This window comes from Rhizobium sp. 01N424, assembly GCF_056399485.1.
Genome location: NZ_JBFTRK010000001.1, coordinates 937,959 through 1,048,389, shown reverse-complemented (window position 1 = coordinate 1,048,389; position 110,431 = coordinate 937,959). Strand labels below are relative to the sequence as shown.

Genomic DNA, 110,431 nt, shown 5'->3' with positions numbered 1-110,431 from the left:
GCCGGTGCACAAGCGGGCCCGCGCCGTCGGCCGGGTCATGCTTGGCCTGACGATTGCCACGCTGCTCGGCACGCCGCTTGCCACCTTCTTCGGCCAGTCTCTGGACTGGCGCGTCGCCTTCACCACGGTCGGCGTCATCGGCGTCGTGACGGTGGCGCTGATCTGGTATTACGTGCCGCGCGATCAGGTTGCCGAAGGCGCCAGCTTCATGCGCGAACTCGGCGCTTTCAAGCGGCCGCAGGTGCTGTTGACGCTCGCCATCGCCGCTGTCGGCTATGGCGGCATGTTCGCGATGTTCAGCTATATCGCCGATACGACGATGAAGGTTGCGATGCTGCCCGCCAGCATGGTCGCCGTGATGATGGTGCTGTTCGGCATCGGCATGAATGTCGGCAACGTGCTGGGCTCCTGGCTTGCCGACAAGTCGTTGATGGGCACGATCGGCGGCTCGCTGATCTTCAACATCGTGGTGCTCAGCTGCTTCTCGCTGACGGCTGCCAATCCGGTCATGCTCGCCGCCTGCGTCTTCCTGACAGGTTGCGGCTTCGCGGCAGGCCCTGCCCTGCAGACGCGCCTGATGGACGTGGCAGCTGATGCGCAGACGCTGGCCGCGGCCTCCAACCATTCGGCCTTCAACATCGCCAACGCGCTCGGCGCCTGGCTTGGCGGCCTCGTCATCGCCTGCGGCTACGGCTTTGCGGCGACAGGCTATGTCGGCGCCTTCCTGTCGTTCCTGGGGATCTTCGTCTTCGCCGCGTCGCTACGCCTGGAGCGCCGCAGCCGCAGCGCCTGAGGCTTCGCGCAATTCCATGCCATCGGGGCGGCAAAACACATGTTCGTCGCCCCAGGCTGCCAGCGCCTTGATAACCGGCTTCAGCGTTTCACCGAGCGGCGTCATCGCATATTCGACCCGCGGCGGCACGACCGGATAGACTTTTCGCGAGATCAGCCCGCAATCCTCCAGTTCCCTCAACTGCTTCGTCAGCATGCGCTGGGTAACGGCGGGCAGCTTGCGGCGCAGTTCGTTGAAGCGCAGCGTTCCATCCATGAGGTGGAACAGGATCACGCCCTTCCACTTGCCATCGAGAAAGCTCAGCGTCGCCTCCACCGGGCAGCCGGGGAAGTTCTTCGTTAGCTTGGCACGGGGCAACGACATTTGACGGTATCCTTTTGGGTACTACGTACAGAATTTGTGCATTCTTGCGCATCTTGAACATAAGACGCATTTAGCCTCTGTGCAACGAATACAGGAGTTTCCCATGCGCGCCGTCGCCTACAAGACGCCCCAGCCCATTGCCGCCGAAACCTCGCTCGTCGATGTCGAGCTGCCGGTGCCCGAAGCGAAGGGTCATGATCTGCTGGTCGAGATCAAGGCGATCTCCGTCAATCCCGTTGACGTCAAGATCCGCTCCAACGTCGCTCCGCCGTCGGGCGAACTCAAGGTGATCGGCTGGGATGCCGCAGGCATCGTGAAGGCCGTCGGCCCCGATGTGACGCTGTTCCAGCCGGGCGACGAAGTCTTCTATGCCGGCTCGATCACCCGCCCCGGCTCCAATGCCGAATTCCATCTCGTCGATGAGCGCATCGTCGGTCGCAAGCCGAAGACGCTCGACTTTGCCGCTGCGGCCGCCCTGCCGCTGACCTCGATCACCGCCTATGAAGCGCTGTTCGACCGGTTGAAGGTGCAGGATCCGGTCCCGGGTGCGGCCCGCTCGCTGCTCGTCATCGGCGGAGCCGGTGGGGTCGGCTCGATCACCATCCAGATCCTGCGGGCGCTCACCGATCTGACTGTCATCGCCACGGCGTCACGGCCGGAGACGCAGACATGGGTCAAGGAGCTCGGCGCCCATCACGTCATCGATCATTCCAAGCCGATCGCTGCGCAGGTCGCCGCGCTTGGTCTTGGCGCACCGGGCTTCGTCTTCTCGACGACGAATACCGACCAGCATCTCGCCGACGTCGCCGAGGCAATCGCGCCGCAGGGCCGTTTTGCGCTGATCGACGATCCGAAGGTACTCGACATCATGCCTTTCAAGCGCAAGGCGAATTCGGTGCATTGGGAGCTGATGTTCACCCGGCCGATCTTCGGCACACCCGACATGATCGAACAGCATCATCTCCTGAACAAGATTGCCGAACTCGTCGATGCCGGGAAAATCCGCACGACGCTGACCGAGACGGTGGGCACGATCAATGCGTCAAACCTGAAAAAGGCGCATGCGATGATCGAGACCGGCAAGACCAAGGGCAAGGTCGTCCTGGCCGGATTCTGAGCCGGAAGCACGCCTCGCAATATCCCGTAAATCATGCCTTGAAGAATGCCGCGCCCGATGGTGCGGCATTCTGCCATTAACCGCATATCCCAGTTGACTTTTTTAGCGTTCGGGACCACCTAGATCAAACGCGCGCAGCAACCGCTGAGCGCGGATATCAACGGAGCCATCATCACGATGCCAAGCGACAGTAGCAGTCGATTGCCTTTGCCGTACGCGGCCGTTTCGCGCTGACCTGGTAGCTCCGGGCTCGCCCGATCGGACGCTACGGCGGATCGACGGAAAGGCGAGCTAATGAACATCAATCGCTTCCCCCTGCGGGCCGGCAATGCCGCGCGCGCCTTCATGACCAACAACAAAGTTGCGACCATCGCCGAGCGCGTCGAGTCGTTGAATTCGCTCGCCCCTGCCGAGGCAGCCCGCATCTTGTCGAAGATGCCGCAGGAATATGCCGTCAACATCCTCGACCGGCCGGAACTGCGCCATGCCGCCTCGATCCTTGGCGTCATGGATCGCGCCGATGCCGCACGCCTGCTGCACGGCATGTCGAACGACCGCGTTGCCGACGTCCTGCTCGAGCTCGACGTCGATACCCGCACCCGGCTCTTCAACAGCCTCGAAGAGCCCGTTCGCGTCGCCATCCAGCATCTGATGGGCTATCCGCCGCGCACCGCAGGCAGCATCATGACGACGGAGTTCGTCAGCGTGCCCAGCAACTGGACCGTGGATCAGACGCTTGCGCATGTGCGCCATGTCGAGCGGTCGCGCGAGACCGTCTATGCGATCTATGTGCTGGATGAGAATTCCGGCGCGCTGATGCATGTCGTGACGCTCCGCCGGCTGATCACCGGCGAGCCCGATGCCTCGATCCTGACGGTCGCGCAGAAGGGAACGCCGGTTGCCGCCAACGCACTGATGAAGCAGGAAGACGTGGCGCGGCTGATCCGCAAGCACGACCTTCTGGCGCTGCCCGTCATCGACGATCACGGCCTGATCCTCGGCATCGTCACCGTCGACGACGTGATTGATACGATGATTGCCGATACGACCGATGGCGCCCAGCGCTTCGGTGGTATGGAAGCCCTCGGCAAGCCCTACATGAAGATCAGCTTCGGCGGCATGATCCGCAAGCGCGCCGGCTGGCTCTGTGCGCTCTTCCTCGGCGAAATGCTGACGGCAAGCGCCATGCAGCATTTCGAAGGCGAGCTTGAGAAGGCCGTCGTGCTGACGCTGTTCATTCCGCTGATCATGAGCTCGGGGGGTAATTCCGGCTCGCAGGCGACGTCCCTGATCATCCGGGCGCTGGCCGTTGGCGAGTTGAAGCTTTCCGACTGGTGGCGGGTGCTGCTGCGCGAACTGCCGACCGGCATTGTGCTTGGCGCCATCCTCGGCCTCGTCGGCATGACCCGCGTGTTCTTCTGGCAGACGGCCGGGCTCTACGACTATGGCCCGCACTGGATCCTCGTCGGGTTCACGGTCTTCTCGGCGCTGATCGGCATCGTCACCTTCGGCTCGATCTCGGGCTCGATGCTGCCGTTCATCCTGCAGCGCATGAAGCTCGATCCGGCCACGGCGTCCGCCCCGTTCGTCGCAACGCTGGTCGATGTGACCGGCCTGGTGATCTACTTCTCGGTCGCCCTGCTGATCCTCACCGGGACGCTTCTCTAGAGGCGATCGGCAGGCACAACGGCGTGCCGTCAACCGGATGCGGCACGACCGCCGCATCCACTCCGAACACGGCCTTGATAAGCTCCGGCGTCAACAGCGCGCCGGGGCTTCCTGATGCGTGGATGCCGCCACCGGCAACGGCGATGATGTGATCTGCATATTGCGCCGCGTGGTTCAGATCATGGACGACCATGACGACGGTGCGGCCGCGATTGCGGTTCAGGTCGCGCAGCAGTTCCAGCACTTCCAGCTGGTGGGCGATGTCGAGATAGGTGGTCGGCTCGTCGAGCAACAGGATCGGCGTTTCCTGCGCCAGCGCCATGGCGATCCAGGCGCGCTGGCGCTGGCCGCCTGAGAGACGGTCGAGCGGGCGCGAAGCGAGATCGGCAAGACCGGTGGCGGCAAGCGCGTGATCGACGATCTCCTCGTCATGCGCGCTGGGGCGCGACAGCAGGCCCTTATGCGGGTGGCGGCCGAAACGGCAGAGCTGACGCACTGTCAGACCATCGGGAGAAACCGGGCTCTGCGGCAGGAGTGCCAGCTTCTGGGCGATCGCCCTGCCCTGCATCGACGATATTTCCTTGCCGTCGAGATAGACTGTGCCTGCCTCCGGCGCGATGATGCGGCCGAGCGCTTTCAGCAGCGTGGACTTGCCGCTGCCATTGGCACCGATCAGCGCGGTGATCTTTCCATCGGGAATCGCAACATCGATATTCTCGAGCACCCTGATCGCTGCGTATCCAAGCGTCAGCTTTTCTCCGGCAAGGCGGGATTGCGCGGCACTACTCATGGCGGCCGGTCTCCTTGATGAGCAGGAAAATCAGATAGGGTCCGCCGATCACGGCGGCGACGATCCCGGCCGGGATCTCGTTCGGCAGGGCAATGAGGCGTCCAGCGAGATCGGCAGCAGATAGAGCCAGCGCGCCCATCAGTGCGCTCGATGGCACCAGATGCCGCGCGCGCGGGCCGACAAGCAGCCGGGCGGCATGGGGCGCCAGCAGACCGAGGAAGCCCATTCTGCCAACGCTGGCGACGGCGCCTGCGCATAACAGCACGGAAACGGCGATCAGGCCGCCCCGCAGCCGGGCCGGCGGCATGCCGAGGCTGACAAGCGTCTCATCGCCAAAGCCGCTGGCATCGAGACGTGCGGCAGCGAGGAGGACGAGCGGCAGGCAGGCGATGAGCCAGAGGCAAAGGACCAGAACGTCGGCCATCGAACTGCCATAGACGCTGCCGGCAAGCCAGACCATGGACTGGTCGGCACGGGTCGGGAAGATCACCATCACATATTGGATCAGCGCCTGCGCCAGCATGCCGAGCGCCACGCCCACCAGGGCCAGAGCCGCGATACCGCCGCCGAACGTGCGGCCGATCACGAGCAGGAGTGCCGCACCGAGGATCGCGCCTGAAACGACACCGGCCGGGATCGCCCAGATCGCCCAGGCGGGTGGCGCCATCATCCCTGCCAGGAAGGCGCCGAGCCCGGCGCATTTGGTGATGCCGACGACATCGGGAGAGGCCAGCGGATTGCGCAGCGCGCCCTGCAGGAAGACACCCGCCAGACCGAAGGACGCCCCGGCGAGGATGGAGACGGCGACGCGCGGGGCGCGGTATTGCATGACGATGAAGGCATTTTTGCCGCCGCCGATGCCATCAAGCACCTGGCCGATGCTCAGGGTCACGGCGCCGACAGTCATGCCGAGAATGGCGAGGACGGCAATGAGAACGGCGATGGTAACGCAGACCGTCAGCGCCCGCGTCTCCTTTCCGGCGAGTGTGCTCATCTGACCCTCTGGCGCCAGAGGATAAGCAGGAAGGCCGGCGCGCCGATCAGCGCCGTGACGATGCCGACAGGCATTTCCTGGGGATAGGCGGCAACGCGGCCGAGGAGATCGGCCGCATTCAGAAGCAGCGGCCCGGCGATGGCGCTGAGCGCGATCAGTGTCAGCTGATCCCCGCCAACGAGCCGCCGGATGATATGCGGCACAAGCAGGCCGATGAAACCGATCGGGCCGCTGACGGCGACAGCGGAACCGGCCAGCACCACGATCAGAAAGGCCGCCAGCCCGCCGACGCGGCGCGCATTCTGCCCGAGCGACAGGCCGGTGGTTTCATCCAGCGCCAGCACGCCGAAATGGCGGCCTGCCAGAAGTGCGATTCCGCCGCCGATAAGCGTGAAGGGCAGGATGATCCAGACTTTCTCCCATTGCGCGCCGTTGATCGATCCGGCCAGCCAGTAGACGATATCCTGCGCGGCATTGTTGGCGATCAGGATCGCCTGGACGAGGGCTGCAAGCACGAGCTGGATGGAGATGCCTGCCAGCGCCAGCTTCATGTCGTTCATGGCGCCGGAGACGGAGAGCGCCCACATGGCGAGGCCGACTGCCGCGGCACCGACGAAAGCCGGCCATACCGTTCCGGCACCACGCAATTCCGGCAGGGCGATCAGGCAGAGAACGATGACGAGCGAAGCCCCGGCATTGATGCCGAAGGTTTGCGGCGAGGCGAGCGGATTGCGCGTCAGCGTCTGGATCAGCACACCTGCCACCGCCAGATTGGCCCCGATCATGACCGCCAGCAGCGCTCGCGGCAGGCGTACGTCCCAGACGAGCGCGCTATCAGGGGAGCCATCCGGCGACACAAGCAACGACAGCGCATGCCGTACCGGCAGTTCCGAAACGCCGAAGGAGACGGCAGCGACGATGACGGCGGCGAGCGCCATCAGCAGCAGGCAGCCGAGCGCGACCGGCTGCAACCGTCCCTGCCCTGCCATCGCTGCTGCCTTGCCGTCCACCAGCGGTTATCCGGCCTTGTAGACTTTGGCGAGGATTTCGCCAGCGATCATCTCGGCGGTCTTCAGACCGCGGAAACGCGAGAACTGGTTGCGGTCGACCTCGAAGATGTTGCCGCTTTTGACAGCCGAGATGTTGGTGAAAGCGCTGTTGCTCTTCCACTGATCGAACACCGTGCCGCCGGCATCGGTGGCGACCAGGAAGACGTCGGGATTGACGGCGATCAGACGCTCAAGGCTGGCGCCGCTCTCGACCGCATCCGTCGAGTCGATTGCCGGCGTCAGGCCCATGGCCTTGAATACCGAGCCTGTGAAGGATGCGGACGTATGGAGGCTCATGGAATCGGCATTGGCGACGGCGAGCAGGAAGCGGCGCTTTTCGCCTGCCGGGATCTTGGCAACGAGGGCGGCGATCACCGCATCATGATCGGCAACGGCCTTTTCACCGTTGTCCTTTTCGCCGAGCGCATCGGCGATGGTCACCACGCCTTCCTTGATCGTCTGATAGCTGCCCTCCCAGCTGTTCAGCACGATCGTCGGCGCAATGGCACTCAGCTGTGCGTAGATTGCCGAATGGCGGAGCTGGTCGGCAATGATCAGGTCCGGTGCGAGCGCGCTGACGAGCTCAAGGTTCGGCTCGAGACGGGTACCGACGGAGCTATATTCGACCTTCTTGCCGAGCAGCTGCTCGATGCGCTTCGGCTGGTTGTCATCGGTGATGCCGACAGGCACGACGCCGAGCGCATCCAGCGACTGGACGAAGGAGAATTCGAGCGCGACGATGCGCTGCGGCTTGCCGGTGATTTCGGTCGAACCCAGGAGGTGCGTGATGGTGCGTGCGGCATCATCGGCCAGCGCCGGAGCGGCGACAGTGGCTGCGGCTGCAGCGCCAAGGAGAAGGCCGAACTGGCGGCGTGAAATCGAATTCTGAAACAGGCTCATGTCAAACTCCCAGCTGAAAACAGCAGCGGGGCGTTGATCCCCGCTCTCAAATTTCCGCTACAGAATTGACGCCGACACTTCAAGTAAAGTTTACAAAAATAATCACCTTATTTTGCGTCCGGCAATTTCAGGGCTCCATGGGTCTTCATGCTGCGGATCGCGAAGTTCGACCGGATGTCGCTCACATTCGGCAATGTCAGCAGCGTCTCGGTTAGCAGACGCTCGTAGGCGGCCAGATCTTCGACCACGACCTCGGCCAGGAAATCTGCCGTGCCCGATATCAGGAAGCAGGAGACGATTTCGGGAATGGCAAGGAGCGTCGCCTGCTGCGCCTCGGAATTCTCGCGGGTGTGATGCGCCACCTTGAACTCGACGAAGACAGTGAGTCCGAGGCCGACTTCCTTGCGGTCGATATCGGCACGGTAACCGCGGATGACCCCTGATTTTTCGAGGTTGCGGATGCGGCGAAGGCAGGGAGACGGCGAGAGGTTGACCTTCTCGGCAATCTCCACGTTGGTGGCCCGCGCATCCTCCTGAAGGCACTTCAGAATGGCGATATCGAATTTATCGAGATTTGGCATATCCGCTCATTTCTAGTGACCTTATTGGCATATCATTGCTGATACCATGATCTGGGCGCCAGAGATAGCAAGGACATGCCCCGGCCTTCCGGCCTATCCTTTTCTCAACCGGAGATGATCCGGACGTGCGGAGGATAGCGCGATGACCAGCTTCACCATCACCAACGAAAAGTCCCCTTCCCTCATTCCCGGCTATATCGGCGGAACCGTCACAGTGCTCATCTGGGCGTCGTGGTTCCTGGCGACCCGCCACAGCGCCGCCACCCCGCTCGGCTCGCTCGATATCGGGCTGATACGCTATGGCATTCCGGCGCTGGCGCTGGCGCCGGTGTGGCTGAGGACCGGGCTGTTGCCGAAGGGCGTGCCGCTGCATCTGCTGGCGCTGATGGTTGCCGGCGCCGGTGCCGCGTTCTTTCTGCTGACCACGCTGGCGATCCATTCGACGCCCGCCGCCTCGTCCGGCATCCTGCTCGGCGGTTCGATGCCGCTGGCGACGGCCCTGATCGGCATCGTCATCTTCGGCGAACGGCCCGACCTGACCCGCAAGCTTGGCCTTGCCGCCATCGTCGGCGGTGTGCTGATCCTGCTGTTGCGCAGCCTGTCGGATGCCTCGCTGCCGTGGACGAGCTTCGTCCTGCTCCCGGCCGGCGCAGTGTTGTGGGCGAGCTATACGCATGCCTTCCGCCGCAGCGGCCTCACCGCTCTGCAGGCAAGCGCTCTGATCGCCATCTGGTCGTTCCTGATCATCGGCGTGTTTGCGCTGATCTTCGGCACCTCGCTGGCAAAGGCGAGCACCGCCGATATCGGCCTGCAGGTGCTGAGCCAGGGCGTACTCTCGGGCCTCGTCGCGATGCTTGCCTATGGCACGGCGGTCAAGACGCTTGGTGGCACGCAGGCTGCGGCCTTCACGGCGCTGACGCCCGTACTGGCAACGATCGGCGGAAGCGTGTTTCTGGGAGAGCCGGTCGGTATTGCCGAAATTGCCGCCGCTGTCATGACGGGCATCGGCGTGGCGCTCTCGACCGGGATTGCCGCCAGGCGGCATTGAATGGATCGAACGATAAAAGCCCGGCATTGCCGGGCTTTTCCGTTCATGCCTGGATGACGATGACCTTGGCGCCCGGCAGCACACGATCATAGAGATCGATGACGTCATGGTTCAGCATGCGGATGCAGCCGCTCGACATGGCAAGGCCGATCGATTGCGGCTGGTTGGTGCCGTGAATGCGGAAATGGGTGTCGTTGCCACCGCGGTAGAGATACATGGCCCGCGCGCCGAGCGGATTGTTGGGACCACCCGGCATGCCGCCGGCGAGCTTGCGATAGCGCGCCTCGCGGCGCTGCATGTTTTCGGTCGGTGTCCAGGTCGGCCATTCGGCCTTGCGGCCGACATAGGCATTGCCGGCCAGCGCCAGCCCTTCCCGGCCGACACCGACGCCATAGCGCATCGCCTGGCCATCACCCAGAATGTAATAGAGGCGGCGGGCCGGCGTATCGACGACAACCGTTCCCGCAGCCTGATCCGAGACATAAGCGACCTGCTGACGGCGCAGGTCGGGATCGAGCTTTTCGAGCGGCATGGCCGGAAGCGGAAACTTCTCCGCCGGAAGCGCAGCGTAATTGGCGCGATGATCAGGACCGCTGGAAGCGCATCCCGCCAGAAGAGCGGAGAGGCCCATTACGAAGCCACGGCGGGAAATCTGCATTCAGACGGTCCTTAACATCAGGTTGATGCCCTGAAGTTAAGGAAAACATGGTTAATAGGCGGTTAAACAGATGCCGCGCGGCGCAACAAGTAAGGCCGAAAAGTGGCGATACCGGCAGTTTTCACGGGCATGTGATCAAGTCCCATGCGCCACCCTGAGGTGCAGCCTCACATATTCGGATAGACCGGCCCCTCGCCGCCCTGCGGGGGAACCCAGTTGATGTTCTGGTTGGGATCCTTGATGTCGCAGGTCTTGCAGTGGACGCAGTTCTGAGCGTTGATGACGTAGGTCTCCTGGCCGTCCTTCTCCACCCATTCATAGACGCCAGCCGGACAGTAGCGGGTCGAAGGACCGGCATAGATGTCGTGCTCGGACGACTTCTGCAACGCCATGTCCTTGACCTTGAGATGAACCGGCTGATCCTCCTCGTGATTGGTGTTCGACAGGAACACCGAGGAGAGGCGATCGAAAGTCAGGACACCATCCGGCTTCGGATAGTCGATCTTCTTGTGTTGTGCCGCCGGTTCCAGCGACTGCGCATCGGTCTTGCCATGCTTGAGCGTGCCGAAGAAGGAGAAGCCGAACAGCGTGTTCGTCCACATGTCGAGACCGCCAAGGCCGATGCCGACGAGCGTACCAAACTTCGACCAGAGCGGCTTGACGTTGCGAACCTTCTTCAGGTCCTTGCCGATATCGGTCTTGCGCCATTCATTCTCGATCTCGATGATCTCGTCATTGGCGCGGCCCGCCTCGATCGCCGCGGCGATCTTCTCGGCCGCCAGCATGCCAGACAGCACCGCATTATGGCTGCCCTTGATGCGGGGCACATTGACGAAACCGGCCGAGCAGCCGATCAGGGCTCCACCAGGGAAGGTCAGCTTCGGCACCGACTGGTAGCCGCCCTCGGTGATGGCGCGGGCGCCGTAGGAAAGCCGCTTGCCGCCCTCGAACGTGCCGCGGATCGCTGGATGGGTCTTGAAGCGCTGGAATTCCTCGAAGGGATAGAGATAGGGGTTCTTGTAGTTCAGGTGCACGACGAAGCCGACGGCGACCATATTGTCTTCGAGATGGTAGAGGAACGAGCCGCCACCGGCGGCCATGCCGAGCGGCCAGCCGAAGGAGTGCTGCACGAGACCCTGCCTGTGGTTCTCGGGCTTGACCTGCCAGAGCTCCTTGATGCCGATACCGAATTTCTGGGGTTCGCGGTCCTTCGAAAGGTCGAATTTGGCGATCAGCTGCTTGGCAAGCGAGCCGCGCACGCCTTCGCCGATCAGAACGTATTTGCCGATGAGTTCCATGCCGCGGGTAAAGTTCGGGCCGGGCTCGCCGTTGCGCTCGACGCCCATGTCGCCGGTGGCGACACCGATGACGGCGCCCTCGTCGTTATAGAGCACTTCGGTGGCGGCAAAGCCCGGATAGATCTCGACGCCGAGCGCTTCCGCGTGGCCCGCCAGCCAGCGACAGACATTGCCGAGTGAGACGATGTAATTGCCGTGATTGTTCATCAGCGGCGGCATGAGGGCGTTCGGCAGGCGGATCGAGCCGGCCGGGCCGAGCACTAGGAAATGATCGGCGGTGACTTCGGTCTTGAACGGATGGTCGCTCTCGCTGCGCCACTCCGGCAGCAAACGGTCGATACCAACGGGATCGACGACGGCGCCCGACAGGATATGAGCGCCGACTTCGGCTCCCTTCTCCAGCACCACGACCGACAGTTCCGGATTGACCTGCTTCAGCCGGATCGCCGCAGACAGACCAGCCGGCCCGCCGCCGACGATCACCACGTCGAATTCCATGCTTTCGCGTTCCGGAAGCTCTGTCGTCTCGGTCATCTTCGTTTGGTCTCCGCTCGGCCGCCGCCGCGGCTCATTCCCCAATCTGGGCTAATCTCTTGTCAAAACCGGAAAGCATTGTCGAGCCGGTAAGCGACAGCCAATCTCCCAATTCGCACAATGATTTCCTTCATGCGCATAAACCTATTTAACGTTTACGTTCACGTCAATTATACCGCGTGATTTTCTCGCTGATCCGCTTTTCTTTCCGCCTGCCCGCGCCTTATACAAAGGCACACCATTGGAGGATATCATGGATCTCGGCATCAAGGGCAAACGCGCACTCGTTCTGGCATCGTCACGCGGATTGGGCCACGGCATCGCGGTGGCCTTGGCGCGCGAAGGCGCGAATGTCCTGCTCTGCGGACGCAGCGGCGAGCAGCTGGACGCCAACTGCAAGGCGATCAATACCGAGGGCAACGGCAAGGCCGACTGGATCTGGGCCGACCTCGGCGACGAGAATTTCGTGCAGACGGTGACGTCAGCCGTCAATGACAAGTTCGGCGGCCTCGATATCCTCGTCAACAACACCGGCGGACCGACGCCAGGCACCACCGAAGACATGACGGCCGAAAAGCTGGAGACCTATTTCTTCTCGATGGTGCTGCGGGTCATCACGCTGACCAACGCGCTGCTTCCCGGCATGAAACAGCAGGGCTGGGGCCGCATCCTAACGGTCGCCTCCTCCGGCGTGATCGAACCGATCGCCAACCTGGCGCTGTCGAACACGCTGCGCCCTGCCCTTGCCGGCTGGAGCAAGACGCTGGCCTCCGAAATCGCCAGCCACGGCGTCACCACCAATCTGCTGCTTCCCGGCAGCATCCTGACCGGCCGCCTCGACGAGCTCGATGGTGCGGCAGCAAGACGCACCGGCCGCGCGATGGATGAAATCCGTTCGGAAAAGGAAGCGCGCATTCCTGTCGGGCGCTATGGAAAGGTCGATGAGTTCGCGGCCACCGCAGCATTTTTGTGCAGCGAACCAGCAAGTTACATCACAGGGTCGCTGATCCGTTGCGATGGTGGAGCGGCACGGTCGGTATAGTCGACCGATGTAGCGATCCAGTATATATTAGAGCCGGACTAATATTACCGAATGTTCATTACGAAAATTTAAGCTGTTATAAACGCTTAGTGATCGTAAGCGGCGAATAGTGTCTTTTTTGCGCCGCAAAATAGGCGGCTCATTTAGAGCATAAATTTCGCCCCATTCTGTTCAAAACCGGTCTCGCTCATGAAGAAATTCTGGATCACAGTCAGCATCGTCGCAATCGCCGCCGCCGGTATCTGGCAGTTCGGCAATCGCATCCCCTATGCACAGCAGGTTCCCTATCTTTCGAAACTGATCAAGCAACCAGCCGCCCATGGCTCGGGCAAGGGAGATGGCAGCGCCAAAGGCGGCGATCAGCAGGCAGCGGCCGGCGATGCGGCAGCATCCGGCAGTCAGGCCGGCGGCAATGGCGGACATCGCCGCGGCGGTGCAAGCGGTCCGGCTGTGATCAAGACTGTTGCCGCAGCGCAGGCGGCCCTGCCGATCGACGTTGCCGCTTCCGGCTGGGCGGTCGCCGACGACAACACGACGATCGCCGCGCAGGAGCAGGGCCAGATCGTCGGCGTCAGCGTCCAAGACGGCGCAACGGTCAAGGCCGGCGATCTGATCGCCAAGCTCGACGACCGGTCAGCCAAGGCCGCGGTCGACAAGGATCGGGCGATGATCGTCCGCGATCAGGCGACACTCAGCGGCGCAGAGATCGCCTTGACCCGCGCACAGGACCTCGCCGACCAGAAGGCAGGCACCCAGCAAAGCTCCGATCAGGCCAAGGCGACCCGCGATAGCGCCGCCGCAACCGTCGAAGCAGACAAGGCCACCCTCGCCGCCGACCAGATCACGCTCGACCACACCGAGATCCGGGCGCCGTTCGACGGACGCCTCGGGGACGTGACGATCAGCAACGGCGCCTTCGTCAATGCAGGCTCGGCCATCGTCACCATCGCCAAATACGACCCGATCTATGTTCAGTTCAATCTGCAGGAACGCTATCTCAAGGAGCTGAAGACTGCGCTGGCTGCCGGTCCGGTCGATGTCAGCACCGCTCCGGATTCCACCAAGGGTGAAGTCCGCAAGGGCGCCGTCAGCTTCTACGACAATATCGTCGACAAAGCCTCCGGCACGATCGCCGTAAAGGCGCGTTTTGAAAACGCCTCGGGCGCACTCTGGCCCGGCCAGTCGATCAACGTCGTCGTGCATTTCGACAACAAGGACCAGCAGATCGTCGTACCGACGGTGGCGGTCAACCCGGGACCGACCGGTTTCTTCGCCTTCGTCGCCAAGGACGGCAAGGTTCAGCTGACACCGGTGACGGTCGCCCGCTCCAATGGTGGCTTTTCGGCCATATCGTCGGGGCTTTCGGCAGGCGACCACGTGGTCGTCGAAGGCCAGGGCAACCTGAACGACAAGCAGGCGGTCAACGAGCAGTTCGACGACAAGGCACTCAATGTGGCCTCGGCCGCCGACAGCTTGCAGCAGCAAACAGGCAACGCCACCGCGGGGACTGAGGAATGATTCCGAACTTCTGCATCCAGCGTCCCGTCGCCACGACGCTTCTGGCGATCGGCGCTATCCTGGCCGGCCTTGCAGGATACCAGCTGATCCCGGTCGCCGCCCTGCCACAGGTCGACTTCCCGACGATCAACGTTTCGGCCCAGCTGACCGGCGCCTCGCCACAGACAATGGCGACATCGGTTGCGACACCGCTGATCAAGCAGTTCGAGACCATTCCGGGTATCAGCGAAATCAGCGCATCGAGCTCGCTCGGCAATACCAGCATCGTGCTGCAGTTCGATCTGAACCGTGACATCGATGCGGCTGCGGCCGACGTCCAGGCGGCGATCTCCCACGCCACCCGGCAGTTGCCTGACAACCTGACGACGCCGCCGAGCTATCGCAAGACCAACCCGGCCGACGCGCCCGTCATGCTGATGGCGGTGCAGAGCGATACGATGCCGCGCAGCAAGCTCGACGAGATTGCCGAAGACATCATTTCGCCGTCGCTCTCGACGCTGCCGGGCGTTGCCCAGGTATCGGTATTCGGCGCACAGACCTATGCCGTTCGCGTCGAGGTCGATCCCAGCAAGCTTCAGGCCCGTGGAATCGGCATCGACACCGTGAACAAGGCCATTGCCGCCGCCAACAATCAGAGCCCGGTAGGCACGCTGCAGAACAGCTCCCAGACGATGACGATCAATGCGAATACGCAGCGCGTCAACGCCGACCAGTTCCGCACGCTGGTCATCGCCTCGCCGAATGGCGCAGCGATTCACCTCAGCGACGTGGCAAATGTCGAGGACGGCGTCGAGAACCAGAATACCGGCAGCTGGTATGACGGCAACCGCGGCATCATCCTGGCCATCCAGCGCCAGCCGGACGCCAATACCGTCGATGTCGTCGATGCAATCAATGCCAAGCTGCCGCAGTTGCATGCGGAAATTCCGCCATCGGTCAAAACCGTGGTGATGAACGACGCAGCAAAGCCGATCCGCGCAGCCATCACCGACGTCAAGTTTACGCTGTTGCTGACGATCGGCCTTGTCGTGCTCGTCATCTATCTGTTCACCGGCCATTTGACGGCGACGATCATTCCGGGCCTTGCCGTTCCTTTGTCGCTGATCTCGACCTTCGGCATGATGTATGTGCTGGGCTACAGTATCGACAACATCTCTCTGCTCGGGCTGACGCTCGCGGTGGGTCTCGTGGTCGATGACGCGATCGTCATGCTCGAAAACATCCTGCGCCATGTCGAGGAGGGAATGCCCGTCCGCGAAGCGGCGATCAAGGGTTCCGGCGAAGTCAGCTACACGATCATCTCGATGTCGGTTTCGCTGATCGCCGTCTTCATTCCGATCCTGTTGATGGGCGGCGTCGTCGGGCGCGTCTTCAACGAGTTCGGCATGGTCGTCGCCATCGCTATCGTCGCCTCAGCGATCGTCTCGCTGACGGTGACGCCGATGCTCGGCTCGCGGCTTTCCGAAGGCCACAGCCGCCCGCCGTTTCTGGTCCGGCTCTTCGATGCGGGCTTCGAACGGACCCTTCACGGTTACGACCGCGCGGTCGCCTGGTGCCTTCGGCATACCATGACCGTCATCGGCGTGTTCTTCGCCTCGGTGGCGCTGACCATCTACCTGTTCATGACACTGCCCTCGAGCTTCTTCCCGCAGGAAGATATCGGCCGCCTGCAGATCTCCACGCAGGCCCGCCAGGACATCTCCTACTCGGCGATGGAAGCCCTGCAGAAGCAGGCAGCCGCGGCCGTCAAGGCCAACAGTGCCGTCAATCATGTGATGTCCACGGTCGGCGGCAATGCGCAGAAGCCTCTGAACAACGGCACGATCTATGTCGAGCTTAAGGACAAGGACCAGCGCGTGCCGCTCGAGCAGACCCTGCGCGAACTGCGCTCGTCGCTCAACAAGATCCCCGGCCTGCAGGCCTTCGTAACCCCGAACCAGAGCCTGCGCTTCGGTGGCCGGCAGACGGCCAGCCAATATCAGCTGATCGTACAGGCACTCAACGCCGACACGACCAATCTCTGGGCCGGCAAGATGGTGACCGCGCTCCGCCAGGATTCACGTTTCACCGACGTGACGACCGACGCGCAGAACAATGCGCTGCAGGCGAACATCGTCATCGACAGCGAGAAGGCCGCAGCCTTCGGCATCGATAACGATCTGCTGCGCACCACGCTGCAGGAAGCCTTCAGCAGCTACACGGCGGCCGAGATACAGTCGACCGGCGATAGCTACGACGTCATCGTCGAATACGATACCGGCAAGCCCTGGGATGATCAGAAGCTGTCGGAGATCAACGTCGCATCGGCCAACGGCACGCTGGTTCCGCTATCGAATTTCGCGCATGTCCAGCGGACCACCGGCCCCGTCACCATCAACCAGACCGGCCAGCTCGTTTCGACGACAGTCTCCTTCAATCTGCCGGCCGGCGAATCCCTCAGCGATGCGACGGCGGCGATCGACCAGATCAAGCATGATATGAACATGCCTGCCGACGTGTTCACCAGCTACGGCGGCACCGCGCAGATCTTCGAACAGTCGCAGGGCAACACGCCTTATCTGATCCTGGCGGCGATCCTGACGATCTATGTGGTGCTTGGCGTTCTCTACGAGAGCTTCATCCATCCGCTGACCATTCTGTCGGGCCTCCCGGCAGCGGCACTCGGCGCGCTTCTGGCCCTGAAGGTCATGGGGCTCGACCTGTCGATCATCGCGCTCATCGGCCTGCTGATGCTGATCGGTATCGTCAAGAAGAACGCGATCATGATGATCGACGTGGCGCTGGAGAACCTCCGATCGACCAAGATGTCACCGGCGGAAGCGATCCACGAGGCTTGCGTTCGGCGTTTCCGGCCGATCATGATGACGACCTTCTGCGCCATGCTCGGTGCCCTGCCGATCGCGCTCGGCTCGGGAGCCAGCTCGGAGCTGCGCCAGCCGCTCGGCATCGCCGTAGTCGGTGGTCTGATCGTCTCGCAGGCGCTGACGCTGTTCATCACGCCGGTGATCTTCGTCCAGATGGGCCGCTTCGAGACCTGGCTCAAGCAGCGCTTCAGCCGCAAGCCGGCACATGAGGCGCCCGCCAACGAGGATGGCGAACCGGAGACCCGGGCGGTTGCCGCCGAATAAGACGACAAGAAAGGGCGCCTCTCCGGGCGCCCTTTTCGCTTAACGGCCTTCGACCAGCTTCGGCAGATCGGCGATCAGCGCATCGCGCGTTTCGAAGCTGATCGGATTGCCACGATAGCGATGATTGCCGATAGAGAGCCTTGCGAAGACCAGACGCCGGTCGCCCCTCACCGCCCAGCCGACGAACCAGCCGAGCGGCCGCTCCAAATTGGTCTCGCCCTTGCTGTTGCGCAGCCAGCCGGAACCGGTCTTGCCCTGGATCGTCCAGCCGTCGGCGGCTTGAAAGCGGGGAACGATCGCTTCCGTTTTGTGGCGCGCCTCCTCCGAGATCGGCAGCTCGCCGCGCCGGAAACGCAGCAGGAAGCGTGCCTGCTCTTCCGCCGAAATCTTCAGCGACGACATCAGCCACGCCTGCGTCAGCCCCCAGACACATTCTCGTTGCCGTAGCCGAAGCCCGCGACATAGCGGGCAAAGGCGCGGTCTCCGAGCTTCGTCGTCAGCTCCTGCGAGAACCAGACGACGGAATCACGCAGCCAGACTGCCGGATCGGTGTCCTTTCGCTCGATCTTGCGCGGCCGCTGCAGTTCCGGCCGGTAACGCGAAAGGGGATTGTGCTCATCGACCAGAATACCAGCGTCATAGCCCATCATGGCCAAGGGCAGTTTGAAGGTCGATTGCGGATAGAATCCCTGATCGCAATTGCCCTGGCGGAAAATGGTCTCGCCGGTCTCTTTATCGAGAATAACGGTGCAGCGGATAGGATCGCCGGCCAGGGCCGCATCCACATTGCCGACAAGCGCCGAAATGCCGAGTAAGAAGGCGAGAATAAGAGATTTTGAAACTGCCATTGCCGTGCTCCATGTGGTTCGACACGGCTTTCTAGGCCGGCTTGCGAGGCCCGATCAAACGATGATATCTGCGGTCAGGCATGAATTGAATTAGGCCATCTCATGGTTCGACCCTACCTTCCCCTCAACGCCCTGCGCGCTTTCGAGGCAGCTTCCCGGCATCTGAGTTTTACCCGCGCGGCCATCGAACTCTGCGTCACGCAGGCCGCCGTCAGCCATCAGGTGAAGCTTCTGGAGCAGCGCCTCGGCGTCACCCTCTTCCGCCGCCTGCCGCGCGGGCTGATGATCACCGAGGAGGGACTGGCGCTGCTGCCGGTGCTGCGCGAATCCTTCGACCGGATGGCCGACATGCTGGAGCGTTTCGAGGGCGGGCAGCTGCGCGAAGTGCTGAAGCTCGGCGCAGTCGGCACGCTGGCGGTCGGCTGGCTGCTGCCGCGGCTGGCCGACTTCCGTGCGAAGTTTCCCTATATCGATCTCCGGCTTTCGACCAACAACAACCGGGTGGATATCGCCGCCGAAGGCCTCGACTACGCAATCCGCTTTGGCAACGGCGCCTGGCACGATATCGAGGCCGAAGCGCTGTTCGAGGCACCGCTCTCCGTGCTCTGCATTCCACCGATCGCCCGCACGCTGAAAACCCCTGACGACGTTGCTCGGCAGACGCTGCTGCGCTCCTACCGCACCGACGAATGGCCAAGTTGGTTCGAGGCCGCAGGCGTTGAGCCGCCGCCGATCCTCGGACTGGTCTTCGATTCGTCGGTACTGATGGTCGAGGCAGCGATGCAGGGCGCGGGTGTGGCGCTCGCCCCGCCGCTGATGTTCTCGCGGCAACTGGCGGCCGGCGAAATCGAACAGCCTTTCCCTGTTTATATCTCCAAGGGCAGCTACTGGCTGACCCGCCTGAAATCGCGGCCGGTGACGCCGGCGATGGAGACCTTTCGCAGGTGGATACAACAGATGTCGGAGGAGACGCAGACAGCTGCTCCAGCCTGATTCTGCGGGTTGCTTTCGCCGCCGTCCTATGCGATCACCCGCGCTCTCAAAAATTCGCAGGGTGCGCAGATGCGCCGCCCTTTTCGCATCCGGGCAGGTTCCCGGTCCAAGACATTTTGACGGATATTGAAGGAGCACGGCTATGGCACGGGCGCTCGGGCTTGATTTCGGCACGACCAATACGGTTCTGGCAATGGCGGATGGCGCCAATGCGACGCATTCGATGAGTTTCACCAGCGCGGCAGGCACGGCCGACAGCATGCGAACCGCCCTCTCCTTCATGAGGGACGCGCAGCTCGGCGCGTCGGCGCTCAAGGTCGAAGCAGGAGCCGCGGCGATCCGCCAGTTCATCGACAATCCCGGCGACTGCCGCTTCCTGCAGTCGATCAAGACCTTTGCCGCCAGCGCCCTCTTCCAGGGCACGCTGATCTACGGCAAGCGCCAGAGCTTCGAAGACCTGATGGAAGTCTTCATCCGGCGGCTGCGCGGCTATGCCGGCGACAACTGGCCGTCCGATGTCAGCCGCATCGTCGCCGGCCGCCCGGTGCATTTTGCCGGCGCCTCCGCCGATCCCGCATTGGCGACGGACCGCTACAACGAGGCGCTGTCGCGCTTCGGCTTTCCCGAAATCCACTATGTCTACGAACCGGTCGCAGCCGCCTTCTACTTTGCGCAGAACCTGACGTCTGACGCCACCGTGCTGGTCGCCGACTTCGGCGGCGGCACGACGGACTATTCGCTGATCCGCTTCGAAACCATTGCCGGCAAGCTCACCGCCACGCCGATCGGCCATTCCGGCGTCGGCATCGCCGGCGATCACTTCGACTATCGGATGATCGACAATGTCGTCGCACCGCAGATCGGCAAGGGGAGTCATTTCAAGAGCTTCGACAAGATCCTTGAGGTGCCGTCGAACTACTATTCCAGCTTCGGCCGCTGGAATCAGCTGTCGATCTTCAAGACCTCGCGCGAGTTCGAAGACCTGAGAAAGCTGGTTCGTACCGCGCTCGAGCCCGAGAAGCTGGAAATCTTCGTCGATCTCGTCGATCACGACGAGGGCTACCCGCTCTATCAGGCGGTGTCGGCGACGAAGATGGCGCTCTCGGCCGAAGAAGAAGCGGCCTTCGACTTCGCGCCGCTTGGCCGCGGCGGACAGCGCACCGTCAAGCGCAAGGATTTCGAAACCTGGATCGCCGACGATCTCAGCCGCATCGAAGGCGCGCTTGATGACGTGCTGGAGAAGACGCAGACCAAGGCGGAAACTATCGACAAGGTCTTCCTCACCGGCGGCACATCCTTCGTACCAGCCGTGCGGCGGATTTTCACCGAGCGCTTCGACAGGGACAAGATCGAGAGCGGCGGCGAGCTGCTGTCAATCGCTCACGGTCTCGCGCTGATCGGCGAACGTGACGACATTTCGCAATGGACTGTGCAATAGGCCGCCCGGCCGTTGGCAGCACTTTCATTGGCGCTGCCGCTCCGCTAAGGTCGCCTGATGATCTCCGCAAACGACCTCTCCCCGGCCGAGCTCGCAGCGCTTCTGCATTTCCATGCGGATGCGGGCGTCGAATGGCTGCTGGAAGAGGAGGCGGTCGATCGCTTCGCCGAATTCGAAGTGATGAAGGCGGCGAGACGCGCCACCGCCCCGCAGCAATCCGCTCCGGCAAGCCAGCCTCAGCCTCAGGAACGGGCGGCACCGCAGCGCCAGGCGCCGGCCGCGGCAGCATCTTCGGCGTCGAGGCCTCAGCCTGCCATTCCGGACGGTGAAGCCGTGCAGCAGGCGCGCTTTGCCGCCGAAAGCGCCCGCTCGCTCGCCGAACTGAAAACTGCGCTCGAAGCCTTCAACGGCTGCAATCTGAAACACAGCGCCCGCTCGACGATCTTTGCGACCGGCGATGCGGCGCGCGGCATCATGGTGATCGGATCGGCGCCGAGCGCCGAGGACGATCGCGAAGGACAGCCCTTTGCGGGCCGCCCAGGCACGCTACTCGACAAGATGCTCGCAGCGATCGGCCTGGACCGTTCCAGCATTCTGCTGACCCAGGTCATCCCCTGGCGTCCGCCCGGCAACCGTGTGCCGTCGGCGGCGGAGATGGATATCTGCCGGCCCTTCATCGAGCGGCAGATCGCTCTGGCAGAGCCGAAAGCCATCCTGCTCTTCGGAAATTTCGCAGCTCGCGTCTTCTTCGGCGAGACAGACACCATCCATGGCCTGCGCGGCCAGTGGAAGGAAATCGGTGCAGGAAGCCTGACAGTTCCGGCGCTGGCCACATTGCATCCGCAGGACTTGCTGACCGCACCGGTCAATAAGCGCTTGGCCTGGAACGATCTTTTAGCGTTTCAGCAGAAACTGCGTGATCTCGATCTGATTACAAAATAGCCAATCTTAAAGATTTTATGAATGAACCCATGCGCCACACGCATGTCTGCGTCTCGTTTAGGTGCATTGCAGAATCAATGCTGCGCTGCAATATATACTCGTGTCTTGGGAGGAATCTGACAGGAACCAAGGCAATGAACACACGTTTTCGTCCAATACACTGCGGGTTTGAAACCCTACGCCTCGCCGGCGGCCCGATCCGCACCACGCAAGGCTATAGCCGTCTCGGCTTCGCAACCAACGAACAGATGATCGCCCGCGGCACCGGCATCACCGGCCGCACGACGCGTCCAGCTGCGATCTTCGCCGACTTCCAGGAATACTGAGTTACCGCGCCGCCCAACAGGGCGCGCGGATGGAGTTTAGCATGTCTGCCGTCATCATCTCGCTGCTGCGCAATATCGAAACCATCGAGCACATCCGTGCCGCGGTCTGCGCTGCGAAGGAATATGAGCGCGAGCTTAGCGCCAGCGAGCCCGTGACCCCGGTCAAGGACATTGCCGCGATCGCGCTCTAGGCGCAGACGGCGAACCTGACGGGATCCCGCTCGATCTGCGCCTTCGCAAATTCGAAAGCCTGATCGACATAGGCGAACTTGATCGCCTGCCAGCCGCAATAATTCTGCAGAAACGCCTTGGAAAGCCAAAGCTGTGTCTTCTTCGGCTCGTCGTACCAGCCGAGGCATCCCTGCTGCACGGCCTTGGCAAACAGCCGCTGCAGGTGCGTCCGCGACATCATGAAATCGCCTGCCAGATTGCGCGTCTCGATGCGTCCGACGCTGTAGCGTTCGCCGTCGCAGCTCTGCAGATCGATCCTCGATATCAGATGATCGACCACCATGCCGCCAGCTTCGGTCCAGAGGAACAATCCCACCTGCTCCGGCGGCTCGCGCCAGCCATCGTTGTGCAGGCAATTCTCGGCGATCAGCGGATGGGCAAGGCGCATCAACTCCGGATTGGCTTGGAAACAGACCGCACGGTTGCCCTCATCGATCAGATCGAGTGCAGTCAGGTTCGACAGAAACCATCCATACATCGCCTGATGACTGACCTCGGCAGGCTCAAAATGGCGCGGCCGGCGGCGTTCTTCGCCCGGTGTATGGGCGATGAAGCGGTAGGTCAGCAGCTCATCGATGAAATTCAGCACCGTGTTGCGGCTCGCCACCTTGTAGTCGGTGATGCGCGCGGTCAGTGCCACGGCGGTGAAGCCTGTCGATGCATCCTCGGGATCGTGCTGGAGGCTTAGCGCATAGGCGGTTTGGGTCAGCAGCCAGCGCTGGTGCGAAGCGAGAAGCCTGGCAAGACGCGGGGCGGCATCGAACATCCCGCGCATGTCGCCCGCGAGTAGCCGGATTGAAGCCAGGAAGTTCGGGTGGTGCGCCAGTTCGTCAGCCGAAAATGCCATAAGCGCCCCCGCTCGCAAGCCAGCTTCCGGAGCTACCAGCCTTCGGGACAATTCAGTCCTTTTTGGTGGCCATTCGCATATGCAAGGCTTTGAATAAATGAAACTTCGTCAGCTTCATCAATCATATTCAAGGCGGCTTTGGTATCCTAAAATTTCGCCAGTATATTCCCGCTGGAGAGGTGCAATAGGATCGGAATCAACTCCGTCCAGCAAGCGGTCAGCCGCCTGCGCGCCGGGCATTTCTGCGCTCCAGACCGAGCCGGTGTTCGCGGTGAATGATGTAGACACCGGCCGCGATGACGATAGCGGTGCCGACCATCATGTGGCCGCCCGGCACGTCGCCGAAGACGACATAGCCGATGACGCCACCGAGCAAAATCGACGTATATTCGAACGGCGCGATGGTTGAGACATCGGCATGCCGGTAGCTCTCCGTCAGCAGAATCTGCGCCACCCCGCCGCAAAAGCCGGCACCGACGAGAAACAGCGTCGTCTCGAGATCCAGCGAGTACCAGCCAAACGGCAGCGTCAGCAACGAGCAAAGTGAGGCGATCATCGAGAAGTAGAGAACGATCGTCGCCGTGCGCTCCTCCTCCACCAGCTTGCGGACCTGGATCATCGCCATACCGGCGAGTACCGCCGAGAGCAGCACGCAGATGGCGCCGACCGCCTGTTCCGTCTCCATCCCGCCGGCGCGAAACAGCGTCAGCTTTGGCCAGGAGACGATCGCCACCCCGATAATGCCGAAGAACACCGCGCTCCAGCGGTAAAGCCGCACACGTTCCTTCAGGAACACCGCAGCGAAGATGACGGCAATCAGCGGCGTGGCGTAGCCCAGCGCAATCGCTTCAGGCAGCGGCAGGTGCATCAGCCCGTAGAAGCCGAAGCCCATAGAGATGATGCCGATCGTGCCGCGTTTCACATGACCGACCGGATTGGCCGTGTAGAAAGCAGCCTTCAGCTGACCGCGATAGGCGAGATAGGCCATGATCGGAAACAGCGCGAAGAACGAGCGGTAGAAGGTCACCTGCCCCGGTGCGATGCCGGTTCCCGCCAGCTTTATGAAGGTTTGCATGCCGAGAAAGACGACAACCGACGAGACCTTCATCAGGATCCCCCTCATCGGGTTTCTCAAAACCGATTCCATGTCTTCCCAAGCTCGCTGGCGGCTGATGTTCCAAGGCAGGAGGATACCGCCCGACTCGGCGGCACGGTGGCGTGTGACGGCATGGTAACGAAAGAACGGCGGCGATGGGGAAAATTTCCAGCGAAAAGCGAAATTCGAAGAAGTGTCAGGAAAAGTCCAGCGCAGGCGCCGAAAAGAAAGCTCAGTGGCCTTTGCTTTAAGTTTAGTTCAGACTTTAATGTAATCATCGCCCCCAAAATTTACGGCGGGGATTCCGTTCCTGTCACGGTCATATCGTTAAAGGTCTTCAGGGAACACTTATGCGTACAGACACAGGTCAGGTCATTAACCTGGCAGACTACCGGCCCACCGATTTCGTGCTTGAGCGCGTGGACCTGACCTTCGAACTCGACCCGACGGAGACCAAGGTCGAGTCGCGGCTGATCTTCCACCGGCGCGAAGGTGCAGATCCGAAGGCGCCGCTAATCCTTGACGGCGACGAACTTTCCCTGTCCGGCCTGCTATTCGACCAGATCGAGATGCCCGCGGCGCAATATTCTGCGACGCCGGATGGTCTCACGGTTCGCGATCTCCCGGCCACCGAACCTTTCGAACTGACGATCACCACGATCATCAATCCTTCCGAAAATACCCAGCTGATGGGCCTCTACCGCACCGGCGGCATCTACTGCACGCAGTGCGAGGCCGAAGGTTTCCGCCGCATCACCTATTTCCCGGATCGTCCCGACGTTCTGGCGCCCTACACGGTCAACATCATTGCCGAGAAGGCCGCCAACCCGTTGCTGCTGTCAAACGGCAACTTCCTGGGCGGCGCCGGTTATGGCGAAGGCAAGCATTTTGCCGCCTGGTTCGATCCGCATCCGAAGCCGAGCTATCTCTTCGCGCTCGTTGCCGGCGACCTCGGCATCATCGAAGACACGTTCACGACGAAAAGCGGCCGCGACGTCGCGCTGAAGATCTATGTCGAGCATGGCAAGGAGCCCCGCGCGGCCTACGCCATGGACGCTCTGAAGCGCTCGATGAAATGGGACGAAGAGGTCTTCGGCCGCGAATACGATCTCGATATCTTCATGATCGTCGCCGTCTCCGACTTCAACATGGGCGCCATGGAGAACAAGGGCCTCAACGTCTTCAACGACAAATACGTCCTTGCCGACCCCGAGACCGCGACCGATGCCGACTACGCCAATATCGAGGCGATCATCGCGCATGAGTATTTTCACAACTGGACCGGCAACCGCATCACCTGCCGCGACTGGTTCCAGCTCTGCCTGAAGGAAGGCCTGACGGTCTATCGCGACCACGAATTCTCCTCGGATCAGCGCTCCCGCCCGGTCAAGCGCATCGCCGAAGTGCGCCACCTGAAGTCCGAGCAGTTCCCGGAAGACGGCGGTCCGCTCGCCCATCCGGTTCGCCCGACGAAGTACCGCGAAATCAACAACTTCTACACGACGACCGTCTATGAGAAGGGCAGCGAAGTCACGCGCATGATCGCGACGCTGCTCGGCAAGAAGCTCTTCAAGAAGGGCATGGACACCTATTTCAAGCGCCATGACGGCGAAGCGGTGACGATCGAGGATTTCATCAAGTGCTTCGAGGACGCCAGCGGCCGCGATCTCACGCAGTTCTCGCTCTGGTACCATCAGGCCGGCACGCCGCTCGTCACCGCCTCGGGCACCTATGACGCCAAGGCCAAGACCTTCACGCTGCAGCTCGAACAAGTCGTTCCTGCAACGCCTGGCCAGGCCGACAAGAAGCCGATGCATATCCCGCTCAGCCTGGCGCTGTTTGCCGAAAGCGGCAAGGCGATCAAGCCGAAGTCGGTCGAAGGCGCCGAATATGCCAACGAGGTGCTGCACCTGACCGGCAAGACGCAGACGGCCGTCTTCCATGGCATCGCCTCGCGCCCGGTCGTGTCGATCAACCGCAGCTTCTCGGCGCCGATCAACCTGCATTTCGATCAGGCCCCGGCCGATCTCGCACTGCTCGCCCGCCACGAGACCGATCATTTCGCCCGCTGGCAGGCGCTGACCGATCTGGCCTTGCCAAACCTCCTCAAGGCCGCCCGGGACGCCCGTGATGGCACGGCGGTGGCCTGCGAACAGACCTTTGTCGACGCCCTGCTCGCAGCCGCCTCCGACGAAACGCTGGAGCCCGCCTTCCGCGCCCAGGCGCTGGCGCTTCCAAGCGAAGCCGATATCGCCCGCGAACTCGGCGGCAATAACGATCCCGACGCGATCCATGCCGGCCGTCAGGCGGTGATGAAGCAGATCGCCGAACAGGGTGCCGCGATCTTCGCAAACCTCTTCGAGACAATGACGACATCGGGCGCCTTCAGCCCGGATGCAGCGAGTGCCGGACGGCGCGCGCTGCGCAATGCCGCCCTCACCTATCTCTCCTACGCAGAGAACACGCCGGTTCGTGCCAAGGCCGCCTTCGACGCCGCCAACAACATGACCGCGCAGCTGCACGCCCTGACGCTCCTGGCGCACCGTTTCCCTGACAGCGCCGAGGCGATCAGCGCCCTGTCGGCCTTCCGCGACCGCTTCGAGGAGAATGCCCTCGTCGTCGACAAGTGGTTCTCGGTCCAGGCGACGATCCCGGGTGCGGCGACGCTCGACCGCGTCAAGAAACTGATGGACAGCCCGCTCTTCAAGCGCACCAATCCGAACCGGGTGCGGTCGCTGATCGGCACCTTCGCCTTCACCAATCCGACAGGTTTCGGCCGGGCCGATGGCGAGGGCTATCGCTTCCTCGCCGGCGAGATCCTCGATATCGACCAGCGCAATCCGCAGCTGGCTGCCCGCATCCTCACATCGATGCGCTCCTGGCGCTCACTGGAGCCAGCGCGGGCCGATTTCGCCCGTTCGGCTCTGATGGAGATCGAACGCGCGCCTGGCCTTTCGAGCGACGTGCGCGATATCGTCGAGCGGACGCTCAAGGGGTGATTTGCGAAGGCAAGGTCCGGCCGCTTGCGCCCGGACCTCGCCAGACTCACCAAAAAATCAGCACTTATAAATAGTTAACAGATTTTTACCTTTGCCTCTGGACACGGCGAATCAGGAATGATTCATTGAGTCAGGTTCGAGCGAGCGGCGCATCGAATCACACGAGGGATCAAGGTTATCACGATGATGAACGTGCGGCGGGCAACTGCGGCCCAAGGACGGCTGCGTGTCGATTTGGGTTCGCTCCGGGCATGGCCGCAGGCCACCCGAGGCCCTCGTCCGGTCGCACGCCAGGCCGGCGCACCGCGTCTTCCACAGGTCGAAACCATCTTGAAGCGTGCCATTCCGGCGCTGATCGTCGCCTTTTTGTCCGTTGTCGCCGCCTCGCACATCTTCGGGATGATGTCGGAATATTCGCGGATGGGCGCCGCCGCCCGTCATGCGACATCGCTTTCGGCCGCCGCGGCCGCAGCCGTCTTTTCCGACGCTGGTGACCTGTTCGACGCAGGCAATGGCGCCGAAGCGCAGGCGCGGCTTTCCAAGTTTCTTCCCCAGGACCGGCTCGACAGCGGCTCCTTCATCCTTTTGGTCCAGTCGAGCGGCAAGGTCTTTGCAGCCTCCGCAGCCGGCGTTTCCTATGTCGGTTCCGACGTCGGCGACTTCTTCCCCGAAGTATCGGCGATCCGCCGCTTCGGCGATCGCGCCGGCGTCATCGAAACGACGATCAGCGGCGACCCCCATTATGCCGAGATCAGCCTCGTCGGCTCGTCCGGCGGCTATATCATCGCTGCCACATCGCTTTACCAGATCGGCAAGCTCTGGCGCGAGGAGCTGACGCTCAACGTCACGCTGTTTGCCGGCATCTCCTCGATCCTGCTCGTCATCCTCTATGCCTATTACATGCAGGTGAAGCGCGCCCGCGATGCCGACGATATCTTCGTCGAATCCAACCAGCGCGTCGAAACCGCACTGTCCCGCGGCCGTTGCGGCCTCTGGGATTTCGATTTCGAGAACCGCGAATTCTTCTGGTCGCGCTCGATGTACGACATGCTCGGCCTGCCCGGCTCCGACAAGACGATGTCCTTCAACGAGGCGGCCCGCCTGATGCACCCTGACGACGGCGGCCTGCACGAGATCGCCCGTTCGATTGCCAAGGGCACGTCCGGCCAGGTCGACCAGATCTTCCGCATGCGCCACGCCGCCGGTCACTATGTCTGGATGCGCGCCCGCGCCCAGATGATCCGCAGCAATTCCGGCCGCATGCACATGATCGGCATCGCCATGGACGTCACCGAGCAGCACCGCCTCGCCCAGCGTTATGCCGAAGCCGACCAGCGCCTCGCAGACGCCATCGAGTGCACCTCGGAAGCCTTCGTGCTCTGGGACAAGAACGACCGTCTGGTGATGTGCAACGCCCATTTCCAGCAGGCCTATGGCCTTCCCGACAGCGTGCTCGTTCCGGGCACCGAGCGCAGCGTCGTCAACGCCGCCGCCGCCCGCCCGGTGATCGAGCGCCGCATGGTCGATCCGCATGGCGCCGGCCACTCGCGCACCGCCGAAGTCCAGCTTGCCGACGAGCGCTGGCTGCAGATCAACGAGCGCCGCACCCGCGACGGCGGCATGGTCTCCGTCGGCACCGACATCACGCTTCTGAAGCGCAACCAGGAACGCCTGCGCGACTCCGAGCGTCGCCACGTCGCGACGATCGGCGACCTCAAGTCCTACCGCGCCACGCTCGAAGACCAGAAGGCCGCACTCTCTGTCGCCAACGCCAACTATCTTGCCGAGAAAGAACGCGCCGAAGCCGCCAACAAGGCCAAGTCGGAATTCCTCGCCAACATGTCGCATGAGCTGCGCACGCCGCTGAACGCCATCCTCGGCTTCTCCGAAATCCTGCAAGATCAGATGTTCGGCCCGCTCGGCTCGCTGAAATACGACGAATATGCCCGCGATATCCATGACAGCGGCAAGCACTTGCTGAATGTCATCAACGACATCTTGGACATGTCGAAGATCGAAGCCGGCCACATGAAGCTGCATCGTGAGACGATCGATCTCGCGCCTCTCATCGAGGAAAGCCTGCGCTTCACGGCCATCCCGGCCGCCGAAAAGAACATCGTCATCGAGCAGCGTCTCTGCGATGGCATGACGCTGACGGCCGACCGCCGCGCCATGAAGCAGATCATGCTCAACCTGCTCTCCAACGCCGTGAAGTTCACCAACGACGGCGGCCGTATCGCACTGCGCACCCGCCGCGATGCCAAGGGTGTTGTGATCACCATCGCCGATACCGGCATCGGCATTCCGCGCAAGGCGCTGTCGAAGATCGGCCAGCCCTTCGAGCAGGTGCAGAGCCAGTATGCCAAGAGCAAGGGCGGTTCGGGCCTCGGCCTGGCGATCTCCCGCTCGCTGGCGGCGCTGCATGGCGGCAACATGCGCATCCGTTCGCGCGAGGGCCGCGGTACCGCCATCACCTTCCGCATTCCCGATGTGATCCGCTAGGCCTTCAGGACCGCCTGAAAGATCTTGCGCACCGCCTTCGACAGCCGCTTCACTTCGCTTTCCAGCGTCTTGATATCCGGGCAGTCGCCGGCCCGGCAGACGAGCTCGACCAGCCCCGATGGGGCTTCCTTCGAATCGAACAGCCCGTCGATGCAGAGGCGGATCAGCTGCGAGAGCTCGGTGTAGAGGTTGAAAGCCTCAAGGCAGGTGTCGAGATCGGCAGGCGCCATCAGCCTGTCGCCAAGCGCCTTCAGCGCCTCGCCCGTATTCAGCCCGTTGACCTTCACGGCATCGCCCTTGGCAGGCGCAATCAGCGCCAGATATTGTGCGATGAACTCGATATCGATGACGCCGCCCGGGATGAGCTTCAAGTCCCAGCCGTTCTCCGGCGCCTTCTCCTTGTCGATCAGCTCGCGCATCTCGCCGACATCGCGCGCCACCTTGGCCGTATCGCGCTTCTGCGACAGCACATCGGAAATGATCCGCTCGGCAGCTTCCGTTAAGCTCGCATCGCCGCAGATCAGCCGCGCCCGGCTGAGCGCCATGTGCTCCCAGGTCCAGGCTTCCTCGCGCTGGTATTTCTCGAAGGAATTGATCCGCGTCGCCACCGGCCCCTTGTTGCCGGAGGGCCGAAGCCGCATATCGACCTCGTAGAGAATGCCCTCCGCCGTCGGCGCCGAAAAGGCGGCGATCAGCCGCTGGGTGATGCGGGTGAAATAGCGCACCGCATCGAGCGGCTTCTCGCCGTCGGACTCGCCAGCCGTGTCGTCATAGTCGTAGAGCAGGATCAGGTCGATATCGGAGCCTGCGGTCAGCTCGAAACTGCCGAGCTTGCCCATGCCGGCGACGGCCACCTTGCCGCCCGGGAAACGCCCATGCGCCGCCTCGACCTCTTTCAGAACGCCGTCGAGCGCCGCTTCGATGATCAGGTCGGCAAGATGGGTAAAGGCCCGCGCCGCCATCGCGCCATTGATGGCGCCCGTCAGCAGCCGGATACCGATCAGGAACCGCTGTTCGGCGGCAAAGATACGCAGCCGGTCGAGCAGTTCTTCATAATAGCGCGCCTGCACTAGAGACGCCTTCAGGCGCTCGCCGAGATAATCGCGCGTCGGCAGCTCCGCCATCAGACCGGGATCGAGCATGCCGTCAAAAACATGCGGCTTGGCGGCGATCACTTCGGCAAGCTTCGGCGCCGAGGACATGATGTTGACGATCAGCGACAGCAGCGCCGGATTGCTGCCGAGCAGCGAGAAAAGCTGGATGCCCGAAGGCAGCCCTGAAATGAAGCTGTCGAAGCGCAGCAGCGCCTCGTCCGCCCTCTTGCTCTCGCCGAAAACCCGCAGGAGCTGCGGCGTCAATTCCGTCAGCCGCTCGCGCGCCTCGACCGATTGCGTCGCCCTGTAGCGGCCATAGTGCCAGGTCCGGATGATGCGTGAAATATCCGACGGGCGCTGGAAGCCCATCTTCTTCAGTGTCTCCAGCGTATCCGGATCGTCGTTCTGGCCGGTGAAGACAAGATTGCCGGTGTCGGTCGAAAGCTTGTTTTCCTGTTCGAACAGCCGCGCATAGCGCCGCTCAACGGTCCTGAGCTTATCGACCAGCTTTTCCGAAAAACTCGACGTGTCGCTGAAGCCCATCATGAAGGCGATGCGCTTCAGGTCGGCTTCGGTCTCCGGCAGCAGATGCGTCTGCTCGTCTCGCACCATCTGGATGCGGTGCTCGACATCACGCAGGAACCAGTAAGCATCCGTGAGCTCGTCGCGAGTCTCCGCATCGATCCACTTGGCCTTGGTCAGTTCGGCCAGCGTCTCCTCGGTGCCGCGGCTGCGCAGCACCGGCATGCGTCCGCCGGCAATCAGCTGCTGCGTCTGCGCGAAGAACTCGATCTCGCGGATCCCGCCACGCCCCAGTTTGACATTGTGCCCTTTGACGGCAATCGCCCCGTGGCCCTTGTGCGCGTGGATCTGCCGCTTGATCGAATGAATGTCGGCGATCGCCGCATAGTCGAGATATTTGCGGAAGACGAAGGGCACGAGGCCGCGCAAAAACTCATCGCCGGCCGCAAGGTCGCCCGCGACAGGCTTGGCCTTGATGAAGGCCGCCCGCTCCCAGTTCTGCCCCCTGCCCTCGTAATAGATCATCGCCGCATCGAAGGAGATCGCCAGCGGCGTCGATCCCGGATCCGGCCGGAGCCTCAGATCGGTGCGGAACACATAGCCATCGGCGGTGCGCTCCTGAAGAATGCGCACCAGCCGCCGCATCAGCCGCGGAAAGATCTCGATCGCATCGTCAGGATCGGGAACGATCCCCGCCTGCTCGTCGAAGAACACGACAAGGTCGATATCGGAGGAATAGTTGAGTTCGGAGGCGCCGAGCTTGCCCATGCCGAGCACGATCAGGCCCGAGCCTTCGCTCGGCTTGCCTGCGTCCTTGATCACAAGCTTGCCGCTCTCATGCGCCGACATCAGCAGATGATCTATCGCCGCAGCAACCGATGCTTCGGCCAGAGCACTCAGCCACGCCGTCGTCTGGCGGCCGTCGAATATCCGCGCGAGATCGGCCAGCGCCACCAGGAAGGCCACCTTGCGCTTGATCCGCCGCAGGCGGGTCATCACCACGGATTCCGCCGGAAACACACCCTCCTCAGCCTGCCAGCTATCGCGCGCCTCTTTGATCAGCGCCTCGATCTGCGGCTCCAGCGGCGCGGAGATCGCCGCGGCTAGGATGTCGTTGTCGATATTGGCGGCGTCCCGGAGATAGGGCGACAGCGTGAAGGCCGCGGCGATGAAATCGCAGAGCGGACCACCTGCCTTCAGCATCGCGGCGACAGCCGGCTGCTCGCGGCCGATCTCGGCAAGATCGGTCATCGCCAGCTTCAGTTCGGACTGGTTGAGCGGCTTCAACGCCGCGCCTGCAGCGTCTTTCAACAGATGTGTCGATTTCTTCAGCATCCCACCTCCCGGCAGCGCCACGCCGGAATCGCGTTTTGCCGTATGCCCTTAACCTAGGGCCACATGCGTCAGGAGCCAATACGTTTAACGGCGCATAGTCTGAGGAGAGTGTGGCTCAGGCAGGTTTTGCCGGGAAGCTCATCGTCACGGTCAGGCCGCGGCCCTCTTCCTTGCCGGGATTGGTGTCGGAGAGCTCCAGCGTCCCGCCATGCAGCTCCATCACCGCCTCGACAAGCGAAAGCCCCAGCCCTGTCCCGGGCTTCGACCGGCTTTCGTCAAGCCGCACGAAACGCTTGATAACGGCTTCGCGCTTGTCGGCGGGAACGCCGACGCCGTGGTCGGCGACCGAAAGGCAGATCGCATCGGCCCGGCGCGCCAGCTTGATAACAATCTGGCCATGGCCGTCGCAATCGACGGAATATTTGATCGCGTTGTCGATCAGATTGAACAGCGCCTGGCCGATCAGCTCGCGATTGCCCTGTATCGAAATCCCGGGCTCAACCTCGGCAGTCAGCGTCAACCCCGCCTCATCGGCAACAGGCTCGTAGAGTTCGGCACAATCAGCGACGATGGCCGAAATCTCGATCGTCGACATTTCCGCAGCCGCCGATCCTGCCTCGACGCGGGAAATCATCAGCAGCGCATTGAAGGTGCGGATCAGCTGGTCGGATTCGGAGATGATGCCCTCGAGCGCACCGCGGCGCTGTTCGGCGTCATCGGTATCCAGCGCGTCGGCCGCCTTGTTGCGCAGCCGCGTCAGCGGCGTCTTCAGGTCGTGGGCGATGTTGTCGGAGACCTGCCGCAGCCCCTCGTTCAGCTTCTCGATACGCTCCAGCATGGTGTTCAGCGACACCGAGAGACGGTCGAATTCGTCGCCGGAGCCACCGACCGGCAGACGTTGAGAGAGATCGCCCGCCATGATCTTCTTGCTGGCGCCCGACATGCGATCGATGCGCTTCAAGGCATTGCGGCCGATACCGAACCAGATGATCAGCGCGCCCAGGCCCATGATCGCCAGCGCCACCATCAGCGCCTGGCGCACCAGCACGCGGAACCGCTCCGGTTCGCCAAGGTCGCGGCCAACGAGAATACGCAGCCCATTGTCGAGCACGAAGATATTGGCGATCGCCATGTGCCGGCGGTCGAGGCCGCTTTCGGCGTAACGCTGGTAGAAGAACGGCACCGAGGTCCAGCCCGTCTCCTCGAAGACGCCAGGCTGCACCGAGGCGACGTTGCCCGCCAGGATGTCGCCCGAAGGGCCGGCGATGATGTAGAGATTGGCGCCCGGCTGGCGCGACCTACGCTCCATCGAGCGCAGCAGCGCGTTGATGCCGCCAGTGTCGTAAGCGCGCTTGACCTGATCGACCTCCTGCTGCACCGCCTCGCGGATCTGGCCCGTCAGCAGACGCTGAGACATCGCCGTGACATAGATGACGAGCGTCGCGGCGCAGATGGCGAAGAGCAGGATGTAAAGAGCCGAAAGGCGGACTGCGGTAGAGCGGAAGAGAAACCAGAAACGGTTCATCCTTCGTCCTTGATCATGTAACCCGCCCCGCGGATCGTCTTCAGCAGCGGCTGGCTGAAATCCTTCTCGATCTTCGAGCGCAGTCGCGAGACATGCACGTCGATGACATTGGTCTGCGGATCGAAATGGTAATCCCAGACATTCTCGAGAAGCATCGTGCGGGTCACGACCTGACCGGCATTCTTCATCAGATATTCGAGCAGACGGAATTCGCGCGGCTGCAACGGGATTTCCTTGCCGCCCCGGCGAACCTCGTGCGACAGGCGATCGAGCTCAAGATCGCCAACGCGGTAGACAACATCCTGCTCCGGCGTGCCCTTGCGGCGGCCGAGAACCTCGACGCGGGCGAGCAACTCGCTGAAGGCATAGGGCTTCGGCAGATAGTCGTCGCCGCCGGCGCGCAGACCGGTGACGCGATCGTCGACCTGGCCGAGAGCCGAAAGAATGAGAACCGGCGTGTGGATCGCCTTGCGGCGCAGCTCGCTGATGACGGAAAGCCCGTCGCGGCGCGGCAGCATACGGTCGATGACGATGACGTCGTAGGTATTTTCCGAGCCCATGAACAGGCCGCTCTCGCCGTCGCTCGCATGATCGACGACGATCCCCGCCTCACGAAAGGCTTTCGTCAGGTAAACCGCAGCTTCGAGGTCATCCTCGATAATCAGAATCTTCATGCGGCTGACATTACCTGCCGGTTTCGTTTCGGCAAGGCTCAATACGTCTTCCTGTTGCGCTTGGGTCATCGCGGCCACCTAGGGATGGAGTGGAAGGGAGCCGCGCGGGCTGGTGCGCGGCTCCCGTCTCGGGCGCATCATGGGGATGCGCCGGTCAAGGCTGTGGGGGATCAGCCTTGGCTATTGATCGGAAGGGCGACGAAGCGGCTGCCGTCCTTCGACTGGATCTGGAAGAGCGCCCGGGTGCGGCCGTCCTTCTTTGCCTGGTTCAGAACCTTGACGACGTCATCAGCCGAGGTGATGTCCTGGTTGTTCACCGAGGTGATCTTCTCGCCTGCCTTGATGCCCTTGTCGGCAGCGTCGGAGTTCGGGTCGATATTGGTGATCTGCAGGCCCTTGCCGTCATCGGCAGGGCCAACCGTCAGGCCGAGATCGGCAAGCGCCTTCTCGGACGCCGGTGCCTGCGGTTCCTGCGGCTGGTCGCTGTCGTCGGTCGAAGCGTCCTTCTGGTCGGCCGGCAGCGTGCCAAGCTCGACGGTCAGAGACTGTGCCTTGCCATCGCGCCAGATCGATACTTCGACCTTCTTGCCCGGCTGCATCGCGCCGATGCGGCGGCTGAGGTCGCGGGCATCCTTGACCGTTTCCCCATTGACGGCGGTGACGACGTCACCAGCCTTCATGCCGGCCTTCTGGCCAGGCGTTCCATCCTGAGCAGAAACGACGAGCGCGCCATTGGCTTCGGAAAGGCCGAGCGAGTCGGCGATATCCTTGGTCACCGGCTGGATCTGCACGCCGAGATAGCCGCGCGAAACCGTACCGTCCTTCATCAGGTCGGCAACGACGTCCTTGGCGGTCGAAGCCGGAATGGCGAAAGCGATGCCGACGCTGCCGCCCGACGGCGAGAAGATCGCGGTGTTGATGCCGACGACCTGACCGTTGAGGTTGAAGGTCGGGCCACCGGAGTTGCCGCGGTTCACAGCAGCGTCCACCTGGAGATAGTCGTCATAGGGACCGGAGCCGATGTCGCGGCCGCGGGCCGAAACGATGCCCGCAGTCACGGTGCCACCGAGGCCGAAGGGATTGCCGACGGCGACGACCCAGTCGCCGACGCGGACATTGTTGTCGTCGGCCCAGTTGACGTAGGTGAACTTCTTGCCCTTGCCGTCGACCTTCAGCACGGCGAGGTCGGTGCGCGGATCCTTGCCGATCAGCTTGGCATCAAGCTCGGTGCCGTCGTTCATGACAGCAACGAAAGCCGAGCCGTCGGAAACGACGTGGTTGTTGGTGACGATATAGCCGTCTTCGGAGATGAAGAAGCCGGAGCCCTGAGCGACAGGACGCAGACGGCCGGGACCGCCAGGGCCACCCGGGCCCGGACCACGCTCACCGAAGTGGCGCGGCGGACGCTGCTGGCCATCCTGGCCCTCGCCGCCATTCGGACCCTGTTCACCGAACTGCTTGAAGAAGCGCTTCAGCGGATGATCGTCCGGCAAGTCGTCGAAACCGCGGCCATTGAAGTCAAAGGAAAAACCGTTGCCGTCGTCGGACGCCGGCTTGATGCGGGATTCGACGCGGACGGAGACGACGGCCGGCGAAACGGCGTCGACGACATTGGCAAAGCTCGGCACGGCCGGCGCCTGAACGTTGACGGCTTCGGCATAGGAACGGGTGATCTCAAGCGGCACGCCAGTGGCAAGCACGGCGGCGGCGAGACCTGCGACGGTCGAGGCCTTCAGCGCAGTGGCAAGGGAGGGAGTCTTGAACATTATAGGCACCTTCTCTTCATCATTTAGTCGGTCCGGCCCCCGGTCGGGATCGGCTGATGGATGAAGATATAGGATGCGGGACCTTACTGCGAACTGTCCGGCCAATGAAAAATTTGTAATGTCGGGATTGTGACCGTCCGCGACTTTTTGTCCAAGGCCCGCCGGATATCGCCTCGCAGCTGCCTCTAAGCTACTTGCTCAGCAACTCGTCAAGCTTCGCCTGCTCGTCATCCGTCAGCCGGCTCCCCGTCGGCTTGCCCACCCTGCGGCGCGCAAAGACCAGCATCGAGATGCCGCCCGCCAGGATCAGCACCACAGGCGCACCCCACAGCAACACTGTGCGGATACTGAACCGTGGCTTCAGCAGCACGAATTCGCCGTAGCGCGAGACGATGTAGTTCAACACCTGCTCGTCGCTATCGCCATCCTTGATGCGCTCGCGCACCAAGAGCCGGAGATCCTTGGCCAGCTCGGCATTGGAATCGTCGATCGACTGGTTCTGGCAAACCATGCACCGCAATTCCGCCGACAGCGTCCGCGCGCGCGTCTCCATCGCGGGATCGGCGAGCACCTCGTCGGGGTTCACGGCGAAGGCGGGGAGCGGCGCAAGGAAAGCAGCAAGCAGAAGGAAAAGCCGCAGCACTGGCCACACTCCCCTTCTCCCCTCGGGGAGAAGGTGCCCGTCAGGGCGGATGAGGGGGCCACGGGCGCCCGTGATTGCTTCTCGCTCATGCTCGAAGGCCTCACAGCTTCGCTGCTCGTCCCCCTCATCTGCCCTTCGGGCATCTTCTCCCCGCTGGGGAGAAGGGAAACTCCGTAAACCCCTCATTCCGCAGGCTCCATCGCCGGAGCAGACGGCTTCGCGGCCTTTGCTTTCCGCCGGGGAGCACCAACACGCAGCCGCCGGTCGCTGAGCGACACGAACCCGCCGACCGACATCACAAGCGCCCCGCCCCAGATGCAGAGAATGAACGGCTTCCACCAGATGCGCACGACAATGCCGCCATCATTGGTGGGATCGCCGAGCGAGACATAGAGCTGGCTGAGCCCGAAGGTTACGATCCCGGCCTCCGTCGTCGGCATCTGCTGGGCGACATAGACGCGCTTGGCCGACCAGACATCGGCAACTTCGACACCGCCGCGGCGGATACTGAAATGCCCGCGGTCTTCCTTGTAGTTCGGCCCGTTCGCCGGCTGCATGCCGTCGAAATGCAGCGTATAGCCGCCGGCATCGGTGGTCTCGCCGGGTTTCATCTCCAGCACATGCTCGGTCGCAAAGGTCGAGACGGCGACGATGCCAAGCACGGTGATCCCAAGACCCGCGTGCGCCAGCGCCGTACCGAAGGCCGAGCGTGGCAGTCCGGAGAGCCTGCGCCACGCAACATTGGCCGCCACCTTGCCGATACCGGCGCGATACCAGAGATCAGCCGCAGCCCCGAATACCAGAAAGAGACCTGCCGCCAGGCCGAGAACAGAGAGAACCGGTCCGCCATGCTCGATATAGAAAAAGATCACCGCCGCAGCGAAGGCGAGGCCCGCCACGACATAGAGCCGCTGCAGCACGCCGAGCAGATCGCCGCGCTTCCAGGCCAGCAGCGGCCCGAAGGGCACCACCAGCAAGAGCGGGATCATCAGCAGCCCGAAGGTCATGTTGAAGAACGGCGGACCAACGGAGATCTTGTCGCCGGTCAGCGTTTCCAGAAGCAGCGGATAGAGCGTGCCCGTCAGCACCGTGCCACAGGCAACCGTCAGGATCAGGTTGTTGAGAACCAGAGCGCCTTCGCGCGACACAGGCGCGAAAAGACCACCCGCAGACAGAAGCGGCGCGCGCAAGGCAAAGAGTGACAAAGCGCCGCCGATGAAGATCATCAGGATGCAGAGAATGAACACACCGCGGCTCGGGTCGCTGGCAAAGGCATGGACCGAGGTCAGCACGCCGGAGCGAACGAGGAAGGTCCCCATCAGCGACAGCGAGAAGGTGAGGATCGCGAGCAGGACCGTCCAGATTTTCAACGCTTCGCGCTTTTCCATGACCAGCGCCGAATGCAGCAGCGCCGTCCCGGCCAGCCAGGGCATAAAGGAGGCGTTCTCGACCGGATCCCAGAACCACCATCCACCCCAGCCGAGCTCGTAATAGGCCCAGTAGGAGCCCATGGCGATGCCGAGCGTCAGGAAGGTCCAGGCGGCAAGCGTCCAGGGGCGCACCCAGCGCGCCCAGGCGGCATCGATCCGCCCTTCCATCAGCGCCGCGACGGCAAAGGAAAAGCAGACAGAGAAACCGACATAGCCGAGGTAGAGCATCGGCGGATGGATCGCCAGCCCGATATCCTGCAGCACCGGGTTCAGGTCACGGCCCTCCGCCGGTGCCGGATCGAGCCGGGTGAACGGATTGGACGTCAGCAGAATGAAAAGGATGAAGGCAACCGAGATCCAGGCCTGCACCGACAAGACATTGGCGCGCAGCGTATCCGGCAGATTGCGGCCGAACAGCGCCACCATGGCGCTGAACAGCGCCAGGATCAGCAGCCAGAGCATCATCGATCCCTCATGATTGCCCCAGACGCCCGAATATTTGTAGATCAGCGGCACCAGCGAATGCGAGTTCTCCCAGACGTTCTTTACCGAGAAGTCGGAGACCACATGCGCATAGGTCAGAACGGAGAAGGACAGGGTGACGAGCGCGAAGAGCACGATCGAGCCGAGCGGCGCGACATCCATCATCGCCTGGTCGCGGCGGCGCGCGCCGATAACAGGCACGATCGAGAGAATGACCGCCGTCGCCAGCGCCAGCACCAGTGCGTAGTGGCCGATCTCGATGATCATTGCACGCCCTCGCCCTCTTTCCAGAGCCCCTGGGATTTCAGGCGGTCGGCAACATCCTTCGGCATATATTTCTCGTCATGCTTGGCGAGCACGGTATCGGCGATGAATTCGTGGCTGGCGGCCTCGAACTTGCCTTCGGTGACAACGCCCTGTCCCTCGCGGAACAGGTCGGGCAGGATGCCCGTATATTTGACCTTCACCGGCTGATTGCTGCCGTCGGTCACGGCGAACTCGACCGTCGAGCCGACACCGCGGATGACGCTGCCCTCGCCCACCAGACCACCGAGACGGATGCGCGTTTCCGGCGGTACCGGCGTCTTGGCAAGATCGGCCGGCATATAGAAATAGGCAACAGACTGGCTGAAGGCGAACATCACCAGCAGCACCGCGGCGATGATGAAGCTCATGCCGCCGCCGATCACCGCCAGGCGCTTCTGCTTGCGCGTCATTCCGTCATCCCCTCTGCCGCAACACCCAGCTCGCGCCCCAGTGCGAGCAACTGCTTGCCTTGATCGCCATCGGCCGGAAACGCCGCCAGCCCGCGCTTCAGCGCATCGGCAGCACGATCCTTGTCGTTCAATACGGCATAAGAGCGGACAAGCCGCACCCAGCCCTCGAAATTGTTGGGATCGGCTTTCAGCTTGGCGTCGAGGCTTTCAACCATGCCGCGGATCATCTGCTGCTGGTCGCCGGCGTTCATCGTCTGCGCTGCCGCCACGTCTTCCGCGGTCGGGCCGCCCGGCGCCTTGTTAGCGGCAGCGACATCAGGCGTGCCGCCATTCTTGGCAATGTGATCGTTGACCATTGGCAGCCACGGCGCGTCGGCGGGCGATTCCTTGGCGATCGCCTCGAAGGCCGCCCTCGCCTCGCCGGTCTGGCCGGCCTGCTCCATGCTCAGCGCCACGTAGAACTTTGCCCGCGGATTGTCGGGCTCGAGCGCCAGCGACTGCTCAAGCGCCTGGCGCGCATCCGCGGTGATCGCCCCGTTCGAACCCGCCATCAGCGTCTCGGCCAGGCCATCCAGCCGGATGGCGCTTGGGCCAAGCAGGCGGATGGCATTGCGATAGGCCTTCTCGGCATCGTCGATACGCATGGCGTTGAAATAGATCGGCGCCAGCACATCCCAGCCCTTGCCATCTTCAGGGTTCTGCGCCAGATGGCGCTCGGCCTTGGAGACCAGGATCGCCATGTCGTTGCCGGGATTTTCGAGCCGGGCCTGAAGCGGTTGCGATGGCAGGTCGGGCCGTCCCATCGCAACGTAAAGACAGAGCCCCGTCAGCGGCAGAAGAAGAAGGATGAAGGCCTCGCTGAAGCGATGGTGGCGCGCCGCCTTCGGCGCTGCGGCCGGACCTGCCGCCGAAACGGCAATCAGCCGCCGGCCGATCTCGGCCCGCGCGTAGTCCGCTTCGTCGGCCGTGATCAGTCCGCCGGAGAGGTCGCGGTCGAGCTCGCGCAGCTGGTCGCGATAGACCGCAACCTCGCCCTCGCGCCCGTCGTCAAGCGCCTTCGCTCCGCGCAGGAGCGGATAAAGCAGCAGCGCGGCCACAGCCGCCGTCATTGCGGCAACAAGAATCCAGAAAAGCATAACGGCCCAATACTTGAAGCGCGCCGCCATTCCAACTGTCAAAGCCGGAATGACGAAGATTTGAGGCGTTTCGCCGCAAGATTGGTGCGGTCAGGACCAATCGGCACTCAGTTCAGGCTGCGGCGAAAATGGTGATTTTCCACGACCCGGAGCGCAGCGTACTCAACGTACGTGAGCACCGGAAGCGTGGAGAAGCGCCATTTGCAGCCCAGCATGGGCTGAATGCCGGTTGGTCTAGCCGAGCGGCGACCAGCTTCCGTCGCTGTTGCGGCAGGCCGATCCGCGCACTGCGGTATCCTTGCCATCGACTGTCAGCGTGTGAGTGTATTGGCGGCAATTCTGCGAGCCGACCTGATAGGGCGCTGCGGCAACGACCTTGCCGCTGACATTGCGGCCGCTCCAGACGACCGGCTGGCCGACGGCGGCACCCTCAAGCGCCCGGTATTCCGCTTCGAGCGCCCGCTGTTTGTCGCTGTCGCTGAGTTCTATGCCGCTGCGTCCGGCAATACCGCCCTGCAGCGCGGAGATGAAGCTCGCCGAGGCAGAGGGCTTGCGGGAGAACATGCCGCCTGAAGTGCTGCTCTTCGTTGTCGTGCAGCCGCTCACCGCAACGGCAACCAAAAGCGAGGAGACGATCATGGCATTCGCGCGTAACATCATTCTGTCGAACCAGCAGAAAAGAACAAATCAACGCCGCCAGATGCACATGTGCTCGTGTCGGCTTTAAGGCAAAGCATGCTATGCACTTGCCTATGTCTTTGTGACATCAAGCAATTGCTCACGCAACATCCTTTGTAAGACCCGGCAAAATTAGCCGCGCCCGCAGACCGCCCGCCTCACCGCGGGAGAGTTCCAGCCGACCCTGATACTCGTTGGCGATCTCGGTGACGATCGAAAGGCCAAGCCCGGTTCCCGGCTTGCTTTCGTCCAGCCGCTTGCCACGCTTCAGCGCTTCCTTCATCTGATCGGGCTCCAGACCCGGCCCGTCGTCCTCGACGACCAGTTCCACCCAATGCTTGCGGCCGCTGCTTTCGGCGCCTTTGACGTCGTCGGCAGCTTCCACCGCTGTGAGCTTGATCTTGTGAACGGCGAAACGCGCTGCATTCTCCAGCAGATTGCCCACCGTCTCTTCCAGATCCTGTTGCTCCATCGCCACCGCCAGATGCGGCGGAGCGACCGAAAGCTCGAATTCCTTGTCGACGTTGAGGCGGCGCATGACGCGCACCAGCCGCTCGAGCGCAGGCTCCGCATCGGTGCGCGCCAGCACGCTTTCGCGCTGCGCGGCAATGCGGGCACGGTTGAGATAGGATTGCACCTGCCCCTGCATCGCCTCGGCCTGGCTCTTCACCAATTCGCCATGCGAGCGCTCGAGCACCCGGGCTTCGTTGAGCAGCACGGCGATCGGCGTTTTCAGCGAATGCGCCAGATTGCCGACCTGCATGCGGGCGCGCTCGACGATGCGGCGGTTGCTGTCGATCAGCGCATTCACCTCATTGGCAAGCGGCAGGATCTCGCGCGGGAAATCGCCCTTCAGCTGCTCGCTCTCGCCGGCGCGGATCCGCTCCAGCGCGGCGCGCGCCTTGTCCAGCGGCTTCAGGCCAAAGAGAATGGCAAGCGCGTTGACGATCAGACTGCCCACACCGAAGCCTGCAAGCGCCAGATAAAGGCTGTGGGAAAAGTTGCTGACGTCGCTTTCAACGACTTCGACATTGCCGCTGACGCGAAAGCGCGCCGCGCGCCCGTCGGTATCAAGCACCACTTCCGTTTCGGCCACCTGCACCCGGTTTCCGCTCGCGTCCGTCACCTGGTAATAGCGCTCGTAATTCTTGTCGAACGGCGCTTCGAGCACCGAAGGAACCGGGATCGTCGCCGAGCCCAGCGAGGGCGAGACCAGCGGTGCCGCCGTATAGGTGCCGAGCGGCTCCACCACCCAGTACCAGCCGGTGCGCGGCTGCGCGAAACGCAGGTCGCCGAGCTGCGGGCTGCCTGCCAGCGCGCCCTGATCACCGATCGTGACCGAATTGATGACGTTATAGAGCTGCGCGCGCAGCAGATCCTGAAAGCCGCGCTCGGCGCTGCGGCGGTAGAGCGTCGAAATCAACAGCCCGATCACCACAAGCGCCACGGTCGACCATACGGTCGTCAACAGGAGAACGCGTGCGGTGAGCGACTTTATGCGCATCAGGCCGGCGCTTGAATGCGGTATCCGAGACCGCGCACCGTTTCGATCAAGTCGACGCCCATCTTCTTGCGCAGACGTCCGACGAAGACTTCGATCGTATTGGAATCACGATCGAAATCCTGGTCGTACATATGCTCGACAAGTTCCGATCGGGAGACGACCTCGCCCATGTGATGCATGAGATAGGAAAGCAGCCGGTATTCGTGCGACGTCAGCTTCAGCGCCACGCCGTTGACGACGGCCTTCGAGGTCTTGGTATCGAGCCGGACAGGCCCGCAGACGATCTCCGAAGATGAATGGCCGGCGGCGCGGCGGATCAGTGCGCGAATGCGCGCCAGCACTTCTTCCACGTGGAAAGGCTTAGTCACGTAGTCGTCGGCGCCGGCGTCGATGCCCGCCACCTTGTCGCTCCAGCGATCGCGCGCCGTCAGGATCAGCACCGGCATGCCGCGCCCGGCACCGCGCCACTTTTCGAGAACGCTTACGCCATCCAGTTCCGGCAGGCCGATATCGAGAATGATGGCGTCATAGGGCTCGGTGTCGCCGAGGAAATGTCCCTCTTCACCGTCGAAAGCCTGATCGACGACATAGCCCGCCTCTTTCAGCGTGTCGCTCAGCTGCCGGTTCAGATTGACGTCGTCTTCGACTACCAGAATGCGCATCGGTCCGCTCTCACCTCGATTGTGTCACTGGAGTTTCATAGGCCGATTCCGCCTACATCGGAACCCTGACAGTTACCTTGCGGGGGCGCTGGCCGTTGCCCTGAACAAGCACGGTGATGATGCAGGTGTCGCCCGAGGGCTGAACCGAAAGCAGCTGGCCACCCGTCTGCTCGACGACCTGCTGCGCGGCAGCGCTGCAATCGCCCGAGACGCGCACCACGAGAGTGCGGGAGTCGTCCGGTGAGGGCGCCGATACAGCCAGCCCTGCGGCCAAGGCTACGACGCTCAGAGGAGAGGCCATGTGCAATGCTTCCAACGTGGTTCCAACTTGGCCCGACTATGTACTCACGTGACCTGAATGGCAAATGAATGCACTGTAATGACGGAGGTTTAGAACAATTCTTGACTGTATTTCTCTAACGATATTCACAGCCGAAAGACGAGGCGGCAGAAGCTCTTGATGCCGCTGCCGGCCTCTTTCTCGAAACACCGTTTCAGCGGATCGCCGCATTCGCCGTCAGCCGTCCGTAGATGGCCAGAAGCCCGCCGATCGCGCCGGAAATATTGACGATAGAATCGACGATCTGGCTCTGGTCGCCCGCCTCGATATCGATTCCCGCCGCATGCAGAACCGACGCGCCGATGGCGATCAGCGCACCCCAGATCGTCTTTGAATGATACCAGTTCTTCAAATCACCCATGACCATTCCTTTCGTTGAAAATCACATCGTCATCGTTGCCACCGCTGCGAGCCCGAGCGGCATGCGCTGGCCCATCTGCCGCACGCGGATCGTCAACTCGGCCTGCGGACTGCCGAAATCGGCAATCTCTCCCACTAGCGGATAGGTCCAGGCCGCGGCAGAGACCTCGACCAGCCGCTTGACCTCCGCCCCGCTCATCACCTCGACCCGGTAGCGCTCGAAGGGTTCGTCGAGGGGAATATCCGCAGCCATCCAGTTATCGGCGTCGACACGCCCGCGCCGGATCCAGGAGAAGCACGCAGCACCCGCAGCGTCTCTGGCCGCGCGCAGATGAACGGGAGAAAGCGGCGTCTCCGCCCTCATCCCGCCCTCGAAGACAAAGGGACCTATCTTTCCTGATACCCCTGACGCCTCGACGATCCAGTTGAGCCGCAGCCCCATCTCGTCGCCGCCGAGCCCGAGCGGCACCACCGCCTCGTCGAGCACGACGATAGAAGCACCCGCCTCCGCTCCGGCGCCCATCGCATCCTCCGACCCCGCCAGCCCTCTCAGCAGTCCGCTCAGCCGCCAGCGCCCGGCCGCAATCTCCTCGGCCTGCTGAAAAGCCAGAACCTCCCAGCTGCCATTGCCCGAAAGCACCGCAAGCATGTTCGCCCCGTTCAGCACGGCGATCGCCGATGCCGACGACAGCTCCCCGAACGGCAGCTCCAGCTCCACGTTTACCGACCAGTCGAAACGCCCCGGCACCCCGGCCGATAGCGGCGCCGCAAGCACCCCGATCCGCGCCGGCCGTTCGAGCAGCGCGCGGCCGCGATAGCCTTCCCCGCTCACCGAGGACGAGAGCCCGGCCGTCTTCCAGGGACGCGCGAAGACCGCGGCCCTTGCAAAACTTTCGGCCTCGCCTGCCGCGAACCGCGGCAAATCCATCAGCTGAACCACCGGATCGAACAGGCTCGATGGCTGGCCGCTGCCGTTCCTGCCGCCGGCCTCTTCAGCCGGTGCCGCGCCCGCCGATGGCGCAAACTCGCGCGCCTCGACCTCTCTCGTGCCTCCGTCTTCGATCGACGCGATCAGGAACCGCCCCGGCGGCCCACCGGTGATCGCCACCACATCGCCCGGCTGAAACTGCCGCGCGCCAGGCGGCAGCGCAAAGCGCACCGACCGTCTGCCGATCCGGTTGTCGCGCAGCAGCGCCTCGGCGGCATTCAGCGCCGCTTCCTCCGCAAGCACCGCCGGGAGATCGCTCTTCAGCACGCGGCTCGTCGCCGATTGGGCCCGGTGCGAGCGCACGCCCGCCTGCTCGTAGGCGTCATCGGGATTGTAAAAGGTGATGACAGCCTCGGCGGCGTGATCGCTGTCATGTCCGCGGGTTTCCTGCCACAACGGGCGATCCTCGAGATCGGCAAGCACAGCGATTTCAGTAGGAGGCAGGCTCGTCCGCGCTCTCGAGCGAAACCGCAGCAAACCGCCATCCTCGAAGGCGTCGATCTGGAAGGCTTCCAGCAGCGGCTCGATCAGGCTGCGCGCCGAAGTCATGTCGCCCTGCACATAGCCGGTCAGGTCACCGGACACTTCCGAGACATCGAAATCATGGAAGCCATGATCGCGAAACACCGCGGCCATCACATCCGCCAGACTTCCGGCCCCCAACCGGCCATTGAGCCAATGACCGCTGCGCCAGTTTGCGCCATCGCTCCAGATATCCGTTTCCAGTGGAAAGGCCGGATAGGGCCGTGCATCCCACGACCACAGGAAAATATGGGCGGGATCGACCATGCCGGCTGCAGCGCCGGGACGGTTCCACCAGGCGTGATGCGCCTCCAGAAACCGCCGCTGCATGGCATCGGAGCGTGCCCGGCTGGAGAAATAGGGGGCCGCACTCTCGGCCGATTTCGGATCGGCAAAGACATTCGGCTGATTGCCGCCCTTGTCGATCGCCGCACAGCCGAGCTCGGTGAACCAGACCGGCTTCATCCCCGCCTGCCAGCCGGTCGGCGCCGCCTTTTCAAGCCCGCCGACGCGGTCGTAGTGCCGGTTCGCCCACCAGCCCTCGATATCCTTGTAGCTGTAGACCCAGGACTTGCCTGAGAGACCGTCGGCGATCGGCGTTCGCACCCGCGCCTTCCGGTCGGCATCACCGGCATAATACCAGTCGAACCCCTCGCCGCCTGCAATCGCCGCTATCAATCCGGCCTTGTCGTCCGCGGCCCGCATCCCGTCCGGGTTCGCAGCCGCCAGATCGCCGTCGCGCCAATCCGAAAGCGGCATGTAGTTGTCGATGCCGACAGCATCAATCGCACTCGAAGCCCAAAGCGGATCGAGATTGAAACAGACATCGCCGCTGCCGTCATCCGGCCGGTATCCCGAATATTCGCTCCAATCCGCGGCATAGGTCAGCTTCACCTGCGGCAGCACGGCTTTCACATCGGCCGCCAGAGCCACCAGCGCATTGACGAACGGAAAGGCACCGGTCTCGTCGCGCACCTGCGTCAGGCCGCGCATCTCCGAGCCGATGATGAAACCCGAAACGCCGCCCGCCGCCTTTGCGAGCTGCGCATAATGCAGGATGAACCGGCAGTAGCTCTCCTCGCCGCCGTTATAGATCACCCGCTGCCCGGCGATGCTGAAATGTCCGGCCTGCGCTGCGCCTCTGAACGCCTCGATCTGCGCCCGCGCCGCCGCCGTCCGGTCCGCCGATCCCGGCTGGCCGATCGCCGGATGGCATGTTACCCGTCCGCGCCAGGGATAGGCCGCCTGGCCGTTGCCGCCATAGGGATCCGGCAACGCATTGCCTCCTTCGATATCCATCATCACAAACGGATAGAGATAGACCTCCAGCCCCCGCGCTTTGAGATCGGCGATCGCCGAGACGACGCTCAGGTCATCCGGCGTCCCGCCATAGGCCGGCCCGCCGTCGCGGCGGCTGACGAGATGGGCTTGCGCCCGCGATAAGCCCGACACCGACCATGGACTGCTTTCGGCATTGCGCGCCTGCACTTCCACGCCCGGCACGATCCGGCAATTGCCGGCCCGCAAGTCCGTTCCGAACCAGGAGACGACAAGCGCCACCCGCTTGAGGTTTGGGCAGACCGCCGTCAGCTCGCTGATCGAAACGTCCCAGTCGGTCAACCCCTGCAGGCTGTTGCGGTTGAGCAGCCGGGCGCTTCCCGCACCGGTCTTTTCCGAGACCGCGACGGTCCGGTAGCCATGCTCCGTCGCCCCCGGAATGATGCAGACCGCCTGGACCTGCTCCTCCAGTTCTCCGACCGTCCGCACCACCTCGAACTGCATCAGCGGGATGCGATTGCCGTAGCTGTCGAGCGGCAGCCGCTCGAACACGACATAGGCGAGCCCGCGATAGGCCGATGCCATTCCCGTTCCTTGCTTGGCCTCGATCAGCGGATCGGGCAGCTGTTCAGCGTCACCGGCATAGAACCGCATCTCGATCGCCGTCAGGTCGAGCTCCTTGCCGTCGGCCCATATCCGCCTGACACAGGCAACCGGCCCCTCGCAGAGCCCGATCGCGAAATTGGCGAAGTAGCGGAACGTCTCGACCTTCGGCCCCGACGAGGACTTGCCCCCCGCGCGTTCGGTGGTCACCACTTCCTCGAAGCGCGTCGCCCAGATCATCGTCCCGCCGATCCTGACGGCGCCATAGACCCGGTTGATCGACGTTCCCTCGTCGGCGCCCGGAATGCGTGCCGTCGAAAGCCGCGCACCGCGCACCGTCTGGCCGCCGCCGATCAGCGCCCGGTCGAGCGCATTGCCCGCCAGCGCACCCGCAGCCCGGCCGATGATCGCCCCGACAGGACCGAAAACGCTGCCCAGCGCGGCACCCGCCGCCTGAAGAAGGAGAGTGGCCATGCAAACCTCGCAGCGAGTCGCCAGCGCCGCTTACACGGCACTTGATTTTTCCCGCAATGATTGCGTTAGATTGCTGCAGTCGTGAGCAGAAGCAGAAGCGCCGATACCAGCCGGCTCACTGGAGAGGACGGGCCTCTCCAGCCTCGGCAAGGGCCTTGCTCTCGATCAAGGAGGTGATGCTATGTGGTTCTTGCCATTCGGTATCACGCTTAGTGTGAGGAAAACCCGGACGGGCTGGTCAATAGCCATCCGGGTTCAATTCCACACATAAGCAAAGGGTGGGCGGAGTTACAGCTCCGCTCACCACTCCCAAAACATACATACATGCGCTTCAATTTTCAAGTTTCGCTGCAACCTCCGGAAACCGGAACACGGCCGTCACACGCCGCCGCCAGCTCGGCACCAATACCGACCGGATAACCTCCGCCTGCTCATAGGCATGGATGAAACTCTTCCCCCCGGCAAAGATGCCGGCATGCTTGGCTGCCACATCCGGCCGCCAGCGAAACAGCAGCAGATCGCCCGGCATCATCGCCTCCACCGGAACCGGCGCACCGAAATGCCGGAGCGCTGCATCGAGCAGCCGGTCCTCGCCACTCCGCTCGGCCCAGTCGCGCGCATAGGGCGGCGGCATCTCCGGCTCGACGCCGTAAAGCTCGCGCCAGATGCCACGGATAAGGCCGAGGCAGTCGCAGCCGATGCCTTTGGCAGACGACTGGTGCCTGTAGGGCGTGCCGATCCAGCTCTCGGCGGCCGAAAGCGCCCGTTGGTTGATCGCAGTCATTTGAAGAGCGCGCTCCCGTCATGGATGCTGCCGCCATCCGCATAGGTATAGGCGAAGTCGGCGCCCGGCATATGCGGGAAGCCGCGGAAATTCCGCTGGTTGGCGAACTTGGCCCGGCAGGTGCCGAACGCCTTGTCGCAACCCGCCGTCAACAGCACCCGGCACCCCGCGTCCGGCGCCCGTGCCACCGGCAGCCACAGCGTCACCTCGACCTCGGCTCCCGCCGCGCCATGCGCCTCGATATCCAGCCGTTCGCCGGCATTTTCCCCATCAAGAAACGCAATTGTCCCATAGCGAAAGAACCCATCCGGGAAGGCGCTCAGCCCCGATACGGCGATCCGTGTCGCATCGATGACCGCAGCCAGCACACCCTCGCGGCAGAACGGAGCTTGCGTCACATCGATACCGCATCTGGCATCGCCGAGCGCCGCATCGCAGCGGCGGCCATAGAGCCGTCCCTGCGGCTGGTTCAGCCGGTGCGCGAAACTGCGCAGCTCGGCGCGAAACTGCCCGCCGCTGCGCGTCACTTCGCCGATCTCCTGCACCTTCAGCAGCAGATGCTGATCCGGCATCGCCCAGTTGACCAGAAACACCTCGACGCGCGCGCCATCATAAAGCCCGCGCTGCAGATCCGCCTCGCTGATCGCCGCATTCGAAAAACCGCCGGTCACCTCGCTCGTCGCCGCAGGCAAGCCTGTACTCTCCTCGGTACCACTTGCCGAAAAGCCGCTGGCCGCCAGAAACACCGTGCCTGTGAAAGTGAGGTCGTGGTCATGCTCGCTAAAGCCCAGCACCACGCCATCGCTGCGCGTCACGCGCCAGGCATGGCAGACCGTCGTCGCGTCGCCATCAAGATGCGCTCTGAGTTCCGTGCCGATCGTCCTCATGGCAGGATCTCCGTCAGCGGAATGGCCGGGATCCGTCCGGCATTGAAGGCGGTCAGGTTCACGTCGATCCGCCCGGTCGCAAACCGCACCGGCACATCGAACTCGAAGCCCGCGGTCACCCGCGCCCCGGCCGCAGGAATGCTGCCCGGCCGAAAGGTCACGATCCCCGCCACAACGTCGCAGTCGTATGCGCTTCCTGCCATCACCTCCCCATCGACGGCGATCGTCACGCTGCCAGCCACGGGCTTGGCAATCCGCCGCGCATTGCTTGCCGCCGCATCGCCATAGGTCTTCACCAGCTGAAACGCCGCCTTCGCCCCGTCGCCGGTACCCAGCATCTGGTCGAGCGCCGTTACCGGCTGGTCAGGCCGTCCGGATTTCCAGTCGAGCGGATCACGGAAGCGGAAGCCATAGAGTTCGCCGCTCCGCGCCTCGAAAAATTCCAGCACCTCGTAAAGATCGCCGGCCGAGCGAACGCCCGACCCGGCATCGTAGCTCCGCCGCGCATCGCGCCAACGGCTGTTGCGGCTTTCGCGGCCGTTCGACAGATTGACGATATCGGTCCGCCGCACCGGCCCGCCGCTCGTCGAAAGCGACAGCCTCAGCGGAAATTGCACCTCATGAAACCCGCTCATCTCAGCCTCACAGATTGCGCTGGCCGCGCATCGCCGTGCGCGCCAGCATCGCCGAAATCTGCGCCTCGCTCTTCTGGAAGCTCTGCGCATCGGTGGCCGTCACATTGAAGACGATCTGCGTCCCGCCGCCGCCCGCTGCCGCCACGCCCAGCGCCCCATCCGGCCCGCGCCTCAGCGGCAGGATCGCCTCGCTGCCCGCCTCGCCCATCAGCCCGACATTGCCGCCGAGAGGGAAATAGCTCGGCGCCGAAACCACCCCGCCATCGGCGAAGGGCACGATCTTGCCAAGACCACCCGCAAGCCCGGATACGGCGCCGCCGATCAGCCCCTCCAGCGGCTTCATACCCGCCGAAAGCGCGATATCGGCCAGCCGTTTTCCAAGCCCACGCAGGATATCGTCGAGCCCCTTGCCGCCGCTGACGGCGCTTCGGAGCGCACCGCTGAGCGCGGATCCGAAAGACCGCGAGCGGCTCTCCAGATCCTCGAGCGCACGGCGCAGTTCATCGGCCTGCCCGGCCATCTGGCCAAGCCCGGTGTCGTCACCTTCCATCGATGTCTCCTGAAAAGTATGAGGCTCAGCCCCGTTGCGGCATCGCCGAAAGCGCCAGCCGCAGGATCTCGCCCATCTGCACATGGCTGACGCCGCGGCCAGCGCGCAGCGCCGTCGCCGACCGGTGCACGATGACGAGATCGATATCCGGCAGCACGATCAGATACTGCCCGCCCCAGCCGCTGGCGTAATAGATAGGCACATGCACCGCCATCGGATCGTCTTCGGCATCCGCCTCCGTCACCCACCAGAGCAATCCATACGCACGCCCGGCGCCAACCTTCGAATGCGGCCGCGTGCTTTCCCGCACCCAGCTCTGCGGCACGAGCTGCCTTGCGCCCCACCGCCCATACCGGAGATAGAGAAGCCCGACCCGCGCCAGATCCCGCGCCGACATCTGGATCTTGTAGACCGGATGCATGGACTCCGGCCCGTTCTGAAACCACCCGTCACCCGGCGCACAATCCTGCATGCGCAATGGCTTCACCAGGCGGGACGCAAGCGCCTCCAGCACATTCTCGCCCGTCGCACGCTCGACGATCGTTCCGAGAACGTTGAAATCCCAGTTGTTGTAGAACCAATGCGCTCCAGGCGGATGGCTGCCTCTGTCAGGCCTGCCGTTCGCCGTATCGTAGACCGACGGCAGGTAGACGCCCGAGCGTGCGCGCAGCAGATCCATGACCGTCGCCTTGCGCTCACTCGCCGTCAGCGGCGTCATGTCGTCAATATTGAAATCGGCAAGCGTCTGCTGCGGATCGATCCGCCCTTCGGCAATCAGCATGCCATAGAGCACATTGACCAGACTCTTGCGCACCGATGCGACGCTCGACTTGAAGGCGATATCGCCCCAGCGGTAGATGAGACGCCCGTCCCGGACGATCATGAATGCGCTGCTTTCGCCCTTCGCCAGTTCAGCGGAGAGCATGTCCAGCCACTCGCTCGACCAGCCGAACATCTCCGCCGGCCGCTCATCCCAATCCGTGAAGGGAAAGGTGATCGTTCCCTTCGCAAAGATACCGTCCGCCTGCCCCATCTCAGCTCCGAATCCGGTGACCTCAGGAGAATAGCATGATGCCGTCACGCCACCCCATCCGGAAACCGAGCCATCATTTCAGCCAGCCCGTCGCGCGTAAACCTCGCGGCCCGCGGCACCATTCCACCGGCCGCGGCAAAAAACTCCACCGGCGTCATCGCCCAGAAGGCATCGGGAGAAAGCCGCAGCAGGCAGAGACCGGTGTGCAGCACGCGCGTCCAGGGAAATGGCCCGGCGCGTGCGGCGGTCCCGCCCGCTGCGGCTAGAGGGGGCGGAGGGAGGTGCCGCCCGCCTCTGTCTGCGGCTGTGCAAAAGTCGCGATCAGCAGCTCGCCGACGACAGCCGCAAAACCGGCAATGCCGCCCTCGACGCTCGCCTCGGCGACATCTTGATCGGAATAGAGATTGCCGCCGCCGCGAAGCCCGGCGCCAATGATGCGGATCATGTCCTCGGCCTTCAGCCGCCCGGCCGAAAACCGCTCGGCGAGCCCTGTGAGATCGTCGGCCGCAAAGGCCGTCTCCAGCTCCGCCAGCGCCCCAAGCGTCAGGCACAAAATCCGCCGCTCGCCATCGACGACCGCCTCGATCTCGCCGCGCCTGCGGTTCGCTCTCGCCCCCGCCGCCCGCATCAGAGCGCTCCGAAGGTCAGTGCACCGGCCGATTCCAGCGCCAGCTCGAACAGGATCTCGCCATCATGCTGCCCGGAATATTCGAGCGCCGTCACCTGGAATGCTCCGGTCACGCTGCCGAAATCGGGCACGACGATCTGCCAGTTCAAGATCGACGCATTGAAAAACGCGCCCCGCACCAGCCCATCGGACGCCGCATCCTTGAAGATGCCGGCGCCCGAAACCGAAGCCCGCTGCACGCCCGCCCCGCCCAGCAGCTCCCGCCACCGCCCGGCGCTCTCCGCATCGGTCACATCGACCGTCTCGGCATTGAACGCCAACCGCTTCGACCTGAGTCCCGCCACCGTCTCGTAACCAGTCCCATTGTGGATCTTCAACAGCAGATCCTTGCCCTTCTGCGCCACCATGCCCTTGCCCTCCTGAAATCCGAAGCCTGCCCAAACTACGCATCCGCGCGTCTGCGCGGCGAGAGAACCACGTCACACAGCAACCGGAGCCCCCTCATCCGCCCTTCGGGCACCTTCTCCCCGCTGGTGAGAAGGGAGGCGCCGCAACGCCGAGCCGTAAAGCGAAATCAAGGTCGCAGATTCCCTTTCCCCCCTCGGGGAGAAGGTGCCCGCAGGGCGGATGAGGGGGCCACGGACGCGACATCCGCGACACCAAGAACACGACTTTGCTCCGCCCCACCAAACCTGCTAAACCCCACCCCTATTTCCAGCCCCAAAGCCTTTCAGCACCAATGCCAACATTCCCCCTCCGCTCGGCGCAGACGATCGCCGTCCTCGCGATCACCCAGCTCATCGGCTGGGGCACCACCTTCGACATGCTCGGCGTCATGGGCCGCGTCATCGCGCCCGAGCTCGGCCTGCCGAATGAGATCATCTTTGCCGGCATCACCATCATGATGGTGGTCACCGCCTTCGCCAGCCCAGGTACCGGCCGCCTGCTGGCGCGTCATGGTGCCGCCAAAGTGCTCGCCGCCTCGTCCGTCATTTTCGCCACCGGCCTCGTGATGCTGTCTGCGGCGCACGAGGTCATCCTCTATGCGCTCGCCTGGATCGTCATCGGCCTCGGCGGCGCGCTCGGCCTGTCGGCACCCGCCTATACCGCCGTCGTCGAGCGCGAGGGGATGAACGGCAAGCGCGTCATCGCGATCCTCATGCTGTTCACCGGCCTGTCGGCGACCATCTTCTGGCCGTTGCTGACGTGGCTCAACGACGCCTTCGGCTGGCGCGCCGCCTTCCGGATTTCGGCCGCCCTCCACCTCTTCATCTGCCTGCCGCTGCATCTTTTCGCACTGCCGAAACCGGTCGCCACGCATACGCAGGGTACCGCTGCCGAAACGCCGCCTATCGCGCTTTCGAGCAAGCAGCGCCGCACCGCCTTCCTGCTGCTGGCAGCCTCCACGACGCTCTGCACCTTCGTCAGCTTCGGCGTGGCGCCGTCGCTGATCGAAATCTTCCGCCAGTCCGGCGCCTCGCCCGCCTTTGCGCTGCAGCTCGGCTCGGCGCGCGGCGTCATCGGCATTTCGGCGCGCGGGCTCGACATGCTGCTCGGCAAGCGCGGCAATCCGATCCTGACTTCGATCGTCGGCATCAGCCTGATGCTCGCAAGCTTCGCGATGCTGCTCACGTTCAGCGGCTCGACCCCTGTCCTCATCACCTTCATCCTGATGTACGGCTTCGGCTCCGGCATCCTCGCCGTCGCCCGCGCGCTGCTGCCGCTGTCCTTCTTCTCTGCCCGGGAATACGGGTTGCAGGCGGCCCGCCTGTCGATGCCGCAAAACCTCGCCAATGCCGCAGCACCCGTCATCTTCACCGCTACGCTCGACCGCGCCGGCACCGGCCTGACGCTCATCATCTGCGCCGTGCTGGCGTCCATCGCCCTCGCCCTGGTCTTCATGCTCGCCGCCATGGTCAGGCAGGCGGCGCGTCAACCGGTTCCGTCACTGCCCTGAAGCGCATTTCGGCGATATGCATCCGCGTCTTCGCTTCCCGCCGCGACCGCGTCAAAAGGTGCTGCAGGCCGACAAGATGATGCCCCTCCAGCGTCAGGGCCTCATCGTCGAGCAACCTCAAAACCATCGCCACGATCTCACCCGCCGCCTTGCGGCCGCCCTCCTCGCAGCAGATGTCGAGCGAGAACCGATGCTCCTCGCCCGCCTCGCCCTCGAGAATGCTGCCGCTCGTCATCTCGCCGATCACGATGCAGGGCAGCCTCTTGCCGCTCACCAGCCTGTCGCGGATACCATCCGCCCCGATCAACCCGCGAAGCCCGATATCACCGGTCAGCCGCGAATGGATCGCCGTCAGCAGTTCATTTGCCGCGCTCATCGCCAGTCTCCTTCGGCCGCGTGCCGCCATCCCGCGCCAGTTTCGCCAGAAAGACCGCGAGATCGGTGATCGTCTGCACAACCGCCGTCATCGCCCGTCCTCCTCGCAGAGGCATACGAGATAGCGCCCGCCCTCATCGGGATCACGCAGACTCCGGATCGCGAAGATGCGCTCGCCCTTGCGCAGCCGCATGCCAGCAGCAAGACCGGTGCGAAACCTGAGCCAGATCCTGTGCGTCACCGTCACGATCTCCGCACCCGCCCGCTCCTCGCGGCTCTCGCCCAGCGGCTCGATGCAGGCCCAGACCGGGCCCACGATCTCAAACGAAACCGCCGCCCCGCCCTGCCCGTCCGCCGTCTCGACCTGCCGCTCCAGCTGCAGGCGCGCCGTCATCTGCCCGGGATCGAACATCACCGCCCGCATCAGAGCCGCCTCATCAGGAAGGGCGCGATCAGCCGGTCGTATCCATCGGGAATATCCGCCGGCTGATCGGCCACCGCGACAGCACCGCGGAACGCAAACATCTGCGCCACATGCATCAGCATCGCCCGCTTCAGGGTATCCGGCACATCCGCCGCCGTTTCGCCGAAGCCCGCCAAAAAATCGATCTCGATGCCATTGATCGCCCGCCCGGCCTCCACAGGACGCCCGAGGATCAGCCGCGCCGGCCGCGTGCTGCGATCCAGAACATGCCCATCCAGCGGCAACGAGACTTCCTCGCCACCGGCATCGTAAAGCGTCACGCTTTCAATCGCTTGCACCGGCCCCCTGGCAATCTGAATCACGCGGTCTTCGGGAACTGAATCAAGATAAAGCCGCCAGCCCTGCCCCATCAGACAAAGCCCCGTCACCCGCTCCAGATGCTCGCGGGCAACGCGGATCAGCGACATCAGCAACGCATCCTCGTCCGCCCCATCCAGCCGCAGATGCGCCTTCACCTCGCCAAGCGCCAGCGCCTCCGCCAGTGGCGGAGTGATCAATGCATAGGTCATTGGAAATTCCTTGTTTGAAAGATGGGGTGGACGAGGTCGCCACCCTCGCCTCCATAAAATAATGAAAGCGAGCGCCCGCAGCCCCCTCATCCGACCCTTCGGACCACCTTCTCCCCGCTGGGGAGAAGGGAAGTCGGGGAGCGCGCCGCGAGTCCCCTTCTCCCCTCGGGGAGAAGGTGCCCGGCAGGGCGGATGAGGGGGCCACACCCGCCAAGAGAGCCAATCTATTCGCTACTCACTACCCCCTACTCACCCCACTCAACTCACCGCAAACTTCACCAGCTTGATCGCCTCGAAGTTCTGCACCCCGCCGCCCACACGCTTCGTCGTGTAAAACAGCACATAGGGCTTCGCCGAATAGGGATCACGCAGCACCCGGACCCCGGTGCGATCGACCACCAGATACCCCGCCCGGAAATCCCCGAAGGCGATCGCCGTCGCACCGGCCGCGATATCCGGCATGTCCTCGGCCTCGGCCACCGGAAAGCCCATCAGCGTCGCTGCCTGGCCGGCCGTTGCCGGCGGCTGCCACATGTAGCGGCCGTCGGCGTCCTTCAGCTTGCGCACCGTCGCTTGCGTCTTGCGGTTCATCACGAAATTGGCGTTCTGCCGGTAGCCGGCCTTCAGCGCATAGACGGCATCGACAAGCACATCCGAAGCACCGCTGGAGGCAAAGGCGCCCGCCGCCCCGGTCGGGATATAGCCGAGATTGCCCCAGCTCCAGCCGCTGTCGGCCACCGCCGTATAGGCCAGGAACCCCTTCGGCTTGTTGGTGCCGTCGCCGGAGACGAAGGCCGTGCCCTCCTGCTCAGCAAAGACGGTATCGACCTCGCCCGAGATCCAGGCCTCGATATCGACAGCCGCATCGTCGAGCAGCGCCTGCGTCGCCGCCGGCATGGCATAGAGTTCCATGGTCGGAAATGTCAGTTCGGCAAGCTGGGCATTGCCGGTCTGCGGCCGCGCCGCCGTTTCGGAAACCCAGCCGGAGGCCATGCCCGACGTCGAGAACGGCTTCTTCAGAACCGATCCCGAGACTTGCCGCACCGTCGCCAGCGCCCGGATCGGCGACACCACCGAAAGCCTGCGGCCGATCTCGCTATCGGTCTCAGGCGGCACCAGATAGCCGCCATCGGCGCCCGTCCCCGATGACATCGCCTTCGCCTCGATCTCTCGCAGCCCCGCCTCGTCGCCGCGGCGGATATAGTTTTCAAAGGCCGCCTTGTGCTCGGCCGTATCAGCCCCGCCGACGCCCGCACGTCCCAGCGGCGGCCGCGCCTTCTTCAGCACCAGCTGGTCGAGCAGCTTCTTCTGATCGTCCATGGCGCGGTTGATGCGGTCCATCTTGTCGCGGGTCACGACGTCGTCGGTGAACTTCGCCTCGATCTCGCCGAGGCGCCGGTCATTGGTCTCCTTGAAGGCCTCGAAGGCCTCCATGAAATCGTCGAAGGCAGCCGTCATCGTCTCCGGCACCGCCTTGATCTCCGGCGCCGTCTTCGCAGTCCTGTCGGTCATATGTCGATCCTATCTGAAGGTTTCGGTCAGCATCGCCCTTGCCGCCCGGCGCATGGCGCGGACGAGCTCGGTCTCCTTGTCGCGGAACCACCGCGCATTCTTGATGTTCTGCACCCGCGCCGAAGGCAGCATCGGAAAGGTGACGATCGAGATCTCCCAGAGATCCGCCTCCAATATCCGCCTGATACCGCTCTTGGCATCGGTGCGCGCCCGGACGGTCCTGAAGCCGATCGACAACCCGTCGAGCGCCCCGTTCCTGATCAGCTGCCGCACCTCGCCGGCCCGTGCCACGCCATCCGCCAGCACGCCCTCGACATAGAGCCCGCGGCTATCCTCACGGATCGTCTTCCACGCCCCGATCGGCTCGGAAGGATCATGCTGAAACAGCATCCTGACCCCCTCCGCGCCGCGCTCCGACAACGACTTGCGAAACGCCCCGCGCTCCACCTGGTCCTTGCCGAGATCGACCTCGCCGAAGACACTCGCATAACCCGAAAACGTCCCGTCGCGCTTGAGATGGCGCAGTTCCAGATTGGCAAACTTGCGCGTCTCCGCGCCCATGAGCGATGCGGTCATGGTTGGTGCTCCTGATTGTGAAAGTGAAATGTCTGACGGGGGAGCGGTGGACGAATAGCGAATAGCGGCGAATGCCGCCCGCCACGACCGGATCGCAAGCCCAAAAACTATTCGCTATTCGCTACTCACTATTCGCTCGGTATTGCCGCGCCACCCGCGCCAAAACCCCCAGCACCCACCAGGCGCAGAGGCTCGCCGCAGCCGAGCCGGACAGCATGACTTCGGAAGCCGAAAGACGATCGGCGATCCCCAGCCGCTCCACGAGCCAGATCCCCGTGGGACCACCGAAAATCAGACCGCAGGAGAGCCCCGAAAAGAACCGGCTCGCCGCTTCCCGCCTGCTCTTCGGCAAAAGATAGATCAGCGACACCGCCGCCCCTGCCGATGCCCCCAGCGCCCGGCTGGCCCAGAGCCCCCCATCATTGGAAAAGTCAGCCATCGTCAAACTCCCTTGTGGAGGATGCGCACGCGAATGGCCCGCAAAGGCCCACCGCCAGCGCGGACCGGCATCCCCGCCAATCGCGTTTCAACGAATCTTATGAATCGCTTGCAAGACCTTGCTGGAGGGCTGGATCAGCAGCTTCACACGCCGATTCAACGCGTCCGTATCCGGCGGCTCAAAGGCTCCGGATCACATTGCGAAAGGTCAGCGACAACCGCCGCCCGCGAGGCCGCTTCGTGCCATCGACACTATCGGCGGCCCGTGCCGGTATCTCATGCGTCCAGTCATATCGCGCCGCGCCCTCCATCACGAGCAGCGACCCCGGCTCCAGTATCAGGCTGCAGCGCTCCCCGCCTGCCGCATGCCGGAACACCATCTCACAGACCGACAGCAGGCTGAGCGAAGCGATCCGGTCCGCGAAACACGGCACGCAATCGATATGCGCGCTAATCCCTTGCCCCGGAAGATACTCATTGGCAATCACCTGATCCGGCAGACGTTCGAAATAACCTTCGCCGGCAAGCCGCCCGCAGAAACCAGAAAGCCAATCCGGCAACGGCCCGAGATAGGCATCGCCGGTCACAGCCTGGGCCCGATAGTCATAGCGGTAACCGAAATGCTGCACCCGCCGCTTCAACGTCGTGTCCCAGGAACCGGCATCGAGCGCTGCGGCAAGCCGTACGGCCTCTTCACCGCTGAAAAACTCGGGCACATAGGTCGCGCCAACAGGCAATCGCGCTTGAACCGTCACTCGCCACCCGTCTCGAAATCATCGTCGCCGTCGATTTCCATGCTCGTATCGTTCTGCCGTCCATGGCGGACTGCAACGATATGCACGGCGTGCTCCGTGATACTGTAATCGATGACATAGGGTGCGACGACAAATCGGCGCCGGCCGGCGAGCGGCAGAGCAGCCACGCCCGCATTGGGATAAGCACCAAGCGTCCGGATCGCCGCCTGGATTTGGCGCATCACGCTCTCTGCCGCACGCGGATCGTGCTCGGCGATATAGGCACGCTCGCGCCGGAGATAATCAGCAGCATCTTTGGAGATGATGACTTTCATCTACGCCGCGTCGGGCCTCGATGCCGCGACCAGTTCGTTCATCAGCCGCTCGGCATCCTCGAATTCGCCATCGCGGATCTGTGCCTCGCCGTGCAGCACGTCGAGAACATCCTTTCCCTCCGCCTGCAGATAATATTTCAGCGCCCGCACGATCACCCAGCTGCGCGTGCGATCCGTCGCCTTGGCGATCGTCTCGATATCCTTCAGCATGTCCTCGGGAAGACGCAGGGCGATCGGATCGGAAAGAACAGGCTTCGGCATGGCGGTATCTCCAATTTGTAATACCACGTATAACAAATTGCCCCGCGCGCCTCAATCTCAATACCCCACCGCCTCCCGCTTCTCCTCATCCGTCAAAAACGCCGCCGCCCCCACTCTTGCCCACAATTCCCCGCGCTCGGCCGAAAGCCCGGCCACCTTATCCAGATCCGGCTCCAGCCGCAGCCCCTCGCCATAGGCGCCACCCAGCCAGGCCGAAAGCGAAGCCGCCGTCCGCGTCAGCATCGGCAGCACCGTGAGGCGATAGAAGGCCCGGTTGGCTTCCTGGTAGTTGGCGAACGTATTGTCCCCGGGAATACCAAGCAGCATCGGCGGCACGCCGAAGGCGAGCGCGATGTCGCGGGCGGCGCCATTACGCGCCTCAACGAAATCCATGTCCTTCGGCGACAGGCCCATCGCCTTCCAGTCGAGCCCGCCTTCCAGCAACAGCGGCCGCCCGGCGCGCATCGGCCCGGAATAGCCGTCGTCCAGCTCCTGGCGCAGCCGCTCATATTGATCCGGCGAAAGATTGCCGCCCTCCTTCGGCTGATAGACCAGCGCGCCTGAAGGACGGGCCGAATTGTCGAGCAGCGCCTTGTTCCAGGTGGCCGCCGCATTGGAGAGATCGAGCGCCACCTGTGCTGCCGCCAGAGGCGGAAAGCCTAAGTGATCGTCGAGCGGATGAAAGAGCTTCAGGTGAAGCAGCGCCATCCCCTCGGCCTCCACCGCAAAGCGCCGGACCGATCCTCCGGCTCTGTAGTCATAAGCCTCCGGCCACCCGTCCCGCCCCTCGACGACACTGATCCTGTCGGGCCTCAGGAGATGCAGCTCGCGCAACGCCGCCCCCACCATCAGCGGCTCGACGAAGGCATTGCCCGAGAGCAGCAGATGCCCATAAAGCGCCTCGAAGAAATCGGGCCCGCCCATCCGTCCGTTTGGCTGGCGCAGCAGTGCCGCCGCCGGATGCTCCGGCCGCTCCCGCTCGCCCTCGTAGATCAGAAACGGCACGCAGGCCGCAGCCTCCGCCACCAGCCTGACACAGCGATGCGCCACCGGGTTCTTCATGAACCCCTCGCGCGACAGCGCCGCATAGGACCGCCCCGTCCAACTCGCCTGCCCCTGCGCCGCCAGCGACAGAAACCCCGGCGCCGCCTTCTTTTCAGCCACAGCATTACGGCCCGCCGTGAAGCCCCACGGCAGGAAAGACCGGATGTTCATGTGATGTCCCTTGTTGAAAGGCGATTGGCGCTGATGGCTTGCCCTGGGAGAAAGGATGCGCGCCCTACGCCGCGATATCGATCGCCATTTCGGCCGTGATCTTGTCCCAGGGCACGGAGACCAGCCCCTTGCCGTCGCGGGCAATCAGCCCGGCAGCGATCAGCGCATGCACGTCGGCATGAACGCCGCGGTAATCCCGCCCCAGCGCCATGGCCAATTGCCGGATCGAGTTTTCGCCCGTTTGCTTCAAACTGCGCAGCAGCTGCCAGCGATTGGCCGTCAGCACCTTGAGCAGCAGCTCCATGCTTTCGAAACCGATCACCGCAGGGCGCTCGCGCAAATCGCCGGCATCGATCTCGCGGGCCGTGTCCCGCGCCTGCGAGAAGAAGTCGTCGAGGCCGGTGATCTGCAGTTTCACTTCACTCATGCCCGATCTCCCTTCTCACGTCTGCCTCAAAGTCGGCGATCAACTTGTCCATCGTCTCGAAGACATAGGGTTCCTCGCGGTCGCGATAATGCCGGTGATCGCCCTTACCCGCTTCATTGTCATAGCCGATGATGCGCTCGCCCGGCCGACCGTAGAACAGAGAATATTTCAGCCTATGCGGCCGCTCGGCATTCGCCTGCGGCAACCGCCAGATCCTGATCTGCAGAATCATGCCATCAGGCAGAAGCAGCTTTCGATCGTAGATCAATGTCGCAGGCGGCATATGCTATTTATAGCATATGGTATCGAAGGCATCAATGCACTCCCTTGAAGAGGTCAGCGGCCCATCGGCACCTTCACCGCCAACCCGCTATCGAAATCCGCCGCCACCCGCGTTTCGCGCAGCGGCTTCACCGTCCGCGTCGAAAGCTCGTAATCCGGATGCGCCTTGTAGGCCGCCAGCGCCGCCTCGTCGGCAAACTCGCCATAGACGACGAAATCGACGGCGTTGCCCCACTGGTCTGTCTTGACGTTCTCGCCGATCTCCAGCGTCAGCGCATGCGGGATCCCCGTCAGCACCGACAGGCCCTTGCGCACCGCCTCGCGGTTTTCTTCCGGCACGGTGAAGAAAACGATATGGCGGATCACGGGGCGCACTCCTTGCTCGGTCTTTAAGAGAGCCGGGCGATAACACGCGAAAGGCAGGCCTTCAACCGCTGCCAGAGGCCGCCGGGTTCCGCGCGGCGCAAGGCCGCATCGAAAAGCCTGCCGTAATCGCCGAGCTTTTCCGCCCTATCGGTGCCGTTGACGATGCGCCTGGCGTTCACCCAGTCGTCCTTCTCGCCGTTCAGATGGTCGGCCAGCCGGTGCTTGGTGAAGCTGCCTGCGATCATCCCCTCGACGAGGATCTTCACCGCCGTGCCCATCTCCATTGCCCGGTCGGGCGCCGCCACCAGATCGATGCCGGTCAAAAGGCTCATCGCCTCGTAGTTCCGCTTGTGCGTCAGCTGCACCAGCCCGCGTCCCAGCCAGCTCTTGCCGTCCTCGTCGGGCAGCCAGTAGACCGTCTTGACCCAGGACAGCTTGCCAGCCGCATAGGCGCGGTCGAGAATTTCGATCGCCTTCTCGTCGCTATCGGCCAGCGTCTCGCGCACCGGCTGCATCGTATAGGCCGTCTCGTGAAAGGCGGTCGCCAGGATGTAAGCCAGCCAGCGCCGATCCTCGCCCGTATGGCGCGCCTGCCAATAGTCGAGGATTGCGCTCATGCCCTCTACCTGCGGCTGCTGCAGCGTGCCCTTGAACAGGCTGGCGCGCACCTCGTCGAAGAAAATCCTGCGGTCCATGTGGATAACCCTGAAAATCGTCGCGGCCCTAATCGATTAAAATGATTTCAATCGTTTAAGGCGTTTAAGCCCCTGATTTACAGCCTATTTAAGCTGTGTCATGCATTCCTCATATTGCCTGTGCAGCCGGAGAGGAGACCGATGCAGACGCCCGCCAACACCCAGACCACCATTCCCCAGCACCTCGTCGACCAGATGGAAAACGAGTGGCGTCAGGTGCGGCCGACTCGCGAGCCACCGCGTCCGGCCGAGCCGCCGAAGCAGCGATAAACCGCCGCGGCGCGAAAGGCGAGCGGCGAAGCGTCATATACCCCTGACCCGCGGTTCGCCGCCGCCTTCGAGCATCAGCGCCGTCAGCGCCCAGACCAGAGCATCCAGCCGGTCGGGCGAGCGGCCGTTCGAAAGCCCATCCGGGCCGAAATCACACATCTGGTCCTCCAGCGCCGTAAAGCGCCCGGCATGGGCAACACGCCCTTGCTCGTAGAGCGCCGCCACCGGCTCCGCCCGCAAAAACTTTCCGCGCGTCGCCCGCACGGTCGTCACCGGCAGCGTCGCATCGATGCTCTTCAGCATCGCCGACACCATGTCGCCACCCTGGTTGATCTCGGCGATCACCCTGTCGGCACCGAAGCGCTGGTAGGCGCGCGCCACCGCACCCGCCCAGCCCGCCGGGCTCGCACCCTCGACCGAGCAATCGGCCAGCACCACGGCCCGCCCGGAAACCTCCATTCCCGCCACGACAATGCCGCAACAGGATTGCGTGCCGGCCGTTGCCGGCGGATCGACCGCGACGACGATGCGCCGCAGCGTCCCGGTAAAGCGGATCGCCAGCGCCTCGATCTGGCCGCGCTTCCACAGACCGTCCTCGCGGTCCTCGATCAGCTCTCCATCCAGCTCCTGGCGCCCCAGCCGCGTGCCGCCGTAGCGCGCCGCAAGCGCGTCAATAAAACCGGGCGCCAGATTGGCACGGTTGGCAAGCGTGCTGATCCGCGCCAGCCGCGTCCCCTCGTCGGCAATCAGCGCCTTCAACAGCGGCACCGGCCGCGGCGTCGTCGTCACCAGCTGCTGCGGCCGGTTGCCGAGCCGCAGGCCGAACTGCAGCATGTCGAAAGTCTCCTGCCCGTGCTTCCACTTCGCCAGCTCGTCGCACCAGGCCATGTGAAACTGCGGCCCGCGCAAACTCTCCGGATCCTCCGAAGAAAACACCTGCGCCACCGCGCCATTCGGCCAGACCAGCCGCCGCCTCGAAATCTCGAATTCCGGCCGGTTTCGCCGGGCGATCCTGCAGATCCCGGAAATACCGTCGATCATCACCTCACGCGCATCGCCCAGCGTCTCCGCCACCAGCGCGATCCTCAGATCCGAACGCTGCCCGGCGCTCGCCACCGCATGCACCCATTCCGCCCCCGCCCGCGTCTTGCCGGAACCGCGCCCGCCGAGCAGCAGCCACGTCCGCCAATCGCCCTCCGGCGGCCTCTGCTCCAGCCGCCCCGTCAGCTGCCAATCCCTGAGTGCGGCGGGAAAGGCGCCGAGCAACGGCCCGCCGATCCGCTCCAGCTGCTCGAGCGCCGACAGCGCCGGATCAAGCCGCATCGGCCAGGTCTCCATCGTCTCATTGACGGTTTCGGCAAGGCGGTTCCAACCCGAAGCAATCCGGGAACCGGACGCCCCATCATCGACAGCGCCGTTACGGCAGACAGTCCCGGCGGCCATTGCCGCAGACCCGCGTCCGCCGAAGGCTTCGTCTGCAATCCCGTCGCCGGCGATCGCATCGTTCAGCGCGTCGCCACGCTGCCGTTTGGCAGCGCAGGCAGCCGGTTCCAGCTCATCTGTCCGGCCCGCACCGATCCTCTCCAGCCCTTGCCGCAGCGTCCCGGCCGCCGACAGCGCCTGCGCCATCGCCGCGCGAACCTGCGCGGCTTCGGCCCGCCGCTTCTGCCGTGCCGAGCGCGGCCGCCTCATCCTTCCCGATGGAGGAAATCCCGTCACGTCCGCCCGCCTCCGCCCGCCAAGCCCCGATCCGTTCGGCGACAAGCAGCGCCGCTTTCTCCTCGGCGCGCTGCTCGATGATCTCCAGAAGCTGCCCCTTGGCCGCCGCATAGCCTTCGGCCTGCTCGCGGCTTTCCATCTCGATTTCCCGGTCGCGGGCGAGCTGCCGCTGCAGCTGGTCGATCTTCTCCAGCGTGCGGACGATCAGCCCCATGGCATCGACAGCCGCCTTCAGATCGGCCCGCGCCAGCTTGCCCGCCGCCTCGTCGCCGCCGTCGGCAGCAATTTCGGCGCCCTTGCGTAGCTCGACGAAAGCCGCAAACTGCTCCCGCATCTCCGCCGTCATCTGGTTGAGCATCACCCGGAGTTCATCGCCCGGCAGCACCTCCGACTTGGTCTCCAGCCGACAGGCCGCCACCGCGTCACGCGCCCGCTGATCGCAACCGCCGCCGCCGCTCTCCAGAGACTGCGCCCGGAAATAGACACGCCGCTCCGGCCAAAAGCCGCAAAGCTCCGCCACAAAAACCTCACCGATCATCGAAATCTCCGCCCCGCTCGAGGACATAAAAAAACCGGGTCGAAACCCGGCTGAAACCCCAACGGCAACCCCACCTACTTCCCTCATTCCTGTGCCCGTCACAGGAATCCAGCCACCGCGCGTCTGCGCGGTGAATGACTCTTCGCACTACAAGGAAAGGTTTCCCGCGACCCGAGACCGGGTCGCACGGATCCTGTGACATCCCGTGGGCAAAGCCCTAAGGCCACAGGAATGAGGAAGTGGCAGGCGACGCAACCCCGAAAGCCTGCACTGCATCGCAGCCGCAACTTTCCGACTATGCCATAACCCTATCAAACGACCGTCACGCCGTCAAGGATTATTTTCCTATTTCCACACGAAGCGTCGAGAGTGGCATGGACTGCCACCCCTAGGAAGCTTCAAACGGTAGGTCCTGACCGCGCCTTTCAGCGCGAAGCTGTTTCAACAATTCTATATATACCGGCAAAAGACGCTTATCGCGCCAAGGAATGGGCTCATCGTTAAGTATGTGCATAGCTTCGGCGAGGCATTCGAGTAGGTAGGCAATAGCGCTGGCATATAGCTCAAGCTCTTCGTTGGAAATCGGAGCTCTTCTTACTGTTAACGATCCTCTGCCCGACTTCATCGTCAACGAAAATGCGACAAAGGTAGTTTGATCGGCTGAAATCACGAAATGCGCCGAAGCGTTCCTCGCTTGCCTGCATTCATCGAAAAGCGTGAAAATTTCCGTGAGCAAATGGAAATATGATTCACCGCTATGGAGCCTGTTCAACGTGTTTCGGCAGAGAGTCAGAAGCGAAACGTTCCCGAGGTCAGTCGTAATACATTCACCCAGTTCGCGATCTAGACCACACAGTTGCCATGATAGAACCTGCATGACAGATTCACAAAGATTCCAGTCTGTTACGATCTGGCCAATCAGCTTAAGTCTTTCATCCTCGTACGCATTATCAAGGCCTGCCATTGGGATGAAGTAGAGTGACTTTGTCATAGTTGATCCGAGACAATGGCGAACAGAGGTGAGACACGCAAACTAGTCATTGCAGTTAAAACAGAATGCTCGGTTGCGAGATTATCACCGGAGGACACCCTCGCAATCAGAAATATACACCACAAATAAAATCACGCGCACGTTCAATTAGCATTCATTAATATATTGATTTCATTACTTAATCCCCCATCTTAACCACCTTCCTGAACCCTTCCTCAACCTCCCCCGGCGCCAACTGAACCGAACCCCATTCAGGCGGCACCATCATGAGCGGCATCCAGATCCGGCTTGCGGAAATAATCGAAGCGCTCAGCAAGGCGCTCGATCTGACGGAGGGGCAGCCGCCCGGCCATTGCATCCGCGCCTGCTATATCGGCACCCATATCGGCCGCGAGCTCGGTCTGCCCGACAGCGCCCTGCAGGATCTCTATTACACGCTGCTCCTGAAAGACCTCGGCTGCAGCAGCAATGCGGCGCGTATCTGCGAGATCTATCTGGCCGACGATCTCGCCTTCAAGCGCGACTTCAAGCTCGTCGATGGCAGCCTCGGCCAGGTGCTGCGCTTCGTCATCGGCCATACCGGCATGCAGGCAGGCCTTGCCGAGCGCTTCCGCGGCATCCTGAATATCCTGCAGAATGGCGGCGAGATCGTCACCGACCTGATCCAGACGCGCTGCCAGCGCGGCGCCGAGATCGCCCGGATGATGCGCTTTTCCGAAGATGTCGCCCAAGGCATTCTCGGCCTCGACGAACACTGGAATGGCGGCGGCCGGCCGATCGGCCTGTCGGGGGCCGAAATTCCGCTCTTCTCGCGCATCGCGCTGCTCTCGCAGATCGCCGATATCTTCCAGGCGAGCGGCGGCCCGGAGGCCTCGAAGGCCGAGATCGCCAAACGGTCCGGCACCTGGTTCGATCCCGATCTCTGCGCCGCCTTTGCCCGCGTTGCCGCCCGCCCTGACTTCTGGCAGGTGCTCGCGTCCGATCAGCTGGAAGAGGTCGTGCTGAGCAGCGAGCCCGGCCAGCAGGCGATCATGGCCGACGACAATTATCTCGACGATATCGCCGCCGCCTTCGCCAAAGTCATCGACGCCAAGAGCCCCTATACCTCCGGCCATAGCGATCGCGTAGCGCTGTTCACCGATCTGATCGCCGAGGAGATGGGCATCGATGCCGAGGGGCGCCGCTTCCTGAAGCGCGCCGCCCTGCTTCACGATATCGGCAAGCTCGGCGTTTCCAATTCCGTGCTCGACAAGCCGGGCAAGCTGGAAGGCGAGGAATGGGTGCAGATGAAGCGCCATTCGGAATTTTCCGAGCTGATCCTGTCGCGCATCCATGCCTTTTCGGATGCCGCTGTTATCGGCGGCGCCCACCACGAGCGCCTTGATGGCAAGGGCTATCCGCGCGGCTTGACCGCCGAAGCGATCCCCATGGAAGTCCGCATCGTCTCGACCGCCGACGTCTTCGACGCGCTCACCGCCGACCGCCCCTACCGTTCCGCCATGCCGATTTCGAAGGCGCTGTCGATCCTCTGGGAAGGCGCCGGCCAGAGCCACGATCCGGTCTGTATCGAGGCGCTGGAACGGGCGCTCGACCGCGCCGCCATCGAGAAGAAGGCGGCTGCCTGATCTGGCCCGCGCTTGGGCCATCTGATCTTCCATGCTATGATCCGCCATGGACCGGGAACAGCTGGCAGCCTTCGCGCTTTCCCTGCCGGAAACGGCCGAAAGCGCCCATATGGGCACACGCGATTTTCGCGTGCGCGGCAAGATTTTTCTGACCTTTCCGGATCAGGATTACTGCGTCGTCCGCCTGACACCCGACCAGCAGAAACTCACCCTCGAAGTCGCCCCAAAGGAGACGCTCGCCGTCCCCGGCGGCTGGGGCGAACGCGGTTCCACCCGCCTCTACCACATGCTCGCCAGCGATGCGCTGACCGAAGACCTCGTGCGCAAGGCCTGGCGCAACGTGGCGCCGAAGAGGTTGCATGGGCTGCTAGGTGTCTAGGGCTTGCAGCGCGTCATCGTACGCGCTAAATTGGTCATATGTGACCACTTGAGGCCATCGAGATGACGACCATCAGCCTTAAAGATGCGAAAGCAGGATTTTCGGACTACGTCGAAGCGGCGCTTCATGGTGAGTTCATCACCATCACCCGCCACGGCAAGCCGACTGCCGTGCTTGTCAGTGTGGAAGCCGCCGAAGTCGCGAAGGCTGCCATGCGGCCGAATCGCCCGAGCTTTTCCGCCTTCCTTCAGACATTCCCGGGCGACGACGCCGTCTTTGAACGCAACAGCATCCCCTCGCGGGATATAGAGCTTTGAACGGCTATCTGCTGGATACCGATGCCATCTCGCTGCTCTCGCCCGGCCGCAGCGGTCCGCCGCGTTTCAGCCGCTGGCTGGACGCGCAGGATCGCCACGACCGGTTGTTCCTGTCCGCCGTCACCGTCCACGAGGTCGAGCGCGGCATCCATCTGTTGATCGGCAAGGGTGCAACCGCAAAAGCCGATGGCTACCGTGCATGGCTTGCCTCGCTGGAGGAGACGTTCGGCGACAGAATTCTCGCCGTCGATGCCAAGGTTGCCTTGGCCTCCGGCGCGCTGGAGGCAGCCGCCCAGCGAAACGGCCATAACCCGGGAATGGCCGACGCCCTGATCGCCGGAACCGCCAAGCTGCATCAATTGACCGTCGTCACCCGGAATACCAGGCACTTCTCAGCCTTTCCCGAGATCAACCTGCTCGATCCGCAGGATGCAACCTGACCCTCACCGGTACCCCGCCGCATCCGCCGGTTTCCCCGTTTCCACCACCTCGTCCATATACCGCCAGCAATCCGGCCGCGATCCATCCACATCGTCGAAGCCATAGACCTTCGTAAGCCCGCCGCTCGACAGCGACTGCCCGTTGAACCGCGCCCTGTCGCTATCGGCAGCCAGGGCCGCCACTGCGCGCCCCACGAAGCGTGGGGTTTCGGAAATGACGAAATGCGCCGGCGCGATGCTGCTTTCGCGCCAGGTCTCCTCGGTTACCCCGAAAATCTCCAGCATCATCTCGGAGCGCATCCAGCCCGGCGTCATCGAAACGGCGGTGCAGCGGTGCTTTTCCAGGTCCTTGGCATGCGCCCAGGCCATGCGGATCACGCCTGTCTTGACGAGGTCGTAATAGGGGTTCAGCCGATAATGCGCGGCGTTGTACTCGGCCGTGCCGTCGGTCATCTCCACCAGCAGTCCGCCCGGTCTTTCGATCAGCAGCGGCAGGGCGTAATGGGCAGTGATAAAATGCGTGTCGATCGCCAGCCGCAGCATGCGCAGGCCGTTTTCCAGCGAGTGTTCCCAGACCGGCTTGTCCCATTCCGTCAGGTTCTCGCCGCCCCATATATCGTTGACGAGAATATCCAGCCTGCCCTCGTCCGTGCGGATCCGCCCCACCAGCGCCTCCACCTCGGACGCCACCAGATGGTCGACGCGCAGGGCGATCCCCCGGCCGCCCGCTGCCGTCACCATCTCCGCCGTCTCCTCGATCGTCTCCGGCCGGCCGTATTCCGAGCGCTGCGCTCGCGTCGAGCGGCCGGTCACATAAACGGTCGCCCCGGCAGCACCAAGCTCGATCGCAATCCCCCGCCCGGCGCCGCGCGTTCCGCCGGCCACCAGCGCCACCTTTCCCGTCAGATCCGCTGTCATAACCAAATCCTCCACGCTAGAACCAAAATCCGCCCGCATCTCCCGTCGGGCAATTGATTATAAACGAACGTTCGTTCATATTGAGGGCGAACGCAAGAGGAAATGCAATGCCGCGCAGCCGCACCCTTCAGGACGAGCAGCTTCTGGAGATGGTTCTCGCCCTCATCTATGCCGAGGGGCCGGATGCCGCCAGCTTCGGCGCGGTGGCCAAGGTCAGCGGCCTCTCCGGCTCCACCCTCGTCCAGCGCTTCGGCACGAAGGCGGCGATGCTGCGGGCGGCACTCATGCATGCCTGGGATGGACTGGATGCCGAAACCGCAAAGCTTGCCGCGGCCGCGGAAAAGACACCTGACGGCGCCGTCGCCCTGCTCGCCGGCCTGTCGCAGGATTACGGCGAGGACGCGGCCGCCTATGCCCAGGGCCTCCTCGTGCTGCGTGAAGATTTCCGCGATCCGCTGCTCCGTGCCCGGGGTGCAGCCTGGGCCAAGGCGCTGGCGGAGGCGCTCGCCGAATGCCTGTCCACCTCGCCGGATCCCGCAACCTCGGCCCGGCTGATGCTGTCGCAATGGCAGGGCTCGCTGCTCTGGTGGGGCTTCACCGCCGAAGGCCGTGCCGCCGATTATGTGGAGCGGGAGCTGCGGCTGTTTCTCGGGGCGCTTGATCTGAAAGCGCCAGTCTGATCGTCACACCTCGCCTTCCGCATCGGCACGCCGCGCGCCGGCAAACCGGGCCACTCCGGCAATGGCGATGGCGGCGATGATCAGGCCTGCCGCGACAGCGAAGGTCAGCCGCATGCCTGCTGCAATGGCATCGGGCGCCGCCGCCGCGGCATCCGCACCGCCAAGCGCTGCGGCAAAGATCGCCCCCATCACCGATGCGCCGGTGATCAGGCCGAGATTGCGCGAGAGACCCAGCATGCCGGAGATGACGCCACGCTGCCCCGCCGCCACGCCGGTCATCACCATCGTGTTGTTCGCCGCCTGAAACAGCTGATAGCCCGGCGTCAGCACCGCGATCCCGGCAATGTAGCCGGCAAGACCCGGCAGAGCGCAGAGCGCCAGTGCCCCGGCTGCCATCGCCGCCAACCCTGCTATCACCATGTTTCCGGCACCAAGGCGGTCGACGATCCGCCCGGCCAGAACGCCGCTCACCGTCGAGATCAGCGGGCCGACCGACATGATCACCCCCGTCATCGCCGTATCGAGCCCCAGCCCGCGCGACAGGTAGAACGGCCCGACGACCAGCGTCGTCATCATCACCGTCGCCACGCAGAGATTGATCGCAAGACTCGGCGCCAGCACCGGATCGCGCAGCATCACTGGCCGAAACAGCGGCGACTTCACCCTCGTTTCGGCCAACAGGAACGCACCCGTTCCAGCCGCGGCCGCCGCCAGCAGCCCGGCCTGCAACATGCCGAAGCTGCCGCGGCCGATGGTCATCGCCAGTGCATAGGCAACCAGCACCAGTGCCAGAAGCAGCGTACCGGCCAGATCGAAGCCCTGGCGCGACGCTGGACTGCTCCTCTCCCCATCCCGCAGGCAATGGCGGGCGAGCAGGAAGGCGATCAAACCGAGCGGCACGGTGACGAGAAAGATCGCCCGCCAGCCGGCCAGCGCAATCAGCACACCGCCGAGCGAAGGACCGAGCGCCGTCCCGATCGCCGACATGGTCCCGAGCAGCCCCATCGCCCGGCCGGTCTTTTCCTTCGGCACCGCCTCGCCCACCATGGCAATGGCAAGCGCCATCATCACCGCTGCGCCCAGCCCCTGCAGCATCCGGGCGGCGATCAGAACCCAGAGCGCCGGCGCCAGTCCGCAAAGCGCCGATGCCGCGGTGAAAAGCAGGATACCCGCCATCAGCAGGCGGCGCCGCCCGATCAGGTCGCCGAGCCGTCCGGCGCTGACGATCAGCGCCGTCATCGCCAGCAAATAGGCGATCACCACCCACTGAACCTGCTGGAAACTGGCTGAAAACGCCTGCGCCAGCACCGGCAGACCGACATTGGCAATGCTGGTGCCGAGCGAGGAAAGAAGCAGCGCCAGCGACAGGCTCGCCAGCGCTCCCCGCACCGGCGCCGCAGCGATTGGCGCCACATCGGAGGTGGTGGGTCGAAGGGGGATGGTCATGCGAAGCGCTCCGTTCTCAAATGCTCCTGAAGAGGAGCCGGGGAGAAGCTAACGCCACCGGATATATGTCGGAATGCGCATCATTTGCATTTCATTCGTGCGCCAAACGCCATATCATCGCGATCACCAACCGGAGGCACCATGACCAAGCCCGATCTCAACCTCCTCTATACGCTCGATGTTCTGCTGGCCGAAGGCAGCGTGGCGCGCGCCGCCCGGCGCCTGCGGCTCAGCCCTTCGGCGATGAGCCGGGCGCTGGCCAGGCTTCGCGAAACCGTCGGCGATCCGCTTCTCGTGCGCGCCGGTCGCGGTCTGGTGCCGACGCCGCGGGCGCTCGAGCTGCGCGAGCGGGTCAGCCATCTGCGTGAAGAGGCCGAGACGCTGCTGCGGCCGGCCGAAGCCTTCGACCTGTCGCAGCTCAAGCGCACCTTCGTGCTGCGCAACCGCGATGGTTTCGTCGAGAATTTCGGCCCGGCCCTGATCCGCCTCGCCGCAGAGCGCGCCCCCGGCGTCCGGCTGCGCTTCCTGCCAAAGCAGGACAAGGACAGCGCCTCCCTGCGCGATGGCGAGGCCGATCTTGAAACCGGCGTCATCGGCGAGACGACCGGCCCGGAAATCCGCGCCCAGGCATTGTTTCACGATCGCTTCATCGGCGTCGTCAGGGCGGATCACCCGCTTGCGAAAGGTGCGATGACCGCCCCCCGCTATGCCGGAGGCCGCCATATCCAGATTTCCCGCCGCGGGCTGGAGGGCGGACCCGTCGATACGGCGCTCCGGGCGACCGGGCTGGCACGCGAGATCGTCACCGCCGTCGGCAGCTTTTCCGAAGCGCTGGCACTGGCGCGCGCCTCGGATCTGATCGCCAGCGTGCCCGAGCGCTATACCGGCAACCTGCGCGCCGGTCTCCACAGCTTCGCGCTTCCCTTCGCAGCGCCGGAGATCACCGTCTCGCTGCTCTGGCATCCCAGGATGGATGCCGATCCGGCGCATCGCTGGCTGCGCGGCTGCGTTCGCGAGATCTGCGCCTGACGGCGACCCATGCCCAAATTTATCTAGGGTCTCCTGCGAGTTCTTATCGTTTGTGACGATGCGTCCGGCCGCGCTATCGACCCGTGCCGGACCATTTTGCCGGCGCATATCAAGGAGCCGCCCCCGTGAATATGAGACACTGCCTTATCGCACTTTCCCTATCGGCAACCCCGCTTCACGCCGCGGAATTGACGGACAAAGCCTTTCAGACGCTGGCAGACGACGCTTTCCAGCCCATCATCAAGCAATTCGATATTCCGGGGCTCGCCATCGGCATTTCGGTCAACGGAAAGCAGTTCTATTACAGCTATGGCGAGGCCTCGCGCGAAGCGAAGACGCCAGTCACGCCTGATACGATCTTCGAGCTCGGCTCGGTCAGCAAAATTTTTAATGTGACGCTGGCAGCACTCGCCGAACAGCGCGGTGTCATTTCGCTTTCGCAACCTGTTTCCACCTATCTGCCGGAGCTGAAGGGCAGCGCTTTCGACAAGATCACCCTCGTCAATCTCGCCACCCACACATCAGGCGGCCTGCCGTTGCAGGTTCCTGACAGCGTCACCAACGACGCGGAACTGACGGCCTATCTCAAGAGCTGGAAGCCACCCTATAAGCCGGGCACGATGCGCTCCTATTCGAATGTCAGCATCGGCCTGCTCGGCCGCATCGCCGGTCAGCGTCTCGAAGGCAGCTACAGGCAGGCGGCGGAAAAAGACCTCTTCCCGGCGCTCGGCCTGAAGAGCACGTTCATCTCTGTTCCCGAAACCGCCGCAGACCGCTACGCCTTCGGCTACTCGAAGGATAACCGCCCGATCCGCGTCAACCCGGGCGTTCTCGACGAGGAAGCCTACGGCATCAAATCGACGCCGCGCGACATGCTGCACATGCTCGAACTGAACCTCGATCAGGCCGCCCTTGCCCCTGATCTCGCCGCGGCGATCCGCAAGACCCATACCGGCTACTTCGAAACCGCCTCGTTCACGCAGGATATGATCTGGGAGCAATATCCGTGGCCGGTGAAGCTCAACCGTCTCTTGGCAGGCAATGCGCCTGAGATGGTCATGAACAGCCAGCCGGTGAAGCAACTGGCAAAGCCGCTTGAGCCCCAAAACGCTGTCCTGCTCAACAAGACAGGCGCAACCAACGGCTTCGGCACCTACGTCATGCTGGTCCCCAAGACCCGGACGGCGCTCGTGGTGATCGCCAACCGCAACTATCCCAACACGGCGCGCGCCGAAGCGGGGCTGAAACTGCTCGAAGCGCTAAAGCCTTATACGGCCAAGTAAAAAAGCAGTGCGAGGCGCGGCCCCTATTCCGGCCGCTCCTTCGCCGTCTCGCCAACCGTCAGCGGCCAGTCCACCACGTAATCCTCCAGCGCTTCAGGGTCGATCTCCGTCTCGCTGATCGTCCGCCCGCGGGCGGAAATGCCCGCCTGGTGCACGGTCTCGGGGTCGCCCGAGACCAGCGGGTGCCACCAGTAGAGGTCCTCGCCCTCATTGATCAGCCGGTAGCCGCAGGTCGGCGGCAGCCAGGCGATCTCAGGCACGTTTTCTTTTGTCAGCTGCACGCAATCGGGCACGAAATCCCAGCGCTTCTCGTAGTTCGAGCACCGACAGCTCTCGCCATCCAGCAGCTTGCAGGCAACCGAGGTGAAGTAGATGTCGCCCGAGTCCCACTCCTCGAGCTTGTTAAGACAACAGAGCCCGCATCCATCGCAGATGCTTTCCCATTCTGCCTTCGTCATCTCGGGTAGCGTCTTGCGCTTCCAGAAGGGTGTGTCTTCCATCATTTCGTTTCTGCAACAGCGGCCCCGCAAATTCGCGTGAGGCGGGCTGCGTCTCTTGTTATCACCGGGCAAATCAATCAAACATTCAGCATGCTTCGTTTATCGAAGAGCGCAATGCCAAGTTAGGCTGTTGCTCTGACGCCTGGGGGGCCAGCCGTCAAGCGCGATCGGGCGGGAAGTGAAGAACGTGCAGGATCCTGATACTCCGGAAAAGAAGCCGAAGAAGAGCAGGCACCTTCTGCTGAAGATCGATTCCTGGATCGATTCGACGGTCTGGAACGCCGGTTTCCGCTCTGCCGAAATCTGGGAAGACATCACCATCTTCTTCCGCCGCTTCCGTGTGCGCGGCTGGAAGCGCATCGTTTTCGAACTCGGTGGCGAAGGCCTGACGCTGGGGTCCGTCGGCGCAGTGCTGATGCTGGCGCTCGCCCAACCCGCCTTCGAGGCGACCAAGGAAGACTGGCGCAATCGCGGCGATTTCGCCGTCACCTTCACCGACCGCTACGGCAATGTCATCGGCCATCGCGGCGTCATCCACCAGAACTCGGTGCCGATCGACGAGCTGCCCGACAGCCTGATCAAGTCGGTTCTGGCCACCGAAGACCGCCGCTTCTTCGACCATTTCGGCATCGACGTCATCGGCCTGTTCCGGGCGCTGGTCACCAATGCGCAGGCCGGCGAAGTCGTGCAGGGCGGCTCGACGCTGACGCAGCAGCTGGCAAAGAACCTGTTCCTTTCCAACGAGCGCTCGATTGACCGCAAGATCACCGAAGCCTTCCTGGCGCTGTGGCTGGAGGCCAATCTCTCCAAGAAGGAAATCCTGTCCACCTATCTCGACCGCGCCTATATGGGCGGCGGTACGTTCGGTGCAGCGGCGGCCTCGCAATTCTATTTCGGCAAGAGCATCACCGATGTGAACCTCGCCGAAAGCGCCATGCTCGCCGGTCTCTTCAAGGCGCCGGCGAAATACGCCCCGCATGTCAACCTTCCGGCGGCGCGCGCCCGTGCCAACGAGGTGCTGACCAATCTCGTGCAGAGCGGGCTGATGACCGAGGGACAGGTGATTGCAGCGCGGCGCAATCCGGCCACCGCCATCGACCGCAACGAGCAGGAGGCGCCCGATTTCTTCCTCGACTGGGCCTTCGACGAGGTGCAGCGGCTGGCCTCGCGCTTCCACCAGCATTCGCTGGTCGTGCGCACCACCATCGACATGGGCATCCAGCAGGCGGCCGAGGATTCGGTCGAGACATCGCTGCGCGAATATGGCGAGAGCTATCACGCCAAGCAGGGCGCGATGGTGATGATCGAAAACGGCGGAGCGGTGCGCGCCATGGTCGGCGGCCGGGATTATGGCGAAAGCCAGTTCAACCGCGCCACCAAGGCGCTGCGCCAGCCGGGCTCTTCCTTCAAGGTCTACACCTATTCGGTGGCCATGGAGAGCGGCATGACCCCGAAGACGACGATCATCGACGCACCGATCAGCTGGGGCAACTGGAGTCCACACAATTACGAAAACCGCTATGCCGGCCGCGTGACGCTGGAAACGGCGATCGCCCAGTCGATCAACACCATTCCGGTGCGGCTCGCCAAGGAAAAGCTCGGCATCCAGCCGATCCGCGCCATGGCCAAGGCGATGGGCGTGGAATCGCCGGTGCGTGACGACGTGACGATCCCGATCGGCACCTCCGAAGTCACCGTGCTCGACCAAGCGACGGCTTATGCAGTCTTCCCGGCAGGCGGCTACCAATCCCGCCGCCACGGCATCACCCAGATCCTCGATTACGACGGCGACGTGCTCTACGACTTCGACCGCGACGAGCCGCCGGCAAAGCGGGTGCTGTCCGAAAAAGCCGATGACGAGATGAACCAGATGCTGAGCCGCATCCCCTATGTCGGCACCGCCCGCAAGGCAGCGCTGGACAACGGCATCGTCACCGCCGGGAAGACGGGGACGACCCAGGCCTATCGCGACGCCTGGTTCGTCGGCTTCACCGGCAATTACACGACCGCCGTCTGGTTCGGCAACGACGACTATACCTCGACCAACAACATGACCGGCGGCTCGCTGCCGGCGATGACCTTCAAGCGCGCCATGGACTACGCCCACCAGGGCGTCGTGCTGCGCGCCATCCCCGGCATCGAAAACCCGCTGCCTTCCCCCAAGGACGCCGCCAAGACCGCCGCCGCCAAACCCGCCGACGGCATCCCCCAGCTGGTGCGCCCGCGGATGCTGTCAGCCGAAAGCACGAAGATCCTCAAGGACCTCGGCGAGAAGCTGAAGGACGCGGCGCCGCTGGAAGCGCAGAAGGTGGCGAGTGTGGAGTGATTGGGGTGGCGTAGCGCCAAGAGCCGCCCCACCCGCTTCTCTCGTCGCCGCGCCTGGGCGCGGCGGGGAGAGTCTTTTCACGACATGAGGTAGCCGCTTTAGTCATTCACGGCACGGACGTGCCGTGGGCTGGATTCCTGTGACGAGCACAGGAATGAGGGAAATTGGGGCTGAGCTCAGCGGCCAAAGAGCAACGTCCCAATGGCGGAAACCCAAGACCTGCATAGTCTATACGTAGCCATTGAAACGCGGCCGCAACCCCGACCTCCCGTCGGCGCGGCGGGGAGAGTCTTTCCACCACGTGAGGTAGCCGCTTTAGTCATTCACGGCACGGACGTGCCGTGGCTGGATTCCTGTGACAAGCACAGGAATGAGGGAGATTGGGGCTGAACTCAGCGGCCAGAGAGCAACGTGTCAATGGCAGAAACCCACGGCCTGCATCCTCTACACGTAGTCATTGAAACGCGGCCGCAACCCCGCCCCCCTCATTCCTGTGCTTGTCACAGGAATCCAGCAGCCACGCGTCTGCGTGGCGAAAGACTCACAGCCCATGCAGGTAGACCGAAATATCCTCCCACTCCGGATTCATCGCCTCGATCAGATTGAGCTTCCACTGCCGAGGCCACTTCTTGATCGTCTTCTCCCGGGTGATTGCCGTCGTCAGCAGGTCGTATTCTTCAAACCAGACCAGCGTTTTCACGCCATACGTCGATGTAAATCCCGGCGTCAGTTCGTTCTGGTGCTCGAAAAGCCGCGTCGAGAGGTCTCGAGTCACGCCGGTGTAAAGCGTGCCGTTTCGCTGGGATGCAAGGATATAGACATAACCCTTCATGGTTGAAGATTGGCTTTGATTTTCTTCTTTGACAAGAGTTACTCACGGCGCAGACGCACCGTGGTCTGGATCCCTGTGACGAGCACAGGGATGAGGGAGTTTTGGTTTGGCCGCAGAAGACAGCCGAGATGCCGAGATGCCGAGCGTACTGAAGACATAGCCTCGCACAACACTCTCGACCGCACCGTATGATCCCAAGCGCCTCCCCTAACCTCCCTCATCCCTGTGCCCGTCACAGGGATCCAGCCGCCGCGCGTCTGCGCGGCGAGAGACTCTTCCGCCGGCCTGAAACGTGAAAACGACCTCCACCATTCCACCCCGCCAGAATCAGTGCTAACCCTTTCACCTGATTTGATCTCAAGGGCCGGCAGTGTTTCGATTCCCGCTATTTATCGCGATTACGCTGATCGTCGCTTTCGGCGGCGGGATCATGGTTTCGCGGTATGCGCTGGATGTGACGCAGGGGTTCGGCGCCATCAAGCTTGGCGCCTGGGAAGCCTTTCCGGAGCTGCAGACGGCTGATGCCGATCCTTACGCGAAATCGCACCGGGCGCGCGCCGGGAAGCTGCTTTACGGCAGCGCCGAGGGGCTGACATTCACGGCTGGTGTCGATGACCATGGCGACCGGCTGAATGCCGGATGCAGCTACCGCATCAGCGGCCAGACGCCGGCAGCGCGCCTCTGGACGCTCTATACATCCGACAATAGCGGAAATCCCGCCTCGGTTCGCCCCGGCCTTCCCGGCGCGCTGAATTCCTGGACCGTTCTGCGCCAGACCGACAGCAGCTTCGTCATCGACGTTTCCGCCAATGCCCGGCCCGGCAACTGGCTGGCGCTCCCGGCAGCCGGCACCTTCCGCCTGGTGCTGACGCTGTTCGACACACCGACGGCCGGCAGCTCCGGCGTCATCGATCTCGCCATGCCGAAGCTCGAGAAGACCGGGTGCGGCAATGCTTAGGATCGTCTTTGCCATCATCACCGGCCTGTTCGGCGCCGCCCTGCTGCATCTGGTCATCATCCTGGCGCTGCCGCATTTCACCGGCAAGGATGCCGAGACGCGGGTGATTGCCGAGGGTGATCCGAACAATTTCTATCTGCTGTCGTCGACCTATGACGATGCGGGGCTGTCGAACAGCGATCCCTTCGTGCGGACCGCCGTCTGCTCCTTCGATCTGGAGGACGGCCCGGTGCGCTTCACCGCCAAGGGCAGCGTGCCCTTCTGGTCGATCGCGGTCTATGACGGGGCCTCGAACGAGGTGTTCAGCATGAATGACAGGACGTCGGTCGGCGGGGCGCTGGATGTGCTGGCGGCAAGCCCGATCAAGCTGACGGAGCTGCGCAAGGCTTTGCCTGCCGATTTGCAGCAGACCATCCTGGTGGAGATGACCCATAGCGAGGGTTACGCGGTGCTGCGCACGCTTGCCCCGCAGGCAAGCTTCGACGACGCGGCAAAGAACTTTCTGACCGAGGCAGGCTGCGAAACCTACGCCAGCGGCAATTGATATCTCTACTTGCTCTTCACACGCGGCGCGCGTGGCACCGGACGGGGCTTCGGCGCGTCGGTGAGCCGCTCGTAGCGGACCCCGGTGAACAGCAATATCTGAGCCTCGACGGGCTCCTGGTCCTTGCGGCGCGGCTGTTGCGAGCGCCGGTCAGCCAATGCGACTATGGTGGCCATTCTCGTCTCCATGCACTGCCCGAGACGGATGAAGCTAAGCGGATTTCACCCTGCCCGCCTGCGCGGGCCAGCGCGTCCTTCAATACCGTTGCCGGCATCTCCGGGCATTCGCGCCTTTCTCACGGCACCTTTGCGGATATCCGTGATGTGGAATCTTGACGGCCGAACCTTCGAACCGCGCTGTTCCTGTCCGAATTGAGACATAGGATAGTTAACAGTTTCCTAATATTTCAGCACTGCGAAGCCTTGTTGTAAGGCCGTTCAATAAACGCGGCGAGCTGTCTTTTAGTTTCACATGGCAATAAGTCAGATTTAATTAGGAAAGACGCATAAATTCAGCAGCTTAGAAAAAGACCACCGATCACCTTTACGTCATAAGGATGTGTTGCCGATTTACGTCATGAAAATATTAATTGCAGTCGCCCTGAATGGGCGTATGGTCCGTCCATCGGTCAAAGGTTTAACGGCGATGACCGCTTGAGAGACAATATACGCTCTTGCCGCAGGACACGGAGGGCAATTCATGTCTTTATTCGTGAATGCGACATTCTCTCCCGAAGATCTGGACGTGCTGCGCGGCGCACTCGACGCGTGGTGCTCGGAGAAGCGTCTCGACATCAAAAGTCCCGAAGCACATTTTGCCGCTTCGGCAGCGCTCGACCTCTATCAGTCGGGTCATGATAACGGCGAAAAGCTGTTGATGGCCTTGCGCTCCCACAAGGGACTTTAACGTTCCAAAACACTTCCGGAGCAATCCGGACAACGCTCGGCGCCTCGTATCAGCGGGGCGCTTTTCGTTTGTCCGGCTACCTATACCGGCGCACGCCCTACGTGTATTATTGTGTGGCATTTGATTAAAATCTTCAGCAAGCATTAACCCTGCCGATGTAGGATTTATTCATATTCGTATGGGTCCGGTCTCCGTCCAACCGGCGCATTCGATCCCTCAGTATCGGCGTTTCCGGGGTATTCTTGTGCGTGACCGGTTTAGAGACCTAGAAGGGCCGATGGCCATTCGAAAGAAGGACGTGGTATTGATGGCGACTGTCAGCAGCTTCGAAGGATTGGCGCATCCGACGCGATCCGAGCTGCGGCAGTTTGCGGAACTCTTCACGCCCCTCTTCCAGGCCTCCTCCGAGGAGGCGCGCCGCCAGGCCGTTGCCGCCCTGTCGCAATGCATCGTAATCCCGCAGGCAGTCGCCTTGTTCATCGGCAATCAGCCGATATCGGTCGCAGCCCCCTTTCTCACCGCCTCGCAGGCGATCAGCGACGATACGCTGATCATGATCGCCCGCACACAGGGCACCGCCCATATCCGTGCCATCGTCAGCCGTGACAATCTTTCGCCGAAGGTGATCGATGCGCTGGTGGCGCTGCGCCAGGCGACTGCCCGCCCGTCGCCCGCCGAATTGCCGGCCGCAGAGACAGCCGCTCCGATCGCTGTCGCTGTTATCGAAGAGCCTACTGTCGATCCCGATTTTGCCGAGCGCCTCGCCAACGAAGAGGCGATGCGCCAGAAGATCCGCGGGCTTGCCAGCCATCTCGGCCGCAAGGACGACGACCGGCTCGGTCTCAGGACGATTTCCGATATCCAGGAAGCGCTGCTCGTTCGCTTCGCCCGCTCCCGCGAGGCCAGCCATTTTGCCAGCACGCTTGCCGATGCGCTGTCTGCCAGCCGCTGGCTTGCCGAGCGCATCATGCTCGACCTCTCCGGCCAGCAGCTCGCAACGACGCTTATGAGCCTGGGCATGGGCTTTCTCGATGCCGTCTTCGTGCTGGAAAAGCTCTATCCGCATCTGGCCGAGCCGCAGCACAGCGTCACCCGCGCCTGGATGGTGCTGGATGCGCTCGATGCGGAGGAATGCCACGAACGGGTCGAGGCGTGGCGCCGTGCCGACAGCTATACCTACATGCCGGAACGCGACGGCCAAGCGGAGCCGACGGTTGCGGAGCGCAAAGTGCCGCCTGCCCGCGAGCTGAAGACGGTCGGCCGCCGCTAGAACGGGCTTTTCTTCTTCTCTGCGGCCAGCGTTAGCAGCGCTGCCGCATCGCTGGTCTCGAGCTCGACAATCCAGAGATCCGGATCGAACTTGCGTTCGCGCTCTAGCAGCTCCCTGACCATCTCCGGCTCCTGCCGCTCCATGCGGATCTCGAACAGCCGGTCACCGCTGTCCTCCTCATCGAAAAAGCTTTGCGGCGCCGGGCCGAAAAGCGTTTCCAGCCCATCGCGGAAATGCTGGCGGATGAAGACCGCACCGGCTTCCTCGGCGCCCTTCTTCTCCACAGCGGCGAAATCCCCCGTGGCGAAGACGCGGCGCAGCAGCGCGGAAACGAAAATGTCGGTGCGAAGTCTCATGGACGTTCTATAGGCGGATGGCGGCGCCGACGCCAGAGCTGCCCCGCCGGCTCTAGGCCCTTGCCAGGGAAACCCGCGGCCTTTCGGTCACGGCCAGGAGATCCGCCTTGATCTTCTCGGCATCGGCAATATCGACGTGGTAGAGATTGGCGAGCCAGATGCCATCGGCGGCAAAGCGGGCGATGCGCAGATGCATGTCGCCATCGGTGGCGCTGTGACGCTCGGCTCGGGCATTGGCCCAATCAGCCACCAGGGTGCGCAGATGGGGGTCGGTCAGCGCCGAAATCGTCAGCGGCGCCCAGTGGCCGCCATTCGTCCGCTCGTTCTTGTCGAAGACCGAGTTGATATAGGCGCGTGTGAAGGAGCCGTAGGGTTCGGGGTCGCGGGCGATGCGCGCCTCGATATCCTCGTCGATCGCCTGCAGCAGCTCGTCGAAGACGGCTTCGATCAGGTCCTTCTTGCTTGGGAAGTGGTGAATGCAGCCGCCCTTGGTGACGCCGGCGGCTTCGGAAACGGCCTGCATCGTGACCGAGGCGAGGCCTTCCTCGACGGCAAGCTTGCGCGCTTCATCGAGCAGATTGCGCCTGACGAGTTCAGGCTGCTTGCGGCGTCTGTACGGGCTTTCCATGCTGTCCCCGGCGAGGAGACAATCATGCGTTGCTCCCTTGTTTTCCCTGCAGCAAGCTTAACATCTGGCCTTTGGCGTGCAACGATTTTCGATGCTGCGATTTTCGCGCAGCCTGTCAACAGCCTGTAACATAATCGCGACATTGAAGTCGCTGTACCCGCCGCAGCTCTTCATGTATCAGTGCCGCAGGGATGAAAATATCACGTGCGCGCAGGGGAAATGTGAGCTCGAACACCGACGAAAAGCAGAAGCGGCCTCGCGGGCGGCCGAAGAGCATCGATCTAGACCAGCGGCAGGCCGACATAATAGAGGCAGGCACGGACGTCTTTATCGAGCTCGGCTATGCCAATACAACCGTCGACATCATCGCGGCGAAATGCGGCATCTCCAAGCGGACATTCTACGACTTCTACGAAGCCAAAGGCGATCTTCTTTCCGCTGCCATCAAGGCGAAGATAGGCTCTGTTTTCTACTTCCCCGAAGCCACGGACGGGATCGCTCTCGACGAGCTTTTCGGCCGTGTGTTCTTCGTCGATGAAAACGAAGCGCCGAGCCCGGCGAACATGCGCCAGTATTTCCTGATCGAAGTCGCCTGGGAAGCCACCGAATACGTGCCGCAGCTGCGGCTCGATTTCGACATGGCCCGGGCCGAGCTTGCCAGCTGGCTGCGCCTGTTGACGGACAAGGGACTGATCATTGCCATCGACGCGGATGCGGCGGCCACGATGCTGATCGGCATTGTCTTCGGCAGCCTCAGCATCGACCGCGGCGGAGCAGATCCCGATGTCCGCGCCAAGCGCACCAAGGCCTATCTGCGCTCCAGCCTGAAGATCTTCGCCAACGGACTTCGGCCTTAACGGCAGCGCTCAGGCGCGCCACTTCAGTCAATACCCGTCACATAAAAACGAGAAGAGCCCGGTGGGAACCCGGGCTCTCCTTTCGAAACCGATTTGGAGGTCAATCTTAATCGGCTTATAGCGTGTGATTAGAAGTCGCGCTGCAGGCGGAAGAAGCCTTCAACCCAATCAGCCGAACCACCTGCATTGCCGTAGTTTTCGTTGACGTAGGTCGCAGAAACGCGGGTCGAGAGGTTGTCGACGATCTTGTAGTCCATGGTTGCACCAGCGCGCCACATGTGGCCGGTATCCCAGTTGCCACCAGCATCCGGAACAATGTTGGAGGTGTACTGGACTTCAGGCGTAATCGTCAGCTTGTCGGTTGCCTTGAGCTGGTATTCAGCAACGAAGGTCCATTCACCCGTCTGGTCGTAGTTGTTGGTGAAGGTTTCGGAGTTCAGACCGGAAGACCAGACAACAGCGCCTTCGAGGGTGCCGGGGCCGATGTCAGCAGACATACGGGCGGTAACGGCGCCTTCTTCTTCACGCTGGCTGTAACCACCGTAAACCTGCCAGGTAAACGCACCGAACTTGCCGCCAACCGAAGCGTCGATGCCGAGGCTGTTGTTATCGAGGCTCGAAGCCGGGGAAACAAAAGTTGTTCCATTTGGCAGCGTGATTGTACGGCCGCTAATGCCGCCGAGCTCTTCAAGAGCAACACCAGCGTAGAAGTCGCCAGCGTCGTAGGTGTAGCGGACAGCGTTGAAGTTGGTGTTGTTCGACATCTTGTCGGATTCACCGGTGAAGTCGTTGTCCCACCAGCTTGCAAACTTACCAGCGCGGAAGCCGGCGATGTCGAGGTAGGCTTCGTCGATGATGACGGAGTTGCCTGCACTGCCGATCGTCGTGCTCGCACCGCCGGTGATGCCACTCGTCGGGATCGTTGCGCCGTTGTAGTTGCCCTGGAGGGCGATGCGGCCCGTCAGAGTGCCGTATTCAGTGTCGCTCTTGGAGTCGAACGAGAGTTCAGCGCGGGTGTGATCGGCCCAATCCTGGCCGCCGTTGTTGTCGTATGCATCGCCGAAGCCGAAGCCGACGTCAAAACGGATGTAACCAGCAACCTTGAGGCAGGTTTCGGTGCCCGGGATGTAGAAGTAGCCGGTGCCGTAGGCGTCGCAAACCTTGACGTATTCTACTGCTTCCGGTTCGGCGGCGACGATAGCGTCGGCAGCCTGTGCACCGGATACTACTGCGAGTGCAGCAGCGGAGCCGAGAAGGAGGCTCTTGATGTTCATTTTCTGTCTCCGTTCCAGAGGCCAACCCCAAGGTTGGCTCTTGCTTAGCGCGATGGATGCGGTCCCCTGAAATTTCAGTCCGCCATGCGTTTCCGAACGTTTGCTTCGGTCACGGGCTGGATATGAACAGGAGGCCCCGGAGTCGTCAATTATTTAATAAACGTATTCGTACCAAAATTATCCCGGAAGTTTTTCTCGTGGCATTTTTACCACATTTTAGCGGTCCGGGGCGGTTCTGCTGTGCATAACCAAGCTGGCACGTTAAGAAATAATTAATAAAAGCAAGGCGCTAGAGCAGACGCTCGGATTAAGGAAATCGGGCCGGAGAATGGCGATCCCGTGGCGGAGCAACGCTCAACCGGCCGCGCCTGCGGCGGCCGGTTTGGAAGATCATCAGGCGTCGTGACGGCGGCAGCCGCGGACGAAAAGCTGGATGCAGCTCTTCAGATAGCCTGTGAGAGAAGCCCTGTCGGGCAAGCCCTCACCTGCGCTCATGCGCGAGGCAAAGCCGCCGAACATCATCGAGACGAGCATGGTCGCGGCATGATCGGCATCATCGACCTGCAGCACCTGGCGCACGTCCTGGAAGGACAGCCAGTCGGCAAGATTGGACATCGTCATCTGCGCATCATTGCCCTGCTGACCGCCGCCGAGGCGCGGACCGGACGGATAGAGCGCGGCGATGCAAGTCGTGATTCGCCGTTCGGTCTCCGCCGAATCGTTGAGATCGAGATGGAAGATCGACATCAGCACGTCTTCCGGCGAACGCGGTTCGTCGAGTGGACGCGGCAGCGCGAGCAGCTGCTTGGGAAAGGCGACGCGCGATGTGCTCCACTGCAGGCCGTCTTTCGCATATTTCTTCGTTCTGGAGTTGAGCGAACGGGTGATCGCCGCAAAACGGGAAATTTCCGAATAGGTGATCTCGAAATTGAGATCGTTGACGCCGCGATGGAGACGGAAGGTCTGGCCGCCGCCGAGATGGAACTCGGATGCGCCGGTTTTGGACGTGACGGGATACACCGCCGCGAAATGATCATGGAGGGCTTTGTACAGCCGCGGATTTTCGAGATCATTGATGGAGGCGGTGGAGCGATACATGGCGCGGTCGGAGCCGTCCAGTTCGCCCATCCCGCCATAGGAAGGTTCGCGCAACATTTGTTTGATCCTGGCGGGGGAAGGCGCCGTCCCGTTCAAGGAGGGCGCGGGGATGCCCGCGGCGTGGCGACGAGAGAAAGATACCATCCGACTGGTATCTTTCAGATGCGAGAAAGTGACAATTTAATCACAGTCCGTTGCTCCTGACTGGCCCCCCGGTCGCACTTGATGAATAGCACCAAGCGAGCCGAGTATTTGTATCATATTTTTGTGAGCATTATAAATTCGCAGCTAATACAGCGACCGATGAAACACTAGGCGTGAGCTAGACTTCTACCTGTTTTCCTATGTTTACAGCGACTTAAATCGCCTTTCGCCCTCACCCGCCAGTAGTTTTGCGGGCATAGTCTGCGACAATCTGTCATTATTTGCGGAACGCATACGTACCAATCCGCGCGCCCAGCGTCCCGACAAGCGTGTTTGAGCGCCTTTAATGCAATCAAAAGAGGAATTTCGACTCGACGCTAAATCGCGCCGATTTCCTTCAGCTTCTTCAGCACCGCCGCGTTGGGCTCGCCATCTTCCGGCAGGTTGTAGTGCTTCTGGAAGTGGCGGATGGCGGCGCGGGTCTGTTCGCCAGCAACGCCGTCGACGCCGACATTGGCATAGGCCATGTTGGCCAGGCCCTTCTGGATCTTCAAGACCAGATCGACGCTGGAGAGTTCGCCAGGCGTCACCTGCTTGAGGGCCGCGGGCGCCGTCTTCACCTGTTTCTCGGCGCTGCGGATAGCCGCTGCCACCGGGTCCTCGGCGGATGCGGCGGAACTGACATCCGCACGCGGCTTCTCTGTGGGCACCATGGAAGGACCTGCCGAATCGGTCTGCAGTGCCGCCAGAACCTCCGGCGTCGCCTCGCCGTTCTGCGGCATGCCGACGGTCTCTTCGAAGAACAGGATGGCAGCGCTGGTGCGCGGGCCGATGACGCCGTCCGCAGTGCCATTGTAGAGGCCGCGGCGGATCAGCTGCTGCTGGATATCCATGACCAGCTGAACCGGCTGCTGGCCACCGGTTGCGGCCGGCGGCAGCGCGTTGGTAGTCGCACCCTCATCGCCGGGCCGTTCGATCTTGAAGGTCGTGACGTCGTTCGGATGCGGCTCCTCGACCGAGGGTCGGCCGATGGAGAATGGCGAGGAGAGATCGCGGGTGCGGAAGAACGGATGCGGATGCGTGCCTGGCTGATACCAGAGCGCATTGGCCGCAACGAAGGAGAAGATGACGACGAAGGCGGCGGTTCCGCCGGCGATCGATGGATTGCGCGCAACGACGCCGCCGAGCATCGATGCGCCCGTCATGCCGACGCCGCCCAAGGCGGCTGCCCCCGTCAGAAGCAGGCCCGGCTGCTGCCGGCCCCTCTTCCCCTTAGGCGATTTTCGCTTGCGCGCGGCCATCGAACAGCCCCTCTTCCAATCCGGCAACGGATGCCGCAGTCGTCTTCAGGCGTGGCGGAAATTCGACGGCCGCATCCCGCGCCGCATCCGCGGCCGGGGCGCCGGAACCATCCGCCGCGATCGATATGGTGATGATGGTGCCCTCGCCCGGCGCACTGGCAATGGCGAAGTGGCCGCCATGCAGCGCCACGAGCCCCTTGACCAGCGACAGGCCGAGGCCGGTGCCTTCATATTGACGGGTATAATCGTTCTGGATCTGCACGAAGGGCTGGCCGAGCGTCGCCAGCCGGTCGGCCGGAATGCCGATGCCGGTGTCGCTGACGCTGAGCTGCAGCACGCCTGCGCGCACCGAGGCGTCGACGGTGACAGCCCCGCCCTGTTCGGTGAACTTCACGGCATTGCCGACGAGATTGATCAGGATCTGCTGGATGGCGCGCTGGTCGGCCACGACCTCGTCGAGATCGCGCTGGATGCGGCTGGTCAGCGACACACCCTTGGTCTTTGCCTGCAGCGTCAGCATCGCCTCGCACGACTTGATCGAGGCGCCGATGTCGAAGGGCTCGAGCATCAGCTCGTAGCGCCCGGCTTCGATCTTGCTCATGTCGAGCATGGTGTTGACCACCGACAGAAGATGGGCGCCGGAATCACGCACCAGGCCGACATATTCACGCTGGCGATCGTTTTCGAACTTGCCGAAATATTCGCCGAGCAGAATGTCGGAGAAACCGAGAATGGCGTTCAGCGGGGTGCGCAGCTCGTGGCTGACGGCAGCCAGGAAGCGCGACTTGGCATCGTTTGCCGATTCGGCATCGGCGGCACGGCTCTGGGCATCCAGGCGCAGCTGCTGCTCGACCGAAACGTCGCGAAGCTGGGCGACGACGGCAGCAAGCGCGCCCTCGCCGTCGCGCCGCGCGGTCATATCCATCCGGAGATAGGCGAACTGGCGAAGATCACGCGAGACGCCCGGGCGGTCCAGCCTCAGGTCGACGCTGACGGCATCATCGCCCTGGCGCAGCTGATCGAGGGCCTGCAGGAAAAGAATGCGGTCGGAGACATGCACCTGCTCGATGAAGCCGCGGCCCTTGGGCTCGCGCATCCAGGCGAGGTACTCACTGATGTCGCGGCCACCGGCCGAGGTGACGTTGCCCTGCGGATCGAGAAACAGGATCAGGCCCGCACTGTTTTGCAGGAAGAAGTCTTCGGCTGTCTCCGGGATGACGGTAGTTGCCACCTGCGTCTGGCGCGACAGCGCGATGCTGCCAACTGCAGAGAACAGGAAGGCGGCGCAGACGGTCGCCACACCTGCGGGCAGTGCCACGGCGGGGCTGGTTATAAAGGAGAGGCCGGCCGGGGCTGCAATCAGCGCGCCCGACGACAGGAAGACGAGGCGGCGGAGAATGGCAAGCTCGCGTTCGGCAACGGCCTCGCCGCTCCCCGTGCGGGAAAGCCAGCTTGCCGCTGCCCGGTCCACGAGGGCTGCCGCCCGGTTGCCGATGTCACTCAATACTCGCACGCAATACCCGCCCGAAAAGGCTCTTTAACAGACCCGGACAATAGGCCCTGGGCGCTTAAAGAAAGGATAAGGCAAAACCCGCCTCCACAGCCAGAAAGCGGCAAAAGTCCCGTTTTGAGCCATTGCAGCGGGCCTTTGGTTTTCGTGGTTAACAGGGGGTAAGCGATGGAATTCGCTGGCATTTCAGCTTTGTGTTAACTTTTGCGGCGAGGCCATCGTTGAGAATCCCTGCAATTACAGGCGGTAGGCCGTGCCATGCTTAATGCCGATGGCTACAATTTGACTGAAATACGGTACGTCGGCCTTTATTTAAAATTCGAATTAAATTTGCCGCAAATGCCGCGGAGTTTCGAAAAGTGGCATTCGCACTTCCGCGCTAGGGTGAAAGCACACCGGAAACGGACCCTGATTCGGCAACAAGACCGGACGGGAAAACAGGATGGGCAACGACAATGAGACTACTGATCAAAGGAAGCTTCTGGTTCGGACTTGTGCTGGTGCTGCTGCCGCTTTTCAGCTCGGAAAGCTCGACGCGCCTCGCCAACGACCCCCAGGTTCAATTTTCCGACGCCTTCACCGCCGTCAGCGGCGCCTATGACTATATAACCGGCATGTGCGGCGAGAAGCCGGAAGTTTGCAGCAAGGGCGGCGAAACGCTGACCGCGCTCGGCTACAGAGCCCGCGAAGGCGCCCGCGTCGCCTACCAGCTGATCGACAACCAGCTTTCCGGCGACGAGAAGGACAAGCCGTCCGCCAAGATCGCCGAAGCAGCAGGCGCCGTCGCCGCACCGCTTGCCAACTTCACCCCGGTTGCAGCGCTCGCTCCTTCCGCAAAGGAAGAGAAGACCGCCGCGCTGAACCAGCCGATGCCTTACCGCCCGCCGGTCGATGATGCGAGCGCCTCCGACACCGTCGTCACCGGAACCGTTCCGTCCGTCATCCCGACGCCGAAACCGCGCCCGGTCTCCTGAAACTCCGCGGGACGCCTTCCGCTCCAAAGCTTGCACCGGTGGTCCGCATAATGCGGAGGTACCCCGTGCCTGACGTGCCTGCCCTGTTTATTTCAGCAGTTTGCTGTACGCCGTGAGGATGCCCATCCTTCACGGCGTTTTCTTTTTTAACGGTTCAAAAAGAGCTGCACTTCCCCTATATGCAGGGCATCACTGAAAGGCCCCGCTCCCATGGCATCGCTTGACGAAATCATCGACGACTTCTCCTTCCTCGACGACTGGGAAGACCGCTACCGCTATGTGATCGAGCTCGGCAAGGCGCTGCCCGATCTTGCGGACGAGAAGAAGACATCCGCCAACAAGGTGATGGGCTGCGCCAGCCAGGTGTGGCTGGTGACGCATACCGATGGCAACCCCGACAATCCGGTGATGACCTTCGAGGGCGATTCCGACGCCCATATCGTCCGCGGCCTCGTCGCCATCGTGCTTGCCACCTATTCCGGCAAGACCGCCTCCGAGATCGCAGCACTCGATGCCTTCGAGACTTTCGCCAAGATCGGCCTCGTCGAAAACCTTTCGGCGCAGCGCTCCAACGGGCTGCGCTCGATGGTCAACCGCATTCGCGAAGAGGCACGCGTTCGCGCGGCGGCCTGAAGGCAACGTAGCGGCCAGTTAGCGGAAGGCCGACATGATCAATCGATCGAACATACGGTCCGGCAGCCAGCGGCGCAGAAACAGCAGCGGCTTGGCCAGCATGCCGCCGGCATAGCGTGTGCGGGGCCGGGCTGCGCCGACCGCCTTGCTGAGCAGCGCGGTGATGACCGATGGCGGCGGCGCCTTGCGCATTCTCGCCTGACCGCGAACGAAGGCCTGGACGAGCTTTCCATAGGGACCGGACCCTGAGATGCGGGATGCCTCGCCAGTGGCGATATCACTCCATTCGGTTTCGATGCCACCCGGCTGGATGACGATGACGTCGATGCCGAAGCCGCGCACCTCGTTGCGCAGCACGTCGGACCAGCCTTCAAGCGCGAATTTCGATGCGTGATACCAGCCGCCGAGCGGGGTGGTGAGCTTGCCGCCGATCGAAGAAATATTGACGATGCGGCCGAACTTGCGGGCGCGCATATGCGGCAGGCAGAGCTGGGTCAGCCGGCCAAGCCCGAAAAGGTTCACCTCCATCTGCCGCCGGGCGAGATCGATCGGCACATCCTCGATGGCGCCATACTGGCCGTAGCCGGCACAATTGACAAGCACATCGATGCGCCCCTGCTCGCTGATGATCTGATCGACTCCTGAAACCATTGAGGCGTCATCGGTGACGTCCATGGCAATCGCCAGACCGCCCCTGGCGACGATATCCTGCATGCGCTCCAGGCGGCGCGCCGCCGCATAGACCACATAGCCTTCCGCCAGCAGGCGCATGGCGAAATCCTTTCCCATGCCGGATGAGGCCCCGGTGACGAGGGCGACGGGCTTTTGCGATGCGGGCATTCTGAACCTCGGACTTATCGGTTGAAACGAAACTGCTTCCTTCGTAATCTATCGGGAAACCCCACAGTCAAGCGGTTTAAAAAATGCTCATCGGCGAACTCGCCCGCATCTCCGGCATGTCGAAGGACGGGATCCGGCACTATGAAGAGATCGGCCTGATCCGCTCGACCGAGCGACGCGCGGGAAGCCGCGTCTACCGGGACTATGACGCGAGTGCCATCAAGAGGATCGAGCACGTTCGCCAGGCGCAGCAGCTTGGCCTTTCGCTGAAGGAAATCGGGCCGATCCTCGACACTTACGGGGAGCGCGAAGTCACCGCCGCGGAGACCGCGAGTTTTCTCGAAGAACGCCTCGATATCGTCAGGGGCAAGCTCGCCGAGCTGCGGAAGATAGAGGATTTCATTCTGCAGAAGCTCGATCGGTACCGGACGTCAGAACCAAAATCGTAGCGCTCRCTGCGCTTCTTTAACCGTCGATCAATTGGCGCAGATGCGTCCCGCGCTCCCTGAGCCTCCCGGCATCGCGGGCGGGCGGAGCGCCGAATTGGCGGGCATATTCGCGGCTGAACTGGGTGGCGCTTTCATAGCCCACCGAAAAGGCCACGCGTGCCGTATCGCCGGGGTCGGCCAGCAGCCGGCGGCGGGCCTCGTGCAGCCGCAGCTTCTTCTGATACTGGATCGGGCTCATCGCCGTCACATCCTTGAAGTGCTTGTGGAACACCGACGGGCTCATGCCGGCGATGCAGGCGAGCGTTTCGATGGTGATGGGCTGATCGAAATTGTCGCGGATATGGCTTATGGCGCGGCGGATCTGGCCGAGACGGCTGTCGCTGCGGGCCAGCTGGCGCAGCATCGGTCCATGCGGGCCGAGCAGCACGCGGTAGATGATCTCGCGCTCCAGCATCGGCGCCATGATCGTGATATCCGAGGGCGTGTCGAGCAGCTTGATCAGCCGCAGCCAGGCATCGGCGAGCTCTGGCGTGACAGGGCTGATGCCGAAACCCGGGCCATCGGCCATCGGCGGCAGACCCGGCATGTCCATGATGATTTCGGCGACGACAGGGATATCGAGCGTCAGGGCGACGGCGAGATAGGGTGTATCGGGGCGCGCCTCGACGATCTGGCAGGCGCCGGGAACCTCGATGCTGGCGACGAAATAGCTGGCACGGTCGTAATGCAGCCGCCTGTCGCCGATCAGCGCACATTTCGCGCCCTGCAGGACGAGGCAGAGCATCGGCTCATAGATGCCGGGTGTCATGCCCGTCAGCGCCGCATCCTTGGTGATCGTCACCCGCGGGACAGCGGTTTGCGTGCGCTGCCCCTGCGCATGTCTCAGCGCCCGATCGCGCAATTCATCCATCGCTTCCATCATGGACATATGGTGGCATGGCCGCCGAACGCAAGACAAGAGAGCGGCGCTTTGCGAGCAGCAGGTCAGGAGGATTAGGCAAGAAGCCGGGATTTTGCGGCTCACGCTGCGATCGCGATCGGCACGATGTCTAAGGCTCCACAAACGGAGTGAGACATGACCAGGATCAAGACTGCAGTTGTTACCGGCGCCAACAAGGGCATCGGCTTCGAAATCGCCCGGCGGCTGGCATCGGAAGGCTATCGCGTCTGGCTGGGTGCCCGCGACCAGAGCCGCGGCGAAGCAGCCGCCGCCAGGCTGAAAGCTGAAGGGTTCGACGCGCACTGGCTCGAGCTCGACGTTACCGATGATAGCAGCGTGACGGCCGCCGCAAAGGCGCTTGCCGGACAGACCGGCACGCTCGATGCCCTCGTCAACAATGCCGGGATCGCCGACGGCTTTGGCATCTCGCCGCTCGAGGAGCCGATCGGCATCACCAAGAACGTCTACGAGGTGAACGTCTTCGGGCCGATCCGTGTGACACAGGCCTTCCTGCCGCTGCTGAAGGCGTCGGGTGCGGGGCGGATCGTGATGATGAGCAGCGAGCTCGGCTCGATCCAGTCGCTGCTCGACCCCGACAACGAGTTCTACGCCGTCAACGCGCTCGGCTACAACAGCTCGAAATCAGCCCTGAACGCCGCCACCGTCTCGCTGGCCAAGGCCGCCGAACCCTTCGGCGTCAAGGTCAACGCCGCCGACCCCGGCTATACGGCGACCGAGATGAACGGCAATAGCGGCTACCGGACGGTGGAAGAGGCAGCCGAAGTGGCGGTGAAGCTGGCGACGCTTGGCGAAGACGGACCGACGGCGGGTTACTTCAACCACAATGGCGTGCTGCCCTGGTGATCCCGCGGGCGCTGTGACGCCCTCACAAGCTGGAGAGCGGCCCCGGGCAACCCGGGCCGCGACCAGCCATTAAGAAAATTTTAGCAAATTCGAAAATAAAAAACTTTTCGATTATCTTTGGTGATACGGTGGTTCCGTTAGAATAATATTTTTAATAGGAGCAAATGATGAAATCCCTTTTTCCTGAAATGTCCAGCCGGCAGATCGCCATCTTCATGATCGAAACATCAGTCCTGCTCGCGGGACTGGCAGTCGTTCTGATCGTTACTGTGCCGATGATGTGAACGCGATGGCCGATAGCGGCTACGTTTAAGGCAACAGTTAGGCGGGCTACCTGACAGGCGCAGCCCGCCCCTCACGCACTCATCGCCCGCTCACCCGCGAAACCCTGCGCCACCTCAACCACCCTCACCGCACTCCGCGTCCGGTTTCTACCGCCGCTCTTGGCTTCATAGAGCAGCTTGTCAGCCCGTTCATAGAGGGCCGCGAAATCCTCTTCTGCAAGAAGACCGGCGATGCCCATGCTGGCGGTGACCGGGCGCTCGAGGCCGGCGACCGTGTGGGCGACGATGGCGGGGATGGCCTGGCGGCGGAGTTCGGCCTGGGTCCCGGCGTCCTCGCCGCGCAAGAGGAGCACGAATTCCTCGCCGCCGAGGCGGTAGGCGCGGACGCTCGGTCCGGGCTGGAGTGCGTTCGCGACGGCTTTGAGCACCTCGTCGCCGGTGCTGTGGCCGTTGACGTCGTTGATCGCCTTGAAATGATCGAGGTCGATGATCGCGAGCGTCGTGAAGCCCTCGGCGCGAAGCTGCTCGAAACGCAGTTCGATCGCCCTTCGGTTCAGCAGGCCCGTCAGGGCGTCAGTTTCGGAGAGACGCTCCAGCAATTCGGCTTCGTTGCGGGCGCGATCGCGCTCGCGCTTCATGGTGACGAAGCGCTCGGCCACACCTAGTGTGGTGAAGACGACCTCACAGACGCAGCCGGCATAGAAGAGCAGTGTCGCGTCGGTGCTCGGCAGCCAGGGAACGATGCCGGTCACCAGGCGGATCAGGCCGACCACAACCATCGGCAGGTAGCCGATCGCCTGGTAGCGGGCGGCGCGGCTGCCGCGGCGCCAGGCATCGATCATCGACAGCATGAAGAGAGCAAGGACGGGGGCAAAAGCGGCCGTGTAGGCGCTCGACTGAATGGGGCGGGCGACGAAGGGGAAGGCCGCGTGAAAGACGCCGAGGACGATCGCCCAGGCGGCGCACCAGGGCAGCGCGCAGCGCAGCCACGGGTGCATCCGGCCGGGCTCGACGAAGCTGTGGGTGAACATCGCGCCGGATGCGACCGTCATGCCGAAGATCACCGTCGTCATCCAGCTCAGCGTCATTGCCGGCGGATCGAACAGCAGGACCGACAGGCCGGATGTGACGAGAATGGTCGCCAGCAGCGAGAATGTCAGCGCCGTGTGCCAGAGAACGAAGGTTTCGCGCAGCGCCCGGTAGAAGGCGGCGTTGAAGATCAGCGGCATGACAAGCATGCCGGCAAGCCCGGCGAGGATCAGCGCGAAGCGCATGTCACTGACGCCGCCGGCACCATCCGCCGGGGCGAGATAGGCGCGCTCCAGCGTCATCTTGTGGCTCGGCAGGTCGATGACGGCGACGACCTGCCTGGTCTCGCCGGTCAGCTCCGGCAGGGGCGCCTTGAAATAGCCACCGGCCATCGAGCTCTGCAGGGCGGCGGCGGGAATGGTGTTTTCCCTGATCGCGCCATCGCTGTTGATAGCGAGCAGATGCACGGCCTCGAGCGCGCTGCGCCTGGAGAGGAAATAGCGGGGGAGTGTCTCGCCGGGGGCAATGTCGAAGCGCAGCAGCACACGCTCGGCATCGAGGGAGTATTCCTTGGCGCCGCAGGACCAGCGTGCCTCGTTCCTGACAATGGCGGCCACGTCTTCCGAGAGCGTCGCGTAGGCCTGGCAGGAACTGCGAATCCCCAAGGACTCCGCTTCGCCGGCCGATGCGGCGCCAGCAGGCAGCAGCATTACCAGGAGCAGAGCGGCCACCGAAAATATGTTTCGAAGTCCACTCGAGATCATGACGTTCCGATACGGCAAAAAGCTTTTGATGCCGTTAATCGCGCATGGCCAGTCCCGGTTATCAGCCCGAGCCTATAGCGGCAAATGGCCTCGCCGGGATCGCAGAACGATGTCACAATCCTGTTCGATTTAATGTTTAGAGGCGCAGGAAATCGGCACAGAGGATCGTCGGATGGCAGAAGAAAAGCCCCTGGATTTCGCAGGCGGGATCGTGGATTTCGATGCCGGACATGGCGAGGCCGCCACCGTCGAGATGAAGGATTACAGCGACAGCCTGGCGCAGGCCAAGGCGAAGTCCGTGCGACTGGTCGATGCGATCACCGGTGCTGCTCTGAAGAAGAAGGATGCCATCCACTTCGACGACCTGCGCCCGTCGCTCGCCGATTTCATGCGGCAGAAGCATCCGGGGCTGCGCTCGGACGACTATATCAACCGCAAGGTCGTGGACGATTATCGCGGCCAGTATATCGCCGAGCTCCTGCGCGACGAACGCGGCGAGCTTTCCAATCTCGAGGACGAGGTGGTGGAAAGCCTGCGCAGCCACGACACGCTGGCCGAAAACATCGAAGAGGATTACGAGGAGCGCCGCTCGATCGGCGATCGCGTCGCCGATGTCGTTGCCACCTTCGGCGGCAGCTGGACCTTCATCATCTCCTTTTGCTTCTTCCTTGCCGTGTGGATGGGCATCAACTTCCTGATGGGCGAGCAGCGGGCCTTCGACGCCTATCCCTTCATTCTCCTCAACCTCATCCTCTCGACCATCGCCGCGCTGCAGGCGCCGATCATCATGATGAGCCAGCGCCGCCAGGAATCGAAGGACCGGCTGCGGGCGCTCAACGACTACAAGGTCAACCTCAAGGCGGAGCTCGAAATCCGCCACCTGCACGAAAAGGTCGATCACCTCCTGAACCGGCAATGGGAGCGGCTGACCGAGATCCAGCAGATCCAGATCGAGATGATGCTGGAACAGGCCAAGGCCGCCAACCGGGCGCTGAAGATGAGCAGGGTGCAGAAGACAAAGACCAACGCGCTGAAGAACCTGTTCAGCGCATCGCCGAAGGCGGATGAGGCGGACGGCTGACAACAAATGCCCGGTCAGCTCTCGCAGGCCCCCATTTAGAAAAATGCAATGCGGCTGTGCCAGATTGGGCAGACGAAAGACTGACAGGCAGATGACTGGCGCCCTCCCCGCGCGTCATCTGAGAGGTGACAGGGTGTTTACGCAGCAGCAATTGACGTCGATCCTGTCCTCCCTTCCGGATCCGGCCTTCATTCTCACCCGCAGCGGCCGCTATGCGGCGATCTTCGGCGGCAAGGATCTCCGGCATTATCACGATGGCAGCGGCCTTGTCGGGCTCACCATGTATGACGTGCTGAAAGAGGAAAAGGCCCGCTGGTTTGCCGCCGAGATCGAGCGGGCGCTTGCAAGCGGCGCGCTGCATATCGTCGAATACGAACTCAGCGGCGCCGATGTGAAGGGTGCCGGCGATGGCCCCGGCCATTCGATCTGGTTCGAGGGCCGCGTCCAGGCGCTGCCCTTTCAGGTGGAGGGCGAGGATGCCGTCGTGTGGGTGGCGAGCAATATCACCGGCAAGAACGAGGTGCAGCAGCAGCTGCGCCAGCTTAGCGAAACCGATGCGCTGACCGGGCTCTACAACCGCCGCAAGCTGATCGAGACGCTGGATCAGCGGCTGACGGTCTTCGAGCGCGAGAAATCCCAGACATCGGTGCTGGTCTTCGACCTCGACAATTTCAAGAGGCTCAACGACGAGATGGGCCACCACGCCGGCGACACGGCGCTGATCGAGATCGCCCGCCTCTGCCGCCAGCATCTGCGCCAGGACGACATGATCGCCCGCTTCGGCGGCGACGAATTTGTGGTGGTGATGCCCGGCACCCGCCAGACCGACGCGCTGGAGATCGCCGAGCGGCTGCGCGAACGCGTTCCCGCCATTCTCAGGGAAAGCATGCGCTACGAATCGACGATCAGCGGCGGCGTGGCCGAATTCGGCCTGCCGGACCGCTCGGCCAGCGATATATTGAAGCGCGCCGATGAGGGGCTGTATCTGTCGAAACGATCGGGGCGGAACCGGGTTTCGGCGCTTTAGGCGAAACAGGCACCGCACTTGAAGCGAACGGCCACGTCGGCCGCACCGGCGAAACCTGCGGAGATGACCAACGTCGCGGCTGTCATGAACCTGGGAAAGTCCCCATGATGATCAGCACCCCTATCTCTGATTGCCTGATAAGCCCAGCCGGAGCAACGCACCGGCTCACAGGCTGCAGCCCGGATACTTGTAAAGGTCAGCTTGAGACAGGTCTGCCGGGCAGTTCTTGGCGGCAGTCGCCTTCTGGCCGCAGGAGGAAGCCTTGAGCTGCGATATGGATGCATACCGTCCCTGAGAGACGCGCACCTTGACGCACTGCTTTCGGGCAGCATTCCACCAGGTGTTGTTGCCCCCGACATCCACATATCCACGGGCCTGCATCTCGCTTTCGGCGCCGGGAGCCCGCGCACCGACGAGATCGGCTATGTCCGACGGCGATCTGGCAGAAGCATCCAATGGGATCAAAGCCAAAATGCAGGCTACGAGTTGCAAACGCACGAACGCCCCTCCCGATCTGATTGCCGGAACAAATTAGCATTCATGAATATAACTGGCGAGAGAAATTGCGCCGCCCCGCTATCCCGACAGCCCAGCCGCGGGCAATCCGCAGACGGCGCTCGCTGCGGGAACGCGGCAACAATTTCCGCATTGACCGGGCTTTCCGGCTGGCCCATGTCTTTAACCTGGAATACCCGGCCCCACTGGAGACAAAGCATGTTCACCCACATCATGATCGGCAGCAACGACCTGGAGCGGTCCCGGCGCTTCTACGACGCCACGTTCGCCGCATTGGGCGGCAAGCCCGGCGAGATGGATGCGCGGGGACGGCTGATCTATGCCCATGAGGGCGGACGGCTGATGATCACCACGCCGATCGACGGCAAGCCGGCGACGGCGGCGAACGGCGGGACGATCGGCATCGGTGCTGCGAGCCGGGACCATGTTCTGGCGTGGCATGCCGCCGGTAGCACGCATTGCGGCACGGCGATCGAAACCCCGCCTTCGGAGCGTCCGAACGGGGCGTTTGTCGCGTATCTGCGCGATCCTGACGGGAACAAGCTGACGGCGCGGACGCAGGCGGTGAAGTGACGGTGGTGGCGCGAAACGGTTTTGGATCAGCTGGGAATTCGCGCCTCTGGATGCTCGGCCCGAAACAGGGCGATGGGGATCACGAACGGCTGCTTTGCGCCAATAGCTGCCATTGCGCGTTACGGGAAATATCCTATTCTCGTCGCCTCACTTCCGAGATCAGACAGAGGATCGACCTATGCCTGAAATAGACGGCGATTACGCTGATGTCGTCGAATGGCGACGTGATATCCACGCCCATCCAGAGCTTCAGTTCGAAGTCCACAGAACAGCCGAGTTGGTGGCCTCGAAGCTGAAGGAGTTCGGATGCGACGAGGTAGTGACAGGTGTCGGCAAGACGGGCGTCGTGGGGGTTATCCTTGGGCGGCAGCAGACCAGCGGAAGGGTTATCGGCTTGCGTGCTGATATGGATGCTTTGCCAATCGAGGAAGAGACCGGAGCCAAGTGGGCATCCACCAACAAGGGTGTCATGCATGCATGCGGGCATGATGGACATACAGCCATGCTATTGGGTGCCGCCCGTGCTCTCACGCGAACACGCGCGTTTGACGGCACGGCGATAGTAATCTTCCAGCCCGCCGAGGAAGGTGGCGGTGGAGGCAAGGCAATGGTTGATGACGGTCTGATGGATCGCTTCGAAATCAACGAAGTCTACGCCATGCACACGGAGCCAGGATTGCCAATCGGCCAGTTCAGTACCGCGAGTGGCCCCCTAGCTGCATCTGCGGATGGCTTTCGGATAAAAATCGACGGCAAAGGCGCGCATGGGTCTTCGCCCCATGCCAGCGTCGATCCGCTCGTCGTCGGCGCGAATATCCTTCTGGCGCTCCAGACGATAGTCTCACGCAACGTTCACCCGCGCCAGTGCGCTGTTGTCACAGTAGGCTGGATGGGTGGCGGTAAAGCTGGAAACGTCATTCCCCAGTCGGCCGAAATGGGAGGAACGACTCGGACCTTTGATCCGGCAACACGCGACTTGATTGAGAAGCGGGTAACAGAAATCGCCTCGTATGTGGCCGAAGCTTATGGTGCGAAAGCGACCGTTACTTACAAGCGGATGTTTCCGCCAACGGTGAATCATGCAAATGAAACAGCCTTCGCAGTCGATGTGGCGAGATCGCGGGTAGGAATGGAAAACGTCAACGGGTCTATGGAACCGTTGATGGGGTCAGAAGACTTTGCGTTTATGCTTGAAGCTCGCCCAGGAAACATCATGCTCATTGGTAACGGCGACGGCCCATCCGTTCACGACGCACGGTATGACTTCAACGATGCCGCAATTCCCTTCGGCGTCGATTATTTCATATCGATTGTGGAGCGCCGCTTGCCGTTGGAATGACCGCTAAGGGCCCAAAGCGGCCACCGCGCCGTAGCCAACGAGCATCTGCTGGCCATAACCGCAATCCCCCTCAATCCTTATACCCCGCCCCCTCCCGGTCCAGCACCCGGCGCACACTCTCCAGATGCATCCGCGCGCTCTCCGGATCCCCCTCGCGCATCTGCTTCGCCGCCGCCGCCGCCGCCTCGGGCGCAACCGGCAGCAGGCGGCGGCCGGTGCTCATCGCCTTGAGCTGCACTTCGGCGGCGCGTTCGAGGTAGTAGAGATCGTCCCAAGCCTCGGCGATATTGGGGGCGCAGACCAAGACGCCGTGGTTTTTCATGAACAGGATGTCGTTATCGCCGAGGACGGCGGCGATGCGGTCGCCTTCGCGTTCGTCGAGCGCCAGGCCGTTGTAATTCTCGTCGACGGCGACGCGGCCGTAGAATTTCAGGGCGGTCTGGCCGGCGAAGATCAGCGGCTCGCCTTCGACCATGCTGAGTGCGGTGGCATTCGGCATATGTGTGTGGAAGGCAGCGCCGACGCGCGGCGACATCTTGTGCAGGCGGGCGTGGATGAAGAAGGCGGTGGCCTCGGGCACGCCGTCACCGGCGACCACATTGCCCTCGAAATCGCAGATCAGCAGCGACGAGGCGGTGGCTTCCTGGAAAGCCCAGCCGAGGCGGTTGACGAGGAAAAGATCGGGATGGCCGGGGACGACGGCCGAGAAATGGTTGCAGATCCCCTCTTCCAGGCCGAGCCTGGCCGCCATCCTGAGGCAGGCGGCGAGATCGGCGCGGGCCTTCCAGATCTCCTCGCTATCGAGCGGGATGTTGCGCAGGACAGCCGGTGCGCCCTTCGAGAGATTGAGTTCGTGCGCCATGTCTGCCTCCGCAATATTCGTTACATCCAGCCGGCGGCAGCGAGGACGCCGGGTACCTTGTCGAGCGTTGGCACCACCGCGTTGGCGGCGTAATCGGCCAGCGGCTTGCGCCCCGTGCCGCGATCGACCCAGACCGTACGAAAGCCGAGTTCGCGGGCGGCGGCAAGGTCGAGATGCGGGCTGGCGCAGATATGCACCAGATCATTCATGCCAATCCCAAGCTCTTTCCAGGCGTGACGGAAGGTTTGTGCCGATGGCTTGTAGGCGCCGGCCTGCTCGGCAGTGATGACCCGGTCGATATGGCCGCCGAGCTGGGCGACGTTGCCTGCGATGATCGCGTCATCGGTGTTGGAGATGATGGCGAGGCGGAAACCGGCTGATTTCAGCCGCCCGAGCGTTTCGACGACTTCCGGGAATGGCGGCATCCTGCCGATCGAGGAGGTCAGGATTTCGGCATCGTCAGGTGTAAAGCCGAGGCCGAATTCGCCCATCGCCTTTTCCAGCGCCAGGGCGCTCACTTCTCTGAAGGATCTGTGCGGGCGCTCTTCCTCCAGCGCGTGCTCATGGCGGTCATAGGTGGCGGTGAAGGCCTTCTGGTCGATATTGCCGCCCTTGGCAGAGAGGATACGATCCATCGCCGCCAGCAGCCCCTCGTCCCACTGGATCAGGGTTCCGTAGCAATCGAATGTCAGCCAGCTGGGCCGGGTGCCTGGAAGCGTCATCTGCATCATCTCCGTTGATGCCGCCAGATTGACAAAGCGCGCGGTCATTGAGAAATTAAATATAGAAATTTCTCTCAGTGAAAAATCGAATGAGCTACGGATTCGACCTCGATCTTCTCAGAACCTTCGCAGCCGTTGTCGATTGCGGCGGCTTCACCAAGGCGGCCGAGCGGGTGCATTTGACGCAATCGACCGTCAGCCAGCAGGTGAAGAAGCTCGAGGCCAATCTCGGCCACACGCTGCTGTTGCGCGACAAATCGACGGGCGGAGTACAGACGACGGAGGCGGGCGAGTTGCTGCTGAGCTATGCCAGGCGGCTGCTTTCGACGGCTGATGAGGCATCCGAAGCGATGCGCAAACCGGCGGCGCCGAAGACCGTTCGTCTCGGCGTTCCCGAGGATTTTGCCGGGCGGCGGCTGATCGACCTGCTCTCCGGCTTCTCGGCGGCCTCGCCGCATATAAGGCTGGATACGGTCAGCGGCTGGAGCACGGAGCTCAAGCGGCTGCTCGATGCCGGCGAGATCGACCTGGCGCTGATCAAGCGCGAGCCCGGCGATGGCGCGGCATTGGCGAGCTGGAGCGAGGAGCTGATCTGGGTGGAAGGCGGGCAGCCGAGCGCCGGGAGCGACCCGGTGCCGCTGGCGGTGTTTCCCGTCGGCTGCATCTATCGCGACCGGGCGATCCGCGCCATCGAGCGCAGCGGACGGCGATGGCGGATAGCCTATACCAGCCAGGGGCTGATGGGCGTGCAGGCCGCCGTCGCCTCCGGCCTCGGCATCAGCCTGCTGCCCTCGGATGCGGTGCTGCCGGAACACAGGCTGCTTTCGGCCAGGGACGGCTTCGAGCCGCAGCCGAATTCGGAACTGGCGCTGGTCAAGGGACGGACGCGGCTTTCGGCGGAGGCGAAATTCCTCGGTGAGTTTCTGACGGACAATCTGGCGCCCTGACGATGCGGCAGGGGCGAGCCTCAGCCCGCCCCTTTGCATTTGCTGATATCAGCCGAACTTCTCGGTGGTATCCGCCTTGCCCTTCACCCAGTAGCCCGAGGCCTTGATCCAGGCGAGAGGATAGCCGCGCTCTTCGGTCAGATAGGCGCGGATGGCGCGGACGACGGAGGCTTCGGCGGCTACCCAGACGAGCGTCTGCGGGGCGATGTCGATGCCGCTCAGCGCCGCGATCAGTGGCGCGGCATCGGTGGCCTCCGACAGCGGGCGGTGGACCCAGCGCGTGGTCAGCGCGGCTGCCGTCTCGAAGACCTGCTGCTCTTCCGGCCCGGCGACGGCGCCGAGCAGGGTGATGATGCTTCCTTCGCCGCTTTCCTCAATGCGCCGGCCGATCGCCGGAAGAGCCGTCTCATCGCCGACCAGCAGCCAGCGCTTCACCTTGTTCGAGATGACCGCCGAGCCGCGCGGGCCGCCGATTTCGAGCGTGGTGCCCGGCTTCGCATCGATCGCCCACTGGGTGACCGGACCGGCCTCATGGAGGGCGAAATCGATCGTCAGGCTGCGGGCGGCGTTGTCGTAGCGGCGCGGGGTGTAGTCGCGGCGTTCTTCCTCGCCGCCCTCACCCGCTACGATGACCTTGATATGGTCGTCGGGCGCCAGGCTGACGAAATCGGCGAGGTCTTCGCCTGTCAGCACGACGCGGCGCATGCCGGGGGTGATATCGATGACGCTCTCGGCGATCAGCGAACGGCGGCGCAGTTCATGCCTGACCCGCTCGATTTCGGGCGCGGCATTGGCACTGTTTGCAGAATTGGTGTTGTTATCCATCTTGTCCTTCTTGGGGCTCATAGAGCTCGATCCGCAGGACATGGTCGCGCAGATCGAAGCCGCAGAGCCGTTCGATCATACGCGTTGAGTGACGTTAACGCTTACGTGACCGGGCAAGCGCCCGGACATTGACGAACCGGCTTTAACCGACAGAGCCCCTCGCCGCAAGACGGACGGCGCAGCGAATATCCTATGTTACTAAGATTTAACTTTTGCAAGGCCGATCATCCGCGTCAGATATTGCGCATATAGGCATTCGAAAGCAGATGGAAAAGATGATGGACGCCAAGATCCGCACAGTTCTCGACACTTATGAAGAGATGATCGCCGAGGAGCGCGCCAGCCCCCGCATCGAGCCGCCCGGCGGGCGGGACGGAGGACAGGACCGGCGGATGCGCGCCGTCGGCCCGGAGACCGGCCAGTTTCTCAACATTCTGGCCAAAAGCCTCGATGCGCCTGTCATCCTGGAGCTCGGCACCTCTTTCGGCTATTCCGGCATCTGGCTGGCGGAAGCGGCGCGCGCGGCGGGCGGCAGGCTGATCACCATGGAAATGCACGGCTACAAATCCGCCTTTGCGCAGGATATGGCGGAGAAGGCCGGGCTGTCCGCGCATATAGACTTCCGGATCGGCGATGCCGTGGAGATGATCGGCACGCTCAAGACCGGCGTCGATTTCGTGCTCGTCGATCTCTGGAAGGATCTCTACCTCCCCTGCCTCGAAGCCTTCTATCCCCGGCTCAATCCCGGCGCGATCATCGTCGCCGACAACATGATCCGGCCCGGCGACGACAATGTGAAAGCCTATGGCCGGGCGATCCGCGCCAAGCCGGGGATATCGAGTGTGCTGCTGCCTGTGGGCAGCGGATTGGAGATCAGCCGGTACGAGCCCTAGCGGAAGGTGGTCTCCATCTCTGGCCTGTACCCCTCCTCGCCCCAATGCTGCATTCTCGCGGCTCGCCGCGGCGGGTTGTAGTGGCGGGCGAGCGCCAGGAGGGCGGTGCGCAGCATCAGCTTGGCGGAGCGCACCGGCCATTGGCGTTCGCGCTCCACGGTTTCCAGACCCTTCATGAAGCAGCAGATATCGAGGGCGGCGCCTGACAGTTCCGGCCCCATCGCCTCGATGGCGCGGTTGACTGCGATGCGGGCGGCTATCGCGCTGTCGGCGAGATCGGCCATGCCGCCGCGCTCGCCCTTGCTGCGGCCGGAAAGCCGCGGCTGCCAGGAGGCGGTGACGCGCGGCTGCAGCTGGGCGCGGGTGAAATCGGCATGCAGGTGTTCGCCGGCGGCAAGTGCGGCCTTCGGCAGGAAGGGCTCGCCGTTTCTGTCCTTCAGGCGGGCGAGCGAGGAAAGCGGCGATTCCGCCTCGTTGACCCTGAACGTCTCGGGCCGGCCATCAATCTCGCGGGTTGCGCGGGCGATATCGCCATGCTGCTCGATGAAGGCCTCGTCGCGTTCGGCCAGTGCCCGGCGAAGATAGGCACGCGCTGCAGGCGCCAGGCTGGCGCTGTCGCGCGCAATCGTGGCAAGGCCGCGGGAGACGGCTTCGGAGAGCAGGCCGGACGGGATTTCATGACGGGCGGTGCCGTGATGGAGGGCGACGGTCTCCGAGCCGAAGCGCTCCAGCCGAACCTCGCCTTTTGCCAGGAAGCGCAGCATCTTCAGCATCTGCCTGTCGCTGTTGGCGGCTTTCTCAGTCATGGGCTGCTCCTTCCGGAAAGCGGAAGACGGAGACGATGGTGCGCTCGATGGCGGAGACGAAGTCGTCGAAGGCCGGGTCGTCGCGGCGCTGCTCGACGATCATGCAGGCATGGGCGACGGTGGTGCGATGGCGCCCGAAGCCGCCGGCGATCTCCTGCTGCGAGAATTGCAGCGCCGTGTGGCAGGCATACATGGAAATCTGCCGGACATGGCAGAGCATGCGGCGGCGATCGCGCCGCTCCAGCATGCGGCTGCCCGCCATCATCACCATCTCGGCGGTGATCTTCTGGGCGATGCGGCAGACGATGCGCACCGGCAGAGACACCGATGGCGGACGCGGCTCGGGCGGTGGAGCCGGCGGCTCTTCATCGAGGATCGGGCGGAGAGCTGTTTCGAGGCGATTGCGCGGCAAAGGGCTTTGAGTGTGCGGCATGTGAAACTCCCGTAAATAGGAATTAATTCACACACCATAAGAGAGGAATGCGCGAAGCGAAAGAGTGATGCCACAACTTTTTCGCGCTCCCGGTCCTAGCGGAGCTTAACATACTGAAAATGAATGTGGATTATTTTCCTATTTCGATCGCGCCGCCGACGACGCGGGAGATGGGCTGCCGGAGAGGAGAAGCCGGATGCCGAGGCCGATGAGGACGATGCCGGTGAACCGCTCCTGCCAGGCCAGCAGTTTCGGAAAGCGGTGAAGAAATTGGCCGACGGTTCCCGATGCCAGTGCCACGCCGCCGAGCGAAAAGATGCCGACCAGTTTCTGGATCGATCCCAGAACCAGCAGCTGCAGCCAGACCGGCCCGGCATGGGGATCGACGAAGAGCGGCAGGAAGGTGAACATGAATAGCAGGGACTTCGGGTTGGTCAGGCTGTTCAGTGTTCCTTCGCGCACCGCCTTCCACCCTGAGACCGGCCGCGACTTCAGCCTTTCTGAGGATTGATGCGCGAAGCTTGCCCACACCATCCTGATCCCGAGATAGATCAGATAGGCCGCGCCCAGCCACTGGAGGACATGCAGCGCAGACGGATAGGCGGCCACCAGCGATGCGAGGCCGAGGACCAGCAGGCCGACCTGCACGGCCCCGGCCACAAAGACCATGCCGGCGACCGTCAGCAGCGCGGTCCTCCGCCCCTGGCCGACGCCGCGCGCGATGACCAGCATCATGTCCGGCCCCGGCGTGATTTCGAGGACGGCAAGGGCGATGAGGAAGGTCAGGAAGATCGAGGCGTCGGGCATGATTCTGGAATCGCGGAGGGAGGGAGTCTACCAATTGAAGATAAGAGGTAGCGGAAGATAGGTTGCGGTTACAACCCCGCTTCGGCCATCCAGAGCTCGGCGTCGGCGCCTCCAGGAATGCGCAGCGGTGCTGCGGGATCGGTGGCGGCGCGCCAGACGGCTTCGGCGACATCGGGCGCGTGGGTGACCGGGCCGGTATCCTCCTGCACGTTTTTGACGAATTGCTGGATCAGCGGTGCGTAATCCGGATCATCGGCGCCGCGCAGATGCGGCCGGGCATTCTGGCCGAAGCGGGTCTCCGGCGAGCGGCCCGGCAGGACGATATGCACCCGCACGCCGAACGGCGCCATTTCGACCGCCAGGGATTCGCTCAGCGCATTCACCGCCGCCTTGCTTGCCCGGTAGACGCCGATGACGGGCAGCACCTTGACCGTGACCGTCGAGGTGACGTTGACGATGACGCCGGCGCGCCGTTGACGCATCTGCGGCAGCACCGCCTGGATCATCGCCAGCGTGCCGATCACATTGGTCTGGAACAGCGACTGCGCCGTCTCGGGGTCGGTCAGTTCGATTGGCGCCGGCGCGCCGAAACCGGCATTGTTGACCAGCACGTCTATTGGACCTGCGCTCTTCATCGCTTCCGCGATGCTTGCGGGATTGGTGACGTCGAGCGGCAGGACGCGCAGGCGATCGGATAGCGGAAGCAGGCTGGCAGCGGGCGTGCGCATCGTTGCGATCACCTCCCAGCCGCGTTCCAGAAACAGTCTGGCAGTCTCCAGGCCGAAGCCGGACGAGCAACCGGTGATCAATATCGTGGGCATGTGCTTCTCCATGCGAAAAGGAATGCCGCGATGGTAGTGACCGGTGACAGGACTTTATATAGGCTGAAGTCTCCATTTCTTTAGCGATAGTCCTGATCATGAGCATCGATCCGCTTGCCGACATCGTCACCTTGCTGCAGCCCGCAGCGCGCTTCTCGAAGCTGGTGGAATGCGCCGGCCAATGGCGCATTCGTCGCGAGGCCACCGGCGAGCCGTTTTACTGCGCCATCCTGGACGGCGCGTGCAGCGTCACATTCGGAGACGATCAGCCGTTCATCCTAGAAGCTGGGGATTTCGTGCTAGTGCCTGCGATGCGCGATCTCGTCAACGAGAGCCTCGATGCTTCCGCCGGTTTGCCGGATACGATCCCGGCGCAGCTCACCGACGGCCGTTTTCGCGCCGGGCGTCTCGACGGCCCTCCTGATCTGCGCATGCGGATCGGCCACTGCAGCTTCGGCGCGCCGGATGCCGCCCTGCTCGTGTCGCTGCTGCCCGACGTGGTGATCGTGCGCGGCGAACCGCGCCTGGCGACGCTGATGCAGCTCCTTGGCGAGGAGACGCGGGCGCGGCGCCCGGCACGCGAACTGGTGCTGGAGCGGCTGCTCGAAGTGCTGCTGATCGAGGCCCTGCGATCCGGGACCGAGACCACCGCCGCACCCGGGCTCAGCCGCGGCCTTGCCGACGAGCGCCTGGCGGCAAGTCTGCATGCCCTGCATGCTCGCCCTGCCCATCCCTGGACGGTGGCCGATCTTGCTGCCGAAGCCGCCCTCTCCCGCTCCGCCTTCTTTGCCCGCTTCAGCCGTGTCGTCGGGCTGGCGCCGATGGAATATCTGCTCGCCTGGCGCATGGCGCTCGCCAAGCAGCTGCTGCGGCGGCGGGAGCTCACCATGGACGAGGTGGCCGAGCGCGTCGGCTATGGGTCGGCGAGCACATTCAGCGTGGCCTTCGCCCGCCATGCGGGGGTGCCGCCGGCGCGGTTTGCGCGGGGTGGGTGAGATGGGGTGCGTGCGCGTGGTTTGGTCGCAAGGGTTGGAGCGTGTGGCCCCCTCATCCGGCCCTTCGGGCCACCTTCTCCCCGAGGGGAGAAGGGACGTCTCCATCAGTCACCGCGGCTCGCTGAAACCAGCACAGAGGCTGCCGCGACCCTCCCCTTCTCCCCTCGGGCAGAAGGTGCCCGAAGGGCGGATGAGGGGGCTCCGGGTGAGGTGCTTACAAAGCGGGGCGCTCAGCGCAAACGCAACGATTTCGGCTCGATGACAAATAAAGCTCGGGTAGATGCCTCCGCCTGCGACCGGAATCCTCTCCTCTCCCACCCACGACGCCAACCCGCCCCCTCGCCCCACCACCCCCTGTCATCAAACTGATAGAATTAACTTGCTAATGATTTGCAATTGCAGATCGGAACGCATTTGATGACCGAACCAGAACCAGAGACCAAAACCCTCCTTCCCCTCGTCGTCCTGTCGATCGCCCAGCTGATCGGCTGGGGCGCCGTCGGTTTTCCGGCGGTGGTCGGGCGGGACGTGGCGGCCGATCTGCAGATCGGCATGCCGGCGGTGTTTGCCGGAACGACGACTTTCTACGTGATGATGGGAGCCTGCTCGCCGCTGCTGTCGCGGTTCTTTGCAAGCCTCGGGGCGCGGGTGGTGATGATGGCCGGGACGGTGGTTTCGGCTTTGGGACTCATGCTGGTGTCGCTGGCACATTCGCCGTTCACCTATTTTCTCGGATGGCTTCTGATCGGGGCGGCGGGCAGCGCCAGTCTCACCATGCCGGCGCATATCCTGCTCAACGAGATCGCCGGACGCGGGGCGGCGCGGGCGATCGCGACGCTGATGCTGGTGACCGGCCTGTCGAGTACCATCTTCTGGCCACTCACCTCGTTTCTGGCGGCGCATGGCGGGTGGCGGGGCGCGTGCCAGGTCTATGCGCTGGTCATGGCCCTGGTCTGCCTGCCGCTCTATGGCTTCGGGCTGCCGCGCAGGCGCAACGAGGCCGCCTCTTCTGTAGCGTCGCCCGCGCCGGTCGCAGCGTGCGCCTATGACCGGACCTTCTACCTGATCGTCGCGGCAATCGTCTTCAATGCCTTCATCACCTACGGGTTCAGTTCGGTGCTGATCGAGCTCCTGAAAGGCGAAGGTCTCAGCCCGTCGCAGGCGCTGGCTTTCGGCTCGACGCTCGGCATCATCCAGATCGCCGCGCGCGGCGTGAACCTGATCGGCGCGACCGAATGGGACGGCGTGACGATCGGCGCCGGTGCCTCCGGAATGCTTTGCCTGTCGCTCCTGATCCTGCTCGCCGTTCAGGGCTCGCCCGTTGCGGTCGGGGTTTTCCTGGTGCTCTATGGCACCAGCAGCGGCGCACTTGCCGTGGCGCGATCGACCATTCCGCTCACCTTCTACGACAAGGCCGATTTTGCGCGAGCCCTGTCGCGGATCGCCCTGCCGCTCAACTGGATCTCGGCGGCCTCGCCGCCGCTGCTGATCTGGCTGATGACCACGTATGGCAATGGCGCGGTGCTGGCCCTGTGCCTGTTCTGCTCGCTTTGCGCCATCGCCATGCTGCTTTTGCTGCGCAGCCGCCGCCCGGCCGATCAGGGCGCCGCCGTCCCGTCATAGCCATAAAACAAAAAAGCCGGGCGCAAAGCCCGGCTCTTGACATCGACTGCGCTCTTTTCAGCCGCGGCCGCGCTTGCGGCGCTGGCCGAGACCCATTTCCTTGGCAAGGCGCGAGCGCGCTTCGGC

112 protein-coding genes and 3 pseudogenes (2 of these 115 only partly in view) are annotated in these 110,431 nt (G+C 63.1%); 42 read left to right on the top strand and 73 right to left on the bottom strand.

What is annotated here, in order from left to right; translation table 11 throughout:
- Positions 1-793: the 3' portion of an MFS transporter gene (locus tag AC1DNK_RS05385; RefSeq protein ID WP_477939751.1), read on the top strand. 425 nt of this gene lie to the left of the window's left edge; 793 of the gene's 1,218 nt are visible here — the last part of the coding sequence; its start codon lies off the left edge, out of view; it ends in the stop codon at positions 791-793.
- Here AC1DNK_RS05385 and AC1DNK_RS05380 read toward each other — a convergent pair.
- The gene (locus AC1DNK_RS05380; RefSeq protein WP_112517141.1) at positions 761-1,156 is read right to left on the bottom strand and encodes a winged helix-turn-helix transcriptional regulator; all 396 of its coding nucleotides are present in this window, start codon (positions 1,154-1,156) and stop codon (positions 761-763) included. The genes AC1DNK_RS05385 and AC1DNK_RS05380 overlap by 33 nt on opposite strands.
- Positions 1,157-1,259: 103 nt before the next feature.
- Here AC1DNK_RS05380 and AC1DNK_RS05375 point away from each other — a divergent pair, with 103 nt between their 5' ends.
- Together AC1DNK_RS05375 and mgtE are read left to right on the top strand one after the other, a co-directional pair.
- Complete coding sequence (locus AC1DNK_RS05375; protein ID WP_477939749.1) at positions 1,260-2,273, top strand: zinc-binding alcohol dehydrogenase family protein; 1,014 nt, start codon at positions 1,260-1,262, stop codon at positions 2,271-2,273.
- Between the two features lie 294 nt (positions 2,274-2,567).
- Positions 2,568-3,941, top strand: coding sequence for a magnesium transporter (mgtE, locus tag AC1DNK_RS05370; protein ID WP_477939747.1), 1,374 nt, complete (start codon positions 2,568-2,570; stop codon positions 3,939-3,941).
- Here the strand turns inward: mgtE and AC1DNK_RS05365 are convergent.
- The 5 genes from AC1DNK_RS05365 to AC1DNK_RS05345 form a co-directional block, all read right to left on the bottom strand.
- Positions 3,922-4,731 carry an ABC transporter ATP-binding protein gene (locus AC1DNK_RS05365; protein WP_477939745.1) on the bottom strand — a complete coding sequence of 270 codons (810 nt, stop codon included), beginning with the start codon at positions 4,729-4,731 and terminating at the stop codon, positions 3,922-3,924. The two genes, mgtE and AC1DNK_RS05365, sit on opposite strands and share 20 nt — an antisense overlap.
- Positions 4,724-5,725: a FecCD family ABC transporter permease gene (locus tag AC1DNK_RS05360; RefSeq protein WP_477939743.1), complete on the bottom strand. Its 1,002-nt coding sequence runs from the start codon at positions 5,723-5,725 to the stop codon at positions 4,724-4,726. The genes AC1DNK_RS05365 and AC1DNK_RS05360 overlap by 8 nt, the downstream gene beginning before the upstream one ends.
- A complete protein-coding gene (locus AC1DNK_RS05355; RefSeq protein WP_477939741.1) occupies positions 5,722-6,735 on the bottom strand; it encodes a FecCD family ABC transporter permease in 1,014 nt (337 codons plus the stop codon). The genes AC1DNK_RS05360 and AC1DNK_RS05355 overlap by 4 nt, the downstream gene beginning before the upstream one ends.
- A 6-nt stretch (positions 6,736-6,741) precedes the next feature.
- Positions 6,742-7,674, bottom strand: coding sequence for an ABC transporter substrate-binding protein (locus tag AC1DNK_RS05350; RefSeq protein WP_477939740.1), 933 nt, complete (start codon positions 7,672-7,674; stop codon positions 6,742-6,744).
- 107 nt (positions 7,675-7,781) lie between these two features.
- Complete coding sequence (locus tag AC1DNK_RS05345; RefSeq protein WP_477939738.1) at positions 7,782-8,255, bottom strand: Lrp/AsnC family transcriptional regulator; 474 nt, start codon at positions 8,253-8,255, stop codon at positions 7,782-7,784.
- Between the two features lie 142 nt (positions 8,256-8,397).
- Between AC1DNK_RS05345 and AC1DNK_RS05340 the strand changes: the two genes are divergently transcribed.
- A complete protein-coding gene (locus tag AC1DNK_RS05340; RefSeq protein WP_477939737.1) occupies positions 8,398-9,303 on the top strand; it encodes a DMT family transporter in 906 nt (301 codons plus the stop codon).
- Between the two features lie 43 nt (positions 9,304-9,346).
- On the opposite strand, the gene AC1DNK_RS05335 is transcribed toward AC1DNK_RS05340, so the two are convergent.
- Entirely contained in the window at positions 9,347-9,961 is a 615-nt protein-coding gene (locus tag AC1DNK_RS05335) for a L,D-transpeptidase (RefSeq protein WP_112390745.1), read from the bottom strand.
- A 167-nt stretch (positions 9,962-10,128) separates the two neighbouring features.
- Positions 10,129-11,793: an electron transfer flavoprotein-ubiquinone oxidoreductase gene (locus AC1DNK_RS05330; RefSeq protein ID WP_477939735.1), complete on the bottom strand. Its 1,665-nt coding sequence runs from the start codon at positions 11,791-11,793 to the stop codon at positions 10,129-10,131.
- A gap of 253 nt (positions 11,794-12,046) precedes the next feature.
- On the opposite strand from AC1DNK_RS05330, the gene AC1DNK_RS05325 reads away from it, so the two are divergent.
- The 3 genes from AC1DNK_RS05325 to AC1DNK_RS05315 all read left to right on the top strand — a co-directional run bounded on the left by AC1DNK_RS05325 (position 12,047) and on the right by AC1DNK_RS05315 (position 17,481).
- Positions 12,047-12,835 carry an SDR family oxidoreductase gene (locus tag AC1DNK_RS05325; protein WP_477939733.1) on the top strand — a complete coding sequence of 263 codons (789 nt, stop codon included), beginning with the start codon at positions 12,047-12,049 and terminating at the stop codon, positions 12,833-12,835.
- 189 nt (positions 12,836-13,024) lie between these two features.
- Positions 13,025-14,353, top strand: a complete 1,329-nt coding sequence (locus AC1DNK_RS05320; protein WP_477939732.1) for an efflux RND transporter periplasmic adaptor subunit — start codon at positions 13,025-13,027, stop codon at positions 14,351-14,353.
- Positions 14,350-17,481, top strand: a complete 3,132-nt coding sequence (locus AC1DNK_RS05315; RefSeq protein WP_477939730.1) for an efflux RND transporter permease subunit — start codon at positions 14,350-14,352, stop codon at positions 17,479-17,481. Before AC1DNK_RS05320 ends, AC1DNK_RS05315 begins: the two co-directional genes overlap by 4 nt.
- Positions 17,482-17,520: 39 nt before the next feature.
- Here the strand turns inward: AC1DNK_RS05315 and AC1DNK_RS05310 are convergent.
- Positions 17,521-18,329 (bottom strand): annotated as a pseudogene (locus tag AC1DNK_RS05310) (penicillin-binding transpeptidase domain-containing protein).
- A 102-nt stretch (positions 18,330-18,431) separates the two neighbouring features.
- Between AC1DNK_RS05310 and AC1DNK_RS05305 the strand changes: the two are divergent.
- The 5 genes from AC1DNK_RS05305 to AC1DNK_RS05285 all read left to right on the top strand — a co-directional run bounded on the left by AC1DNK_RS05305 (position 18,432) and on the right by AC1DNK_RS05285 (position 22,219).
- Entirely contained in the window at positions 18,432-19,322 is an 891-nt protein-coding gene (locus tag AC1DNK_RS05305; protein ID WP_477939729.1) for a LysR family transcriptional regulator, read from the top strand.
- Positions 19,323-19,464: 142 nt separating this feature from the next.
- Entirely contained in the window at positions 19,465-20,760 is a 1,296-nt protein-coding gene (locus tag AC1DNK_RS05300; protein ID WP_477939728.1) for an Hsp70 family protein, read from the top strand.
- A gap of 57 nt (positions 20,761-20,817) precedes the next feature.
- Positions 20,818-21,702 (top strand): uracil-DNA glycosylase, encoded by an 885-nt coding sequence (locus AC1DNK_RS05295; RefSeq protein ID WP_477939726.1) that lies wholly within the window; start codon positions 20,818-20,820, stop codon positions 21,700-21,702.
- Between the two features lie 134 nt (positions 21,703-21,836).
- Complete coding sequence (locus AC1DNK_RS05290; RefSeq protein WP_112390736.1) at positions 21,837-22,028, top strand: hypothetical protein; 192 nt, start codon at positions 21,837-21,839, stop codon at positions 22,026-22,028.
- 41 nt (positions 22,029-22,069) lie between these two features.
- Positions 22,070-22,219: a hypothetical protein gene (locus AC1DNK_RS05285; protein ID WP_477939725.1), complete on the top strand. Its 150-nt coding sequence runs from the start codon at positions 22,070-22,072 to the stop codon at positions 22,217-22,219.
- On the opposite strand, the gene AC1DNK_RS05280 is transcribed toward AC1DNK_RS05285, so the two are convergent.
- Complete coding sequence (locus tag AC1DNK_RS05280) at positions 22,216-23,106, bottom strand: hypothetical protein (protein ID WP_112517156.1); 891 nt, start codon at positions 23,104-23,106, stop codon at positions 22,216-22,218. The genes AC1DNK_RS05285 and AC1DNK_RS05280 overlap by 4 nt on opposite strands.
- Positions 23,107-23,323: 217 nt before the next feature.
- Positions 23,324-24,253 carry a DMT family transporter gene (locus AC1DNK_RS05275; RefSeq protein WP_477939722.1) on the bottom strand — a complete coding sequence of 310 codons (930 nt, stop codon included), beginning with the start codon at positions 24,251-24,253 and terminating at the stop codon, positions 23,324-23,326.
- Positions 24,254-24,552: 299 nt separating this feature from the next.
- Between AC1DNK_RS05275 and pepN the strand changes: the two genes are divergently transcribed.
- Both pepN and AC1DNK_RS05265 read left to right on the top strand, forming a co-directional pair.
- Positions 24,553-27,201: an aminopeptidase N gene (gene pepN, locus AC1DNK_RS05270; RefSeq protein WP_477939721.1), complete on the top strand. Its 2,649-nt coding sequence runs from the start codon at positions 24,553-24,555 to the stop codon at positions 27,199-27,201.
- Between the two features lie 183 nt (positions 27,202-27,384).
- Positions 27,385-29,703 (top strand): PAS domain-containing sensor histidine kinase, encoded by a 2,319-nt coding sequence (locus tag AC1DNK_RS05265; protein ID WP_477939719.1) that lies wholly within the window; start codon positions 27,385-27,387, stop codon positions 29,701-29,703.
- On the opposite strand, the gene AC1DNK_RS05260 is transcribed toward AC1DNK_RS05265, so the two are convergent.
- From AC1DNK_RS05260 to AC1DNK_RS05155, 22 genes and pseudogenes are all read right to left on the bottom strand, one after another.
- Positions 29,700-32,654: a bifunctional [glutamine synthetase] adenylyltransferase/[glutamine synthetase]-adenylyl-L-tyrosine phosphorylase gene (locus tag AC1DNK_RS05260; RefSeq protein WP_477939718.1), complete on the bottom strand. Its 2,955-nt coding sequence runs from the start codon at positions 32,652-32,654 to the stop codon at positions 29,700-29,702. The genes AC1DNK_RS05265 and AC1DNK_RS05260 overlap by 4 nt on opposite strands.
- 115 nt (positions 32,655-32,769) lie before the next feature.
- Positions 32,770-34,179, bottom strand: a complete 1,410-nt coding sequence (locus tag AC1DNK_RS05255; RefSeq protein WP_112517161.1) for a sensor histidine kinase — start codon at positions 34,177-34,179, stop codon at positions 32,770-32,772.
- Complete coding sequence (locus AC1DNK_RS05250; RefSeq protein WP_112390729.1) at positions 34,176-34,922, bottom strand: response regulator transcription factor; 747 nt, start codon at positions 34,920-34,922, stop codon at positions 34,176-34,178. Before AC1DNK_RS05250 ends, AC1DNK_RS05255 begins: the two co-directional genes overlap by 4 nt.
- A gap of 101 nt (positions 34,923-35,023) precedes the next feature.
- A complete protein-coding gene (locus tag AC1DNK_RS05245; protein WP_112390728.1) occupies positions 35,024-36,619 on the bottom strand; it encodes a Do family serine endopeptidase in 1,596 nt (531 codons plus the stop codon).
- Positions 36,620-36,809: 190 nt separating this feature from the next.
- The gene (locus AC1DNK_RS05240) at positions 36,810-37,262 is read right to left on the bottom strand and encodes a cytochrome c-type biogenesis protein (RefSeq protein ID WP_310297785.1); all 453 of its coding nucleotides are present in this window, start codon (positions 37,260-37,262) and stop codon (positions 36,810-36,812) included.
- 182 nt (positions 37,263-37,444) lie between these two features.
- Positions 37,445-39,442: a heme lyase CcmF/NrfE family subunit gene (locus AC1DNK_RS05235; RefSeq protein ID WP_477939716.1), complete on the bottom strand. Its 1,998-nt coding sequence runs from the start codon at positions 39,440-39,442 to the stop codon at positions 37,445-37,447.
- Positions 39,439-39,891 (bottom strand): cytochrome c maturation protein CcmE, encoded by a 453-nt coding sequence (gene ccmE / locus AC1DNK_RS05230; RefSeq protein WP_477939715.1) that lies wholly within the window; start codon positions 39,889-39,891, stop codon positions 39,439-39,441. Before ccmE ends, AC1DNK_RS05235 begins: the two co-directional genes overlap by 4 nt.
- Entirely contained in the window at positions 39,888-41,027 is a 1,140-nt protein-coding gene (gene ccmI, locus AC1DNK_RS05225) for a c-type cytochrome biogenesis protein CcmI (RefSeq protein WP_477939896.1), read from the bottom strand. The genes ccmE and ccmI overlap by 4 nt, the downstream gene beginning before the upstream one ends.
- 234 nt (positions 41,028-41,261) lie before the next feature.
- Positions 41,262-41,687 carry a hypothetical protein gene (locus tag AC1DNK_RS05220; protein ID WP_112390725.1) on the bottom strand — a complete coding sequence of 142 codons (426 nt, stop codon included), beginning with the start codon at positions 41,685-41,687 and terminating at the stop codon, positions 41,262-41,264.
- A gap of 118 nt (positions 41,688-41,805) precedes the next feature.
- Positions 41,806-43,209, bottom strand: a complete 1,404-nt coding sequence (locus AC1DNK_RS05215; RefSeq protein WP_112390724.1) for a sensor histidine kinase — start codon at positions 43,207-43,209, stop codon at positions 41,806-41,808.
- Complete coding sequence (locus AC1DNK_RS05210) at positions 43,209-43,871, bottom strand: response regulator transcription factor (RefSeq protein WP_112390723.1); 663 nt, start codon at positions 43,869-43,871, stop codon at positions 43,209-43,211. Before AC1DNK_RS05210 ends, AC1DNK_RS05215 begins: the two co-directional genes overlap by 1 nt.
- 52 nt (positions 43,872-43,923) lie before the next feature.
- Positions 43,924-44,172: a hypothetical protein gene (locus AC1DNK_RS05205; protein WP_112390722.1), complete on the bottom strand. Its 249-nt coding sequence runs from the start codon at positions 44,170-44,172 to the stop codon at positions 43,924-43,926.
- Positions 44,173-44,365: 193 nt separating this feature from the next.
- Positions 44,366-44,572: a hypothetical protein gene (locus AC1DNK_RS05200; protein ID WP_112390721.1), complete on the bottom strand. Its 207-nt coding sequence runs from the start codon at positions 44,570-44,572 to the stop codon at positions 44,366-44,368.
- Positions 44,573-44,593: 21 nt separating this feature from the next.
- Positions 44,594-48,436 (bottom strand): baseplate multidomain protein megatron, encoded by a 3,843-nt coding sequence (locus tag AC1DNK_RS05195; protein WP_477939713.1) that lies wholly within the window; start codon positions 48,434-48,436, stop codon positions 44,594-44,596.
- Between the two features lie 331 nt (positions 48,437-48,767).
- On the bottom strand, positions 48,768-49,220 hold the full coding sequence (locus AC1DNK_RS05190) for an NlpC/P60 family protein (protein ID WP_477939712.1): 453 nt from the start codon (positions 49,218-49,220) through the stop codon (positions 48,768-48,770).
- Positions 49,217-50,107: a DUF2163 domain-containing protein gene (locus AC1DNK_RS05185; protein WP_477939711.1), complete on the bottom strand. Its 891-nt coding sequence runs from the start codon at positions 50,105-50,107 to the stop codon at positions 49,217-49,219. Before AC1DNK_RS05185 ends, AC1DNK_RS05190 begins: the two co-directional genes overlap by 4 nt.
- Positions 50,104-50,742 (bottom strand): phage distal tail protein, Rcc01695 family, encoded by a 639-nt coding sequence (locus AC1DNK_RS05180; protein WP_477939710.1) that lies wholly within the window; start codon positions 50,740-50,742, stop codon positions 50,104-50,106. The genes AC1DNK_RS05185 and AC1DNK_RS05180 overlap by 4 nt, the downstream gene beginning before the upstream one ends.
- A gap of 7 nt (positions 50,743-50,749) precedes the next feature.
- Positions 50,750-51,292, bottom strand: coding sequence for a phage tail tape measure protein (locus AC1DNK_RS05175; RefSeq protein WP_112517171.1), 543 nt, complete (start codon positions 51,290-51,292; stop codon positions 50,750-50,752).
- 25 nt (positions 51,293-51,317) lie between these two features.
- Complete coding sequence (locus AC1DNK_RS05170; RefSeq protein ID WP_477939708.1) at positions 51,318-52,325, bottom strand: serine hydrolase domain-containing protein; 1,008 nt, start codon at positions 52,323-52,325, stop codon at positions 51,318-51,320.
- Positions 52,326-52,369: 44 nt separating this feature from the next.
- A pseudogene (locus AC1DNK_RS05165) lies at positions 52,370-52,543 on the bottom strand (rcc01693 family protein); the annotation flags it as partial.
- A gap of 44 nt (positions 52,544-52,587) precedes the next feature.
- Positions 52,588-52,953 carry a gene transfer agent family protein gene (locus AC1DNK_RS05160; RefSeq protein WP_477939707.1) on the bottom strand — a complete coding sequence of 122 codons (366 nt, stop codon included), beginning with the start codon at positions 52,951-52,953 and terminating at the stop codon, positions 52,588-52,590.
- On the bottom strand, positions 52,953-53,360 hold the full coding sequence (locus tag AC1DNK_RS05155; RefSeq protein WP_112390713.1) for a phage major tail protein, TP901-1 family: 408 nt from the start codon (positions 53,358-53,360) through the stop codon (positions 52,953-52,955). Before AC1DNK_RS05155 ends, AC1DNK_RS05160 begins: the two co-directional genes overlap by 1 nt.
- A 332-nt stretch (positions 53,361-53,692) precedes the next feature.
- Here AC1DNK_RS05155 and AC1DNK_RS05150 point away from each other — a divergent pair, with 332 nt between their 5' ends.
- A complete protein-coding gene (locus AC1DNK_RS05150) occupies positions 53,693-54,910 on the top strand; it encodes an MFS transporter (protein WP_477939706.1) in 1,218 nt (405 codons plus the stop codon).
- Here AC1DNK_RS05150 and AC1DNK_RS05145 read toward each other — a convergent pair.
- From AC1DNK_RS05145 to AC1DNK_RS05080, 14 genes are all read right to left on the bottom strand, one after another.
- Positions 54,870-55,286 carry a DUF3168 domain-containing protein gene (locus AC1DNK_RS05145; protein ID WP_477939704.1) on the bottom strand — a complete coding sequence of 139 codons (417 nt, stop codon included), beginning with the start codon at positions 55,284-55,286 and terminating at the stop codon, positions 54,870-54,872. The genes AC1DNK_RS05150 and AC1DNK_RS05145 overlap by 41 nt on opposite strands.
- Before the next feature lie 87 nt (positions 55,287-55,373).
- Positions 55,374-55,709: a phage head closure protein gene (locus AC1DNK_RS05140; protein ID WP_477939703.1), complete on the bottom strand. Its 336-nt coding sequence runs from the start codon at positions 55,707-55,709 to the stop codon at positions 55,374-55,376.
- Positions 55,709-56,278: a head-tail connector protein gene (locus AC1DNK_RS05135; RefSeq protein WP_477939702.1), complete on the bottom strand. Its 570-nt coding sequence runs from the start codon at positions 56,276-56,278 to the stop codon at positions 55,709-55,711. Before AC1DNK_RS05135 ends, AC1DNK_RS05140 begins: the two co-directional genes overlap by 1 nt.
- A 258-nt stretch (positions 56,279-56,536) precedes the next feature.
- A complete protein-coding gene (locus AC1DNK_RS05130; RefSeq protein WP_477939701.1) occupies positions 56,537-57,790 on the bottom strand; it encodes a phage major capsid protein in 1,254 nt (417 codons plus the stop codon).
- 9 nt (positions 57,791-57,799) lie between these two features.
- Positions 57,800-58,366: an HK97 family phage prohead protease gene (locus AC1DNK_RS05125; protein ID WP_477939700.1), complete on the bottom strand. Its 567-nt coding sequence runs from the start codon at positions 58,364-58,366 to the stop codon at positions 57,800-57,802.
- Positions 58,367-58,487: 121 nt separating this feature from the next.
- Entirely contained in the window at positions 58,488-58,805 is a 318-nt protein-coding gene (locus AC1DNK_RS05120; RefSeq protein WP_310297727.1) for a DUF6107 family protein, read from the bottom strand.
- Positions 58,806-58,983: 178 nt separating this feature from the next.
- Positions 58,984-59,559 (bottom strand): alpha-ketoglutarate-dependent dioxygenase AlkB, encoded by a 576-nt coding sequence (locus AC1DNK_RS05115; protein ID WP_477939699.1) that lies wholly within the window; start codon positions 59,557-59,559, stop codon positions 58,984-58,986.
- Positions 59,556-59,873 carry a type II toxin-antitoxin system RelE/ParE family toxin gene (locus AC1DNK_RS05110; protein ID WP_477939697.1) on the bottom strand — a complete coding sequence of 106 codons (318 nt, stop codon included), beginning with the start codon at positions 59,871-59,873 and terminating at the stop codon, positions 59,556-59,558. The genes AC1DNK_RS05115 and AC1DNK_RS05110 overlap by 4 nt, the downstream gene beginning before the upstream one ends.
- Positions 59,874-60,134: a CopG family ribbon-helix-helix protein gene (locus tag AC1DNK_RS05105; protein ID WP_112390964.1), complete on the bottom strand. Its 261-nt coding sequence runs from the start codon at positions 60,132-60,134 to the stop codon at positions 59,874-59,876.
- 57 nt (positions 60,135-60,191) lie between these two features.
- Positions 60,192-61,349 carry a phage portal protein gene (locus AC1DNK_RS05100; RefSeq protein WP_477939696.1) on the bottom strand — a complete coding sequence of 386 codons (1,158 nt, stop codon included), beginning with the start codon at positions 61,347-61,349 and terminating at the stop codon, positions 60,192-60,194.
- A 64-nt stretch (positions 61,350-61,413) separates the two neighbouring features.
- Positions 61,414-61,776, bottom strand: a complete 363-nt coding sequence (locus tag AC1DNK_RS05095; protein ID WP_477939695.1) for an HVO_A0114 family putative DNA-binding protein — start codon at positions 61,774-61,776, stop codon at positions 61,414-61,416.
- Positions 61,769-62,059, bottom strand: coding sequence for a toxin-antitoxin system TumE family protein (locus AC1DNK_RS05090; protein ID WP_477939694.1), 291 nt, complete (start codon positions 62,057-62,059; stop codon positions 61,769-61,771). The genes AC1DNK_RS05095 and AC1DNK_RS05090 overlap by 8 nt, the downstream gene beginning before the upstream one ends.
- 53 nt (positions 62,060-62,112) lie before the next feature.
- The gene (locus tag AC1DNK_RS05085) at positions 62,113-62,424 is read right to left on the bottom strand and encodes a Dabb family protein (protein ID WP_477939692.1); all 312 of its coding nucleotides are present in this window, start codon (positions 62,422-62,424) and stop codon (positions 62,113-62,115) included.
- A gap of 23 nt (positions 62,425-62,447) precedes the next feature.
- Positions 62,448-63,119: a hypothetical protein gene (locus tag AC1DNK_RS05080; RefSeq protein WP_477939691.1), complete on the bottom strand. Its 672-nt coding sequence runs from the start codon at positions 63,117-63,119 to the stop codon at positions 62,448-62,450.
- A 141-nt stretch (positions 63,120-63,260) separates the two neighbouring features.
- Here AC1DNK_RS05080 and AC1DNK_RS05075 point away from each other — a divergent pair, with 141 nt between their 5' ends.
- The gene (locus AC1DNK_RS05075; RefSeq protein ID WP_310297709.1) at positions 63,261-63,389 is read left to right on the top strand and encodes a hypothetical protein; all 129 of its coding nucleotides are present in this window, start codon (positions 63,261-63,263) and stop codon (positions 63,387-63,389) included.
- Between the two features lie 33 nt (positions 63,390-63,422).
- On the opposite strand, the gene AC1DNK_RS05070 is transcribed toward AC1DNK_RS05075, so the two are convergent.
- The 3 genes from AC1DNK_RS05070 to AC1DNK_RS05060 form a co-directional block, all read right to left on the bottom strand.
- Positions 63,423-64,712 carry a DNA-packaging protein gene (locus tag AC1DNK_RS05070; protein WP_477939895.1) on the bottom strand — a complete coding sequence of 430 codons (1,290 nt, stop codon included), beginning with the start codon at positions 64,710-64,712 and terminating at the stop codon, positions 63,423-63,425.
- 232 nt (positions 64,713-64,944) lie between these two features.
- Positions 64,945-65,646, bottom strand: coding sequence for a hypothetical protein (locus AC1DNK_RS05065; RefSeq protein WP_477939690.1), 702 nt, complete (start codon positions 65,644-65,646; stop codon positions 64,945-64,947).
- A gap of 388 nt (positions 65,647-66,034) precedes the next feature.
- A complete protein-coding gene (locus AC1DNK_RS05060; protein WP_477939688.1) occupies positions 66,035-66,637 on the bottom strand; it encodes a hypothetical protein in 603 nt (200 codons plus the stop codon).
- Positions 66,638-66,903: 266 nt separating this feature from the next.
- Here AC1DNK_RS05060 and AC1DNK_RS05055 point away from each other — a divergent pair, with 266 nt between their 5' ends.
- From AC1DNK_RS05055 to AC1DNK_RS05040, 4 genes are all read left to right on the top strand, one after another.
- Complete coding sequence (locus AC1DNK_RS05055; protein ID WP_477939687.1) at positions 66,904-68,262, top strand: HD-GYP domain-containing protein; 1,359 nt, start codon at positions 66,904-66,906, stop codon at positions 68,260-68,262.
- A gap of 46 nt (positions 68,263-68,308) precedes the next feature.
- The gene (locus tag AC1DNK_RS05050; protein WP_477939686.1) at positions 68,309-68,641 is read left to right on the top strand and encodes an MmcQ/YjbR family DNA-binding protein; all 333 of its coding nucleotides are present in this window, start codon (positions 68,309-68,311) and stop codon (positions 68,639-68,641) included.
- Between the two features lie 62 nt (positions 68,642-68,703).
- Entirely contained in the window at positions 68,704-68,958 is a 255-nt protein-coding gene (locus tag AC1DNK_RS05045) for a type II toxin-antitoxin system Phd/YefM family antitoxin (RefSeq protein WP_477939685.1), read from the top strand.
- Positions 68,955-69,398, top strand: coding sequence for a PIN domain-containing protein (locus AC1DNK_RS05040; protein WP_477939683.1), 444 nt, complete (start codon positions 68,955-68,957; stop codon positions 69,396-69,398). The genes AC1DNK_RS05045 and AC1DNK_RS05040 overlap by 4 nt, the downstream gene beginning before the upstream one ends.
- 3 nt (positions 69,399-69,401) lie before the next feature.
- On the opposite strand, the gene AC1DNK_RS05035 is transcribed toward AC1DNK_RS05040, so the two are convergent.
- A complete protein-coding gene (locus AC1DNK_RS05035; protein WP_477939682.1) occupies positions 69,402-70,316 on the bottom strand; it encodes an SDR family oxidoreductase in 915 nt (304 codons plus the stop codon).
- A 107-nt stretch (positions 70,317-70,423) separates the two neighbouring features.
- Between AC1DNK_RS05035 and AC1DNK_RS05030 the strand changes: the two genes are divergently transcribed.
- Positions 70,424-70,996, top strand: coding sequence for a TetR/AcrR family transcriptional regulator (locus tag AC1DNK_RS05030; RefSeq protein ID WP_477939679.1), 573 nt, complete (start codon positions 70,424-70,426; stop codon positions 70,994-70,996).
- 3 nt (positions 70,997-70,999) lie between these two features.
- On the opposite strand, the gene AC1DNK_RS05025 is transcribed toward AC1DNK_RS05030, so the two are convergent.
- On the bottom strand, positions 71,000-72,442 hold the full coding sequence (locus tag AC1DNK_RS05025) for an MFS transporter (protein WP_477939678.1): 1,443 nt from the start codon (positions 72,440-72,442) through the stop codon (positions 71,000-71,002).
- Positions 72,443-72,583: 141 nt separating this feature from the next.
- Here AC1DNK_RS05025 and AC1DNK_RS05020 point away from each other — a divergent pair, with 141 nt between their 5' ends.
- Together AC1DNK_RS05020 and ampC are read left to right on the top strand one after the other, a co-directional pair.
- The gene (locus AC1DNK_RS05020) at positions 72,584-73,471 is read left to right on the top strand and encodes a LysR family transcriptional regulator (RefSeq protein ID WP_477939676.1); all 888 of its coding nucleotides are present in this window, start codon (positions 72,584-72,586) and stop codon (positions 73,469-73,471) included.
- A 131-nt stretch (positions 73,472-73,602) separates the two neighbouring features.
- On the top strand, positions 73,603-74,754 hold the full coding sequence (gene ampC, locus AC1DNK_RS05015) for a class C beta-lactamase (RefSeq protein WP_477939894.1): 1,152 nt from the start codon (positions 73,603-73,605) through the stop codon (positions 74,752-74,754).
- A gap of 23 nt (positions 74,755-74,777) precedes the next feature.
- Here the strand turns inward: ampC and AC1DNK_RS05010 are convergent, their stop codons facing one another.
- Positions 74,778-75,254 carry a YcgN family cysteine cluster protein gene (locus AC1DNK_RS05010; RefSeq protein ID WP_477939892.1) on the bottom strand — a complete coding sequence of 159 codons (477 nt, stop codon included), beginning with the start codon at positions 75,252-75,254 and terminating at the stop codon, positions 74,778-74,780.
- A gap of 187 nt (positions 75,255-75,441) precedes the next feature.
- Here AC1DNK_RS05010 and AC1DNK_RS05005 point away from each other — a divergent pair, with 187 nt between their 5' ends.
- Positions 75,442-77,580, top strand: coding sequence for a transglycosylase domain-containing protein (locus AC1DNK_RS05005; protein WP_310297681.1), 2,139 nt, complete (start codon positions 75,442-75,444; stop codon positions 77,578-77,580).
- A 541-nt stretch (positions 77,581-78,121) separates the two neighbouring features.
- Here AC1DNK_RS05005 and AC1DNK_RS05000 read toward each other — a convergent pair.
- Entirely contained in the window at positions 78,122-78,412 is a 291-nt protein-coding gene (locus AC1DNK_RS05000; protein ID WP_477939674.1) for a GIY-YIG nuclease family protein, read from the bottom strand.
- A gap of 370 nt (positions 78,413-78,782) precedes the next feature.
- On the opposite strand from AC1DNK_RS05000, the gene AC1DNK_RS04995 reads away from it, so the two are divergent.
- Together AC1DNK_RS04995 and AC1DNK_RS04990 are read left to right on the top strand one after the other, a co-directional pair.
- On the top strand, positions 78,783-79,370 hold the full coding sequence (locus tag AC1DNK_RS04995; protein WP_310297672.1) for a DUF1214 domain-containing protein: 588 nt from the start codon (positions 78,783-78,785) through the stop codon (positions 79,368-79,370).
- Positions 79,363-79,914, top strand: a complete 552-nt coding sequence (locus AC1DNK_RS04990; protein WP_112517193.1) for a DUF1254 domain-containing protein — start codon at positions 79,363-79,365, stop codon at positions 79,912-79,914. Before AC1DNK_RS04995 ends, AC1DNK_RS04990 begins: the two co-directional genes overlap by 8 nt.
- A gap of 5 nt (positions 79,915-79,919) precedes the next feature.
- Here AC1DNK_RS04990 and AC1DNK_RS04985 read toward each other — a convergent pair whose 3' ends face one another.
- The gene (locus AC1DNK_RS04985) at positions 79,920-80,090 is read right to left on the bottom strand and encodes a hypothetical protein (RefSeq protein ID WP_310297669.1); all 171 of its coding nucleotides are present in this window, start codon (positions 80,088-80,090) and stop codon (positions 79,920-79,922) included.
- A 523-nt stretch (positions 80,091-80,613) separates the two neighbouring features.
- On the opposite strand from AC1DNK_RS04985, the gene AC1DNK_RS04980 reads away from it, so the two are divergent.
- Together AC1DNK_RS04980 and AC1DNK_RS04975 are read left to right on the top strand one after the other, a co-directional pair.
- The gene (locus AC1DNK_RS04980; RefSeq protein WP_112390911.1) at positions 80,614-80,820 is read left to right on the top strand and encodes a hypothetical protein; all 207 of its coding nucleotides are present in this window, start codon (positions 80,614-80,616) and stop codon (positions 80,818-80,820) included.
- Between the two features lie 244 nt (positions 80,821-81,064).
- The gene (locus AC1DNK_RS04975) at positions 81,065-82,090 is read left to right on the top strand and encodes a DUF2336 domain-containing protein (RefSeq protein WP_477939672.1); all 1,026 of its coding nucleotides are present in this window, start codon (positions 81,065-81,067) and stop codon (positions 82,088-82,090) included.
- Here AC1DNK_RS04975 and AC1DNK_RS04970 read toward each other — a convergent pair.
- Positions 82,087-82,446, bottom strand: a complete 360-nt coding sequence (locus tag AC1DNK_RS04970) for a DUF1491 family protein (RefSeq protein WP_477939670.1) — start codon at positions 82,444-82,446, stop codon at positions 82,087-82,089. The genes AC1DNK_RS04975 and AC1DNK_RS04970 overlap by 4 nt on opposite strands.
- A gap of 52 nt (positions 82,447-82,498) precedes the next feature.
- Positions 82,499-83,074 (bottom strand): TetR/AcrR family transcriptional regulator, encoded by a 576-nt coding sequence (locus tag AC1DNK_RS04965; RefSeq protein ID WP_112390913.1) that lies wholly within the window; start codon positions 83,072-83,074, stop codon positions 82,499-82,501.
- A gap of 221 nt (positions 83,075-83,295) precedes the next feature.
- On the opposite strand from AC1DNK_RS04965, the gene AC1DNK_RS04960 reads away from it, so the two are divergent.
- Entirely contained in the window at positions 83,296-83,931 is a 636-nt protein-coding gene (locus AC1DNK_RS04960) for a TetR/AcrR family transcriptional regulator (protein ID WP_162702796.1), read from the top strand.
- A gap of 128 nt (positions 83,932-84,059) precedes the next feature.
- Here the strand turns inward: AC1DNK_RS04960 and AC1DNK_RS04955 are convergent, their stop codons facing one another.
- The 4 genes from AC1DNK_RS04955 to AC1DNK_RS04940 form a co-directional block, all read right to left on the bottom strand.
- The gene (locus tag AC1DNK_RS04955; protein ID WP_477939667.1) at positions 84,060-85,205 is read right to left on the bottom strand and encodes a porin; all 1,146 of its coding nucleotides are present in this window, start codon (positions 85,203-85,205) and stop codon (positions 84,060-84,062) included.
- Positions 85,206-85,598: 393 nt separating this feature from the next.
- Positions 85,599-86,360: a hypothetical protein gene (locus tag AC1DNK_RS04950; RefSeq protein WP_477939665.1), complete on the bottom strand. Its 762-nt coding sequence runs from the start codon at positions 86,358-86,360 to the stop codon at positions 85,599-85,601.
- Between the two features lie 464 nt (positions 86,361-86,824).
- Positions 86,825-87,748: a peptidoglycan-binding domain-containing protein gene (locus tag AC1DNK_RS04945; protein WP_477939663.1), complete on the bottom strand. Its 924-nt coding sequence runs from the start codon at positions 87,746-87,748 to the stop codon at positions 86,825-86,827.
- On the bottom strand, positions 87,720-89,261 hold the full coding sequence (locus AC1DNK_RS04940) for a sensor histidine kinase (protein WP_477939661.1): 1,542 nt from the start codon (positions 89,259-89,261) through the stop codon (positions 87,720-87,722). Before AC1DNK_RS04940 ends, AC1DNK_RS04945 begins: the two co-directional genes overlap by 29 nt.
- A gap of 452 nt (positions 89,262-89,713) precedes the next feature.
- Here AC1DNK_RS04940 and AC1DNK_RS04935 point away from each other — a divergent pair, with 452 nt between their 5' ends.
- Positions 89,714-90,232, top strand: a complete 519-nt coding sequence (locus AC1DNK_RS04935) for a DUF5330 domain-containing protein (protein WP_477939659.1) — start codon at positions 89,714-89,716, stop codon at positions 90,230-90,232.
- A 210-nt stretch (positions 90,233-90,442) separates the two neighbouring features.
- Positions 90,443-90,865: a SufE family protein gene (locus AC1DNK_RS04930; protein ID WP_112390920.1), complete on the top strand. Its 423-nt coding sequence runs from the start codon at positions 90,443-90,445 to the stop codon at positions 90,863-90,865.
- 18 nt (positions 90,866-90,883) lie between these two features.
- Here the strand turns inward: AC1DNK_RS04930 and AC1DNK_RS04925 are convergent, their stop codons facing one another.
- On the bottom strand, positions 90,884-91,705 hold the full coding sequence (locus tag AC1DNK_RS04925; RefSeq protein ID WP_477939657.1) for an oxidoreductase: 822 nt from the start codon (positions 91,703-91,705) through the stop codon (positions 90,884-90,886).
- An 83-nt stretch (positions 91,706-91,788) separates the two neighbouring features.
- On the opposite strand from AC1DNK_RS04925, the gene AC1DNK_RS04920 reads away from it, so the two are divergent.
- A complete protein-coding gene (locus AC1DNK_RS04920; RefSeq protein ID WP_310297639.1) occupies positions 91,789-92,154 on the top strand; it encodes a MerR family transcriptional regulator in 366 nt (121 codons plus the stop codon).
- Between the two features lie 16 nt (positions 92,155-92,170).
- Here AC1DNK_RS04920 and AC1DNK_RS04915 read toward each other — a convergent pair whose 3' ends face one another.
- Positions 92,171-93,064, bottom strand: a complete 894-nt coding sequence (locus tag AC1DNK_RS04915; RefSeq protein ID WP_310297636.1) for an AraC family transcriptional regulator — start codon at positions 93,062-93,064, stop codon at positions 92,171-92,173.
- Between the two features lie 165 nt (positions 93,065-93,229).
- Between AC1DNK_RS04915 and AC1DNK_RS04910 the strand changes: the two genes are divergently transcribed.
- Positions 93,230-93,958 (top strand): SDR family oxidoreductase, encoded by a 729-nt coding sequence (locus AC1DNK_RS04910; RefSeq protein WP_310297633.1) that lies wholly within the window; start codon positions 93,230-93,232, stop codon positions 93,956-93,958.
- 355 nt (positions 93,959-94,313) lie between these two features.
- On the opposite strand, the gene AC1DNK_RS04905 is transcribed toward AC1DNK_RS04910, so the two are convergent.
- Complete coding sequence (locus AC1DNK_RS04905) at positions 94,314-96,002, bottom strand: sensor domain-containing diguanylate cyclase (RefSeq protein WP_477939654.1); 1,689 nt, start codon at positions 96,000-96,002, stop codon at positions 94,314-94,316.
- A gap of 205 nt (positions 96,003-96,207) precedes the next feature.
- Between AC1DNK_RS04905 and AC1DNK_RS04900 the strand changes: the two genes are divergently transcribed.
- Both AC1DNK_RS04900 and AC1DNK_RS04895 read left to right on the top strand, forming a co-directional pair.
- Positions 96,208-97,116 (top strand): DUF1003 domain-containing protein, encoded by a 909-nt coding sequence (locus AC1DNK_RS04900; RefSeq protein ID WP_310297626.1) that lies wholly within the window; start codon positions 96,208-96,210, stop codon positions 97,114-97,116.
- 91 nt (positions 97,117-97,207) lie between these two features.
- The gene (locus AC1DNK_RS04895; RefSeq protein WP_477939651.1) at positions 97,208-98,143 is read left to right on the top strand and encodes a sensor domain-containing diguanylate cyclase; all 936 of its coding nucleotides are present in this window, start codon (positions 97,208-97,210) and stop codon (positions 98,141-98,143) included.
- Between the two features lie 165 nt (positions 98,144-98,308).
- Here the strand turns inward: AC1DNK_RS04895 and AC1DNK_RS04890 are convergent, their stop codons facing one another.
- On the bottom strand, positions 98,309-98,641 hold the full coding sequence (locus AC1DNK_RS04890; protein WP_477939648.1) for a hypothetical protein: 333 nt from the start codon (positions 98,639-98,641) through the stop codon (positions 98,309-98,311).
- 216 nt (positions 98,642-98,857) lie between these two features.
- Between AC1DNK_RS04890 and AC1DNK_RS04885 the strand changes: the two genes are divergently transcribed.
- Together AC1DNK_RS04885 and AC1DNK_RS04880 are read left to right on the top strand one after the other, a co-directional pair.
- Complete coding sequence (locus AC1DNK_RS04885) at positions 98,858-99,232, top strand: VOC family protein (RefSeq protein WP_477939646.1); 375 nt, start codon at positions 98,858-98,860, stop codon at positions 99,230-99,232.
- A 178-nt stretch (positions 99,233-99,410) separates the two neighbouring features.
- Positions 99,411-100,571, top strand: a complete 1,161-nt coding sequence (locus AC1DNK_RS04880; RefSeq protein WP_477939644.1) for a M20 aminoacylase family protein — start codon at positions 99,411-99,413, stop codon at positions 100,569-100,571.
- Positions 100,572-100,641: 70 nt separating this feature from the next.
- On the opposite strand, the gene AC1DNK_RS04875 is transcribed toward AC1DNK_RS04880, so the two are convergent.
- Entirely contained in the window at positions 100,642-101,433 is a 792-nt protein-coding gene (locus AC1DNK_RS04875) for an aldolase (protein ID WP_477939642.1), read from the bottom strand.
- A 20-nt stretch (positions 101,434-101,453) separates the two neighbouring features.
- Positions 101,454-102,155, bottom strand: a complete 702-nt coding sequence (locus tag AC1DNK_RS04870) for a haloacid dehalogenase type II (RefSeq protein WP_477939890.1) — start codon at positions 102,153-102,155, stop codon at positions 101,454-101,456.
- Between the two features lie 89 nt (positions 102,156-102,244).
- Between AC1DNK_RS04870 and AC1DNK_RS04865 the strand changes: the two genes are divergently transcribed.
- The gene (locus tag AC1DNK_RS04865; RefSeq protein ID WP_477939640.1) at positions 102,245-103,102 is read left to right on the top strand and encodes a LysR family transcriptional regulator; all 858 of its coding nucleotides are present in this window, start codon (positions 102,245-102,247) and stop codon (positions 103,100-103,102) included.
- Between the two features lie 48 nt (positions 103,103-103,150).
- Here AC1DNK_RS04865 and AC1DNK_RS04860 read toward each other — a convergent pair whose 3' ends face one another.
- Positions 103,151-103,927 (bottom strand): siderophore-interacting protein, encoded by a 777-nt coding sequence (locus tag AC1DNK_RS04860; RefSeq protein ID WP_112517361.1) that lies wholly within the window; start codon positions 103,925-103,927, stop codon positions 103,151-103,153.
- Between the two features lie 278 nt (positions 103,928-104,205).
- Between AC1DNK_RS04860 and AC1DNK_RS04855 the strand changes: the two genes are divergently transcribed.
- Entirely contained in the window at positions 104,206-104,820 is a 615-nt protein-coding gene (locus AC1DNK_RS04855; RefSeq protein ID WP_477939888.1) for an O-methyltransferase, read from the top strand.
- Here the strand turns inward: AC1DNK_RS04855 and AC1DNK_RS04850 are convergent.
- From AC1DNK_RS04850 to AC1DNK_RS04835, 4 genes are all read right to left on the bottom strand, one after another.
- A complete protein-coding gene (locus AC1DNK_RS04850) occupies positions 104,817-105,626 on the bottom strand; it encodes a DUF6456 domain-containing protein (protein WP_477939638.1) in 810 nt (269 codons plus the stop codon). The two genes, AC1DNK_RS04855 and AC1DNK_RS04850, sit on opposite strands and share 4 nt — an antisense overlap.
- Complete coding sequence (locus AC1DNK_RS04845; protein ID WP_477939636.1) at positions 105,619-106,059, bottom strand: helix-turn-helix domain-containing protein; 441 nt, start codon at positions 106,057-106,059, stop codon at positions 105,619-105,621. The genes AC1DNK_RS04850 and AC1DNK_RS04845 overlap by 8 nt, the downstream gene beginning before the upstream one ends.
- 138 nt (positions 106,060-106,197) lie before the next feature.
- The gene (locus tag AC1DNK_RS04840; protein ID WP_477939634.1) at positions 106,198-106,866 is read right to left on the bottom strand and encodes a LysE family translocator; all 669 of its coding nucleotides are present in this window, start codon (positions 106,864-106,866) and stop codon (positions 106,198-106,200) included.
- A 68-nt stretch (positions 106,867-106,934) separates the two neighbouring features.
- On the bottom strand, positions 106,935-107,687 hold the full coding sequence (locus AC1DNK_RS04835) for an SDR family oxidoreductase (RefSeq protein ID WP_477939632.1): 753 nt from the start codon (positions 107,685-107,687) through the stop codon (positions 106,935-106,937).
- Between the two features lie 98 nt (positions 107,688-107,785).
- Between AC1DNK_RS04835 and AC1DNK_RS04830 the strand changes: the two genes are divergently transcribed.
- The 3 genes and pseudogenes from AC1DNK_RS04830 (at position 107,786) to AC1DNK_RS04820 (ending at position 110,305) form a co-directional block, all read left to right on the top strand.
- Complete coding sequence (locus tag AC1DNK_RS04830) at positions 107,786-108,682, top strand: cupin domain-containing protein (protein WP_477939630.1); 897 nt, start codon at positions 107,786-107,788, stop codon at positions 108,680-108,682.
- A 1-nt stretch (position 108,683) separates the two neighbouring features.
- A pseudogene (locus tag AC1DNK_RS04825) lies at positions 108,684-108,958 on the top strand (hypothetical protein); the annotation flags it as partial.
- Positions 108,959-109,099: 141 nt separating this feature from the next.
- Positions 109,100-110,305: an MFS transporter gene (locus AC1DNK_RS04820; protein WP_477939628.1), complete on the top strand. Its 1,206-nt coding sequence runs from the start codon at positions 109,100-109,102 to the stop codon at positions 110,303-110,305.
- Positions 110,306-110,362: 57 nt separating this feature from the next.
- Here AC1DNK_RS04820 and AC1DNK_RS04815 read toward each other — a convergent pair whose 3' ends face one another.
- Positions 110,363-110,431 carry the 3' end of a Ros/MucR family transcriptional regulator gene (locus AC1DNK_RS04815; protein WP_112389884.1) on the bottom strand. The gene runs 363 nt beyond the window's last position, so the window shows 69 of its 432 coding nt (coding positions 364-432); the start codon falls outside the window, past its right edge — the gene reads right to left on this strand; it ends in the stop codon at positions 110,363-110,365.

What these genes read in the sequence shown, in the direction of transcription:
- ccmE (WP_477939715.1), bottom strand. Translation starts at nt 39,891, where the DNA reads ATGACGCGCAAGCAGAAGCGCCTGGCGGTGATCGGCGGCGGCATGAGC.
- AC1DNK_RS05175 (WP_112517171.1), bottom strand. Translation starts at nt 51,292, where the DNA reads ATGGAAGGTGACGACACCGGGCTTGGCCAGATGGCCGGGCAGGCCGAT.
- AC1DNK_RS04855 (WP_477939888.1), top strand. Translation starts at nt 104,206, where the DNA reads ATGGACGCCAAGATCCGCACAGTTCTCGACACTTATGAAGAGATGATC.
- AC1DNK_RS04955 (WP_477939667.1), bottom strand. Translation starts at nt 85,205, where the DNA reads ATGAACATCAAGAGCCTCCTTCTCGGCTCCGCTGCTGCACTCGCAGTA.
- AC1DNK_RS05285 (WP_477939725.1), top strand. Translation starts at nt 22,070, where the DNA reads ATGTCTGCCGTCATCATCTCGCTGCTGCGCAATATCGAAACCATCGAG.
- AC1DNK_RS04860 (WP_112517361.1), bottom strand. Translation starts at nt 103,927, where the DNA reads ATGGATAACAACACCAATTCTGCAAACAGTGCCAATGCCGCGCCCGAA.
- AC1DNK_RS05135 (WP_477939702.1), bottom strand. Translation starts at nt 56,278, where the DNA reads ATGACCTATGCATTGATCACTCCGCCACTGGCGGAGGCGCTGGCGCTT.
- AC1DNK_RS05055 (WP_477939687.1), top strand. Translation starts at nt 66,904, where the DNA reads ATGAGCGGCATCCAGATCCGGCTTGCGGAAATAATCGAAGCGCTCAGC.
- AC1DNK_RS05025 (WP_477939678.1), bottom strand. Translation starts at nt 72,442, where the DNA reads ATGACCATCCCCCTTCGACCCACCACCTCCGATGTGGCGCCAATCGCT.
- AC1DNK_RS05010 (WP_477939892.1), bottom strand. Translation starts at nt 75,254, where the DNA reads ATGGAAGACACACCCTTCTGGAAGCGCAAGACGCTACCCGAGATGACG.
- ampC (WP_477939894.1), top strand. Translation starts at nt 73,603, where the DNA reads ATGAGACACTGCCTTATCGCACTTTCCCTATCGGCAACCCCGCTTCAC.
- AC1DNK_RS05320 (WP_477939732.1), top strand. Translation starts at nt 13,025, where the DNA reads ATGAAGAAATTCTGGATCACAGTCAGCATCGTCGCAATCGCCGCCGCC.
- AC1DNK_RS05090 (WP_477939694.1), bottom strand. Translation starts at nt 62,059, where the DNA reads ATGCCGCCTGCGACATTGATCTACGATCGAAAGCTGCTTCTGCCTGAT.
- AC1DNK_RS05300 (WP_477939728.1), top strand. Translation starts at nt 19,465, where the DNA reads ATGGCACGGGCGCTCGGGCTTGATTTCGGCACGACCAATACGGTTCTG.
- AC1DNK_RS04950 (WP_477939665.1), bottom strand. Translation starts at nt 86,360, where the DNA reads ATGTTGCGCGAACCTTCCTATGGCGGGATGGGCGAACTGGACGGCTCC.
- AC1DNK_RS05335 (WP_112390745.1), bottom strand. Translation starts at nt 9,961, where the DNA reads ATGCAGATTTCCCGCCGTGGCTTCGTAATGGGCCTCTCCGCTCTTCTG.
- AC1DNK_RS05280 (WP_112517156.1), bottom strand. Translation starts at nt 23,106, where the DNA reads ATGGCATTTTCGGCTGACGAACTGGCGCACCACCCGAACTTCCTGGCT.
- AC1DNK_RS05105 (WP_112390964.1), bottom strand. Translation starts at nt 60,134, where the DNA reads ATGCCGAAGCCTGTTCTTTCCGATCCGATCGCCCTGCGTCTTCCCGAG.
- AC1DNK_RS05315 (WP_477939730.1), top strand. Translation starts at nt 14,350, where the DNA reads ATGATTCCGAACTTCTGCATCCAGCGTCCCGTCGCCACGACGCTTCTG.
- AC1DNK_RS04835 (WP_477939632.1), bottom strand. Translation starts at nt 107,687, where the DNA reads ATGCCCACGATATTGATCACCGGTTGCTCGTCCGGCTTCGGCCTGGAG.
- AC1DNK_RS05190 (WP_477939712.1), bottom strand. Translation starts at nt 49,220, where the DNA reads ATGACTGCGATCAACCAACGGGCGCTTTCGGCCGCCGAGAGCTGGATC.
- AC1DNK_RS04870 (WP_477939890.1), bottom strand. Translation starts at nt 102,155, where the DNA reads ATGACGCTTCCAGGCACCCGGCCCAGCTGGCTGACATTCGATTGCTAC.
- AC1DNK_RS05030 (WP_477939679.1), top strand. Translation starts at nt 70,424, where the DNA reads ATGCCGCGCAGCCGCACCCTTCAGGACGAGCAGCTTCTGGAGATGGTT.
- AC1DNK_RS05260 (WP_477939718.1), bottom strand. Translation starts at nt 32,654, where the DNA reads ATGCTGAAGAAATCGACACATCTGTTGAAAGACGCTGCAGGCGCGGCG.
- AC1DNK_RS05215 (WP_112390724.1), bottom strand. Translation starts at nt 43,209, where the DNA reads ATGCGCATAAAGTCGCTCACCGCACGCGTTCTCCTGTTGACGACCGTA.
- AC1DNK_RS04885 (WP_477939646.1), top strand. Translation starts at nt 98,858, where the DNA reads ATGTTCACCCACATCATGATCGGCAGCAACGACCTGGAGCGGTCCCGG.
- AC1DNK_RS05045 (WP_477939685.1), top strand. Translation starts at nt 68,704, where the DNA reads ATGACGACCATCAGCCTTAAAGATGCGAAAGCAGGATTTTCGGACTAC.
- AC1DNK_RS05375 (WP_477939749.1), top strand. Translation starts at nt 1,260, where the DNA reads ATGCGCGCCGTCGCCTACAAGACGCCCCAGCCCATTGCCGCCGAAACC.
- AC1DNK_RS04910 (WP_310297633.1), top strand. Translation starts at nt 93,230, where the DNA reads ATGACCAGGATCAAGACTGCAGTTGTTACCGGCGCCAACAAGGGCATC.
- AC1DNK_RS05020 (WP_477939676.1), top strand. Translation starts at nt 72,584, where the DNA reads ATGACCAAGCCCGATCTCAACCTCCTCTATACGCTCGATGTTCTGCTG.
- AC1DNK_RS05050 (WP_477939686.1), top strand. Translation starts at nt 68,309, where the DNA reads ATGGACCGGGAACAGCTGGCAGCCTTCGCGCTTTCCCTGCCGGAAACG.
- AC1DNK_RS05075 (WP_310297709.1), top strand. Translation starts at nt 63,261, where the DNA reads ATGCAGACGCCCGCCAACACCCAGACCACCATTCCCCAGCACCTCGTC.
- AC1DNK_RS05065 (WP_477939690.1), bottom strand. Translation starts at nt 65,646, where the DNA reads ATGATCGGTGAGGTTTTTGTGGCGGAGCTTTGCGGCTTTTGGCCGGAG.
- AC1DNK_RS05120 (WP_310297727.1), bottom strand. Translation starts at nt 58,805, where the DNA reads ATGGCTGACTTTTCCAATGATGGGGGGCTCTGGGCCAGCCGGGCGCTG.
- AC1DNK_RS05245 (WP_112390728.1), bottom strand. Translation starts at nt 36,619, where the DNA reads ATGTTCAAGACTCCCTCCCTTGCCACTGCGCTGAAGGCCTCGACCGTC.
- AC1DNK_RS05200 (WP_112390721.1), bottom strand. Translation starts at nt 44,572, where the DNA reads ATGGGTGATTTGAAGAACTGGTATCATTCAAAGACGATCTGGGGTGCG.
- AC1DNK_RS05345 (WP_477939738.1), bottom strand. Translation starts at nt 8,255, where the DNA reads ATGCCAAATCTCGATAAATTCGATATCGCCATTCTGAAGTGCCTTCAG.
- AC1DNK_RS05170 (WP_477939708.1), bottom strand. Translation starts at nt 52,325, where the DNA reads ATGGGGCAGGCGGACGGTATCTTTGCGAAGGGAACGATCACCTTTCCC.
- AC1DNK_RS05180 (WP_477939710.1), bottom strand. Translation starts at nt 50,742, where the DNA reads ATGAGCGGGTTTCATGAGGTGCAATTTCCGCTGAGGCTGTCGCTTTCG.
- pepN (WP_477939721.1), top strand. Translation starts at nt 24,553, where the DNA reads ATGCGTACAGACACAGGTCAGGTCATTAACCTGGCAGACTACCGGCCC.
- AC1DNK_RS05160 (WP_477939707.1), bottom strand. Translation starts at nt 52,953, where the DNA reads ATGCGGGCGGCGGGGGCGAGAGCGAACCGCAGGCGCGGCGAGATCGAG.
- AC1DNK_RS05210 (WP_112390723.1), bottom strand. Translation starts at nt 43,871, where the DNA reads ATGCGCATTCTGGTAGTCGAAGACGACGTCAATCTGAACCGGCAGCTG.
- AC1DNK_RS04930 (WP_112390920.1), top strand. Translation starts at nt 90,443, where the DNA reads ATGGCATCGCTTGACGAAATCATCGACGACTTCTCCTTCCTCGACGAC.
- AC1DNK_RS05095 (WP_477939695.1), bottom strand. Translation starts at nt 61,776, where the DNA reads ATGAGTGAAGTGAAACTGCAGATCACCGGCCTCGACGACTTCTTCTCG.
- AC1DNK_RS05000 (WP_477939674.1), bottom strand. Translation starts at nt 78,412, where the DNA reads ATGAAGGGTTATGTCTATATCCTTGCATCCCAGCGAAACGGCACGCTT.
- AC1DNK_RS05325 (WP_477939733.1), top strand. Translation starts at nt 12,047, where the DNA reads ATGGATCTCGGCATCAAGGGCAAACGCGCACTCGTTCTGGCATCGTCA.
- AC1DNK_RS05235 (WP_477939716.1), bottom strand. Translation starts at nt 39,442, where the DNA reads ATGATCATCGAGATCGGCCACTACGCACTGGTGCTGGCGCTGGCGACG.
- AC1DNK_RS04915 (WP_310297636.1), bottom strand. Translation starts at nt 93,064, where the DNA reads ATGGATGAATTGCGCGATCGGGCGCTGAGACATGCGCAGGGGCAGCGC.
- AC1DNK_RS05275 (WP_477939722.1), bottom strand. Translation starts at nt 24,253, where the DNA reads ATGGAATCGGTTTTGAGAAACCCGATGAGGGGGATCCTGATGAAGGTC.
- AC1DNK_RS05060 (WP_477939688.1), bottom strand. Translation starts at nt 66,637, where the DNA reads ATGACAAAGTCACTCTACTTCATCCCAATGGCAGGCCTTGATAATGCG.
- AC1DNK_RS04875 (WP_477939642.1), bottom strand. Translation starts at nt 101,433, where the DNA reads ATGGCGCACGAACTCAATCTCTCGAAGGGCGCACCGGCTGTCCTGCGC.
- AC1DNK_RS05145 (WP_477939704.1), bottom strand. Translation starts at nt 55,286, where the DNA reads ATGAGCGCGGCAAATGAACTGCTGACGGCGATCCATTCGCGGCTGACC.
- AC1DNK_RS05035 (WP_477939682.1), bottom strand. Translation starts at nt 70,316, where the DNA reads ATGACAGCGGATCTGACGGGAAAGGTGGCGCTGGTGGCCGGCGGAACG.
- AC1DNK_RS05220 (WP_112390725.1), bottom strand. Translation starts at nt 41,687, where the DNA reads ATGATGTTACGCGCGAATGCCATGATCGTCTCCTCGCTTTTGGTTGCC.
- AC1DNK_RS05195 (WP_477939713.1), bottom strand. Translation starts at nt 48,436, where the DNA reads ATGGCCACTCTCCTTCTTCAGGCGGCGGGTGCCGCGCTGGGCAGCGTT.
- AC1DNK_RS05150 (WP_477939706.1), top strand. Translation starts at nt 53,693, where the DNA reads ATGCCAACATTCCCCCTCCGCTCGGCGCAGACGATCGCCGTCCTCGCG.
- AC1DNK_RS04965 (WP_112390913.1), bottom strand. Translation starts at nt 83,074, where the DNA reads ATGGAAAGCCCGTACAGACGCCGCAAGCAGCCTGAACTCGTCAGGCGC.
- AC1DNK_RS04920 (WP_310297639.1), top strand. Translation starts at nt 91,789, where the DNA reads ATGCTCATCGGCGAACTCGCCCGCATCTCCGGCATGTCGAAGGACGGG.
- AC1DNK_RS05340 (WP_477939737.1), top strand. Translation starts at nt 8,398, where the DNA reads ATGACCAGCTTCACCATCACCAACGAAAAGTCCCCTTCCCTCATTCCC.
- AC1DNK_RS05155 (WP_112390713.1), bottom strand. Translation starts at nt 53,360, where the DNA reads ATGGTGGCGCAGAAGGGCAAGGATCTGCTGTTGAAGATCCACAATGGG.
- AC1DNK_RS05265 (WP_477939719.1), top strand. Translation starts at nt 27,385, where the DNA reads ATGATGAACGTGCGGCGGGCAACTGCGGCCCAAGGACGGCTGCGTGTC.
- AC1DNK_RS05110 (WP_477939697.1), bottom strand. Translation starts at nt 59,873, where the DNA reads ATGAAAGTCATCATCTCCAAAGATGCTGCTGATTATCTCCGGCGCGAG.
- AC1DNK_RS04945 (WP_477939663.1), bottom strand. Translation starts at nt 87,748, where the DNA reads ATGGCCGCGCGCAAGCGAAAATCGCCTAAGGGGAAGAGGGGCCGGCAG.
- AC1DNK_RS05125 (WP_477939700.1), bottom strand. Translation starts at nt 58,366, where the DNA reads ATGACCGCATCGCTCATGGGCGCGGAGACGCGCAAGTTTGCCAATCTG.
- AC1DNK_RS05140 (WP_477939703.1), bottom strand. Translation starts at nt 55,709, where the DNA reads ATGCGGGCGGTGATGTTCGATCCCGGGCAGATGACGGCGCGCCTGCAG.
- ccmI (WP_477939896.1), bottom strand. Translation starts at nt 41,027, where the DNA reads ATGCTTTTCTGGATTCTTGTTGCCGCAATGACGGCGGCTGTGGCCGCG.
- AC1DNK_RS05295 (WP_477939726.1), top strand. Translation starts at nt 20,818, where the DNA reads ATGATCTCCGCAAACGACCTCTCCCCGGCCGAGCTCGCAGCGCTTCTG.
- AC1DNK_RS05070 (WP_477939895.1), bottom strand. Translation starts at nt 64,712, where the DNA reads ATGCGGCTTGATCCGGCGCTGTCGGCGCTCGAGCAGCTGGAGCGGATC.
- AC1DNK_RS05080 (WP_477939691.1), bottom strand. Translation starts at nt 63,119, where the DNA reads ATGGACCGCAGGATTTTCTTCGACGAGGTGCGCGCCAGCCTGTTCAAG.
- AC1DNK_RS05350 (WP_477939740.1), bottom strand. Translation starts at nt 7,674, where the DNA reads ATGAGCCTGTTTCAGAATTCGATTTCACGCCGCCAGTTCGGCCTTCTC.
- AC1DNK_RS05290 (WP_112390736.1), top strand. Translation starts at nt 21,837, where the DNA reads ATGAACACACGTTTTCGTCCAATACACTGCGGGTTTGAAACCCTACGC.
- AC1DNK_RS05255 (WP_112517161.1), bottom strand. Translation starts at nt 34,179, where the DNA reads ATGAACCGTTTCTGGTTTCTCTTCCGCTCTACCGCAGTCCGCCTTTCG.
- AC1DNK_RS04840 (WP_477939634.1), bottom strand. Translation starts at nt 106,866, where the DNA reads ATGCCCGACGCCTCGATCTTCCTGACCTTCCTCATCGCCCTTGCCGTC.
- AC1DNK_RS05380 (WP_112517141.1), bottom strand. Translation starts at nt 1,156, where the DNA reads ATGTCGTTGCCCCGTGCCAAGCTAACGAAGAACTTCCCCGGCTGCCCG.
- AC1DNK_RS04985 (WP_310297669.1), bottom strand. Translation starts at nt 80,090, where the DNA reads ATGGCCACCATAGTCGCATTGGCTGACCGGCGCTCGCAACAGCCGCGC.
- AC1DNK_RS04970 (WP_477939670.1), bottom strand. Translation starts at nt 82,446, where the DNA reads ATGAGACTTCGCACCGACATTTTCGTTTCCGCGCTGCTGCGCCGCGTC.
- AC1DNK_RS04850 (WP_477939638.1), bottom strand. Translation starts at nt 105,626, where the DNA reads ATGACTGAGAAAGCCGCCAACAGCGACAGGCAGATGCTGAAGATGCTG.
- AC1DNK_RS05305 (WP_477939729.1), top strand. Translation starts at nt 18,432, where the DNA reads ATGGTTCGACCCTACCTTCCCCTCAACGCCCTGCGCGCTTTCGAGGCA.
- AC1DNK_RS05250 (WP_112390729.1), bottom strand. Translation starts at nt 34,922, where the DNA reads ATGACCCAAGCGCAACAGGAAGACGTATTGAGCCTTGCCGAAACGAAA.
- AC1DNK_RS04865 (WP_477939640.1), top strand. Translation starts at nt 102,245, where the DNA reads ATGAGCTACGGATTCGACCTCGATCTTCTCAGAACCTTCGCAGCCGTT.
- AC1DNK_RS04895 (WP_477939651.1), top strand. Translation starts at nt 97,208, where the DNA reads ATGACTGGCGCCCTCCCCGCGCGTCATCTGAGAGGTGACAGGGTGTTT.
- AC1DNK_RS05365 (WP_477939745.1), bottom strand. Translation starts at nt 4,731, where the DNA reads ATGAGTAGTGCCGCGCAATCCCGCCTTGCCGGAGAAAAGCTGACGCTT.
- AC1DNK_RS04820 (WP_477939628.1), top strand. Translation starts at nt 109,100, where the DNA reads ATGACCGAACCAGAACCAGAGACCAAAACCCTCCTTCCCCTCGTCGTC.
- AC1DNK_RS04900 (WP_310297626.1), top strand. Translation starts at nt 96,208, where the DNA reads ATGGCAGAAGAAAAGCCCCTGGATTTCGCAGGCGGGATCGTGGATTTC.
- AC1DNK_RS04990 (WP_112517193.1), top strand. Translation starts at nt 79,363, where the DNA reads ATGCTTAGGATCGTCTTTGCCATCATCACCGGCCTGTTCGGCGCCGCC.
- AC1DNK_RS05100 (WP_477939696.1), bottom strand. Translation starts at nt 61,349, where the DNA reads ATGAACATCCGGTCTTTCCTGCCGTGGGGCTTCACGGCGGGCCGTAAT.
- AC1DNK_RS05130 (WP_477939701.1), bottom strand. Translation starts at nt 57,790, where the DNA reads ATGACCGACAGGACTGCGAAGACGGCGCCGGAGATCAAGGCGGTGCCG.
- AC1DNK_RS04830 (WP_477939630.1), top strand. Translation starts at nt 107,786, where the DNA reads ATGAGCATCGATCCGCTTGCCGACATCGTCACCTTGCTGCAGCCCGCA.
- AC1DNK_RS04880 (WP_477939644.1), top strand. Translation starts at nt 99,411, where the DNA reads ATGCCTGAAATAGACGGCGATTACGCTGATGTCGTCGAATGGCGACGT.
- AC1DNK_RS04925 (WP_477939657.1), bottom strand. Translation starts at nt 91,705, where the DNA reads ATGCCCGCATCGCAAAAGCCCGTCGCCCTCGTCACCGGGGCCTCATCC.
- AC1DNK_RS05330 (WP_477939735.1), bottom strand. Translation starts at nt 11,793, where the DNA reads ATGACCGAGACGACAGAGCTTCCGGAACGCGAAAGCATGGAATTCGAC.
- mgtE (WP_477939747.1), top strand. Translation starts at nt 2,568, where the DNA reads ATGAACATCAATCGCTTCCCCCTGCGGGCCGGCAATGCCGCGCGCGCC.
- AC1DNK_RS04980 (WP_112390911.1), top strand. Translation starts at nt 80,614, where the DNA reads ATGTCTTTATTCGTGAATGCGACATTCTCTCCCGAAGATCTGGACGTG.
- AC1DNK_RS04935 (WP_477939659.1), top strand. Translation starts at nt 89,714, where the DNA reads ATGAGACTACTGATCAAAGGAAGCTTCTGGTTCGGACTTGTGCTGGTG.
- AC1DNK_RS05360 (WP_477939743.1), bottom strand. Translation starts at nt 5,725, where the DNA reads ATGAGCACACTCGCCGGAAAGGAGACGCGGGCGCTGACGGTCTGCGTT.
- AC1DNK_RS05205 (WP_112390722.1), bottom strand. Translation starts at nt 44,172, where the DNA reads ATGGCCTCTCCTCTGAGCGTCGTAGCCTTGGCCGCAGGGCTGGCTGTA.
- AC1DNK_RS04845 (WP_477939636.1), bottom strand. Translation starts at nt 106,059, where the DNA reads ATGCCGCACACTCAAAGCCCTTTGCCGCGCAATCGCCTCGAAACAGCT.
- AC1DNK_RS05185 (WP_477939711.1), bottom strand. Translation starts at nt 50,107, where the DNA reads ATGAGGACGATCGGCACGGAACTCAGAGCGCATCTTGATGGCGACGCG.